Annotated in this window: 116 protein-coding genes, 3 riboswitches and 1 other annotated feature (1 of these 120 running past the window's edge); of the genes, 82 read left to right on the forward strand and 34 right to left on the reverse strand. The window is 43.7% G+C overall.

What is annotated here, in order from left to right; genetic code table 11:
- A protein-coding gene (locus CHH58_RS11630; protein WP_095232486.1) for an iron ABC transporter ATP-binding protein crosses the window boundary here: on the forward strand, window positions 1–219 show its final stretch. The gene continues 537 nt to the left of window position 1, outside the view; 219 of the gene's 756 nt are visible here — the last part of the coding sequence; its start codon lies beyond the left edge, outside the window; its stop codon occupies window positions 217–219.
- Between the two features lie 96 nt (window positions 220–315).
- A complete protein-coding gene (locus tag CHH58_RS11635) occupies window positions 316–1,257 on the forward strand; it encodes a siderophore ABC transporter substrate-binding protein (protein ID WP_095229368.1) in 942 nt (313 codons plus the stop codon).
- A 44-nt stretch (window positions 1,258–1,301) separates the two neighbouring features.
- On the opposite strand, the gene CHH58_RS11640 is transcribed toward CHH58_RS11635, so the two are convergent.
- The gene (locus CHH58_RS11640; RefSeq protein ID WP_095229370.1) at window positions 1,302–2,369 is read right to left on the reverse strand and encodes a nitric oxide synthase oxygenase; all 1,068 of its coding nucleotides are present in this window, start codon (window positions 2,367–2,369) and stop codon (window positions 1,302–1,304) included.
- A gap of 139 nt (window positions 2,370–2,508) precedes the next feature.
- Here CHH58_RS11640 and CHH58_RS11645 point away from each other — a divergent pair, with 139 nt between their 5' ends.
- From CHH58_RS11645 to CHH58_RS11685, 9 genes are all read left to right on the forward strand, one after another.
- On the forward strand, window positions 2,509–3,573 hold the full coding sequence (locus tag CHH58_RS11645; RefSeq protein WP_095229372.1) for a methyl-accepting chemotaxis protein: 1,065 nt from the start codon (window positions 2,509–2,511) through the stop codon (window positions 3,571–3,573).
- 233 nt (window positions 3,574–3,806) lie between these two features.
- A complete protein-coding gene (locus tag CHH58_RS11650) occupies window positions 3,807–4,991 on the forward strand; it encodes an MFS transporter (protein WP_095229374.1) in 1,185 nt (394 codons plus the stop codon).
- 64 nt (window positions 4,992–5,055) lie between these two features.
- Window positions 5,056–5,616, forward strand: a complete 561-nt coding sequence (locus tag CHH58_RS11655; RefSeq protein ID WP_095229375.1) for a GNAT family N-acetyltransferase — start codon at window positions 5,056–5,058, stop codon at window positions 5,614–5,616.
- A 364-nt stretch (window positions 5,617–5,980) separates the two neighbouring features.
- Complete coding sequence (gene qoxA, locus CHH58_RS11660) at window positions 5,981–7,003, forward strand: cytochrome aa3 quinol oxidase subunit II (RefSeq protein ID WP_095229376.1); 1,023 nt, start codon at window positions 5,981–5,983, stop codon at window positions 7,001–7,003.
- Between the two features lie 20 nt (window positions 7,004–7,023).
- A complete protein-coding gene (gene qoxB / locus CHH58_RS11665) occupies window positions 7,024–8,973 on the forward strand; it encodes a cytochrome aa3 quinol oxidase subunit I (RefSeq protein ID WP_038564832.1) in 1,950 nt (649 codons plus the stop codon).
- Between the two features lie 16 nt (window positions 8,974–8,989).
- Window positions 8,990–9,601: a cytochrome aa3 quinol oxidase subunit III gene (qoxC, locus tag CHH58_RS11670; RefSeq protein ID WP_038564833.1), complete on the forward strand. Its 612-nt coding sequence runs from the start codon at window positions 8,990–8,992 to the stop codon at window positions 9,599–9,601.
- 1 nt (window position 9,602) lies between these two features.
- Entirely contained in the window at window positions 9,603–9,923 is a 321-nt protein-coding gene (gene qoxD, locus CHH58_RS11675; protein ID WP_038564835.1) for a cytochrome aa3 quinol oxidase subunit IV, read from the forward strand.
- 86 nt (window positions 9,924–10,009) lie between these two features.
- Window positions 10,010–11,146: an acyl-CoA dehydrogenase family protein gene (locus CHH58_RS11680; RefSeq protein ID WP_249275111.1), complete on the forward strand. Its 1,137-nt coding sequence runs from the start codon at window positions 10,010–10,012 to the stop codon at window positions 11,144–11,146.
- A 75-nt stretch (window positions 11,147–11,221) separates the two neighbouring features.
- Complete coding sequence (locus tag CHH58_RS11685) at window positions 11,222–12,208, forward strand: ketoacyl-ACP synthase III (RefSeq protein WP_095229379.1); 987 nt, start codon at window positions 11,222–11,224, stop codon at window positions 12,206–12,208.
- 48 nt (window positions 12,209–12,256) lie between these two features.
- Here the strand turns inward: CHH58_RS11685 and CHH58_RS11690 are convergent, their stop codons facing one another.
- Window positions 12,257–12,703: a DUF2512 family protein gene (locus tag CHH58_RS11690; protein ID WP_095229380.1), complete on the reverse strand. Its 447-nt coding sequence runs from the start codon at window positions 12,701–12,703 to the stop codon at window positions 12,257–12,259.
- Between the two features lie 126 nt (window positions 12,704–12,829).
- Here CHH58_RS11690 and CHH58_RS11695 point away from each other — a divergent pair, with 126 nt between their 5' ends.
- Window positions 12,830–14,275 (forward strand): SulP family inorganic anion transporter, encoded by a 1,446-nt coding sequence (locus tag CHH58_RS11695; protein ID WP_095229382.1) that lies wholly within the window; start codon window positions 12,830–12,832, stop codon window positions 14,273–14,275.
- A gap of 28 nt (window positions 14,276–14,303) precedes the next feature.
- On the opposite strand, the gene CHH58_RS11700 is transcribed toward CHH58_RS11695, so the two are convergent.
- The gene (locus tag CHH58_RS11700) at window positions 14,304–14,738 is read right to left on the reverse strand and encodes a GtrA family protein (RefSeq protein ID WP_095234660.1); all 435 of its coding nucleotides are present in this window, start codon (window positions 14,736–14,738) and stop codon (window positions 14,304–14,306) included.
- A gap of 153 nt (window positions 14,739–14,891) precedes the next feature.
- Between CHH58_RS11700 and CHH58_RS11705 the strand changes: the two genes are divergently transcribed.
- Window positions 14,892–15,686, forward strand: coding sequence for a VLRF1 family aeRF1-type release factor (locus CHH58_RS11705; RefSeq protein WP_249275112.1), 795 nt, complete (start codon window positions 14,892–14,894; stop codon window positions 15,684–15,686).
- A gap of 37 nt (window positions 15,687–15,723) precedes the next feature.
- Here the strand turns inward: CHH58_RS11705 and CHH58_RS11710 are convergent, their stop codons facing one another.
- The 4 genes from CHH58_RS11710 to CHH58_RS11725 are packed head-to-tail and all read right to left on the reverse strand — an operon-like array spanning window position 15,724 to window position 17,926.
- Complete coding sequence (locus CHH58_RS11710; RefSeq protein WP_093725739.1) at window positions 15,724–15,903, reverse strand: 2-hydroxymuconate tautomerase; 180 nt, start codon at window positions 15,901–15,903, stop codon at window positions 15,724–15,726.
- Between the two features lie 13 nt (window positions 15,904–15,916).
- Window positions 15,917–16,333 carry a Fur family transcriptional regulator gene (locus CHH58_RS11715; RefSeq protein ID WP_095229386.1) on the reverse strand — a complete coding sequence of 139 codons (417 nt, stop codon included), beginning with the start codon at window positions 16,331–16,333 and terminating at the stop codon, window positions 15,917–15,919.
- A gap of 1 nt (window position 16,334) precedes the next feature.
- Window positions 16,335–17,201, reverse strand: coding sequence for a metal ABC transporter permease (locus CHH58_RS11720; protein ID WP_095232491.1), 867 nt, complete (start codon window positions 17,199–17,201; stop codon window positions 16,335–16,337).
- On the reverse strand, window positions 17,198–17,926 hold the full coding sequence (locus CHH58_RS11725) for a metal ABC transporter ATP-binding protein (protein WP_095260514.1): 729 nt from the start codon (window positions 17,924–17,926) through the stop codon (window positions 17,198–17,200). The genes CHH58_RS11720 and CHH58_RS11725 overlap by 4 nt, the downstream gene beginning before the upstream one ends.
- Window positions 17,927–18,093: 167 nt before the next feature.
- Here CHH58_RS11725 and CHH58_RS11730 point away from each other — a divergent pair, with 167 nt between their 5' ends.
- From CHH58_RS11730 to copZ, 3 genes are read left to right on the forward strand one after another with little or no spacing between them, the layout of a single operon-like run.
- Window positions 18,094–18,393, forward strand: coding sequence for a metal-sensing transcriptional repressor (locus CHH58_RS11730; protein ID WP_095229391.1), 300 nt, complete (start codon window positions 18,094–18,096; stop codon window positions 18,391–18,393).
- Window positions 18,394–18,405: 12 nt separating this feature from the next.
- Entirely contained in the window at window positions 18,406–20,790 is a 2,385-nt protein-coding gene (locus CHH58_RS11735; RefSeq protein WP_095262548.1) for a heavy metal translocating P-type ATPase, read from the forward strand.
- 3 nt (window positions 20,791–20,793) lie between these two features.
- The gene (copZ, locus tag CHH58_RS11740; RefSeq protein WP_095229395.1) at window positions 20,794–21,000 is read left to right on the forward strand and encodes a copper chaperone CopZ; all 207 of its coding nucleotides are present in this window, start codon (window positions 20,794–20,796) and stop codon (window positions 20,998–21,000) included.
- Window positions 21,001–21,036: 36 nt separating this feature from the next.
- Here copZ and CHH58_RS11745 read toward each other — a convergent pair whose 3' ends face one another.
- The 4 genes from CHH58_RS11745 to CHH58_RS11760 all read right to left on the reverse strand — a co-directional run bounded on the left by CHH58_RS11745 (window position 21,037) and on the right by CHH58_RS11760 (window position 23,285).
- Window positions 21,037–22,107: a YhgE/Pip domain-containing protein gene (locus CHH58_RS11745; protein ID WP_095262549.1), complete on the reverse strand. Its 1,071-nt coding sequence runs from the start codon at window positions 22,105–22,107 to the stop codon at window positions 21,037–21,039.
- 53 nt (window positions 22,108–22,160) lie between these two features.
- A complete protein-coding gene (locus CHH58_RS11750; RefSeq protein ID WP_095229399.1) occupies window positions 22,161–22,583 on the reverse strand; it encodes a MarR family winged helix-turn-helix transcriptional regulator in 423 nt (140 codons plus the stop codon).
- Between the two features lie 129 nt (window positions 22,584–22,712).
- On the reverse strand, window positions 22,713–23,036 hold the full coding sequence (locus CHH58_RS11755; RefSeq protein WP_095262550.1) for a spore coat protein: 324 nt from the start codon (window positions 23,034–23,036) through the stop codon (window positions 22,713–22,715).
- Between the two features lie 12 nt (window positions 23,037–23,048).
- Window positions 23,049–23,285, reverse strand: a complete 237-nt coding sequence (locus CHH58_RS11760; RefSeq protein WP_095229401.1) for a hypothetical protein — start codon at window positions 23,283–23,285, stop codon at window positions 23,049–23,051.
- A 109-nt stretch (window positions 23,286–23,394) separates the two neighbouring features.
- Between CHH58_RS11760 and CHH58_RS11765 the strand changes: the two genes are divergently transcribed.
- From CHH58_RS11765 to yunB, 22 genes are all read left to right on the forward strand, one after another.
- Window positions 23,395–23,748 carry an arsenate reductase family protein gene (locus CHH58_RS11765; protein WP_095262551.1) on the forward strand — a complete coding sequence of 118 codons (354 nt, stop codon included), beginning with the start codon at window positions 23,395–23,397 and terminating at the stop codon, window positions 23,746–23,748.
- Between the two features lie 89 nt (window positions 23,749–23,837).
- Complete coding sequence (gcvH, locus tag CHH58_RS11770) at window positions 23,838–24,227, forward strand: glycine cleavage system protein GcvH (RefSeq protein WP_095229405.1); 390 nt, start codon at window positions 23,838–23,840, stop codon at window positions 24,225–24,227.
- 138 nt (window positions 24,228–24,365) lie between these two features.
- Window positions 24,366–24,716: a toprim domain-containing protein gene (locus tag CHH58_RS11775; RefSeq protein WP_038564869.1), complete on the forward strand. Its 351-nt coding sequence runs from the start codon at window positions 24,366–24,368 to the stop codon at window positions 24,714–24,716.
- Between the two features lie 78 nt (window positions 24,717–24,794).
- Window positions 24,795–25,034 carry a thioredoxin family protein gene (locus tag CHH58_RS18660; protein ID WP_346426084.1) on the forward strand — a complete coding sequence of 80 codons (240 nt, stop codon included), beginning with the start codon at window positions 24,795–24,797 and terminating at the stop codon, window positions 25,032–25,034.
- 88 nt (window positions 25,035–25,122) lie between these two features.
- Window positions 25,123–25,452 (forward strand): hypothetical protein, encoded by a 330-nt coding sequence (locus CHH58_RS11785; RefSeq protein ID WP_095229409.1) that lies wholly within the window; start codon window positions 25,123–25,125, stop codon window positions 25,450–25,452.
- Between the two features lie 59 nt (window positions 25,453–25,511).
- A riboswitch (SAM riboswitch) is annotated at window positions 25,512–25,613 on the forward strand.
- A gap of 96 nt (window positions 25,614–25,709) precedes the next feature.
- Window positions 25,710–26,732, forward strand: coding sequence for a methionine ABC transporter ATP-binding protein (locus tag CHH58_RS11790; RefSeq protein ID WP_095229411.1), 1,023 nt, complete (start codon window positions 25,710–25,712; stop codon window positions 26,730–26,732).
- Window positions 26,725–27,393 carry a methionine ABC transporter permease gene (locus CHH58_RS11795; protein WP_170937606.1) on the forward strand — a complete coding sequence of 223 codons (669 nt, stop codon included), beginning with the start codon at window positions 26,725–26,727 and terminating at the stop codon, window positions 27,391–27,393. The genes CHH58_RS11790 and CHH58_RS11795 overlap by 8 nt, the downstream gene beginning before the upstream one ends.
- A 13-nt stretch (window positions 27,394–27,406) precedes the next feature.
- Window positions 27,407–28,234, forward strand: a complete 828-nt coding sequence (locus tag CHH58_RS11800) for a MetQ/NlpA family ABC transporter substrate-binding protein (protein ID WP_249275114.1) — start codon at window positions 27,407–27,409, stop codon at window positions 28,232–28,234.
- A 232-nt stretch (window positions 28,235–28,466) separates the two neighbouring features.
- Complete coding sequence (sufC, locus tag CHH58_RS11805) at window positions 28,467–29,246, forward strand: Fe-S cluster assembly ATPase SufC (RefSeq protein ID WP_095229413.1); 780 nt, start codon at window positions 28,467–28,469, stop codon at window positions 29,244–29,246.
- A gap of 17 nt (window positions 29,247–29,263) precedes the next feature.
- Window positions 29,264–30,568, forward strand: coding sequence for a Fe-S cluster assembly protein SufD (gene sufD / locus CHH58_RS11810; protein WP_095262552.1), 1,305 nt, complete (start codon window positions 29,264–29,266; stop codon window positions 30,566–30,568).
- On the forward strand, window positions 30,568–31,794 hold the full coding sequence (locus CHH58_RS11815; RefSeq protein ID WP_095262553.1) for a cysteine desulfurase: 1,227 nt from the start codon (window positions 30,568–30,570) through the stop codon (window positions 31,792–31,794). The genes sufD and CHH58_RS11815 overlap by 1 nt, the downstream gene beginning before the upstream one ends.
- A complete protein-coding gene (sufU, locus tag CHH58_RS11820) occupies window positions 31,784–32,218 on the forward strand; it encodes a Fe-S cluster assembly sulfur transfer protein SufU (RefSeq protein ID WP_095262554.1) in 435 nt (144 codons plus the stop codon). Before CHH58_RS11815 ends, sufU begins: the two co-directional genes overlap by 11 nt.
- A 52-nt stretch (window positions 32,219–32,270) precedes the next feature.
- The gene (sufB, locus tag CHH58_RS11825) at window positions 32,271–33,668 is read left to right on the forward strand and encodes a Fe-S cluster assembly protein SufB (protein ID WP_095229421.1); all 1,398 of its coding nucleotides are present in this window, start codon (window positions 32,271–32,273) and stop codon (window positions 33,666–33,668) included.
- 189 nt (window positions 33,669–33,857) lie between these two features.
- The gene (locus tag CHH58_RS11830; protein ID WP_095229423.1) at window positions 33,858–34,337 is read left to right on the forward strand and encodes a DUF2975 domain-containing protein; all 480 of its coding nucleotides are present in this window, start codon (window positions 33,858–33,860) and stop codon (window positions 34,335–34,337) included.
- A 10-nt stretch (window positions 34,338–34,347) separates the two neighbouring features.
- Complete coding sequence (locus CHH58_RS11835; protein ID WP_095229425.1) at window positions 34,348–34,560, forward strand: helix-turn-helix domain-containing protein; 213 nt, start codon at window positions 34,348–34,350, stop codon at window positions 34,558–34,560.
- Window positions 34,561–34,690: 130 nt separating this feature from the next.
- Window positions 34,691–35,464, forward strand: coding sequence for a DUF817 domain-containing protein (locus CHH58_RS11840; RefSeq protein ID WP_170937617.1), 774 nt, complete (start codon window positions 34,691–34,693; stop codon window positions 35,462–35,464).
- A gap of 95 nt (window positions 35,465–35,559) precedes the next feature.
- Window positions 35,560–36,348, forward strand: a complete 789-nt coding sequence (locus CHH58_RS11845) for an SDR family NAD(P)-dependent oxidoreductase (protein ID WP_095234665.1) — start codon at window positions 35,560–35,562, stop codon at window positions 36,346–36,348.
- A 77-nt stretch (window positions 36,349–36,425) separates the two neighbouring features.
- Window positions 36,426–37,241 carry a sulfite exporter TauE/SafE family protein gene (locus CHH58_RS11850; RefSeq protein WP_095262555.1) on the forward strand — a complete coding sequence of 272 codons (816 nt, stop codon included), beginning with the start codon at window positions 36,426–36,428 and terminating at the stop codon, window positions 37,239–37,241.
- 14 nt (window positions 37,242–37,255) lie between these two features.
- Complete coding sequence (locus CHH58_RS11855; RefSeq protein ID WP_095262556.1) at window positions 37,256–38,647, forward strand: bifunctional metallophosphatase/5'-nucleotidase; 1,392 nt, start codon at window positions 37,256–37,258, stop codon at window positions 38,645–38,647.
- Window positions 38,648–38,700: 53 nt separating this feature from the next.
- Window positions 38,701–39,000, forward strand: a complete 300-nt coding sequence (locus CHH58_RS11860; RefSeq protein ID WP_373554085.1) for a YunC family protein — start codon at window positions 38,701–38,703, stop codon at window positions 38,998–39,000.
- A gap of 99 nt (window positions 39,001–39,099) precedes the next feature.
- Complete coding sequence (locus tag CHH58_RS11865) at window positions 39,100–40,191, forward strand: HD-GYP domain-containing protein (RefSeq protein WP_095229432.1); 1,092 nt, start codon at window positions 39,100–39,102, stop codon at window positions 40,189–40,191.
- A gap of 53 nt (window positions 40,192–40,244) precedes the next feature.
- Window positions 40,245–41,030 carry a sporulation protein YunB gene (gene yunB, locus CHH58_RS11870; RefSeq protein WP_095229434.1) on the forward strand — a complete coding sequence of 262 codons (786 nt, stop codon included), beginning with the start codon at window positions 40,245–40,247 and terminating at the stop codon, window positions 41,028–41,030.
- Window positions 41,031–41,032: 2 nt separating this feature from the next.
- Here yunB and CHH58_RS11875 read toward each other — a convergent pair whose 3' ends face one another.
- Entirely contained in the window at window positions 41,033–42,016 is a 984-nt protein-coding gene (locus CHH58_RS11875) for a M23 family metallopeptidase (RefSeq protein WP_095218331.1), read from the reverse strand.
- 144 nt (window positions 42,017–42,160) lie between these two features.
- Here CHH58_RS11875 and CHH58_RS11880 point away from each other — a divergent pair, with 144 nt between their 5' ends.
- From CHH58_RS11880 to CHH58_RS11890, 3 genes are read left to right on the forward strand one after another with little or no spacing between them, the layout of a single operon-like run.
- The gene (locus CHH58_RS11880) at window positions 42,161–42,445 is read left to right on the forward strand and encodes a YutD family protein (protein ID WP_038564927.1); all 285 of its coding nucleotides are present in this window, start codon (window positions 42,161–42,163) and stop codon (window positions 42,443–42,445) included.
- A 24-nt stretch (window positions 42,446–42,469) separates the two neighbouring features.
- Window positions 42,470–42,922, forward strand: coding sequence for a DUF86 domain-containing protein (locus tag CHH58_RS11885; protein WP_095229436.1), 453 nt, complete (start codon window positions 42,470–42,472; stop codon window positions 42,920–42,922).
- The gene (locus tag CHH58_RS11890) at window positions 42,909–43,676 is read left to right on the forward strand and encodes a TIGR01457 family HAD-type hydrolase (RefSeq protein WP_095229437.1); all 768 of its coding nucleotides are present in this window, start codon (window positions 42,909–42,911) and stop codon (window positions 43,674–43,676) included. Before CHH58_RS11885 ends, CHH58_RS11890 begins: the two co-directional genes overlap by 14 nt.
- A 52-nt stretch (window positions 43,677–43,728) precedes the next feature.
- Here CHH58_RS11890 and CHH58_RS11895 read toward each other — a convergent pair whose 3' ends face one another.
- On the reverse strand, window positions 43,729–44,232 hold the full coding sequence (locus CHH58_RS11895) for a spore coat protein (protein WP_249275115.1): 504 nt from the start codon (window positions 44,230–44,232) through the stop codon (window positions 43,729–43,731).
- A 108-nt stretch (window positions 44,233–44,340) separates the two neighbouring features.
- Window positions 44,341–44,838 (reverse strand): phosphatidylglycerophosphatase A family protein, encoded by a 498-nt coding sequence (locus CHH58_RS11900; RefSeq protein ID WP_095218327.1) that lies wholly within the window; start codon window positions 44,836–44,838, stop codon window positions 44,341–44,343.
- Between the two features lie 127 nt (window positions 44,839–44,965).
- On the opposite strand from CHH58_RS11900, the gene CHH58_RS11905 reads away from it, so the two are divergent.
- The 4 genes from CHH58_RS11905 (at window position 44,966) to thrB (ending at window position 49,264) form a co-directional block, all read left to right on the forward strand.
- A complete protein-coding gene (locus tag CHH58_RS11905) occupies window positions 44,966–45,916 on the forward strand; it encodes a hypothetical protein (RefSeq protein WP_095229439.1) in 951 nt (316 codons plus the stop codon).
- Between the two features lie 88 nt (window positions 45,917–46,004).
- Complete coding sequence (locus CHH58_RS11910; RefSeq protein WP_095234667.1) at window positions 46,005–47,300, forward strand: homoserine dehydrogenase; 1,296 nt, start codon at window positions 46,005–46,007, stop codon at window positions 47,298–47,300.
- A 5-nt stretch (window positions 47,301–47,305) separates the two neighbouring features.
- Window positions 47,306–48,361 (forward strand): threonine synthase, encoded by a 1,056-nt coding sequence (gene thrC / locus CHH58_RS11915; RefSeq protein WP_095229443.1) that lies wholly within the window; start codon window positions 47,306–47,308, stop codon window positions 48,359–48,361.
- Window positions 48,362–49,264 (forward strand): homoserine kinase, encoded by a 903-nt coding sequence (gene thrB, locus CHH58_RS11920; RefSeq protein ID WP_095229445.1) that lies wholly within the window; start codon window positions 48,362–48,364, stop codon window positions 49,262–49,264.
- Window positions 49,265–49,373: 109 nt separating this feature from the next.
- On the opposite strand, the gene CHH58_RS11925 is transcribed toward thrB, so the two are convergent.
- On the reverse strand, window positions 49,374–49,598 hold the full coding sequence (locus tag CHH58_RS11925) for a NifU family protein (RefSeq protein ID WP_038564952.1): 225 nt from the start codon (window positions 49,596–49,598) through the stop codon (window positions 49,374–49,376).
- Window positions 49,599–49,755: 157 nt separating this feature from the next.
- On the opposite strand from CHH58_RS11925, the gene CHH58_RS11930 reads away from it, so the two are divergent.
- The 4 genes from CHH58_RS11930 to CHH58_RS11945 all read left to right on the forward strand — a co-directional run bounded on the left by CHH58_RS11930 (window position 49,756) and on the right by CHH58_RS11945 (window position 51,718).
- A complete protein-coding gene (locus CHH58_RS11930) occupies window positions 49,756–50,067 on the forward strand; it encodes a YuzD family protein (RefSeq protein ID WP_095229447.1) in 312 nt (103 codons plus the stop codon).
- 72 nt (window positions 50,068–50,139) lie between these two features.
- On the forward strand, window positions 50,140–50,376 hold the full coding sequence (locus CHH58_RS11935; protein WP_095218321.1) for a YuzB family protein: 237 nt from the start codon (window positions 50,140–50,142) through the stop codon (window positions 50,374–50,376).
- Window positions 50,377–50,436: 60 nt separating this feature from the next.
- On the forward strand, window positions 50,437–51,300 hold the full coding sequence (gene dapF, locus CHH58_RS11940) for a diaminopimelate epimerase (protein WP_095262557.1): 864 nt from the start codon (window positions 50,437–50,439) through the stop codon (window positions 51,298–51,300).
- A gap of 58 nt (window positions 51,301–51,358) precedes the next feature.
- Complete coding sequence (locus CHH58_RS11945; protein WP_095229451.1) at window positions 51,359–51,718, forward strand: HesB/IscA family protein; 360 nt, start codon at window positions 51,359–51,361, stop codon at window positions 51,716–51,718.
- Between the two features lie 80 nt (window positions 51,719–51,798).
- Here the strand turns inward: CHH58_RS11945 and CHH58_RS11950 are convergent, their stop codons facing one another.
- A complete protein-coding gene (locus CHH58_RS11950; RefSeq protein WP_095229453.1) occupies window positions 51,799–52,404 on the reverse strand; it encodes an esterase/lipase family protein in 606 nt (201 codons plus the stop codon).
- 260 nt (window positions 52,405–52,664) lie between these two features.
- Between CHH58_RS11950 and CHH58_RS11955 the strand changes: the two genes are divergently transcribed.
- The 3 genes from CHH58_RS11955 to CHH58_RS11965 all read left to right on the forward strand — a co-directional run bounded on the left by CHH58_RS11955 (window position 52,665) and on the right by CHH58_RS11965 (window position 56,514).
- Entirely contained in the window at window positions 52,665–53,132 is a 468-nt protein-coding gene (locus CHH58_RS11955; RefSeq protein ID WP_095262558.1) for a GNAT family N-acetyltransferase, read from the forward strand.
- A 172-nt stretch (window positions 53,133–53,304) separates the two neighbouring features.
- Window positions 53,305–54,780, forward strand: a complete 1,476-nt coding sequence (locus CHH58_RS11960) for a sugar porter family MFS transporter (protein ID WP_095229457.1) — start codon at window positions 53,305–53,307, stop codon at window positions 54,778–54,780.
- Between the two features lie 258 nt (window positions 54,781–55,038).
- Complete coding sequence (locus CHH58_RS11965) at window positions 55,039–56,514, forward strand: sugar porter family MFS transporter (RefSeq protein WP_249275116.1); 1,476 nt, start codon at window positions 55,039–55,041, stop codon at window positions 56,512–56,514.
- A 9-nt stretch (window positions 56,515–56,523) separates the two neighbouring features.
- On the opposite strand, the gene CHH58_RS11970 is transcribed toward CHH58_RS11965, so the two are convergent.
- Entirely contained in the window at window positions 56,524–57,321 is a 798-nt protein-coding gene (locus CHH58_RS11970; RefSeq protein ID WP_095229461.1) for an MBL fold metallo-hydrolase, read from the reverse strand.
- A 102-nt stretch (window positions 57,322–57,423) separates the two neighbouring features.
- The gene (locus CHH58_RS11975) at window positions 57,424–58,407 is read right to left on the reverse strand and encodes an NAD(P)/FAD-dependent oxidoreductase (protein ID WP_095229463.1); all 984 of its coding nucleotides are present in this window, start codon (window positions 58,405–58,407) and stop codon (window positions 57,424–57,426) included.
- Window positions 58,408–58,708: 301 nt separating this feature from the next.
- On the opposite strand from CHH58_RS11975, the gene CHH58_RS11980 reads away from it, so the two are divergent.
- Both CHH58_RS11980 and CHH58_RS11985 read left to right on the forward strand, forming a co-directional pair.
- The gene (locus CHH58_RS11980) at window positions 58,709–59,926 is read left to right on the forward strand and encodes an NAD(P)/FAD-dependent oxidoreductase (protein ID WP_095229465.1); all 1,218 of its coding nucleotides are present in this window, start codon (window positions 58,709–58,711) and stop codon (window positions 59,924–59,926) included.
- A 50-nt stretch (window positions 59,927–59,976) separates the two neighbouring features.
- Entirely contained in the window at window positions 59,977–60,195 is a 219-nt protein-coding gene (locus tag CHH58_RS11985; protein ID WP_095229467.1) for a hypothetical protein, read from the forward strand.
- On the opposite strand, the gene CHH58_RS11990 is transcribed toward CHH58_RS11985, so the two are convergent.
- The 3 genes from CHH58_RS11990 to deoD all read right to left on the reverse strand — a co-directional run bounded on the left by CHH58_RS11990 (window position 60,172) and on the right by deoD (window position 62,131).
- The gene (locus CHH58_RS11990; RefSeq protein WP_095218311.1) at window positions 60,172–60,645 is read right to left on the reverse strand and encodes a divergent PAP2 family protein; all 474 of its coding nucleotides are present in this window, start codon (window positions 60,643–60,645) and stop codon (window positions 60,172–60,174) included. The genes CHH58_RS11985 and CHH58_RS11990 overlap by 24 nt on opposite strands.
- Window positions 60,646–60,721: 76 nt before the next feature.
- Window positions 60,722–61,312 carry a biotin transporter BioY gene (locus CHH58_RS11995; protein ID WP_095262559.1) on the reverse strand — a complete coding sequence of 197 codons (591 nt, stop codon included), beginning with the start codon at window positions 61,310–61,312 and terminating at the stop codon, window positions 60,722–60,724.
- A 108-nt stretch (window positions 61,313–61,420) separates the two neighbouring features.
- Window positions 61,421–62,131, reverse strand: a complete 711-nt coding sequence (gene deoD, locus CHH58_RS12000; protein ID WP_095232500.1) for a purine-nucleoside phosphorylase — start codon at window positions 62,129–62,131, stop codon at window positions 61,421–61,423.
- Between the two features lie 193 nt (window positions 62,132–62,324).
- On the opposite strand from deoD, the gene CHH58_RS12005 reads away from it, so the two are divergent.
- Complete coding sequence (locus CHH58_RS12005; protein WP_095232501.1) at window positions 62,325–62,585, forward strand: phosphocarrier protein HPr; 261 nt, start codon at window positions 62,325–62,327, stop codon at window positions 62,583–62,585.
- Window positions 62,586–63,042: 457 nt separating this feature from the next.
- Here CHH58_RS12005 and kapB read toward each other — a convergent pair whose 3' ends face one another.
- The 3 genes from kapB to CHH58_RS12025 all read right to left on the reverse strand — a co-directional run bounded on the left by kapB (window position 63,043) and on the right by CHH58_RS12025 (window position 65,485).
- The gene (kapB, locus tag CHH58_RS12015; protein ID WP_095229477.1) at window positions 63,043–63,423 is read right to left on the reverse strand and encodes a sporulation phosphorelay system protein KapB; all 381 of its coding nucleotides are present in this window, start codon (window positions 63,421–63,423) and stop codon (window positions 63,043–63,045) included.
- Window positions 63,420–64,601 carry a MalY/PatB family protein gene (locus CHH58_RS12020; RefSeq protein WP_095232503.1) on the reverse strand — a complete coding sequence of 394 codons (1,182 nt, stop codon included), beginning with the start codon at window positions 64,599–64,601 and terminating at the stop codon, window positions 63,420–63,422. The genes kapB and CHH58_RS12020 overlap by 4 nt, the downstream gene beginning before the upstream one ends.
- Before the next feature lie 68 nt (window positions 64,602–64,669).
- Window positions 64,670–65,485 (reverse strand): alpha/beta fold hydrolase, encoded by an 816-nt coding sequence (locus CHH58_RS12025; RefSeq protein ID WP_095229479.1) that lies wholly within the window; start codon window positions 65,483–65,485, stop codon window positions 64,670–64,672.
- Window positions 65,486–65,750: 265 nt separating this feature from the next.
- Between CHH58_RS12025 and yugI the strand changes: the two genes are divergently transcribed.
- Window positions 65,751–66,116, forward strand: a complete 366-nt coding sequence (yugI, locus tag CHH58_RS12030; protein ID WP_038565003.1) for a S1 domain-containing post-transcriptional regulator GSP13 — start codon at window positions 65,751–65,753, stop codon at window positions 66,114–66,116.
- Between the two features lie 45 nt (window positions 66,117–66,161).
- On the opposite strand, the gene CHH58_RS12035 is transcribed toward yugI, so the two are convergent.
- Window positions 66,162–66,395 carry a DUF378 domain-containing protein gene (locus tag CHH58_RS12035; RefSeq protein WP_038565006.1) on the reverse strand — a complete coding sequence of 78 codons (234 nt, stop codon included), beginning with the start codon at window positions 66,393–66,395 and terminating at the stop codon, window positions 66,162–66,164.
- Between the two features lie 145 nt (window positions 66,396–66,540).
- Here CHH58_RS12035 and CHH58_RS12040 point away from each other — a divergent pair, with 145 nt between their 5' ends.
- Window positions 66,541–67,887: a glucose-6-phosphate isomerase gene (locus CHH58_RS12040; protein WP_095262560.1), complete on the forward strand. Its 1,347-nt coding sequence runs from the start codon at window positions 66,541–66,543 to the stop codon at window positions 67,885–67,887.
- 41 nt (window positions 67,888–67,928) lie between these two features.
- On the opposite strand, the gene CHH58_RS12045 is transcribed toward CHH58_RS12040, so the two are convergent.
- Window positions 67,929–68,930, reverse strand: coding sequence for a potassium channel family protein (locus tag CHH58_RS12045; RefSeq protein ID WP_170937607.1), 1,002 nt, complete (start codon window positions 68,928–68,930; stop codon window positions 67,929–67,931).
- Window positions 68,931–69,000: 70 nt separating this feature from the next.
- On the opposite strand from CHH58_RS12045, the gene CHH58_RS12050 reads away from it, so the two are divergent.
- A complete protein-coding gene (locus CHH58_RS12050) occupies window positions 69,001–69,801 on the forward strand; it encodes a phosphotransferase family protein (RefSeq protein ID WP_095262561.1) in 801 nt (266 codons plus the stop codon).
- A 72-nt stretch (window positions 69,802–69,873) separates the two neighbouring features.
- On the opposite strand, the gene CHH58_RS12055 is transcribed toward CHH58_RS12050, so the two are convergent.
- The gene (locus CHH58_RS12055; RefSeq protein ID WP_095229487.1) at window positions 69,874–70,431 is read right to left on the reverse strand and encodes a thioredoxin family protein; all 558 of its coding nucleotides are present in this window, start codon (window positions 70,429–70,431) and stop codon (window positions 69,874–69,876) included.
- A gap of 111 nt (window positions 70,432–70,542) precedes the next feature.
- Here CHH58_RS12055 and CHH58_RS12060 point away from each other — a divergent pair, with 111 nt between their 5' ends.
- Both CHH58_RS12060 and CHH58_RS12065 read left to right on the forward strand, forming a co-directional pair.
- Window positions 70,543–71,601 (forward strand): M20/M25/M40 family metallo-hydrolase, encoded by a 1,059-nt coding sequence (locus tag CHH58_RS12060; RefSeq protein WP_095229489.1) that lies wholly within the window; start codon window positions 70,543–70,545, stop codon window positions 71,599–71,601.
- 58 nt (window positions 71,602–71,659) lie between these two features.
- Window positions 71,660–71,808: riboswitch (FMN riboswitch) on the forward strand.
- A 189-nt stretch (window positions 71,809–71,997) separates the two neighbouring features.
- Window positions 71,998–72,576, forward strand: a complete 579-nt coding sequence (locus tag CHH58_RS12065; protein ID WP_095218297.1) for an ECF transporter S component — start codon at window positions 71,998–72,000, stop codon at window positions 72,574–72,576.
- Window positions 72,577–72,783: 207 nt separating this feature from the next.
- On the opposite strand, the gene CHH58_RS12070 is transcribed toward CHH58_RS12065, so the two are convergent.
- From CHH58_RS12070 to CHH58_RS12080, 3 genes are all read right to left on the reverse strand, one after another.
- Window positions 72,784–73,167, reverse strand: a complete 384-nt coding sequence (locus CHH58_RS12070; RefSeq protein WP_095224296.1) for a TraR/DksA C4-type zinc finger protein — start codon at window positions 73,165–73,167, stop codon at window positions 72,784–72,786.
- Between the two features lie 16 nt (window positions 73,168–73,183).
- Entirely contained in the window at window positions 73,184–73,570 is a 387-nt protein-coding gene (locus CHH58_RS12075) for a hotdog fold thioesterase (protein ID WP_095229493.1), read from the reverse strand.
- Window positions 73,571–73,662: 92 nt separating this feature from the next.
- A complete protein-coding gene (locus CHH58_RS12080) occupies window positions 73,663–74,610 on the reverse strand; it encodes a 1,4-dihydroxy-2-naphthoate polyprenyltransferase (RefSeq protein WP_095229495.1) in 948 nt (315 codons plus the stop codon).
- 213 nt (window positions 74,611–74,823) lie between these two features.
- On the opposite strand from CHH58_RS12080, the gene CHH58_RS12085 reads away from it, so the two are divergent.
- The 8 genes from CHH58_RS12085 to CHH58_RS12120 all read left to right on the forward strand — a co-directional run bounded on the left by CHH58_RS12085 (window position 74,824) and on the right by CHH58_RS12120 (window position 83,303).
- Window positions 74,824–76,179, forward strand: coding sequence for an isochorismate synthase (locus tag CHH58_RS12085; RefSeq protein WP_170937608.1), 1,356 nt, complete (start codon window positions 74,824–74,826; stop codon window positions 76,177–76,179).
- Window positions 76,176–77,921, forward strand: coding sequence for a 2-succinyl-5-enolpyruvyl-6-hydroxy-3-cyclohexene-1-carboxylic-acid synthase (menD, locus tag CHH58_RS12090; RefSeq protein ID WP_095262562.1), 1,746 nt, complete (start codon window positions 76,176–76,178; stop codon window positions 77,919–77,921). Before CHH58_RS12085 ends, menD begins: the two co-directional genes overlap by 4 nt.
- Entirely contained in the window at window positions 77,914–78,729 is an 816-nt protein-coding gene (menH, locus tag CHH58_RS12095; protein ID WP_249275117.1) for a 2-succinyl-6-hydroxy-2,4-cyclohexadiene-1-carboxylate synthase, read from the forward strand. Before menD ends, menH begins: the two co-directional genes overlap by 8 nt.
- On the forward strand, window positions 78,729–79,547 hold the full coding sequence (menB, locus tag CHH58_RS12100; protein ID WP_038565044.1) for a 1,4-dihydroxy-2-naphthoyl-CoA synthase: 819 nt from the start codon (window positions 78,729–78,731) through the stop codon (window positions 79,545–79,547). Before menH ends, menB begins: the two co-directional genes overlap by 1 nt.
- Before the next feature lie 69 nt (window positions 79,548–79,616).
- Entirely contained in the window at window positions 79,617–81,092 is a 1,476-nt protein-coding gene (locus CHH58_RS12105; RefSeq protein WP_095262564.1) for an o-succinylbenzoate--CoA ligase, read from the forward strand.
- On the forward strand, window positions 81,092–82,186 hold the full coding sequence (gene menC / locus CHH58_RS12110; RefSeq protein WP_095229505.1) for an o-succinylbenzoate synthase: 1,095 nt from the start codon (window positions 81,092–81,094) through the stop codon (window positions 82,184–82,186). Before CHH58_RS12105 ends, menC begins: the two co-directional genes overlap by 1 nt.
- Window positions 82,187–82,255: 69 nt before the next feature.
- Window positions 82,256–82,423 carry a YqaE/Pmp3 family membrane protein gene (locus CHH58_RS12115; RefSeq protein ID WP_245609735.1) on the forward strand — a complete coding sequence of 56 codons (168 nt, stop codon included), beginning with the start codon at window positions 82,256–82,258 and terminating at the stop codon, window positions 82,421–82,423.
- Between the two features lie 124 nt (window positions 82,424–82,547).
- Complete coding sequence (locus CHH58_RS12120) at window positions 82,548–83,303, forward strand: SurA N-terminal domain-containing protein (RefSeq protein ID WP_095232512.1); 756 nt, start codon at window positions 82,548–82,550, stop codon at window positions 83,301–83,303.
- Window positions 83,304–83,342: 39 nt separating this feature from the next.
- On the opposite strand, the gene CHH58_RS12125 is transcribed toward CHH58_RS12120, so the two are convergent.
- The gene (locus CHH58_RS12125; RefSeq protein ID WP_095229511.1) at window positions 83,343–84,164 is read right to left on the reverse strand and encodes a DUF6612 family protein; all 822 of its coding nucleotides are present in this window, start codon (window positions 84,162–84,164) and stop codon (window positions 83,343–83,345) included.
- Window positions 84,165–84,835: 671 nt separating this feature from the next.
- Between CHH58_RS12125 and CHH58_RS12130 the strand changes: the two genes are divergently transcribed.
- Together CHH58_RS12130 and ytkD are read left to right on the forward strand one after the other, a co-directional pair.
- A complete protein-coding gene (locus CHH58_RS12130) occupies window positions 84,836–85,366 on the forward strand; it encodes a hypothetical protein (RefSeq protein ID WP_095229513.1) in 531 nt (176 codons plus the stop codon).
- Between the two features lie 27 nt (window positions 85,367–85,393).
- A complete protein-coding gene (gene ytkD / locus CHH58_RS12135; protein WP_095232513.1) occupies window positions 85,394–85,870 on the forward strand; it encodes an RNA deprotection pyrophosphohydrolase in 477 nt (158 codons plus the stop codon).
- Window positions 85,871–85,916: 46 nt separating this feature from the next.
- Here the strand turns inward: ytkD and pckA are convergent, their stop codons facing one another.
- Window positions 85,917–87,500 carry a phosphoenolpyruvate carboxykinase (ATP) gene (pckA, locus tag CHH58_RS12140; protein WP_095229517.1) on the reverse strand — a complete coding sequence of 528 codons (1,584 nt, stop codon included), beginning with the start codon at window positions 87,498–87,500 and terminating at the stop codon, window positions 85,917–85,919.
- Window positions 87,501–87,689: 189 nt separating this feature from the next.
- Window positions 87,690–87,795: riboswitch (SAM riboswitch) on the forward strand.
- A 184-nt stretch (window positions 87,796–87,979) separates the two neighbouring features.
- Between pckA and metK the strand changes: the two genes are divergently transcribed.
- The gene (metK, locus tag CHH58_RS12145; RefSeq protein WP_095229519.1) at window positions 87,980–89,179 is read left to right on the forward strand and encodes a methionine adenosyltransferase; all 1,200 of its coding nucleotides are present in this window, start codon (window positions 87,980–87,982) and stop codon (window positions 89,177–89,179) included.
- Between the two features lie 133 nt (window positions 89,180–89,312).
- The gene (gene asnB, locus CHH58_RS12150; RefSeq protein ID WP_095232515.1) at window positions 89,313–91,220 is read left to right on the forward strand and encodes an asparagine synthase (glutamine-hydrolyzing); all 1,908 of its coding nucleotides are present in this window, start codon (window positions 89,313–89,315) and stop codon (window positions 91,218–91,220) included.
- Between the two features lie 33 nt (window positions 91,221–91,253).
- Here asnB and CHH58_RS12155 read toward each other — a convergent pair whose 3' ends face one another.
- Window positions 91,254–91,763 carry a gamma carbonic anhydrase gene (locus CHH58_RS12155; RefSeq protein ID WP_095232516.1) on the reverse strand — a complete coding sequence of 170 codons (510 nt, stop codon included), beginning with the start codon at window positions 91,761–91,763 and terminating at the stop codon, window positions 91,254–91,256.
- 88 nt (window positions 91,764–91,851) lie between these two features.
- Here CHH58_RS12155 and CHH58_RS12160 point away from each other — a divergent pair, with 88 nt between their 5' ends.
- The 6 genes from CHH58_RS12160 to CHH58_RS12185 all read left to right on the forward strand — a co-directional run bounded on the left by CHH58_RS12160 (window position 91,852) and on the right by CHH58_RS12185 (window position 99,154).
- Window positions 91,852–92,934: a tetraprenyl-beta-curcumene synthase family protein gene (locus CHH58_RS12160; RefSeq protein ID WP_095229526.1), complete on the forward strand. Its 1,083-nt coding sequence runs from the start codon at window positions 91,852–91,854 to the stop codon at window positions 92,932–92,934.
- 520 nt (window positions 92,935–93,454) lie between these two features.
- Window positions 93,455–94,459 carry a 4-hydroxythreonine-4-phosphate dehydrogenase PdxA gene (gene pdxA, locus CHH58_RS12165; RefSeq protein ID WP_095232517.1) on the forward strand — a complete coding sequence of 335 codons (1,005 nt, stop codon included), beginning with the start codon at window positions 93,455–93,457 and terminating at the stop codon, window positions 94,457–94,459.
- Window positions 94,460–94,596: 137 nt separating this feature from the next.
- Window positions 94,597–95,037 carry a YhcH/YjgK/YiaL family protein gene (locus tag CHH58_RS12170; RefSeq protein WP_095262565.1) on the forward strand — a complete coding sequence of 147 codons (441 nt, stop codon included), beginning with the start codon at window positions 94,597–94,599 and terminating at the stop codon, window positions 95,035–95,037.
- A gap of 22 nt (window positions 95,038–95,059) precedes the next feature.
- On the forward strand, window positions 95,060–96,226 hold the full coding sequence (locus tag CHH58_RS12175; protein ID WP_095262566.1) for a sialidase family protein: 1,167 nt from the start codon (window positions 95,060–95,062) through the stop codon (window positions 96,224–96,226).
- 499 nt (window positions 96,227–96,725) lie between these two features.
- Window positions 96,726–98,009, forward strand: coding sequence for an SLC13 family permease (locus tag CHH58_RS12180; protein ID WP_095229562.1), 1,284 nt, complete (start codon window positions 96,726–96,728; stop codon window positions 98,007–98,009).
- Between the two features lie 167 nt (window positions 98,010–98,176).
- Complete coding sequence (locus CHH58_RS12185; RefSeq protein ID WP_095229564.1) at window positions 98,177–99,154, forward strand: alpha/beta hydrolase fold domain-containing protein; 978 nt, start codon at window positions 98,177–98,179, stop codon at window positions 99,152–99,154.
- A 97-nt stretch (window positions 99,155–99,251) separates the two neighbouring features.
- Here the strand turns inward: CHH58_RS12185 and CHH58_RS12190 are convergent, their stop codons facing one another.
- Window positions 99,252–99,821, reverse strand: a complete 570-nt coding sequence (locus CHH58_RS12190; protein WP_093880916.1) for a tRNA (mnm(5)s(2)U34)-methyltransferase — start codon at window positions 99,819–99,821, stop codon at window positions 99,252–99,254.
- Between the two features lie 182 nt (window positions 99,822–100,003).
- On the opposite strand from CHH58_RS12190, the gene CHH58_RS12195 reads away from it, so the two are divergent.
- From CHH58_RS12195 to CHH58_RS12210, 4 genes are all read left to right on the forward strand, one after another.
- Window positions 100,004–100,951, forward strand: a complete 948-nt coding sequence (locus tag CHH58_RS12195; protein WP_095229566.1) for a BMP family ABC transporter substrate-binding protein — start codon at window positions 100,004–100,006, stop codon at window positions 100,949–100,951.
- A 5-nt stretch (window positions 100,952–100,956) separates the two neighbouring features.
- Window positions 100,957–102,618: a methyl-accepting chemotaxis protein gene (locus tag CHH58_RS12200; protein ID WP_095262567.1), complete on the forward strand. Its 1,662-nt coding sequence runs from the start codon at window positions 100,957–100,959 to the stop codon at window positions 102,616–102,618.
- A gap of 41 nt (window positions 102,619–102,659) precedes the next feature.
- Window positions 102,660–102,872: a binding site (T-box leader), on the forward strand.
- Window positions 102,873–102,947: 75 nt separating this feature from the next.
- Window positions 102,948–105,362, forward strand: a complete 2,415-nt coding sequence (gene leuS, locus CHH58_RS12205) for a leucine--tRNA ligase (RefSeq protein ID WP_095262568.1) — start codon at window positions 102,948–102,950, stop codon at window positions 105,360–105,362.
- Window positions 105,363–105,420: 58 nt separating this feature from the next.
- On the forward strand, window positions 105,421–105,726 hold the full coding sequence (locus tag CHH58_RS12210) for a rhodanese-like domain-containing protein (RefSeq protein ID WP_095229572.1): 306 nt from the start codon (window positions 105,421–105,423) through the stop codon (window positions 105,724–105,726).
- Window positions 105,727–105,852: the final 126 nt, after the last annotated feature.

A 105,852-nucleotide genomic window follows, 5' to 3' on the forward strand; every position in this document is an offset into this window, starting at 1 on the left:
AAGCTGGTAGAGGATTTTGGCAAGACGATTTTGCTTGTTATCCATGATATCAATTTCGCTTCTGTTTATTCGGACCGGATCGTGGCAATGAAGGATGGCAAGATTGTAGCAGAAGGTCCTACCGAAGATATCATTCAATCTGATGTCCTAAAATCCATCTATGATTTGGATATCGACGTTCATAATATCAGCTGTAATCGTATATGTGTCTATTTCTAAAACTCGTACAGGTTAAAGGGGTGATGCCGTTATGAAGCTAATTGCCTTTCTTGGCCAGCATGTCATACATCAAACAGAAAAAGGAGATAAGATAAAATGAAGAAATTAACATTACTGATGACAGGTCTACTATTCGTACTTCTGCTTGCAGCATGCGGAAGCAACTCCGATAGCGCAAGTGGTGCAGATAAAGAGGAAGAGAAGCTTACAATCGAGCATGAGCTTGGTAAAACAGAAGTGGCAAAAAATCCAGAGAAGATCGTTACGTTTGATATGGGCGCATTAGACACATTGGATAAACTCGGTGTCGATGTAGCTGGTGTTGCACAAGAGAATCTTCCTGCATATCTTTCTAAATACAGCAGTGCTGATTATGAGAATGTCGGCGGTCTGAAAGAGCCGGATTTAGAGAAGATCGCTGAAATGCAGCCGGATGTCATTTTCATCTCTGGCCGTCAAAGCGACTATTATGAACAGCTTAGTGAACTTGCACCGACTATTTACATCGGTGTTGATACGACAGATTATATGAACTCATTCAAGAAGAACACAGAAACGATTGCACAAATCGTAGGTAAAGAAAAAGAAGCGGAAACAGCGCTAGGTGAAATTGATGATGCTATTGCTAATCTGAAGACAAAAGCAGAGAGCATGGATGGAGAAGCATTGATCACACTTGTTAATGACGGCAGTGTGAGTGCGTACGGCAAAGCTTCCCGTTTTGGTGTCATCCATGATGTGTATGGTGTGCCAGCTGTTGATGAAACAATCGAATCCTCTACGCACGGTCAGAGCATTGGTTTTGAATATATTTCTGAAAAGAACCCAGATTACCTGTTTGTAGTCGATCGTGGAGCAGTTGTAGGTGGCGGTACATCTTCAGCTGAGAAAGTATTGGACAACGAATTAGTAAATGGTACGAATGCTGCTAAGGAAAACCACATCACCTACTTAAGTCCGGATTACTGGTACCTATCCGGTGGCGGACTGGAGTCTGAATTGGAGAAAGTGAAAGAAGTCTCCGATGCATTGAAATAAGAAAGAAGAAAAAAGCGCAAATGCTATGAAGCATTTGCGCTTTTTCAGTATATATCTTCTTGATGGAAGTAATTTGGCTTAATGATCTTGTTATTATAAGGCTTATGGAAGATATGCGTCGCTGCAGGCGACATTGGAGGGATGAGCCAGCTCCACATACCGGTCACATCACGTCCTGCCTTTTGTTCCTGCTTCTCAAAATGAGCAAATTGCTTAGCTGCTGTATGGTGATCGACTATTGTAACACCTGCTTTTTGGAACGATTGAAGCACAGCGACATTCAACTCAACTAGTGCACGGTCTTTCCAAAGTGTAGATACCTTGCTTTGATCAAGTGCAAGGATCTCTGCCACTTTCGGCAGCATATGATAGCGGTCTTCATCGGCTAGATTTCGTGCGCCGATTTCGGTTCCCATATACCAGCCATTGAAGGGGGCTGCGTTATACGTAATACCGCCAATTTCTAATTTCATATCTGAAATAATCGGAACTGCATACCACCGTAAGCCTAAATCAGCTATTGCAGGATACTCCTCATGCTCAATACGAACTTCTTTCACTATGTCTGCTGGTATTTCTTGCAGTACTGGTGGCTGGTCGCCCACTTGCACGACGAGTGGCAGAATGTCGTACATCGTTCTTTTGCCTTCCCATCCAAGGGTTTTGCATACACTGGTGAAACGTATAGAAGCGGGATCTCCTATAATACCATGCTCTGTCTCATATCCAGCATATCGTACTAATTGATGATTCCAAATACGAATATTATTATTCGGTGAGAAGACGGTGATCATCGGCTTCACTTTTCCGGCATTTGTTGCTTGTTCAATATGACAGAGCAGCTTCTCCAGTACTTCTTCTGCTTCTGTGGCTTCCCTTGCATCAATAACATGAAGACCGTTCCAGAACAAGCGGCCGATACAGCGGTTTGAATTCCTCCACGCCATTCTTGCGCCATGCTCCAGCTCTTCTATCGTATGGATATATGTAGAGGTGCGAGTTATTTCATTTCCGATGTGTGACAGGCGCTGATGTATGTCTATATCTGATTTCCCGAGTTCTCGATAGCTTTCTTGAATAAACTCTGTTGCTTCTTGCAATAGGCCTTTCATACGCAGCTGCCTCCTTTTGTCAGCTTGTAGTATAGCATGTATGAAGTTAAAAGACGTTATAAGGGAGAAAATGTAGAAAAAGGTTCATGAATGTCATATCGTAGCCGATAAAAAGTAAAGAGGGGAAAGGAGAATACTGATGAAAAAAAGCCAGGTCTTTAGTTTATTGAGTGCGGGATATCTTTATGCGGTTTTGCTGTTTCTGCAAAATGAAAGGGTTTTCTTGCTGGATTGGTGGATTAATCTTTTTATTGGGCTTGTTTTGGTAGGGGGAAGTCTTACATATGTTCTGTTACATAAGAAGGAAGTAGTTGAGCCGACGGATGAGCAACTAGTTGAAATTCCTATTTCTCAGGAGGCAGCAGCGACAGTCGAGCCTGAAGTTGAACCAGAAAGAGAGTCGGCGTTGATTAAGCTGGAACAGACAGATGAAGCGCTGAATCAAATTGTAACCGCTTTAGAGGAAGTGACTATCGGCTCAGAGAATCAATCCCAAGCGTCGTCTGAGTTAGCTGCAACAATGCAGAAGTTCGCTGAGAATGTCATGATGGTTGCTCTAAAAGGAGAAGATGCGAAGCAGGTTGCTGTCGCAATGGATGCATTGACCAAAGAAGGTGCATCTCATATGAATGATTCCGTCAGTCATATGGAGACGATAACGAGCAAAATTACATTTTCTTATGAGAAAGTCAGAGGCCTAAATGGAAAGACAGATCAAATCAGTACATTGCTGAAGACAATTAAAGATATCGCCGAACAGACGAACCTGCTTGCACTGAATGCTGCTATCGAGGCAGCTCGGGCAGGGGACCAGGGGCGCGGGTTCGCAGTGGTGGCAGATGAAGTACGGAAGCTTTCTGATCAAGTTCGTATTGCTGTAACGGATATAACAGCTGTATTCCAAGCTATCCAGACAGAATCAAAGGAAGCAGTCGACGCTCTTGATGCAGGTCAAGAGGCAGTTGTTGCCGGATCAGATAAAATCACTACTACACAAAACACGTTTGAACAGCTGCATGCAGAGATTACCATAACCAGTAATCAAATCGAGGCGATTGCCGTAGCTATGTATGAAGTTCTCGATAACACTCGCGGTGTAACGGACAGTATCAATAGCATTGTTTCTGTCGCGGAACAGAATGCAGCAAGTATGCAGGAAGTGACTGCCATTACACAGGATATTCAGCAAAACTTCAAGAATTAATTACAAAGCGGCCAGCAGGTCGCTTTTTCTTATACCAAATTTGAATATCCTTCTAGTATTAAATGCTATTTAACTTTGAATATTTACCCCTCTTCCACACAATTAAAACCTGTTAAATTGTTTGGATGCGCTTCCTATAATTTTTTTATTAATCGACCTGGTTATGGTTTGAATAGATGGCTTTTCTGTTGTATCGTTAGCGGATGTTATGTCAGATAAAAGGAGGAGTTACCATGTCTCTAGCAGGCAGACAATTTAAACCAACGACAGTGATTGCAGTCTTGATGATCTGTGCTTTTTCCATCGGAACGACGGAATATGTCGTCACTGGCGTACTTACTCATATCGCGTCAGATCTCGGTGTGACGATTGCATCCGCGGGTCTTGTTGTCAGCATGTATGCACTTGGAGTGGCGATATTCGGTCCGCTTATGACAACGTTATCTGTCAAATTGCCGAGAAAGCCGATGCTGCTTCTCTTTATGCTGCTCTTCATCATCAGTAATATTATTAGTGCGACAGCACCAAGTTTTACAGTGCTGCTTGTTTCACGCGTCGCTTCCGCGTTCATGCATGGACCTTTTTTTGCGCTCGCTTTTGTCATGGCAAGTGATCTCGTGGAACCACGCAAACGGGTGCAGGCAATTGCAGCCGTCAATGGCGGGCTCACAATTGCCATTATGATCGGCGTTCCATTTGGAGCCTATCTAGGCTCACTGATTGAATGGCGTCTCGTATTTTGGCTGATTGCAGTTCTTGGAGTGATAGGTCTAATTGGGCTGCTTATTTTTGCACCGAATACAAAGCCGGCAGAAACACCGCGTATCAAGCAGGAGCTTAGTGTATTCAAACATAAGCAGGTGCTTTTGACGATAGCTATTATCATCTTTGGCTACTCAGGTGTTTTCACTGCCTACACCTTCATTGAACCGCTGCTGCGCTCAGTTACGGGCTTTGGAGGCGTCGGTATCATGATTAGTCTCTTCTTCTTCGGATTAGGGAGTGTAATTGGTAACTTTTCAACGCCGCGATTAGCTGCGGGCAATGTGACTAAAACACTCATCTATGTATTTGCAACACTGACTGTAATTCTTTTATTGTTCCCGTTGGCAACACCATATGCTATTACTGCTGTCTTCATTATAGGACTGTTCGGTGCAGGTGCATTCGGTACTACACCATTATTGCAGTCGAAAATAGTTATGGCAGCAAAAGAAGGTCCGACAATCGCGGCAGCAGCGAGTGTTTCTGCGTTCAATTTGGCGAATGCTGGCGGTGCTTATATAGGCGGACTTGTATTGGATGCAAATTTGGGCTATACATGGCTTTCTGTTATCGGAGCAGGTATTTCTATCATCGGAATTCTATTATCCGCTATATCTTATCGAGAAGAGAAGAAGCACCCAGAAGTGGCTTAAACTGTATTGCACGCCCCAATATCTTCCTTCATACTAGAATAAATTTCTAGGAGGGGAAGTATAGATGAATCCAATATTGAGAGATTTCAAGACTACTATCGAAACAGAGCGCCTTATTATCAGGCAGCCCAAAATCGGCGATGGAAAAGCAGTAAATGATGCAATCAAAGCTTCCATGCCAGAATTGAAGCGTTGGATGCCATTCGCGCAGGAACTGCCGACTCCGGAAGAAACAGAGGAAAATATCCGGCAGTCGGTTGCGAATTGGATTAATCGGACAAACCTGCGCATGCTGATTTTCCGCAAGGATACTGGAGAGTTCATTGCATCCAGCGGTTTTCACGGGATAGATTGGGATGTTCCGAAAGTCGAAATTGGATATTGGATGGACACGTGTCATACCGGCCAGGGATTTATGACGGAAGCTGTCGAGGCACAGACGGAGTATGCTTTCAGTGAGCTCGGTGTCCGGCGGGTCCAGATACTTTGTGACGAAGAAAACAGTGCAAGCCGAGCTGTTCCAGAACGGCTCGGTTACATGCTGGAAGGAATACATTATTCTGACAGTCTTCATGTAGATGGAAAGACCGTTCGTAATACGGTGTATTACAGCAAGACCAGATAATGGTGGGTAAACCAAAAATTCTTGCGGTTTTACATAAAACGTTCAAATTTTGTTCACTACTTATTCTTATTCTCTCTTTTTGACGGTGTTAGAATGAAAAATGAACTGTTTACTTACCAGGCAAGTCTGGTCTTTTTGGCTGCTTTGTATTACACTAGTTTCTGGATTGTTGTCAGACACTGTCTATCAGACAGTGTGATAGTGTGTTTCTAGCTGAGATTCTGCTGCTCCTTCGGGTAATGCAGGAGCCTCATTGTGAAATACTTATCAAAACCCTATTATAGCGGATATGGTTGTTTTCCTATGCAGAGGGATAACAAGCGTTTTCGTGAATTCAGGTAAAGAAAGGAAGGGAAGCAGGCGCATGCTTAAAAAATTGAAACCCTTAAGTCTTCTATTGTTCCTTGCCCTGCCGCTAATGCTCGCCGGCTGTTCTACACCGGAAGTGCTTGATCCGAAAGGACCAGTGGCAAGTCAGCAGAGTGACCTTATTATTCTATCAATCATCTTTATGCTTACAATCGTTGCGGTTGTATTCGTACTTTTGACGATTATCCTTGTCAAGTACAGAGAAAGAAAGGATCACGACAAGTACAGCCCTGAACTACACGGCAGCATGCTGCTTGAGACAATCTGGACGATCATCCCGATTATCATCGTAGTCATTTTGGCTGTTCCAACTGTCAGAACGATCTATTCATTGGAGGAAGCGCCTCAGCCGAAAACGGCAGAAGCAGCGAATGAAGATCCTCTAGTAGTACATGCAACATCCATCAACTGGAAATGGGTATTTACTTATCCAGATGAAGACATCGAAACAGTGAACTATCTGCACATTCCGATTCACCGTCCGGTGGAATTCAAATTGACATCTGCTGATTCCATGGCTGCTCTATGGATACCAAGCCTAGGCGGTCAGAAATATAACATGGCAGGCATGCAGACAACTCTTTATCTGCAAGCAGACCACGTTGGCACGTACGATGGACGAAACGCTAACTTCACAGGTGAAGGCTTCAATGAACAACGATTCAAAGTCTACGCTGATGAAGAAGCTGATTACCAACAGTGGGTGGAAGAAGTACAAAACTCCGCTCCAGAACTGACACAATACGAGTATGACAATCTTCTGATTCCTGGTGTTTATGACGGAACAGCTGAATTCAATGGTACGCACTTGCAATGGATCGACCATTCAAAAAATGCAGACTACACATTGGAAGCATGGGATCGCCTAGGCTATGAGCCGAAGAATCCACATGCGAAAGACAAATCTCAAAACATCTTGCCGGAAGACGAAATTCCGTACTATCAGCAAGACAATACTGTAGACAACTCGGATGAAGACATGGACTCTGAAGAACATGCACATGCGGGTCATGAGTAACAGAGAGAGGGGGAAGAGTTTTGGACTTAAAATGGAATGAGTTTATCATTACCGGCGATCCATTGATTCTGGGCGCACAGATCAGCATCTTGCTCGGTGGAATCGCCGTTGTAGCTGCCCTTACTTACTTTAAAAAATGGAGCTGGCTATGGAAAGAATGGCTGACTTCTGTTGACCATAAGAAACTGGGTATCATGTATATCCTTAGTGCTCTTTTAATGCTTTTCCGCGGCGGTATCGATGGTTTGATGATCCGTACGCAGCTTGCGAAGCCAGGTATGGAATTCTTGGATCCGCAGCACTATAACGAGGTATTCTCGACACACGGTGTTATCATGATTCTTTTCATGGCGATGCCATTCTTAATCGGTTTGATCAACTATATTGTACCGTTGCAAATCGGTGCACGTGACGTTGCATTCCCGTATTTGAACAACTTGAGCTTCTGGACATTCTTTGTCGGTATGGCTCTATTCAACATCTCCTTCATCATCGGTGGTTCACCTGATGCCGGTTGGACTGGTTATACGCCGCTTGCGACGAATGAGTTCAGCCCAGGCCCTGGTCAGAACTACTACTTGCTAGCAATTCAGATTGCTGGTATCGGTACATTGATGACAGGTATCAACTTCTTCGTTACCATCCTTAAGATGCGTACGAAAGGTATGACACTAATGAAAATGTCCATGTTCACATGGACATCATTGATCACAATGCTGATCATCATCTTTGCATTCCCAGTGCTTACAGTTGCACTTGCTATGCAGACATTTGACCGTTTATTCGGTTCCGTACTCTTCACCTTGCAAGGTGATGGTAACCCGATGCTTTGGGTCAACCTATTCTGGGTATGGGGTCACCCTGAAGTATATATCGTTATTCTTCCTGCGTTCGGGATCTTCTCTGAGATCATCTCGACATTTGCAAGAAAACAGCTATTCGCTTACAAAGCGATGGTTGTGTCCATTGTGACGATTTCTGTATTGAGCTTCCTTGTATGGGTTCACCACTTCTTCACAATGGGTAATAGCGCTGAAGCAAATAGTTTCTTCTCTATTACAACAATGGCTATCTCTATCCCGACCGGGGTTAAGATATTCAACTGGTTATTCACGATGTATCGAGGCCGTATTACCTTTACGACTCCGATGCTATGGTCACTTGCCTTCATCCCGAACTTCGTTATCGGTGGGGTAACAGGGGTAATGCTTGCGATGGCAGCAGCTGACTATCAGTATCACAATACGTACTTCCTAGTATCTCACTTCCACTATGTGTTGATCTCGGGTACTGTATTTGCTTGTTTCGCAGGTTTGATTTACTGGTATCCGAAAATGTTCGGACATAAATTGAACGAAAAAATCGGTAAATGGGCATTCTGGATTTTCGTTATCGGCTTCAACGTATGTTTCTTCCCGCAGTATTTCCTAGGGTTGGATGGTATGCCAAGACGTATTTCCACTTATTTGCCAGAAGATGGTTGGACAGGATTGAACATGATCTCCACAATTGGTGCGTTCATGATGGGTCTTGCATTCCTTATCTTCGTATATAACATTTACTATAGCTGGAGATATTCACCAAGAGAGAAAACTGGTGACGCATGGGGTCTTGGACGTAACTTGGAATGGGCGACAACATCGTCTATCCCGCCGCATTACAACTTCGCTGTCCTTCCTGAAGTGACAGGTCTTGATCCTTACTGGGATATGAAGGAAAAAGGTCTTGATCAACAGAAGAACACGGATTATAAACCGATTCACATGCCTAGCAACTCTTCTACACCGGCAATCATGTCTGCATTGATGGGTATGGCTGCATTCGGGCTTGTATTCCAATGGTACTGGGTTGGAATCGTAGGTGCTGTCGGTATCTTCATCACAATGATTGTACGTTCATTCGATTACAATGATGGTTACTATGTCAGCGTGGAAGAAATAAAAGAAACAGAAGCGAAAGCGAATAAATAAAGGAGGTTGTGAAGAAATGGCACATGATCACAATGTGAACCCCAACGCTCCATTGGAATATCAATCAGAAGCCGGTCGATTGAACATCACCGGTTTCTGGACCTTCCTTGGTGCAGAGATCGCCTTGTTCTCGACACTATTCGCGTCTTATTTCGCGTTGCAATCACGTGTAGGCGACGGACCAACATCGATCGAGATGTTCGAAGCTGGCCTAGTCATGATTATGACAATGTTGCTTCTTACAAGTAGCTTCACTTGCGGACTAGCGATTCACGAAATGCGTGCGAACAATGTAAAAGGCGTTATTGCCTGGATGATCATAACACTCATCCTAGGTGCAGGATTCATTGGCTATGAGCTATATGAATTCGTACATTACGTACATGAAGGTGTTACACTAGGAACTAGTGCACACTGGTCTATGTTCTTCATCTTACTTGGTACGCACGGTTTACACGTATCAATTGGTATTGGGTGGATCATTCTTCTTTTGATCCAACTTGCAAGAAGAGGACTTACACCAAAAACTGCATCAAAAGTCTTTATCTCTAGTCTCTATTGGCACTTCTTAGATGTTGTGTGGATCTTTATCTTCACATGCGTTTACTTGATGGGGATGGTGAATTAATATGAGTCAACAAACGAAAAAAGGACATTTCCCGTGGAAGCATATCATCGGATTCTTGATCTCAATCGCGTTGACACTTGTAGCCTTTGCAACAGCGCTGTGGACAGACTGGTCATCAACAACGATCTTCATCATTATCTTGATTTTCGCTGTTATCCAGGCTGCCTTGCAGCTCGTTATGTTCATGCACATGACTGAAGGAGAAGACGGCGGTTTGATTTCCGGGAACACACTTTTCGGATTCTTCATCGCTATCGTCATCATTGTCGGCACATACTGGCTGATGACTTCTGGTCACATGCACATGGGTATGAGTATGTAACACATAAAACCCGCTCTTTGAGCGGGTTTTTTTGTATTCTTTTCTTCTTTTCACTAAAATAGAGAAGATAGATGAGGAGGTTCGGTATGATTATTGCTAATGAAGAACATATACTTACTAAAGCGAAACAAGTAGCCGAGGTGGCGAAGAAATATAAACAGATAGGTGATGAACAGGCACAGCTGGCGCCGCAAGTGGTGGAGGCTTTCCGCACAACAGCTTATACACTGCTGACTGTACCAAAAGCACAAGGAGGAGACGGAGCGAATCTTCATGATTTCCTATTGGCTCAGGAGGCAGTTGCCGCTGGTGATGGAGCTGCAGCACTATCAATAGGGTGGCACTTGAGTACAATGCAGGACTTATGCGCAAGTGCGGAATGGCTAAATGGTATGTTCGATGAATTCCTGGAAAAAGTTATCCAAGAACGTAAAATTGTCAATCGCGCAGCATCTGAGCCGAAAACGGGAAGTCCTACAAGAGGCGGTGTACCTGAAACGAAAGCTGTCCGGGACGGAAAAGATTATATACTTTCTGGGCGTAAGACGTTTACATCTATGGCAGCTGATTTGGATTATTATTTAGTTACAGCGTATGTGGAAGAAGATGATGCTGTCGGTAGCTTTTTAATTGCCAGGGAAATAAATGGTGTACGTGTCGAAAAAACTTGGAATCCAATGGGAATGCGCGCAACTGGCAGTGACGATTTAATTCTGGAACAGGTAAGGGTACCAGCAAATTGTTACGTGGAAAGAGCTAGGAAGAAATCTGGACCGAAAGGATCGTTGCTTCATATTCCTGCTTGTTACTTAGGCATAGCTAAAAGTGCACGGGATGAAGCTGTATCATTTGCTAAAGAGTTTCAGCCAAACACATTAGATAAACCAATTATCAGTGTGCCTCACATCCGCGAGAAAATCGGTGAAATGGACTTGGAGCTGATGCAAGCTCGACATTTTATGTATCATGTTGCCAGCTTGTGGGATAGCTATCCTGAGAAACGGCATATGATGGGGCCGGAGCTTGCAGCAGTAAAAGTAAATGCAACAAAAGCTGCTGTTAAGGTTGTCGACTTGGCTATGCGGATTGCTGGCGGTAGAGGACTTTCCAAGACTCAACCCTTTGAACAGCATTATCGGGACGTACGTGCTGGCTTGCATAACCCGCCAATGGATGATGCAGTTTTAGAGCTTCTGGCTTCTCATGCTGAGAAAAAAAGATAATTAAATTTCTCTTTTTAGTACCAGGTATTAAAACTAGATGGTATAATGGAGGCAGATGTGAAGGAGGCAGATAATATGGAATCCAAAGCACGTATAACAGCAATTGGAACATATATCCCGGAAAAGGTATTGACCAATGCAGATTTTGAAAAAATGGTCGATACTTCCGATGAATGGATTGTGCAGCGTACAGGTATTAAAGAAAGAAGAATAGCTGCTGAAGATGAATATGTGACAGATCTATGTGAAAATGCTGCAAGAAACCTTGCGAAGAATTTCAACAAGTCACTGGATGATGTGGACTTGATTCTTGTTGCTACGGTGACAGGTGAATACAAATTCCCTAGTGTATCCAGTCAAATTCAAGCAAGACTAGGATTGAAAAACACAGGTGCTATCGATTTGGGCGGCGCATGTGCCGGCTTTGTTTACGGTCTGCATATGGCTAACGGATTGGTTTCATCTGGTTTGCATAAGAAAGTGCTTGTATTGGGCGGAGAAACATTGTCCAAAATCACCGACTATACGGATCGTACAAGCTGTATTCTATTTGGTGATGGTGCGGGAGCTGCATTAGTAGAGTACGATGCTGAAAATCCGGGCTTCTTTGGTTTCCATATGGGAACGAAAGGAGAGGGCGGCCGTCATCTTTACCAAACAGGCTTGTCTACTAAATTAAACGGTGAAGAGCTAACTAACCCAGGGAAATTGGTTCAAAACGGACGCGAAGTGTATAAATGGGCCGTTTCTGGTGTGCCAAAGGGCGTTAAGAAACTAGTTGAAGAAGCAAATATGTCATTGGATGATATTGACTGGTTCATTCCGCACAGTGCCAATATGCGGATGGTAGAATCTATCTGTGATCGTCTGGACTATCCAATCGAGAAAACACTGACAAGTATGGCATACGCAGGTAATACATCTTCTGCGACAATTCCATTGGCATTTGATTTCGCTTTACAGGAAAACAAAGTCAAAGATGGCGATACAATGTTACTATACGGATTCGGCGGCGGTCTAACCGAATGTGGTATCATCATCAAATGGGATCCAAAAGCATAAAAAAGAGCCCGTGGAGTAATCTCCACGGGCTTTCTTCATGCATTGGCTTCAGGAATCCTTGTGAGGTCCGCGTAACGGCAGATCTCCAGCGATTTTCGCACGAAACTGATCCAGGAAGATGACATTATAATATTGGTCTTTGCCATTTCGAATCACATATTTACGTACGTAAGCATGCAAAAAAGTCCCATCCATCCAAGCGAGGATCAAGCTTGCTGGAATTGCTCCTATCAATGGATGTACGCTTCCATCAGCCGCTAATACGATCAGCATCCAGCTGACAATAGTAAAGAATATACAATCAAGCCATCCTGTCGCCTTGTTTGTTTTACCCGGCAGCAATAGCATGTCGATCAAGTAGCTGATAACAGTCAGGACCGCTGTCAGCTGAACTACCTTGGTAAAGGATAATTGATAGATTAAACCTGCGAAGAGATAAAGGATCGCGAAGGCGAATATTCCTTTCAAAAGTATGGCTTTGACATGTTTCATCATTGTTCACCTGCTGCTTTTTTTATACAATATGTCCAGTTTCGGTAACTGGTATACACAGCTGCAACAGTTCTAAAGAATATGGTATAATAACCTGCTGTAAGTAAGAGATAGGAGTTTATGTCGTACATGATTACAAATATAAAAGAAGCATGGTTCTCTAATGTACCGAAGGATGTATTATCAGGTGTCTTAGTTGCTTTAGCACTTATTCCAGAAGCAATTGCATTTTCCATTATTGCCGGCGTAGATCCGATGGTCGGATTATATGCCTCCTTTTGTATTGCAGTTGTTATAGCGTTTGCAGGCGGACGTCCAGCGATGATATCTGCTGCCACGGGAGCGATGGCACTTGTGATGGGAAGTCTTGTCGCTGATCATGGATTGCAATATCTCTTCGCAACGACAATATTGACTGGAATCATTCAAATTTTCTTTGGTGTCTTCAAAGTTTCAAGATTGATGATTTTTATTCCGCGGCCAGTCATGATTGGATTTGTTAATAGTTTAGCAATTTTGATTTTTATTGCTCAACTTGTCCATTTCGAGGGAGAGTCATGGCAAATCTATGCTTTCGTAGCAGGTGCACTAGTCATTATCTATGTGCTGCCACGTTTTGTGAAAGCTATTCCATCGCCGCTTGTTGCAATTGTTATTATGACTATAATCGCGGCACTCACACATAGTTCGACAAAAACAGTGGGAGATATGGGAGAGCTAAAGCAAGCACTGCCTTCTTTCCTGATTCCAGACGTTCCGTTCAACATGGAAACATTGCAGATCATTTTTCCGTATGCTATTGCTTTAGCAATCGTAGGGCTGATGGAGACATTTCTGACTGCCCAGCTGTTGGATGAATATACAGATACAAACAGCAATAAAAATCGTGAAGCGCGCGGTCAGGGTATTGCCAATATTGCCGCAGGCTTTTTCGGCGGGATGGCGGGCTGTGCAATGATCGGACAATCTGTCATCAATGTAAAAGCTGGCGGCCGGACGCGTCTGTCTACCTTTATTGCTGGTGCTTTTCTTATGCTGCTTATAATTGTTTTCCAGGAGGTCTTGGTCCAAATTCCGATGGGCGCACTTGTTGCGGTCATGTTCATGGTCAGTATTGGAACGTTTGACTGGTCATCGGTGCGTAATCTGCATCGAATGCCGCTGACGGATGCAGCGGTCATGATTGTGACAGTAGCAGCTGTGCTCTGGACACACAACCTGTCCGTGGGTGTTATTATCGGAGTATTGATGAGCGCTGTGTTCTTTGCAGCCAAAATATCAAAAGTGGTTGTCAAAGAAACGGTACAAGGAGAACAAAAGGTCTATTTGGTTAGAGGACAGCTGTTCTTCGTTTCAGTAACCGACTTTCTTGCTTTCTTTGAGCCGAAGCAGGAAAATGCCAAGCATATTGTCCTGGATTTCCAAGAAGCAAGATTATGGGACGATTCAGCTGTAGGAGCATTAGACAAGCTAGTGCTCAAATACCGGGAATACGGCATTCATGTGGATGTTCGTAATCTCGACCATGCAAGCCAGGCACTGGTTGATCGACGTGCAGCTTATATACAAGCATAAAAATAAGCGTATACCACATGGTATACGCTTATTTTTTTCTTTTAAATACAAGATACTTCATAAATAGAAAACTGCTGGCCGAAGACAGGAACATTGCTGCTCCTTTGGCTATATTATTATCAATGTATGCCGGGAAGGGCACGAATGTGATAGAGCGCAGGACAGCTAAACCTGCAATGAAAACAAGATTGCTTATTACTAATGCAACCAAGGCTTGGGCAAAGAACAGACTTTTCTCGGTGTTACTAGATCTTTTCTGCTTGCGGAACGTAAATCTTGTATTCCAATAATAGCTGTTCCAGATACATACTAAATAACTGATCGTATTGAAGAGCAGCAGCAGGAGATTATTCTTCGTTGGCCAGATAAGTAGTAATATATTGAGCACGGCTAGGTCTACTGCCGCATTTAATACGCCAATGGACGTAAATTGCAGGATTTGTGTGCGGGTCCTTTTTAACATGATTTATCACAGCCTTCAAGTTACATAGTTCGATCTTAACATCATTCCCTTATTTCATTCCTTTTTAACGTTTCAAGCAGCTTATATGTGGTATGTAGAGCTATATGCTAGTTTTACTTTACTAAGCAAATTTGTAAGAGGAGTGATTGCAGTTTGTGTTACGCAATGGACATGGAGAAACTCGCACAAAAAGCCAAGCGCCATCCTCAGAAAGTACTTAGCATGTATGTGAATACGGATCCTGCCAACCGTGATCAGACGGGTGGGGAGTGGAAAATTCACGTAAAAAATGGTTTGAAGAACTTCGAAACATATCTCAAGAATGACCCTGAGGAGCTGGAGCAGTTCTTGAAAGTGAAAGAAAAGGTGAAACTGTTCTTGGAGGATAACGGGCAAAGCATGAAGAAAAGCTGTGTTGTGTTTGCATCTGCAGATAATATTTGGTTTGCCGAATGTCTCCAGATGCCAGTGACGACAGAATTTCACTGGGAAGATGAGCCGAAGCTCCAGCAGTTCCAGGCGTTGTATGAAAAATTTCCAGAATCAGGCGTCATTCTGGTACAAAGAAATCAAGTCAAAGTAATCGATGCTGTATTAGGAAAAATAAATGATACGAAGCTATATGAAATGGATTTAGACACAGAGAAATGGAAGGTGCAGGCAAGTCCGCAGCGGGCGTTATCTATAAAGGGTAAAGGCGGAAAAGGATCGAAGAAGGATACGATCGAGAACCGTTTGGAAGCTAACCAGAAGCGCTGGTACAAATCATTGGCGCCAAATCTTGATAAGCTTGCAAAAGATAAAGAATGGAAAAACATCCACCTCGTCGGAAATAAAGATGAAGCTAAATTGATTGAAAGCTATATGCAGAAACAGGTCCAGCACACGGAAGGTAAGAACCTCTTCGAGCAAGAGGAACGGAAAGTGCTGGAGGAAGTGATTTTATAAGAAAAGCAGCATGCCCATGGGGTATGCTGCTTTTTCGTTAGGATAGACGCTTTCCTGCGACACCATAATTTGCTTTGTTCATTTCCTCGATGACGATGGAAACTGCTTCGGCGCGAGCGCCTGTTGTCTCGACCATCACGTCGGTCATTTTCTTGATCATTTGTTCCTTCTGTTCATCCGTACGGCCTTCCAGCATTTTAACTGTGATGATTGGCATATATATCGACTCCTTAGCTATTGTGACACGTCGGGCAAAGACCATAAAGCTCGAAAGCGTGTGTATTTACATGATAATCCGCAAGTTCTTCTGTGTAAACCGGCAGCGGGCATTTCTGGAGCGGTTTGGTTAGACCGCAGCTTTCACAGATAAAATGATGGTGATGCGTACCGCTCCTGCAAGCGATTTTAAACAGCTTCTCTCCGTTTTTCTCACGGGATTCGAGCAGCTCCAGCTGTTCGAAAAGACGGAGGTTGCGATAGATTGTATCCAAGCTGATGCCAGCATAGCTGGTTTCCATATATGCAAGAAGTGCTTTTGCACTTCGGTAGCCTTTGGCATGAATGAAATAGGCGAGGATATCCGCGCGTTTATCGGTATATTTATGTCCGTTTTCTTTCAGAATCGCAATGCCTTCGTCCACTTGCATATTAGGAAACTCCTTTCTCGAATGCAGTTTTTCGTTTGTTCGCAAGCAGCAGCTTTTGAACAATAAAACTCAATAGAAGAATCAAGATGGATACGACAACAATGGTACCCCCTGGTGGTATTTCAAAATAATAACCAGAGAACAGGCCGACAATAACGGAAGTCTCTCCGAAGAGAATAGCCAGAATCATTGCCTGTTTGAACCCTTTTGCCAGTCGGATGGCTGCTGCTACAGGTATTGTCATTAGGGCAGATACAAGCAGCACACCTACTATCCGTATGCTCGCTGCAATGACAAGGGCAATGAGCAGCATGAAGATGAAATGGATCGCTTTAGCATGCAAACCGCTGACACGCGCATGCTCTTCATCAAAGGAAAGTACGAGCAGCTGCTTGTAGAGAACGCCGATTACAAGCAGGACAATGATCGAGATGATCACAATAACACGGAAATCTTCACTGCTGACAGCAGAAACCGAGCCGAATAAATAAGAAAACAGATCGGTTGTAAAGCCATTTGCTAATGATATAAAAATAACACTTAATCCGACTCCGCCGGAAAGGATGATCGGAATAGCGATCTCCTGGAAGTTACGAAACATGTTGCGCAGTTTCTCGATTAGCAGGGAAGCGAGAACTGAGAACCCAAGACCTGCGTAAAAAGGTGAAATTACAGGTGTTGCCAATTTCTTCTCCAGCAAGAGACCGAATGCAATACCAGCTAATGTTACATGCGATAGTGCATCCGCGATCAAGGACAGTCTGCGTACGACGATGAAACAGCCCAGTAATGGGGCGATTAAGCCGATTAGCAGACCCGTATATAGTGTATTTCGTAAAAATTCAAATTGAAGAAAATCGGCAATCATGCATGAATACCTCGCAATACATGTAAATCGGTTTCAGGCAGGCGGAATTGCTCTGGGCTGCCCTCGTATTGGACTTGCTGATCCAAATAAACCAGCTTGGAGGCATATTGTGCAATCCCTGCCAGATCATGTGTGATCATTACTAAGGTAAGTCCTTTTTCCTCATTAAGCCGTTGCAATAATTCATAGAAGCCCTTCACATTGGCGTGGTCGATTCCAACGGTCGGCTCATCGAGTATGATCAATTCCGGCTGGCTTACAAGCGCTCTAGCGATGAAAACGCGCTGCTGCTGACCTCCGGACAAACTGCTGATATTTTCATGCAGATAATCACTCATATCCACTTGAGCTACAGCTTGCTTCACAGCAGCCCGGTGCTTAGCGGAGAATCTACGGAAATATCCGATCTTCGGGGTAAGTCCCATTGCGACCACTTCGAAAACAGTAGCTGGGAATCCTTTATTGAAGGCGTTCGCCTTTTGGGATACAAAGCTCACTTTATTCCAATCTTTAAAGGAGGTTATAGACTGTCCGAATAGCTCGATGGAGCCTTTATTCGGCTGCAGCATACCGAGCGCCAGCTTGATTAATGTTGTTTTGCCTCCGCCATTTGGGCCGATTAGACCGAGGAAGTCACCTTTTTTAACTTGAAGGGATACCTCACGCAAGGCAGCCTTCTGTTCATATGAGAAATTAATAGTATCTATTTGAAGGATAGATGTCATGTTCTATCACCTTTCTAATCACGTACTTCACAAGGAACTATTCTATCGTAATCATTTCGATTTGTAAATCATAATCGTTTCGATTTAAAATTTAATCCGTTGACATATACCTGGCGGGGGTATATTATATAGATATACCCGAAGGGGGTATAAAGAGGAGGTGTGCTATGGAACATTCAGATAAAAAGCCGGTCAAACAAAGAACTACTACCGAGAAGCAAGCACTTGTTAATCGGCTGAAACGAATTGAAGGACAAGTTAGAGGTCTTCAGAATATGGTCGAGGAAGATAGATATTGTGTGGATATCCTTGTCCAAATATCTGCTATTCAGGCGGCACTGAAGAAAACAGGAGCCGCAGTAACTGAAAGACATATGAAGCATTGCGTTTCCCATGCAATCCAGCATGGAGATGGGGAAGAGGCCATTGATGAATTGATGAAAGTACTGCAGCAATTCGGCAAATAGGAGGCGGTCCATATGGAGAAGAAGCAAGTAACAGTACCCATTACCGGTATGACTTGTGCAGCATGTGCCACCCGTATCGAAAAAGTGCTGAACAAGATGGATACGGTAGAGGCCAATGTCAATTTGGCAACAGAAAAGGCAGCAATCTCTTTTGATCCAAATCAAGTAGATGAAACAGATTTAACAGGTAAGATAGAAAAGCTGGGATACGGAGTGGAGCCTGAAGAAGTTTCTCTTGATATAAAAGGAATGACTTGCGCTGCTTGCTCAGCAAGAATCGAGAAGGTGCTGAACAAGCAGGAGGGCATCCAGCAAGCTGTTGTCAACCTGGCTGGAGAGACGGCTAGCATTCGCTATAATCCGCTGCTCACAGGAACAGATGAATTCATCGGACGTATTCGGAAATTAGGCTACGACGCAAGCCCGCGGAAATCCAGGGAAGAAAATGCTCAAAGCAGAGATAAAGGTATCCGGATGATGCAATTGAAACTATTGCTGTCTGCTCTGTTATCTTTACCACTTCTGGCAACCATGGGCGGGCATTTGGGTTTGTATGAAGTACCGCATATTCTTATGAATCCATGGATGCAGCTATTGCTGGCAACACCCGTTCAATTTTTAATCGGATGGCAGTTTTACCGGGGAGCATATCATAGCTTGCGTAGCGGTTCAGCCAATATGGATGTGTTAGTTGCGCTCGGCACAAGTGCGGCATATTTCTACAGCTTATATGAAGTGATCCGTTTTCAAGGCAGCGGACATATGCCCGCCCTGTATTTCGAGACGAGTGCCATTTTGATAACCTTGATTCTTCTCGGTAAATATATGGAGAAAGTGGCAAAAGGACGGACAACCACTGCCATTACTTCTCTAGTCGGCTTACAGGCGAAAGAAGCGACAGTATTACGTGGAGCGCAAGAAGAAAAAATTGCAGCTACAGAGCTGGTTCAGGATGATATCGTTATTGTACGTCCAGGAGAGAAGATTCCGGCAGATGGCATCATCGTGAAAGGAAGCACCCATGTTGACGAATCGATGCTCACGGGAGAAAGTATTCCGGTCAGCAAAGCAATTGGAGATAATGTAGCAGGTGCTACTGTCAATGCAAATGGAAATATCCAAGTGAAAGTGACGCATTCAAATGACAAGTCAGTTCTTGCGGAAATCATTCGAGCAGTAGAGCGTGCTCAAGGTTCTAAAGCACCTATTCAGCGCTTTGCTGATCGTGTATCTTCGTTTTTCGTCCCTGCAGTTATCGTGATTAGCATAATCACTTTTGCAGTGTGGATTTTGCTAGTAAATCCAGGTGAGATGGCTCCGGCCTTAACGACAGCTATCGCCGTCCTGGTAATCGCTTGTCCTTGCGCGCTGGGACTTGCAACTCCGACGAGCATCATGGTCGGCACCGGAAAAGCAGCGGAAGCGGGTATTCTGTTCAAAGGCGGCGAACAGCTGGAGACAGCGTATAAAGTAGATGCTGTCGTCTTCGATAAAACTGGCACAATCACCCAAGGAAGACCACAGGTGACAGATATTTATGGCGACACGCAGCACTTGTCTGAAGCAATTGCGCTTGAGAAACAATCAGAGCATCCGCTCGCGCAATCTTTTGTTCAATATGGAGAGGAGCACAGTCTTCCAGGCAAGGAAGTGGAAACGTTTGAGAATATACCTGGCAGGGGTATCAAAGGGGTAGTGGGCGGCGCTGCAATTCTGATTGGAAATAGTGCGCTCATGTCGGAACGGAAGTTGCTTTTTGAAGACTTTAAGCAGCAGGCTGATATGTTAGAAAAAGATGGAAAGACTGTTATGTATCTCGCTACAGAAAATAAAGTCGAGACAATCATTGCCGTAAGTGATGCAGTCAAACCAGATGCTGCCGAAGCAATTAAACTATTGAAAACGCAAGGCATTCGAACTGTTATGCTGACAGGAGACAATCAGCGAACAGCTGACAGCATAGCAGCCAAAGTTGGCATTGACACCGTATTTGCTGGAGTGCTGCCCGCTGGTAAAGCAGATCAAATTGCTGCACTCCAGCAGGAAGGCTTTACAGTGGCGATGGTAGGGGATGGAATCAATGATGCACCTGCTTTGGCAGCAGCGGATATCGGAATTGCCATCGGTACCGGCACAGATGTTGCAATCGAAGCAGCAGGTGTGACTATCCTGGGCGGTGACCTCAAACTCGTACCGAAAGCATTGGGATATAGTGCGAAAACGATTCGGAACATCAAACAGAACTTATTTTGGGCTCTTGCCTATAACAGTGCCGGAATACCCGTTGCAGCTATCGGACTGCTGGCGCCATGGCTTGCAGGAGCAGCAATGGCCTTCAGTTCTGTCAGTGTAGTAGCAAACGCATTACGATTAAAAAGACAATTAAAGGAGAGATAAGATATGGAAATGACATTACAAGTAAACGGTATGACTTGTGGGCATTGTGAGAAAGCAGTTAAAGGAGCATTAGGGGAATTAGAAGGAATCCAAGGAGTAGACGTGGATTTGGCCAGCGGTAAAGTCGATGTTGTGTATGATGACGCACTAGTGACGAAGAATGAAATGAAAGAAGCAATCGAAGAACAAGGCTATGATGTAGTAGCATAAGAAAGACCTCCGCAATAATTTGCGGAGGTCTTCTTTTTATACTGCAGCAGCATTTTCGTCTTTTTTAACGAATTGAACGGGTTGCTGTCTCTTAAGTTTCAAAACAATACAAGTAATCAGGAAGGTAATAACTAAAATCAATACTAGATGTAGGGTAGCTGATGAAACACTTTCTCCAGCATAGATTAGCTGACTGAAGCCTTGAACCCCATTAGAAGCTGGCAGTGCAGCGCCTATTACACGGAATACAGGAGACAATAGGTCTGTCGGAATGATATTCCCAGCAGCCATCAATTGGAACGGGATCATGGCAACGTTGAATAAAGCGCCGGCATTACCGAAAATAACGAAGCTCATCTGTGTGAAACTAATGCAGGCAAAGACTACTAACAGCTCGAATCCCCATAGCTGCATGTAGGAAGCAGCTGTATCATTTGCAAGTGCATGAATTGTTACGATAACCGTTGTTACGACAAGGCCGATAATTAGTAATAGCAGCTGTTTATTCCAGAAGAGCTGCCATTTGCCGAATTTACGGCTCAGTATTTGCGTGACAATGTTCATCTGAATATTCATTGTCATGACAGCGATGAAAATGATGAATCCAAGAATCATCGGTACCATGCTGGTTGCGAAGTTGCCGATGTGATTTTCTTTTATGATTTCTGCTTGTACATTGGAACCAGCTATAGAGTCAGTCATTTGTCTTGCTGTACTTTCAGCTGCCGATAAAGCAACCTGTGAGTTGGAGCTGTTCAAGTAGAATTGTAATGACGTGTCGCTCTGTTTGGCCAAGTTTTCGGTGAATGCCTCCGGAATGACAATCAGCATCGTAATATCATTTTGATCAAGCTTTTCTTTTGCTTCATCATAAGAAGCAAGATCCGCATCAAATGGCATATTATCCATCATTTGTTCTGCCAATGCATTGGCCTGTTCCCCATCTTCATTGACAACAGCAACTTGCAAACGGTCCAGATGATCCGTTGCATCATGATACCCTGTCAGCCAAATGATGGAAAAGAGTAATGGGACAAGAATGGCAAAAGCCATGCCCACTTTTGTATTCGGGATTTTAAGCATTTCCCGTAAAGGTTGTAAACGCAAAATAAAAACTCCTATCTATATTAGTTGCACGTGCATGTATTTAGCGAAAAAAATCACTGCAAATTCTGATGCAGCTTTCGAATCAGAGTATGCAGCAATTCTATATCCTTCTGATGGAAACCAAGATAAGCATGATTTTCGATTTCTTCTATCTTCGGTTTGATGTCTTTTACCAGGTCCCGGCCTTCTGCTGTAATTTGCAAGCGGATAGCCCGCCGGTCATGCGGATCATGTCCGCGGGTGACCAATCCCTTTTTGACAAGCTTATCGACAATCTTCGTAACGGTTGTCTGCTCTCTTTCCGTTAGATCGGCAAGCTCCTTTTGGGTGATGTTATCCTGCTTATCCAATTCGGCAATAAGGGAGAATTGTTCTGGTGTCAGTTCAAACTGCTGAAGCATGCGGGACGTTTCCCGTTTCAAGGATAGATAGGTCCGGGATAAAAGCAGTCCTAACTCGTCTTGTGTCCTGCTCATGGTCCGCTCCTTTCAGATAGCTCAAATAGTTGCACATGCAAGTATATTACGTGTTTGTATTCAATACGTCAATAATTTTTTTGGATGGGCAAGAAAAAAGGACAACCAGCAGCTGATTGTCCGTTTGTCTCATGAATATGGAAGTTCTTGTCGTGTTTTGCTGAATTGCTGATAAGCTTGTTCCACTTTTTGCTGCGGCGCTTGTTCCAAGCTGTACCATCCATGTTGGAACATTAAGTTATACAAATTACGCTGGGAATCCTGTGTTTCCTTGAATATACGTGCTACTGTTTCATATAACGATTGATTGCTCATTTCATTCAGTGCCGTACTGTACGAAGCTGTCATATACTTTTCCGTAGCAAGCAAATCAGTTACATGATCCCGGTCATTCATTTCCTGCGTTGTCGGGACGGGTGTCTGGGGGTTTTGTATCTTTTGGGTCTCTGGCATAGCGTTCCCTCCTTAATTGAGCGGTTTTGTTTTCAAATGCTCCAGTAACATATCGTAATGGCGCTGATGCATCTGACCGATAGTGTGCAGCGCTTCCTGGGCATCTGTCAGCTGCACTTCACCGGCAGCATGCTGTGCTTTTTTTGCTGCATTCAAGTTCCAGTTCAGCATATCACTCAAGTACAGCAAGTCTTTTTCAGAAATGATCTCCGGCGGCTGGAGCATAACATTTTGTTGATTTTCTGGCATGGGATCCCTCCTTTTTCCTTTCTATCGTACCCGGGATCCTGGCGATTATTCTGTGCGAAAGATGTAAACGACTATGCTAAAATAGCAGTATGAAAGGAAGGAGATCTATATGTTCCGATTTTATTGGTACCCGAATTGCAGTACTTGCAAAAATGCAAAGAAATGGCTGGATGCGAATGAAGTATCCTATGAAGCGATACATATCGTCGAAAACCCGCCGAGTCCGGAGATCCTGCAGGATGCAGCAGATAAAAGCGGATTGCCGCTTACCAAATTGTTCAATACGAGCGGAAAAGTATACCGAGAGGGCGGCTATAAGGAGAAAATCAAAGAGGCAGATGATGCCCAGCTCAAGTCATGGCTATCCGAAAACGGTATGCTGATTAAGCGCCCGCTTTTAATTGGAGAGAAGTCAGCGGCAGTCGGTTTCAAGCCGGATTCATACGAAGCTGTAACTGCTTAGAATTAAGCAGAAACAGTGGTAATTTTATCTATTACCTCTTATAGTAAATATGTTAGCTATTCTTGTAGAAAATAGGTGGAGGAATAAAAATGAGCAACTTACCGAAAGATCTACGTTATACTGAGGAACATGAATGGATTAAAAAAGAAGATGGCAATCAGTACCGAATTGGTATTACCGACTTCGCCCAGGATGAACTCGGAGACATCGTATTCGTGGAACTTCCATCCATCGGGGACGTACTGAAAGCAGACGAGCCATTCGGAAGCGTCGAATCTGTCAAAACAGTGTCCGAGCTGTATGCTCCGATCAGCGGAAAAGTCGTAGCTGTGAACGAAGATCTAGACGACAGCCCTGAATTCGTAAATGAATCCCCGTACGAGAAAGCATGGATGATCGTAGTGGAAGCAGATGACGAAGCATTGTATGAGAGCTTGCTATCAGTAGAAGATTACGAAGGACGGATTAAAGAGGATTAATTTTTTGGTCCTTGTTGATATCTGTTAGCAAGGGCAGCGGTCTCTTTTCATATACTATGGCAAGCGTTCATTGCTAAGCCTTTATCGGGGCACGGGCAAGGAAGCAATCAAATATCGATCAGAATAGGTGATGCCAGTATGGGTGATGAAGAAAAGGTCATTATTGTAGAAGGACGCTCGGACAAAGAGCAGATAAGGAAGATCATCGATGAGGAAGTGACGATCATCTGCACCAATGGTACATTGGGCATCGAGCGGCTGGAACAGCTGTTGTATGACTATGACTTGGATCACAAGCAAGTATATATTATGGTGGATGAGGATAGCGCTGGTCATAAGCTGCGAAAACAGTTAGCCCGAGAGCTGCCGCATGCCCAGCATATTTACGTAGACAGAACCTATCGAGAGGTAGCGGCGACCCCGGCCCCTGAATTGGCCACAGCCCTGCTTAGCAGAAGTATCATGGTGCATCCATTCTTCCTCGTCTGAAGAAAGAAGGGATGAATTATCAACGTTATCAAAACAGAAGTCCAAACAGTCACACACCAGGAGCAAGCAAGAATATTTGTGCACACGCCTTTTTGCGGTACATGCCAGCTTGCAGAAAAAATGCTCCTTGCAGTGGAGGCCATGACAGGCCAGGAATATTACCATAAACTGAACGCCTCTCTTTTCCCTGATTTTATGCAGGAAAATCAGATTGAAAGTGTGCCTTGTCTTATTACTTTCAAACAAGGGGAAGTTCAGGAAAAAATATATGCGTTTCATTCCGTTCAGCATATGCTGGCGAAGACGCTGAGCGAATAAAACAGCTTTCCAATCTGGAAAGCTGTTTTTTCTTGCAGGAAATCAGAACAAGAAGAGCCAAATACAATGTAGGGGGAGGGAATGGCAGATGATCATCGAAAAACTGACAAAGCTCAAGCATCAGATCGAGGTAAGGGAGGATCTGCTGCCTTTATGTAATGACAAGCGGCTGAAGGTCTTCATTGAATGGGAAGATGCACATTTTGATTTGCATATAGACAGAAGCAGCCTTACGACACCAGCTTCCAAGCCTTATGGTATTTTACATATACGTACGGATGAACAGACACTGCAGGAGCTTCTTTCCGGTGAGGTACAGCTTCGCAGTATCCGTAACAAGCAAGTAGTGGACGGCGATTATCAGCATATTCTGCTTGTAGAGGCACTTCTATTTCTGGGAGGTCAAGGAAGTCTGTGAAATATGTTGACAAGAATATTGACTAGATGCTAAACTCCTTTTATCAATCATATACCAAACTCTTATCAAGAGTGGCGGAGGGACTGGCCCGATGAAGCCCGGCAACCACAGGTTATCCTGTATGGTGCCAATTCCTGCAGGGAAACCTGTACAGATGAGAGAACAATTATCGAACGCAGCTGCGTCTTTTTGTTCTCAGGACAAGAAGGCGCTTTTTTTTATGCTTATCTAGCAACACGAGGAAGGAGGAGCGGATATTGATTACCATCAAAAACCTCTCCAAGATATATCGCACAAAAAAACAGAATATTACAGCGGTCGATGAACTTAATCTGACTATTGAGTCAGGTGAGATTTTCGGCGTGATCGGTTACAGCGGTGCTGGGAAAAGTACTTTCGTTCGCCTGCTGAACCGTCTCGAAGAACCGACAGCTGGTGAAATAATAATCAATGGCAAGGATATCGTCAAACAGCGTAAAAACGAACTTCGCCTTGCCAGACAAGAAATCGGGATGATCTTCCAGCATTTCAATCTGCTATGGTCTCGTACTGTACACCAAAACATTGCATTTCCATTGGAAATCGCAGGTGTGCCGAAAAAAGAAAGAAAAGCAAAAGTCGACCGTCTGATTGAGCTAGTAGGATTGCAAGGGCGCGAAAACGCCTACCCATCTCAACTGAGCGGCGGACAGAAGCAGCGAGTCGGCATTGCAAGGGCGTTGGCTAACGATCCGAAAGTGCTTCTATGTGATGAAGCAACATCCGCACTGGATCCAGAAACTACAGACTCTATCCTTGATTTGCTTGTGGACATCAATAAACGTCTCGGTTTGACTATCGTATTGATTACACATGAGATGAATGTAATCCGTAAAATCTGCCACCGTGTTGCTGTTATGGATACCGGTAAAGTTGTGGAACAAGGAAATGCAACGCATGTATTCCAGAATCCGCAGCAGGATATTACGAAGCGTTTCGTGCGGCAATTGGATGGAAGTGAACAGTATGCTTCCTTATCCGCAACAGTAGTCAAAGAAGGAACTGGCACAATCGTAAAGCTTTCCTTCTCCGGGGAAAACGTCAACCAGACAATCGTCAGCCAGACTGCGAAACAATTCGATGTGGATATCAACATCCTGCAGGGAAATGTATTGCAGACGCAAACCGGAGCAGTCGGCAATCTTTTCCTACAGCTGGTGGGCAGTGAATCGGAAGTGGAGAAGGCACTGGACTTCATCCGCGGAGCAAATGTAAAAGCGGAGGTGCAGGAACTTGTTTGAGAAGTGGTTCCCGAATGTAGATATTGCAGATTTGAACACAGCCATCTATGAGACATTCTATATGACGATCCTTTCCCTGATCGGTACATTCATCATCGGTATCATCCTTGGTCTTTTACTTTATCTGACTAGCAGAGGCAAGCTTTGGGAAAATAAATTTGTCTACGGAATCGTAGCAGCGGTCGTCAACATATTCCGGGCTATTCCGTTCATCATCCTTATACTGCTTCTATTCCCATTTACCGATTTCATCGTGGGTACGATCCGCGGTCCAGAGGCAGCATTGCCTGCACTTATCATCGGATCTGCACCATTCTATGCACGATTAGTCGAAATCGCATTGAAAGAAGTGGACAATGGGGTAGTGGAAGCTGCGAAGGCAATGGGTGCGAAGAACAGTACAATCATGTTTAAAGTGCTTCTGAAAGAATCCATGCCAGCACTTGTTTCTGGTCTTACGGTAACGGCAATTGCTCTTATCGGCTCTACAGCAGTGGCAGGCGTAATCGGAGCAGGCGGATTAGGTGACTTTGCTTACTTCTACGGCTTCCAGCGACGTCAGTTTGATGTTGTATTCATCTGTACGCTACTAATCGTTATTGTGGTATTTGTCTTCCAATTTATTGGAGACTTGATTTCAAATAAATTAGATAAACGATAAAGGAGAGATTCATTTGAAAAAGGCATTATTAGTTATTTTATCGGCAGCATTCATGATCTTCCTGGCAGCCTGTGGTTCATCTGACAGCGGCTCAGGCGATGAAGAAACAACAACAATCAAAGTAGGTGCTTCCAGCACACCGCACGCTGAAATTCTTAAAGAAGCACAGCCTATCCTTGAAAAAGAAGGCGTTAATCTTGAGATTGAAGAGTATCAGGATTATGTACTTCCAAATGATGACTTATCAAGCGGCGACTTGGATGCGAACTACTTCCAGCATATTCCTTACCTAGAAACTTCAAACGCTGATACTGGCTATGACTTAATCAGTCTTGGAGCAGTTCACTTGGAGCCAATGGGTGTATACTCTAAAAATATCAAGAAAGTCGATGATATTAAAGATGGTACAGAAGTAATCATGGGTCGTAATGTTTCCGAGCAAGGACGTATCCTATCCATCTTCCAAGAAGCAGGACTTATCACAATCAAAGATGGTGTTGAGCCTGTAGATGCTACTTTGGATGATATTGGCGACAATCCGAAAAACCTCAAATTCAGTATGGATATTGACCCAGCTTTCCTACCAGATACGTATGAATCAGAAGGTGATGCGCTTGTTGTCATCAACACGAACTACGCATTGCAAGCAGGTCTTACGCCTTCAGAAGATGCATTGATCCTTGAGGGTACTGATTCTCCTTATGGTAATATCGTAGCAGCACGTGCCGAAGACAAAGACAATGAAGCATTGAAGAAATTGATGGATGTCCTTCATTCAGACGAGATCAAACAGTTTATTGAAGACAATTATGACGGAGCAATTCTTCCTGTCGATAAATAAGAAATAGTATTCTCATGCCTTTGCTGGAATTCTCAGCAGAGGCTTTATTTTTGGCTTGAATTGGATGTGTGATACAATAGGAAAAGATCATGTTAAAACTGTGTTTTTATCCAGTAAAAAAGTTGATAATGGTCGAATAATGCTTTAAGATTGTAATGAGAATAAATTGATAATGTGTTTAAATAACGTATTATCGAAACTTATAAAATAGAAGCTATCGGAGGGTTTATAAATGGCAGGTTCAGTTTTAGAAATTAAAGACCTACATGTTTCGATTGAAGATAAGGAAATTCTAAAAGGTGTAAACCTTACGATAAAGAGCGGGGAATTCCACGCAGTTATGGGACCGAACGGTACTGGTAAATCTACGTTGGCATCCGCAATCATGGGACATCCTAAATACGAAGTGACAAGCGGAAGCATCACTTTGGACGGAGAAGATGTTTTGGAAATGGAAGTGGACGAGCGTGCTCGTGCTGGTCTGTTCCTTGCAATGCAGTATCCAAGTGAAATTAGCGGTGTTACAAATTCTGACTTCCTTCGCTCTTCCATTAACGCTCGACGCGAAGAAGGCGACGAGATTCCATTGATGAAATTTATCAAAGAGATGGACGAAGCTATGGACTTCCTTGAAATGGATAAGAACATGGCACAGCGTTACTTGAACGAAGGTTTCTCCGGCGGGGAGAAAAAGCGTAATGAAATCCTTCAGCTTCTAATGATGAAAGCTGAAATCGGTATCCTTGACGAGATTGACTCCGGTCTTGATATCGATGCACTGAAAGTTGTTGCAAAAGGTATCAACAAACTGCGCGACGAAAACTTCGGTTGCCTAATCATTACCCACTACCAGCGTTTACTAAACTACATCGAGCCTGACTTCGTACACGTTATGATGCAGGGCCGTGTTGTTAAATCCGGCGGATCTGAGCTTTCTAAGCGTCTGGAAGCAGAAGGCTACGATTGGATCAAACAAGAGCTGAACATCCAAGACGAAACAATTAATGCGTAAACTGGAGGAGGGATCTTATGACTGTTGAAACGAAGCAACAATATAATGATGAATATATCAGCCGTTTTTCCAGTTCTCGCAATGAGCCTGAATGGATGAAGGAACTTCGCCAGCAAGCTCTTTCTCAATCGGAATCTTTGGACATGCCAAAACCCGATAAGACTGGGATTAAGAACTGGGATTTTGATACGTACGTGCATGAAGTAGAAGGGGAGAAAATCAGCTCATTGGAAAGCTTGCCAGCAAGTGTGGCGGCACTTATCGATGCGGATAATGCTCCAAACCTTTACATTCAGCGCAACAATAGTGCAACTTACCTTGCCCTAAACGAAAAATGGAGCGAGCAAGGAGTTATCTTCACGGATATCTTCACTGCCCTGCAGCAGCATGGTGACTTGTTGAAGAGATTCTACATGAAGGATGCTGTAAACATTGATGAAGATCGTTTGACTGCTCTGCATACAGCATTGATGAACGGCGGTGTGTTCGTCTATGTTCCGAAAAATGTTGTAGTGGACGAGCCACTTCAAACTATCTTCTGGCAGGAAGATGATAAAGTCGCTTCCTTTAATCATATTTTGATTGTGGCCGAAGCGAACAGTGCTGTAACATATGTTGAAAACAGCATTTCCCATAACGCAGACCAAGCAACATTCGCAAATGCTGTAACTGAAGTTATTGCAGCGGACAATGCTAACGTTTCTTATGGTGCGGTTGATAACTATGCTGCAGGTACGACTGTCTATGCAAAACGCCGCGGTGTAGCTTACCGTGATGCTCGCATCGATTGGGCGATCGGTCAAATGAACGATGGTAACACAATCAGTGAGCATATCACACACTTGATTGGTGATAACTCCGGTTCCGAAGCGAAAAGTGTAGTTGTTGGACGAGGGAAACAAATCCAGAACTTCACAACGAATATCGTTCACTTCGGTAAGAATTCTGTTGGAAGCATCTTGTCTCATGGTGTTATGAAAGACCAGGCAAGCTCTGTATTCAACGGTATTGGTAAAATCGAACATGGCGCCAGCAAATCTGATGCCACTCAAGAAACACGCGTCTTAATGCTTAGCCAAGGTGCACGTGGTGACGCTAACCCGATTCTTTTAATTGATGAAGATGATGTAGTTGCTGGACACGCTGCTTCTGTAGGCCGTGTCGATCCGCTTCAGCTTTATTACTTAATGAGCCGCGGAATCACGAAGCATGAAGCTGAACGTCTAATCATCCATGGATTCCTTGCACCTGTTGTTAATCAGCTGCCGATTGAAACTGTTAAAAATCAGCTAACTCAGGTAATTGAAGGGAAAGTAAACTAATGGATGCCCGCTCTATCCGTGAACAGTTCCCGATCCTGCATCAGGAAGTCAACGGACATCCGCTGGTCTACTTGGATTCCTCCGCAACTTCCCATAAGCCAATAAAGGTGTTGGAAGCTGTGGATGCCTATTACCGGAACGACAACAGCAATGTACACCGAGGTGTTCATACGCTAGGAACCCGGGCTACGGATAAATATGAAGGTGCCAGAGAAAAGGTGCAGCGATTCATTAATGCCAGAAGCACCAAGGAAGTAATTTTCACACGCGGTACAACGACAGCAATCAATACGGTTGCTCACAGTTACGCCCGTGCAAACTTGGAACCTGGTGATGAAGTGATCATTACACCGATGGAGCACCACAGTAATATCATCCCGTGGCAGCAGGCGGTCAAAGCGACTGGAGCAACACTTAAATATTTTGAACTAAACGAAGATGGAACCTTGAACATGGAAGATGTGAAGAAATCGATTGGTCCGCAAACGAAGATCGTCGCTTTGACTCATATCTCCAATGTACTTGGAACTATTAATCCTATAAAAGAAATCGTCGAGCTTGCTCATCGGCAGAATGCTGTCGTTCTCGTTGATGGTGCGCAAGGCGCTCCGCATGTGAAAGTGGATGTGCAGGACATTGATTGTGATTTCTATTGCTTCAGCGGTCATAAGATGTGCGGACCGACTGGAATCGGGGTTCTTTATGGAAAGCAAGAACTGCTTGAAAATATGGAGCCGGTCGAGTTCGGTGGGGAAATGATCGATTTCGTACATCTGTATGATTCAACATGGAAGGAGCTTCCTTGGAAGTTTGAGGGAGGTACTCCAATCATTGCAGGAGCAATCGGACTTGGCGCTGCGATTGACTTCCTAACTGAAATCGGTATGGATAAAATTGAAGCGCATGATCAAAAGCTGACTGCATATGCAATGGAACGGATGAGCGAAATCGAGGGACTGACCATTTATGGTCCTTCGAAAGATAAGCGCTCTGCAGTGGTCACTTTCAATATTGATGGTGTTCACCCGCATGATACAGCGACTGCACTCGATACAGAAGGTATCGCTGTCCGTGCCGGACATCATTGTGCGCAGCCGCTTATGCGCTGGCTTGACGTCACAGCCACTGCCCGTGCAAGTATGTACGTTTACAATACCGAAGACGATATCGACAAACTTGTCAGCGGACTGGCAAAAACGAAGGAGTTTTTCGGAAATGTCTTTTAATGACCTTGATACACTCTACCGTCAAGTGATCATGGATCACTATAAACATCCAAGGAATCGTGGTAAGCTGGAAGAGGACGCACTTGTGGTCGACATGAATAATCCGACGTGTGGAGACCGTATCCAGCTGCAGATCCAGGTGGAGGATGGCAAGGTGAAGGATGCAAAATTCGAAGGTGAGGGCTGCTCTATCAGTATGTCTTCTGCCTCTATGATGACACAAGCCATCAAAGGCAAATCCGTCGAAGATGCACTTCGTATGTCACAGCTGTTCTCCGATATGATGCTAGGGAAGGAAATCGATCCTGGTAGCCTGGAGATGGGTGATGTGGAAGCATTGCAGGGAGTTGCGAAATTCCCGGCACGTATCAAATGTGCGACACTCGCCTGGAAGGCGATGGAGCAAGGCGTCGAAAAGAACTAAGACTGGAACACTGTCGTGTGAAATAAATGTAATCCTATAAGGAGGTTTTACTATGGCTAAAAAAGCGCCTGAAATTGGAGATTACCAGTATGGCTTCAGTGATCGTGATGTTTCCATTTTCCGTACGGAAAAAGGCCTTACACCTAGAATCGTTGAAGAAATCTCTAAGATGAAAGAAGAACCACAATGGATGCTGGACTTCCGTCTTAAATCCTTGGAGCAGTTCTATAAGAAGCCAATGCCGCAGTGGGGCGGAGATCTTGCTGAGCTTGACTTCGATGAAATCACATATTACGTGAAACCGTCTGAGCGTTCCGAGCGTTCTTGGGACGAGGTACCGGAAGAAATCAAGAACACATTTGATAAACTTGGTATTCCGGAAGCTGAACAGAAATACCTTGCTGGTGTTTCCGCACAGTACGAATCCGAAGTTGTCTACCATAACCTGAAGGAAGACTTAGCGGATATGGGTATCATCTTTAAGGATACAGATACTGCGCTTAAAGAAAATGAAGATTTGTTCCGAGAATATTTCGGTAAGCTTATCCCGCCTTCCGATAACAAATTCTCAGCTTTAAACTCAGCAGTATGGTCCGGAGGTTCCTTCATCTATGTACCGAAGGGCGTAAAGACAGACATTCCATTGCAAGCATACTTCCGGATCAACTCTGAGAATATGGGTCAATTCGAGCGTACGCTTATTATCGTTGATGAAGATGCATCTATACACTATGTTGAGGGATGTACTGCTCCAGTGTATACAACGAACTCCTTGCATAGTGCGGTTGTTGAGATCTATGTAGCAAAAAATGCTTACTGCCGTTATACAACAATCCAGAACTGGGCGAACAACGTATATAACTTAGTTACAAAACGTGCGACTGTTGATGCAAATGGTACGATGGAATGGGTTGATGGCAACATCGGTTCCAAACTTACAATGAAATACCCTGCAATCATCCTAAAAGGTGAAGGCGCTCGCGGTATGACATTGTCCATCGCACTTGCAGGTAAAGGGCAGCATCAGGATGCTGGTGCGAAAATGCATCATTTGGCACCAAACACTTCTTCTACGATCGTTTCTAAATCCATCTCTAAACAAGGTGGTAAAGTAACATATCGCGGAATCGTTCACTTCGGTAAGAAAGCAGACGGCGCTCGCTCTAACATCGAGTGTGATACGCTGATCCTGGATAATAAATCCACTTCCGATACGATTCCTTACAACGAGATCTTCAATGAGAACATCTCTTTAGAACACGAAGCGAAAGTTTCCAAAGTATCCGAAGAGCAATTGTTCTACTTGATGAGCCGTGGTATCTCTCAAGAAGAAGCAACAGAAATGATCGTAATGGGCTTCATCGAGCCATTCACCAAAGAACTTCCAATGGAATATGCCGTGGAAATGAACCGTCTGATTAAATTCGAGATGGAAGGCTCTATCGGTTAATATCTTTGTGAAAAAGACGAACTCTTAGAGTTCGTCTTTTTTTTGTTGTTTAAATTGATTTTGAGAAGACAAGAGAATCCTCCTTGTATATTAATCAATATATATTATTTGTTTTTTAATAATTATTTATTGTAAAACGATAAATGATATATTAAAATCGTAATTAAGAAAATAAGTGAGGTGCTCTTTATGAAACGTGAAACACTCTTTTTAAAGCTAGCTGTCTTTCTAATGGCATTGCCGGTTCTTGCATTATGTATTTTTGCAATTCCAAATATAGCTTTTGGTTCGGCAGATTATTATCCGGAAGTAGAGTTTTTAAAATATCCTGCTTTGGTTGGATTGTATGTAACGGCATTGGCATATTTTCTAGCTCTATATCAGTCTTTCCGCCTGCTTAGTTATATTGACAAAAATGTGGCTTTTTCCGATTTGTCTGTTAAGGCATTAAAAAATATTAAACACTGCGCTATAACTATCAGTATTGTTTACGTAATACTTCTGCCGCTAATTTATGTCGTTGCCGAGAGAGACGATGCTCCAGGACTTATTTTAGTAGGAATGGCACTTATTTTCGCACCGTTAGTAGTAGCTATCTTTGCTGCTGTGCTGCAAAAGCTGCTGAAAAATGCCATTGATATTAAATCAGAAAATGACTTAACAGTCTGAGGTGAAAAATATGGCGATAATTATAAATATAGATGTAATGCTGGCAAAAAGAAAAATGAGTGTAACCGAACTGTCCGAGAAGGTTGGGATCACGATGGCCAATCTATCTATTTTAAAAAACGGAAAAGCAAAGGCGATTCGAGTATCAACATTAGATGCTATTTGTAAGGCTTTAGATTGTCAGCCTGGAGATATTCTGGAATACCGAAGTGATGACGAATAACTAAGTATGAATGATGGAGAAGCAGAAGAAAGTAATGAGGGATGAAGCTATGTACAGAAATCGGAATCTTACTTACTATGCAGGACAGGAATTACCGGCATTCCAAAAGAGAACATTAGCTTCGAGAATGCTGGGAGCATTAACGCAGCTCGTTCGTTTTGGCTGGAATCAGGCATTATCATGTTTGTTTCCGGTCGTGATCTTTGCTTCTTTGGCTCTGACTCAAATCATTCCACTTCCTCTTCTGACACGTTATGATTGGCTGCTGGTCATCTGTCTTTTGATGCAAGTGCTGATGCTGCGTACCGGACTAGAAACACGGGATGAACTAAAAGTAATTACAGTATTCCACATTATTGGTCTTGCGCTTGAGTTATTCAAGGTACATATGGGTTCCTGGACTTATCCCGAAGAAGGCTACTCAAAAATCTTCGGCGTTCCTTTGTATAGTGGATTCATGTACGCAAGTGTTGCGAGTTATCTTTGCCAGGCTTGGAGAAGGCTAAAAGTTGATCTAGTGAAGTGGCCTCCGTATCTCGTTGTTGTTCCTCTTGCAGCTGCTATTTACTTGAATTTCTTTCTGCATCATTTCTGGATTGATATTCGGTGGGTCTTATCGGGACTGGTACTTATCGTCTTTTGGCGAGCATGGGTTACCTATGAGGTTGGAGGGATTCGTTATCGGATGCCGCTGGCGTTATCTTTTGTACTGATCGGCTTTTTTATCTGGGTAGCAGAGAATATTGCTACATTTTTCGGAGCTTGGGAATATCCAAACCAAACAGAAGCATGGAATCTTGTCCATTTAGGTAAGGTGAGTTCATGGCTATTATTAGTAATAGTTAGCTTTCTTATTGTGGCGACGCTGAAGCAGTTTAAGGGAAAGACCTTACAAAAGGGATAGCCTTTATATAGTTAGTAAAGCGAGCGTATAAGGTTTGACTGTAACATCGACTGGGAACATTTCCTTTATGTGAACAAACGAAGGAGATGAAGTCCATGAGTTATAATATAGAAGGCAAAGTAGCAATCGTGACTGGTGCCAATGATGGTATCGGATTGGAGACAGTGAAAGCATTTTTGAATGAGGGAGTAAAGGTTGTCGGTGTCAGCTTAACATTGGATGATGTGAAGGATATCTCAGATCGTTCCTCCTTTCTGCCATTGGAGCTGGATCTGACAGATGAGGGTGTTGCTGACAAAGTGGTTGAAGCGGCTGTTTCTCATTTCGGAAAGCTTGATATCCTAGCGAATGTTGCGGGGATTGCCACCTATAAAGATAGTTTCATGGATGTAACATTGGATATATGGAGAGAGACTTTCGAGACAAATTTATTTGCGGTTGTAGCATTAACGAAAGCGGCCATTCCAGAGCTGAAGAAACAACCAGGAGCGAGCATCGTTAATGTGGCATCTGAGAGCGGGCATGTGCCTGATTCGTTTGCGATCGATTACAGCGGCAGTAAAGCAGCTATTTTGAATCTGACACAAGCTTTGTCTGATGAGTTTGGCGGAGATATTCGTGTGAATGTTGTGTCCCCTGGTCCGACTCGTACAACGATGTGGAATAAGCCGGGCGGCATGGTCGATATGCTAAGCAATATGTTCGATAAAGAAGGCGAGGAAGCTGTCAGCTACTTCGCGAAGGAAGTCCGCCAGATTCCGCGCGGGGAGATTGGGAAACCTGATGAGATTGCCAATGTGATCGTCTTTCTAGCTTCTGACAAAGCGACGTATGTGACTGGAGCAGAATTCCCGGTGAATGGCGGGTCGGTCAAATATAAATAAATTCTGTTATAATGGTATGACTGCGGTATGCAGTCATACTTTTTTTTATTACAGTTGAAAAGATGGAAGGGATACACATGGTATTTGCCGTAAGTTTACTAATAGGACTTCTTGCAGCCACACTTGGCAGTTTGGTAGGTTTGGGAGGAGGAATTATCCTTGTACCATCGCTGCTGATCTTGAGCAACTTCTGGGATGAATTCAGCTGGGCTACACCACAAGCTATCGTTGGTGTGTCTGTCATCTTTATGATCTTTACTGGCCTGTCTTCTACGCTGACATATATGAAAAGCGGACGAGTTGATTACAAGAGCGGACTCATTTTCTTGGCAGGAGGGATGCCAGGAGCTATTCTTGGTTCATTCCTGAATCGTTTTATCTCGGGTGATGGTTTTTCGTTATACTTTGGCATACTTGTGCTGCTTGTTTTCTTTATGTTCTTCGTAAAACGTAAGGAACGTGAAGTGATTAACCCAAAAGGCATCATCGTTACAAAAGAGATTAACGGAACCACGTATACATATAGCTTCCGATTCATGGCAGCATTTGTGCTATCCTTGTTCGTCGGACTGCTTTCTGGTATGTTCGGAATTGGCGGAGGCAGCTTTATAGTGCCTGCCATGATTCTCTTATTCGGATTTCCAGCACATATTGCTGTTGCCACAAGTATGCTTATGGTATTTTTCCTCAGTATCGTTAGTACCGTTATGCATATTTCCCTTGGACATGTGGAATGGAATGTAGTATGGGCCTTTATTCCAGGTGCGATTATTGGTGGGTTCCTCGGTGCGAGAATTAACCAGATGCTGAAGGGAAATACTGTCGTTTGGATATTGCGTATCATGCTCGTATTGGTTGCTGTCCGTTTGATTTGGGACGGTTTGTCGTCATAAAGGAGTAGAGAAGGATGCAGGAAAAGCTGACTATCAACTACACAAATGATTTGCATAGCTATTTTGAGAACTGGCCGAAGATTGTCGGCTATCTAAAGGAAAATAAACAAAAGCAGAAGGATGCAGGTGAGACGTGCTGGCTGGTTGATATCGGCGATCATGTCGACCGCTCACGTCCGATTGCAGAAGCATTCCGAGGCAAGGCGAATATCAGCCTGCTGAACGAAGCTGGCTATGATTTCGCAACTATCGGCAATAATGAAGGAATCACGCTTGATTATGATGACCTTTATCATTTGTACGATGAAGCGGAATTCCGTGTTGCAGTCGCAAACCTTCATTCACAGTCCGAGGAGGATCCGAGCTGGATGGAATCGTCCTGGGTGGTCGAAACAGCTGGCGGTGTAAAAGTCGGCATGATTGGATTGACAGCACCGTTTCCGGATTTCTATAATCTGATTGGCTGGAATGTCCAAGACCCAATGGAAATTCTGAAGCAGGAGATTGGTCCACTTCGGTCTTCTTGCGATGTGGTTGTATTACTCTCTCATCTCGGTATTTATGCTGACAGGGACATAGCTGCTGCTTTTCCGGAGATCGATGTGATCATTGGCGGCCATACCCATCACTTGCTTCATGAAGGGGAATACCTTAACCAATGTCTGATTACGACAGCAGGCAAGCAAGGCTTCTATTTAGGAGAAGTAGAAATCATCTGGGACAAAGACCAAGGCTGCATTATTGATAAGCAAGCCAGGGCCATTCCGGTAGCCGACTTAAAGGATGATGAAAGCACAGTTGAGCATGTAGCTGTTTATTCGGAAAACGCAGCAAAAGTAATGCATCGTCCTGCAGTGATTCTGCCAGCTCCGATGCCGTCTGCTCCTTATGAGGATTCTCGTGCAATGGATCTATTAACTGATTATCTGCGCAGATGGACGAAGGCAGATCTTGCTTTTCTAAACGCAGGGGTGCTGCTGGATAGCTTTCCGGCAGGAGCCATTTCTTATATGGATATTCACCGAATTTGTCCGCATCCGATTAATCCCGCTACAGTTTCATTAACTGGAGAAGCCTTGGAGCAAATCGTAAATGCTGCATTGCAGCCAGATTTCGTTTCATTCCCTCTTAAAGGCTTTGGCTTCCGCGGAAAGGTAATCGGTAAGATGATATACAGCGGACTGACGTTCGACACTTCAGGAACAGAAGCCAAACCAGTAGCTGTAAACTTGAAGATACATGGTAAGCCGCTGGATCCTAACAAGCTTTATACAACCGCAATGGCGGATACCTTCACTTTCGGCAGCTTGCTGCCCAATATAAAGCAAGCAGAAGGCAAGAAATATTTCATGCCGGAAATGCTGCGGGATTTACTTCTGGAAGCATTTCAGGAAATAGAAAAATGAGCAAACACCTCCGTTTCTCCTACATAGGATATAACGGAGGTGTATTTAAATTGATGACTGTAGATCCTTTATTTTTAGAAGGCAAGCCTTTTACCGCTGTGACTGTTAAATTGCCGAAAACAACCTTACTCGTTGTGTCGAATGATGTCGGCTATATTATGTGCGGTGCACTGGATGTAGATTTGTTGAATGAAAAGCTGGCAGATCGTAACATTATATCCGGCAGAGCAGTCGGAGTTAAAACAATTGAGCAACTGCTTGCAGCACCGCTTGAAAAGGTAACAGAAGCATCAGCTGCTTATGGTTGGAAACCTGGAATTATAGGAAAAGAAGCATTACTTCTCCTACCTTAAAAAAAATGTCGAAGTGTGCCCCCTCAATCTAGATTGTTTTCCGTTTTTCTGGTACTATTTTATCAGAATGGAATGTCGGAGAAGATAAGGGGTACGTCAATGAGACTAGTTTCGACAAAATCGGTAAAGCCCGGCAGTAAGCTCGCTCAACCCGTATATAATGATAAAGGCAGTGTTCTCATCCATCGGGATGTGGAGTTGACAGTAAATATTATCGATCGCTTACGAGAGCTGCGATATACCTATGTCTATATCAGAGATGACAGACTCCAAGATATCGAGCTTTACTTCTCCACTTCCAATGATAAGCGGCTTAAGGCGATGCAAGTTATCCATAAGAGTTTTCAGGAAATCAAGAAGAATGATAATGGCCGATATCTGACCGAAAAGATGACAGATAAAATTACGAGCTCCATCCAAGAGATGGTCAGTAATCTGCGGCCGAAACGCCAGACATTGACGATTCTTTCTGATATGCTCATATATGATGATTATATTTTTTCTCATTCGGTAAATGTCGCATTATATGCGATGGCCATTGCCAATGAAATGAAACTTCCTGTTTCTGTTGTAGAGGAGATTGGTTTTGGCGCGATCCTGCATGATGTTGGTAAGATGTTCGTCCCGCAGGAAGTATTGCAAAAGACCGGCAAACTGACTGACTCGGAATTCGAGCAAATTAAGGAACACACAACAAAGGGTTTCCATTATTTGCGCAAGATGAACAATATCCCTCTGGTGGTCGCACATTGTGCATATCAGCATCATGAACGGATTAATGGCACCGGATATCCACGAGGTATCAGCGGGTCGGATATTCACTTGTATGCGAAAATCATAGGTATAGCAGATGTCTTTGATGCTGTGACGAGCAACCGTGTTTACCGGGATGCTATGCTACCGCATGAAGGTCTGGAAATACTGTTTGCAGGTGCAGGGGATCAGTTCGATATAGAGATGGTTGAGGCTTTCAAGCGAAGTGTCGCAATCTACCCGACTGGACTTACTGTTCGCCTGAGTGATGGACGGATGGGAATCGTGATACGTCAAAATGAAGACATCAATACAAGGCCGATTATCCGTATTCTCCAGGAAGCGGATGGTACAGAACCTGTGCCGTATGAAGTGGACTTGTATGTGCATTTGAATATAACGGTTGTAGCTTGTTCTACATCTGCTGAGATGAACTAGCTAATTCTAAGCCCCCTTGGTCAAGCATATGCTTGATTCGAGGGGGTTGTTTCATGCGTCCATGGCAGCGCAGAGCTTCTAAAGCATCACCTTCCTTTCGTCATGTGCTCCTGATGACCCTGCTGCTTTTCATGCTATTCACTAGTTTAAGCCTTTGGCTTGTGAATAGGGGCTTGGAACCGACACTTATGGCAATTGCAGAAACAAAGACAGAGCAATTTGCTAAACAGGCGATAAACCAGGCTGTACAGGCAGAAAAGGAAGCGGATTTGGACTTGAATGCATTTGTGCAAATTGAGAAAGATACGAATGGAAATGTTACACATGCCAGCTGGGATGCAGCAACTGTAAATGAGGTGCTGCGGAAAGTGACCTTCCGTGTACAAAACTATCTGCGGCTGATGGAGGATGGCGAGATGCCAGCTGTCAGTGAGGAACAGCTGGCTGAAGAAGCAGCAGCTGACGTTATTCAGGAGAAGTTGGAGGAGGATCCGACACTTGTCGATATACCACTTGGTCAAGCAACCAATAATGCTTTGCTGGCAAATCTTGGTCCTCGGATTCCGGTAAAATTCGAAATGATTGGCTATGTAGAGTCAGGTGTTGATGTAAAGGTGGAAGAATACGGCATAAATAATGCGATGTTTGTATTTATGGTCGAAATTAAAGCAAATGTCCGAATCATCATTCCATTTTCTACGAAGACGACAACTGTAACGCAGGATGTTTTGTTGGGAAGTACGGTCATCCAAGGGCAAGTGCCGGAATTCTATAACAATGGAGGAGAGTCCGGATCATCTCCATCTTTCTCCATCCCAATGCAAAAGGAAGGCGAATAAATTCAGCCTTCCCTTTTTTGCTGTTTGGATTTTTGTTCCCAAATTCGAAGGTATGGATATGGATCAAAGGAAAACTCTGAACGTCCGTTGTCCTTATACATGCCGTAATGCAAGTGAGGCGGGAATTTACCAGATGTTCCTGGCGGTCCATAGCCGCTTGCGCCTACATACCCTATTACATCTCCAGGTTTGACAACATTACCGACGGATACACCTTTTTCGAATCCGTTCAAATGGGCATAGTAGTGATAGATATTATTGCTGTCCCGAAGACCGATACGCCAGCCTCCATACAAATTCCAGCCCTTCAGTTCGATAACACCGTATGTGGTCGCATATACGGGTACTCCATAGTTAGCGAAGATGTCAGTACCTTCATGAATCCTTCTGCCGCCAAATCCGCGTGCATCTCCCCATGTATTGCGGTAGCTGTAATTATGATGAAGTGGAAGCGGGAAAGAGCGTTTATCCAGCTCTATTGTACCGAACTTCTCATACAGCTTAGCAGTATTCATGATCGTCTGCACAGTAAGATCACGCTCATAATAATGCCATAGGGCTATCTTGATATCGTTTTTCGTTGTTCCAATTCGCTGGATAAAAGAGGCCATCGTGTAGAGTACATCTTCTGGATTATCTGGATCAGCCTGTTTGTCTCCATCTCCATCACGCCCTAATCCTTGAAACCAAAGAATAGAGGATTCGTCTGCCAGCTGTCCGTGTGAGGCAGCCCCAAACCATTTTTCTTCTGGGATTTCGATCGCGATCAGTTTCTCTTCTTTGGATTGTGTCGGGAGATTATGCTCGTACTGATCGATTGCAGCTAAATAATACCAAGGAAGTCCTGCGGCAGCTGCTGTTTTCTTATAAAGCGCCATGCGATCCTGCTTTGCTTTATTTACATTTTCTTCTCCTTTTGCAGAGGCGGAGAATGGGAAACTGCTTAGCAGGAGAATTAGCAGCATGGCAATGTGTATCTTTTTCATATGCTGCTCACCTTTCCTTACACGTTTGCTGTTAGTTTGTACAGAGATCAGAATTTCATGAGTACTGATCAATAGTTGGGAGGAAGGAATGCGAAAATATAAAAGAAATATGCTACACTAGAAGCAAGATAGGGGAGTCGATAGATGGTGAAAACAACAGTACAAGGCAAGCACTATGAAGTGGTGCAGGATGTGAAGGGAGCCTTTCAGGAACAGGCATTCCAAAACCGCTATAGCGAAATCCTGACTAAATATGATTACATTGTCGGTGACTGGGGATATGAGCAGCTTCGTCTAAAAGGATTCTTTGATGACGATAACCCAAAATCCACCTTCGATACGAAAATCAGCACATTGGAAGATTATTTGTATGAGTATTGCAATTTTGGCTGCGCATACTTTGTCGTGAAAAAAGTTTCGGCAAAGTGAATGCGTGAGAGAGGGGCAAATACGATGTACTTTGTGGATAAAAGAAAGATAGAAGCAATCCTTACATATATGGAAGAGCTGCTGGCAGAAGAGATGCCTCATTCTGCGGGGCTAATAGGCAAGCTTGCTGCAGAACGACGGGCACAGCTCTTGATAGAAGGTATACTTGATACTGGCAACAGTGTAATTGATGGATTTATCATGCGTGATCCAGGCAGCTATGACGATATTATTGATATCCTTGCTGATGAAAAGGTAATTGCGGAAGATACTGCGCCAGCCTTTAAAGAAGTGATTGCGCTGCGTAAAATGCTGACTGCTGAATATCAGCAGGTGGATCATCAAAGACTTGCGGATACGATGGAGAAACATCACGGTTTGCTTGGGCACTTTGTAGAGTGGGTAAGAGCATATTTGGTGGACGAGACGCGGACAGCTTCCGCTTTTGCAAGGAGCAGCCAAGATGAAAGCATATGATGGGTATCTGATCGATTTAGACGGAACGATGTATCTAGGTAAGGAGCGGATTGAAGCTGCACCAGGATTCATTCAGGGACTCAAGGATGCTGGTAAAAAGCATCTTTTCGTGACAAATAATTCGACGCGCACACAGGAGCAAGTAGCTGCTAAGCTTCGTCAAATGGATATATTAGCAGAACCGGAAGATGTGTTTACGACGAGCATGGCTACGGCAGCATACATCCGTGAGCACAATCCGGCTGCCCGGGTATTTGCTATTGGTGAAGAAGGGCTCTTCGATGCCTTGGCGAAAGAGGAGCTTACTATAGCAGAAGAAGACTGTGATTATGTTGTTATCGGTCTTGATACATCGATTACGTATGAGAAGCTGGCAAAGGCTTGTTTGCTTGTTCGAGCAGGAGCAAAGTTTCTCTCCACGAACAGTGACAGAGCACTTCCTACTGATGCCGGCTTGATGCCGGGAAACGGAGCGATCACATCTGTTATTTCTGTCAGCACCGGTATTGAACCGACTTTCATCGGCAAACCGGAGAATATCATGATGGAGCAAGCAAGGAAGCTTTTAGATTTGGACAAGGAACAAGTTCTTATGGTAGGGGATAACTACCTGACTGACATAACAGCAGGTATCCGAGCAGGTATGGATACATTGATGGTTTGCACCGGTTTTACAAGAAGAGAGGAACTTCCTTTCCTTGATCCGAAACCAACATATACGATCGATACATTAACTGAATGGGAATTCAAATAAGGAGCAGCCTCTAAGAGGCTGCTCCTTCATAAATTAGGCTCTTATCCGGATATCAGTAGCCCATTTGAAGAGCTCTATTAGCATTTCGGATATCATTTTGCAGCAGACGCTCGAAGTTATACGCAGGATAAAGGCCTCTTTTGTACATATAATCAAAGATCTTCGCATGCGTATCGATTGCCAGCTGTAATTGCTTTCTTAACGTTTCACGGAGAACAGGTGTAGCTGTTTCTGTAATTGCAATCGCATAATTCCGGACAGAAGTCTTGGCGAAAACAAGCAGATCACCGGCATAGAAAGCAGGACTGACTTGTCGTGTATCTGTTACATCGTTGGGTCCAGGTGCATAAGGGAAAAACCGAAGCAGTTCATTCAGATTGTTCTCCAGACCTTTGATGGTCTGGTCATAAATAGAGCGAAGTTCACCATCATTGATATTCCCGATAAACTTTTTCATCTTTGTCAGAGCAACTGCCTGCGAAGCGACAAGTTCATGCACCTCAAGTGTTTCATGCCATGCTAAGTGATTCGGATAGCTGGCTGCGGTATTTTCCAAAAAGATTCCCTCCTCGTATACTAGACGATTACACTATATTCGGGAATATGCTGACTGGATACAGTTTTTTATACGAACAGAAGGAGCAGCCAGAAAGCTGCTCCTTTGTTATCCGTCAATATTTTCTTCGTCGTTCTGACTGTGCGCAAGCCTACTAGCTGCTGCCGCCGCGATAGCACCTACAATGTCATCCAGGAAAGTATGGCATTCCCCGCTGCTTTTATCATTCAGCTTGGCCAAAATGCCGGGTTTCTGTTTGTCGATATAGCCGTAGTTCGTAAATCCGATTGATCCATATAAGTTAATAATGGAGAGTGCAATCACTTCGTCTATTCCATACAAGCTCTCGTCTCTCGCCAAATTATCCTGCAGCGGCTGTTCCAGTTTTCCTTGTTCGGTTAGTACGTCAAGCTGGATTCCTGTTAGGATGGCGTTTTGTACCTCTCTTTTTGACAATACGCGTTCCACATTATAAATGCACCGGTCCATCGTTAGGCCAGGATAATATTTCTCTTGCAGAAAATGTACCAGCTCCGCGATGTCTTCTACTTGTACACCCCGTTCGATAAGCCATTCCCGTGCTTTTTTCTCTAATTCAGCAGTCATAAGATCACTTCGCCTTCCTATGTATGATTCTGTTAGCAGTATACCCTTCTAACCTATGCGTCAACCGTCAGCTCTGGAACATGTTTTTTACCGATGCTTCATAAAATGTATCAGGAGGTGTTTGCTCGTGTTGCAGTTGATGCAGCAATATATACCAGGGTTCACCGGGAAGCCGGTTTCCTATCGGAATTATCACGCTTATCAGACAACGGATCGACTATATGTCATTATACCAGCAAGGACGGATCAAGACAGTTATTATGAATTGGCTGCTATCACCGTGTATATGCAAGAAGCAGGCTTTCCGCGTATTGCTCAGCCGATGCTGACTACAGAAGGTCAAATATTGACAGTTTATGAAAATACAGCTTATCTCGTGGTAGAGATGCCGCCGCCTTATTCAAGAAGTCTTGATGCGCATGGTGCGGAGCTGGCTGCCTTCCATCAGCTAGGTGCCGGCTGTCCGTTTGCACCAGATACACTATCCAGCTACGGGAAATGGAGTGATCTATGGACTGTGCGTCTGTCGCAGGCAGAAAGGCTATATTCAAACATCTATCAAAAACGACCACTTGTGCATGAAGAACGGGTATTTCTGGACACCTTTCACTATGTAATCGGCAGGACGGAGCTTGCCATTCAATACTTGAATGAAACAAGCAATGAGTTCCGTTTCACAGACTATGATCAGCCGACCACGGTATTCACGAAATACCAATCTGAATTGGCAGATACATATGTGCTGCCTCATAACATCATTTATGACCATCCAGCTCGTGACTTGGCCGAATATATGAGGACTGCTTTTTGTGCGGAGGAAGAGAAGGAAACGGGTGAATTTCTGCAATCTTATATGCAGCAGCGTCCGCTCTCTGTGTTTGGAATGAGGGTGCTGTATGCCAGGTTAATCATGCCACTTCATCTTTTCGATCAAATCGAGAAAGGTTTGACTGGAAAAACGTATGAAACGCTTATCATGCAGCAGAGCAAGTACGAGCAGCGTTTGGCCGGATTATTCGATCACATGCAGGTTGATACTCGCTCTCTTGAGATACCTATGTTGGAAAATTATTTGTAAAGTTGGTTGCGATAGTAGATTGATAGAGTTATAATGTCCTTTATATAAAAACATTTGTTTATTTGAGGTGGACAGGAGGCTGGATGAGATGAAACAGAAGATACAAATCGGCTTATGCGGCCTTGGTACAGTCGGAAGCGGTGTGGTTCAGATTTTACAGGATCACCAAGAGCAGATTCGTTATAAACTCGGCTGTGAAGTGGAAGTAGCGAAAGTGCTCGTCAAAAACAAGGAAAAGAAACGCGAATATATCAAGGATGCTTCCATCCTTACGATGGAGGTTTCTGATATTACTGATAACCCGGACATTGACATCGTTGTTGAAGTGATGGGCGGCATGGAGGATACGTATCAGCTGATGGAACGCAGTATCCGAAATCGCAAGCATATCGTGACAGCCAATAAAGACTTGATGGCAGAGCATGGTGACAAGCTGTTTGCACTGTCCCAGGAATATGATACGGATATTTACTACGAAGCTAGTGTGGCCGGCGGGATTCCGATTCTTCGTTCACTCAGTGATGGCCTTGCTTCAGATAAGATTGAGAAAGTGATGGGGATTGTCAATGGAACGACGAATTTCATCCTCACGAAAATGACAGATGAAAACCTATCCTTTGAAACAGTGCTAAAGGAAGCACAGGCTCTTGGATTCGCTGAAGCTGATCCAACTTCAGATGTTGAAGGTTTGGATGCAGCCCGTAAGATGACATTGCTGGCAAATTTGGCATTTAAGATGCCTGTGGCATATAGTGATGTCCAAGTTGCAGGTATCACTTCTGTATCCCAGGAAGATATCGAGTTTGCCGGAAAGCTAGGCTATATTGTGAAGCTGATCGGTATTGCAGCAATAGATGACGGGAAAGTCGAAGTAAGTGTCGAGCCTACTTTACTGCCGGAAGCACATCCACTGGCACAGGTGAAAAATGAGTTCAATGCTGTTTATGTATATGGACACGCAGTCGGCGAGACGATGTTTTATGGTCCGGGAGCTGGCGGGCTGCCAACAGCGACAGCCGTCGTTTCCGATCTGATGGAGGTCATCAAGAATATCCGTTTAGGCGTCAGCGGTAAGGCTTATGTGCAACCTCAATATAAAACTGCTTTAAAGGACGATACTGAAAAGCATGCCAAGTATTTCATTCGTGTCGAAGCAGAGGATCAGACAGGTGCATTCCACGCCGTCACGAATGTGTTTGCAGGTCAGAATGTCTCGTTTGCTAAAATCCTTCAGCTGCCTCATAGCAAATCGAAAACAGCAGAAGTCGTCATGGTGACACATAAACATAGCAAGCAGCAAATCGAAAACAGCATACAGCAACTGGAGCAATTGAGCGTCGTGAAACGCGTAATCAGCTGCTATCGTGTAGACGGAGAGGATTGAGAAGCATGGGATGGAAAGGACTTTTAGAAGCATATAAAGAATATTTGCCGATTTCAGAGGAAACACCTGCCGTAAGTTTGGGAGAAGGTAACACACCTTTAGTTAAGCTAGAAAAGCTGTCAGCAGCTTATGGTATCGAGGCCTACGCCAAAATCGAAGGAGCGAACCCAACTGGAAGCTTCAAGGACCGCGGTATGGTCATGGCCATTGCCAAGGCAAAAGAAGCAGGGGCTAAAGCAGTCATTTGCGCATCGACAGGCAATACATCTGCTTCAGCAGCTGCGTATGCTGCCCGCGCTGGTATGCGCTGCTTCGTTGTCATTCCGGAAGGTAAAATTGCACAAGGGAAGCTTGCGCAAGCTGTCATGTACGGAGCAGAAATCTTCTCAATCGAAGGGAATTTCGATGATGCACTGCGCGTTGTACGAAACTTAAGTGAAACTGAGCCGGTGGCGCTCGTCAATTCTGTGAACCCATATCGTCTCGAAGGACAGAAGACAGCAGCCTTCGAGCTGTGCGAACAATTAGGACAAGCACCGGATTATCTGTTCATTCCGGTCGGCAATGCAGGTAATATTAGTGCTTACTGGAAAGGCTTCAAGGAATATGAGGTAGAAAAAGGATATAGTCTTCCAGTTCTGAAAGGCTACCAAGCAAGCGGAGCAGCTCCGATCGTGCATGACAGAGTGTTCGAAAATCCGGAAACCGTTGGCACTGCCATACGTATCGGGAATCCTGCAAGCTGGCAGAAAGCAACTGCTGCAAGAGATGAATCGGGCGGAACAATCGACGAAGTGACAGATGAGCAGATTATCGCTGCATATCAGAAAATCGCTCGCGAAGAAGGCATTTTTGCTGAGCCAGGATCTTGTGCTTCATTTGCCGGTTTGCTGAAAGCATTGAAGCAAGGGGAGGTACGTAAAGGCGCAACAGTTGTTAGTGTACTGACTGGAAATGGATTGAAAGATCCGAACACAGCGATCGAATACAGTACAATCCAGCCGGTCGTCCTCCCGAATGAAGAACAAGTGATTGCAGATGCCATCAGGGAGCGGATGTAAATGAAACGCTGGCAAATAAGCGTACCGGCAAGCACTGCCAATATTGGACCAGGCTTTGATTCGGTTGGTATCGCTTTGGATCTGTATTTGGAGCTGGAAGTCCAGCCTGGACTAGAGTGGGAATTCATTCCGATATCAGATGCCGTGCAAGGTCTTCCAGCTGGCAAAGACAATATGATCTATGAAACAGCCCTTTATGTGGCAGATCGCTATGGATATAGTGATCTGCCAGCATGTACGGTACGTATGAATAGTGATATTCCACTAGCCAGGGGGCTTGGCAGCAGTGCCACAGCCCTTGTTGCCGGTATTGAGCTGGCGGATTGCCTTTTGTCGCTACAGTTGAGCGATGAAGAAAAGCTCGATATCGCTGTTAGTTTGGAAGGACATCCTGATAATGCAGCACCATCCATTTTAGGGGGATGTGTGATTGGCTATTATGATGACAAAGTTCATTATATAGAGACACCAATTAAGGATGTACGCTTTTTAGCAGTTATTCCATCATTCAAACTTGCAACATCAGATGCCAGAGCGGTTCTTCCAAATCAGCTCCTGTATAAAGACGCTGTAAAGGCAAGCGGCATCGCGAATGTAGCCGTTGCTGCTCTGCTGCAGCAAAATTGGAAGCTGCTTGGAGAGATGATGACGAAGGATCTTTTCCATCAGCCCTATAGAGAATCAATGATTCCGCATTATAAGGAGATCGCCGACTCTCTGCAGGATGCAGCATATGGTGTCTATTTAAGCGGTGCTGGTCCAACGATGATAGCTTTAATCGATGAAGCCCGAGCAGATGCTATTCACGCACACTATCAGAATATGTACCCTGACTTTGAATGGCTTTTGCTTTCTTGTGCTGCAAAAGGGAGCTGCGCAGAAGAGTTAGCTGTTGAAGCATGACAAGACCCACAGAAACTGAATGATTTCTGTGGGTCATTTGCTACCTTACGTGTAAATAAAATAAAGAACCACGGGAAAGTTTTCACTCTTCCGTGGTTCTATCATTGTATTAGAATACTTGCTCGATCTCACGCACACCAGGAACTTCTGCCATCAAGGCACGTTCGATTCCGGCTTTCAATGTGATCGTAGAGCTTGGGCAGTTACCGCATGCTCCCATAAGACGCAGACGTACGATACCTTCATCAACATCGACTAGCTCGACGTCGCCGCCATCACGCAGCAAGAATGGACGCAATTTATTCAAAACTTCTTGTACTTGGTTTTCCATCATCCATTATCCCCCTTACGATTATATATTCATTATAAATCCTTTCCGGTAAAAAATCCACGCTGGCTAACTGAGAAATTTTATCAATTAAAAAATAAATTCCAACATCGTGCTTGTTACGGTAAACTGAAGCTAACAGCATACGAGAGGATGGAGCAGGATGACCACTAATATTACCGTATATGGAGCTGATATCATCTGTGCAAGCTGTGTAAACGCACCAAGCTCTAAAGACACGTATGAATGGCTGCAGGCCGCATTGGCAAGGAAGTTCGAAAACAAACAGTTTCAATTCGAATACATTGATATCAATGAACCGCCTGATGCAGAAAAGCATAAGCAGTTCGCGGCGAAAGTGATAGAAGAAGATTTATTCTATCCAGTTGTTCTCGTTAATGATGAGATAGCAGGGGAAGGAATCATTTCCCTTAAGGCAGTCACAAAAGCTATCGAGACAGTCAGCGCAACCTAGTTGTGCTGATATCCCGCCTTATGGTAGGATTATCACTTGATAGTGTTACATCCTAGAATAGGAGTGAGCGGGTTGAATCCGATCATTGAGTTTTGTGTTAATAATCTGGCCTCAGGTTCTCAGGCAGCTTATGAAAAGCTGGATAGTGACCCAGGTCTTGATGTCATAGAATACGGCTGTACAAGCTTTTGTGGCATTTGTGCCCAGCACATGTTCGCTCTTGTAAACGGTGAACCGGTGACAGCTGAGACACCTGATGAGCTTGTCGAAAATGTTTACAAGTTTATCGAAGAAAATCCGTTATTTTAATTGGCCGTGCGTCTGCATTCCGCAGGCCTCGGCTTTTTTCATAGTAGAGGAGAAGAGACAATGGACATACCGTTTGTAAAACTGCATGGCTTAAAAAACAGCTATATTTTTATTAATCTGTTCCAATTCCAGCTGGAGGAGGAAATGCTAGCGCCGCTTGCGATAGCTGTCGCAGACAGGGATACTGGAATCGGCTCTGACGGCTTGATACTCATCCATCCGAGCAAAACGTGTGATGTAGGCATGCGTGTTTTCAACCTGGATGGTTCCGAAGCAATGAATTGCGGGAACGGTCTCCGCTGTGTCGCGAAATATGCTTATGAAAATGATTTGGTGGAACGTGATACATTCACGATTCAGACGAAGGCAGGACAAGTGGAAGCGAAAGTGCATGGATCAAAAGAGCATATACATGAAGTGACAGTTGATATGGGAGCGCCGATTTTGCAGCGTGAACTGATTCCAATGCTCGGTGAGGCTGGTCAAGAAGTCGTCGCTGAAGCTTTTGAAGCAGGCGAAGAACAGCTTCATATTACAGCAGTAAGCATGGGTAATCCACACGCCGTGTTCTTTGTTGATAACATTGATGAAGCACCACTTTATACTCAAGGTCCCGTTATTACGAATGATACTCGATTCCCAGAAGGAGTTAACGTCGAGTTCATCGAAATGGTCTCCGATAAAGAAATGCATTTCCGTGTTTGGGAACGCGGCTCTGGTGTTACACAGGCATGTGGTACTGGTGCTTGTGCGGCAGTCGTTGCAGCTATTCAAAATGGCAAAGCACCGTACGGAGAAGAAGTGACTGTACATCTTAGCGGCGGCGATTTGTTCATCCGATGGGAAAAAGACGGTTCCGTGTGGATGCGTGGTGCGGCTGAAAAGACTGTATCTGGAATTTTCTATTGGGAGCACAGTGCTTGAGCATCAGTGAATAGGAGCGTATACTGAAAGTAAGATTAGAATGGGGAGGTAACTTGAAATGGTATTGAATATTACTGACACTGCGAGCCTTCAGATCAAGGAAATGATGAAGGAAGAAGAAGCAGAAACAGTCCTGCTGCGCTTTGGCGTCAAAGGCGGCGGCTGCAGCGGCCTTTCCTACAGCCTCGGCTTTGAATATGAAAAGAATGAAGAGTTGGATACATTCGAAGAGGTCAACGATATCCCGGTCATCATCCGTTCTATGGATATTCCGGTTATCCAAGGCACTACTATCGATTTCAAACAAAATATGATGGGCGGCGGGTTTACGATCGAAAATCCGAACGCTATCGTCAGCTGTGGCTGTGGTTCGTCATTTAAGACAGCTTCGAATGCCGGTACGCCTGAGAATTGCTGATTTTAAAATGAAAGCCTTTCTGCCGTTTGTACAGTCAAACGGCAGAAAGGCTTTTTTTGCATTTACTAGAGTTATTCTCATTAATTTAGTAGAGCCTCTTTAATATGCCCATTTACTTGATAGCTGTTTAAAAGACCAATATGAGATACGCCGTAAATTCTAATGTTATTCGCACCAGTAAGGACGGATAGATAGGAGCTTACGACATAGTCACTTGTCGAATAGATGGAAGTAGTATCTATGCCAGAAGGCGCTGCACTTGTTGTAAGTCTATTTGCTCCGCCTAGCGTTACGAGCTTATCCACTTTGTCACCGCCGCCTTTATTCAATATGTAATAAAGACTGTTTGCACCTCCCATGCTATGTGCCACGATGTTAACTTTATCGCTGCCTGTTTCCTCGAGTACGTCATCTACAAATCCCTGAATGGCAGATGAATTCAATTCTTGATGCCCCTGCTTGCTTGGAAGATCAATTGAATAAAGCTCATCACTCGACCAGCCTTGGTTCTGTAAGTATCTTTCAATGAAATAGAAATTCGAATCGGAACCCGTCAAACCATGAACAAAAACAACTGGTGTGTTATCAGTAGCAGCTTGGACTTTAGTGGGCTGGAAATAGGCAGAAAATGTTAGTGCCATGGCAAGACTGATAAACAAAAGCGTAATTAGTTTACATTTTCTCATTTCTTGTTTCCTCCTAATAATTTAAATTATGTAATACTATTAAATTGTAAAATATCAACTGGAATTCCGGTATTGGGAAACTTATGGTGATTTCACTATTTCTATGTCCTTTAGTAAACCATTTTTACAGTCATAATCACTCATCAGTTGGATTTTATTTCCCAATTAGAGTGTACAAAGTAGGTGTTCTTTTCTTTTGACAATATTGCTAGAATCAATACAGATAGAAATTCCATTAATGTCCATTAAGGAGATATAAGATGATCACACTAGCTAAACCTGCAGATGCCTCGGAAATCCACCGCGTCATGATCGCTACATTTGAAGAGTACAGAAATACGGCAGTTCCATTCAGTGCTTTGGATGAAACAATAGATTCAATAAGAACATTTTTAGAAGAGGGTAAAGAGAGAGCTCTTCTATTTTGGATTAATAATATAGCGTTAGGGACTGTTCGTTTTAAAGAAGAGGATGGTGCTTTATACTTCTTCCGGTTATCTGTAAGTCCAGAGTGGAGAGGAAGAGGGGTAGCCCGACACTTACTATCAGCATTAGAAAATCATGCTGCCAGCCAAAGTCTTGATATGCTTTACTGTCAGGTGAGGCTGTCAGAAGAGAGAAATATCGATTTATATAAGAAGAACGGATTTTGCATCAATGACAGTAAAACAATCACAAAATCCAATGGTATTCGTGTCGAAACAGTCATGATGACCAAAAAGCTATGATAAGTAAGTAGAGCTCTGTAAAACCTATATCATGCGAAAAACCAAAAATTGTAATGTTATAAAATGATTATATTAATAAAATGCGGGTATATAACTCCTACCAACACCTACAGAAGGTGAAAGCATTGTTTGTACAACAGACAACATGCATAAAATGGAGGAGAGAGAGAAGATGGACAAACAAGCGAATGGACAAGGGCATGTCGCTCATACTGAGGACGATGGTCGAAGTTCGAAGCGCAGATTAAGATTAATCGCTATTATTTCTACCTTCGGTGGATTATTATTCGGTTACGATACAGGTGTAATCAATGGGGCATTGCCTTTCATGGGGCAGGAAGACCAATTGAATCTGACACCATTAACAGAAGGAATGGTAGCAAGTTCCTTGCTTCTTGGAGCAGCGTTCGGTGCTGTATCCGGCGGTAAGCTCGCAGATAAAGTCGGTCGACGTCGTGTGATATTATACTTAGCTGTATTATTCTTCTTAGCAACTTTAGGTTGTTCTTTTGCACCGAATGTGGAGACAATGATTGTCTTCCGCGTACTGCTTGGACTAGCTGTTGGTGGTGCTTCGGTGACTGTTCCTGCTTACTTGGCGGAGGTTTCTCCTACTGAGTCACGCGGAAAAATGGTAACGATGAATGATTTGATGATCGTTACTGGTCAGCTTCTTGCTTATTCTTCTAACGCATTTCTTGGAAATATGTTTGGTGATGCTGGGCACATCTGGCGTTATATGCTTGTTATTGCTACAATACCTGCTCTTGTACTTTGGTTCGGAATGCTTGTAATGCCGGAGAGTCCGCGCTGGCTTGCACAACAAGGTATGTTGAAAACTGCGTTCCAAATTCTTACTAAGATTCGCCGTAAAAATCGTGCGAAGCAGGAAATGGAACAAATTAAGAAAACAGTAGAAAAAGAGAAGAAGCTGGACAAAGCTTCCTTTAAAGATTTGACTATTCCATGGATTAGAAGAATCGTTCTTATAGGTCTAGGAATTGGAGTAATTCAGCAAATAACTGGAGTAAACTCCATTATGTACTATGGTACCGAAATTTTGAGTGACGCAGGATTTGGTCGAGATGCGGCGCTTATAGGTAACATTGCCAATGGTATCATTTCCGTAGCAGCTACTATTTTTGGAATTTGGTTGCTAGGTAAAGTAGGACGCAGACCAATGCTGACTGTCGGATTTATCGGTACGACAACTGCATTGCTTCTATTAACGATTGTAACGACATTCTTTGAAGGTTCTGCTGCACTTCCATATCTAGTGCTGAGTCTAACGGTAACTTTCCTTGCATTCCAGCAAGGAGCGGTATCACCTGTCACATGGTTGATGCTTTCTGAAATATTCCCGTCACGTATTCGTGGTATGGGGATGGGGATTGCGATCTTCTTCCATTGGATGACAAACTTTACGGTAAGTTTGACATTCCCAGTATTACTTAGTGCGATCGGTCTATCCAGCACATTTCTTATCTTTGTTGTTCTGGGTATTGCTGCGATTCTCTTTATACAGAAATTCTTACCAGAAACGAAAGGTCGTACGCTGGAAGAATTGGAACAAGATTTCCGTGATAAGAAGACCCGCAAAACTGTCCCAAAGTTGAACAAGAAAACTGAACTAAGTGAAAGAGTGTAATTAAAAAGATCCCTTCCTGGCTGACAGGAGGGGATCTTCTTGTATAAAGAAAGATATTGTTAGGCTGTCTTCATAGATGAAAATAACAATAATCATGAGTACTGTGGTACAACTGTTCAATTGAAATAGAGTTGTAATATAACAAAAGTGATTATTTTGACAAAAGACGGGTATATAAATCCTACCAACCCATACATACAGACAAGGGTAAAAGCATTATTCATGCAGCAGTCAAATGCGTAAATGGAGGAGAAAAATATGGACAAACATGAGGCTGGTAAGGGGCATGTCCCACAGATTGAGGATGATGGAAAAAGTTCGAAGCGGAGGCTGAGATGGATTGCCATCATATCTACTTTCGGAGGATTATTGTTTGGATATGACACAGGTGTCATCAACGGTGCATTGCCGTTTATGGGACAGGAGGATCAGCTGAATCTGACACCGCTGACAGAAGGTGTTGTTGCTAGCTCCCTGTTGCTAGGAGCTGCATTTGGTGCAGTATTTGGCGGAAAGCTTTCTGATAAGATAGGTCGTCGCCGTATCATTTTGTATCTTGCTGTTTTATTCTTTATTGCAACATTAGGCTGTTCATTCGCACCGAATACGGAGACGATGGTTGTCTTTCGAGTGCTGCTTGGTCTGGCCGTTGGTGGCGCTTCCGTAACAGTGCCGGCTTACCTCGCGGAGATGTCTCCAGCAGCGAAACGCGGACGAATGGTAACGCAAAATGAATTGATGATTGTAACTGGTCAGCTGCTTGCTTATACTTCCAATGCTGCACTCGGAAATTTGTTCGCCGATACAGGTCACATTTGGCGTTATATGCTGGTTATCGCAACTTTGCCGGCTATCATACTTTGGTTCGGAATGCTGGTCATGCCGGAAAGCCCGCGTTGGCTTGCACAGCAAGGTATGCTAAAGACTGCTTTCCAAATTCTTTCGAAGATTCGCCGCAAAAATCAGGCAAAACAAGAAATGGCGGAAATTCGCAAGACAGTGGAAAAAGAGGAGAAACTGGATAAGGCTTCGTACAAAGACCTTGCGATACCATGGATTAGAAAAATTGTTTTTATCGGTATGGGTATAGGTATTATTCAGCAGATCACTGGGGTTAATTCTATCATGTATTATGGAACAGAAATTCTGAGTAATGCAGGATTTGGTACACAAGCAGCACTGATTGGTAATATTGCAAATGGCGTCATCTCTGTGCTTGCGACATTTGTTGGTATCTGGCTGCTAGGCAGAGTAGGGCGCAGGCAGATGCTGACGGTAGGTTTTATCGGAACAACGAGTGCGCTGCTGCTTATTACGATTGTTGCTACTTTCTTTGAAGGGACAACAGCACTTCCGTATATGGTACTAGCTCTGACGGTCACATTCCTTGCCTTCCAGCAGGGTGCTGTTTCACCAGTCACATGGTTGATGCTAGCAGAGATTTTCCCTTCCAGGCTGCGCGGTATGGGAATGGGGATCGCTGTATTTTTCCAATGGATGACGAACTTTACTATTAGTTTGACTTTCCCAGTGCTTTTAAGTGCTATTGGTCTATCTAGCACGTTCCTAATCTTCGTTATCCTGGGGATTGCTGCAATTCTCTTTATACAAAAATTCCTTCCAGAAACAAAGGATCGTACGCTGGAAGAATTGGAACAGGATTTCCGTCAGATGACAATCCGCAAAACAGTCCCAAAATTGAAGAAGAAAACAGAAATAGGAGAAAGGGTATAATCCCTTCTCCTACTTTTTTGTTTCGACTAGTTTCTTTAAGCCTTCTTCTAATTCGTCGAAGAAGACAGGCATTCCATGTCCAGTACCAGCAGCTTGAGGATGCAGCTCCTGCAGCTTGCGGATGGAGCGGAAGGACTCCTGCTCGTCCATTGTGAAGTAGCGTGGAGGACCGTTGAATTCCTTTTGCTGCGTTAGCACTTTGTGCAGAGATTCCTGCTGGACAGTAGTAAACGCATCACCGGCAATCAAGACTTTATCTTCTGTATGGAATAAGCTGATATGTCCTGGAGTATGTCCTGGAGTATGGATCCATTCCCAGCCTGGCAGGTGCGGTACTTTATGATCGAGCGGAATGAGCCTTACATGCTTGCTTAAATCGATTCCTGTATTCGGGAAGGTCTTAGACAGCTTGGTAATCAGTCCGCCGCCAGCATCTGTCTTTCCTTCCGGATAGTCAAGCTGTCCAGTCAGATAAGGAAGCTCAAGCTCATGCGCATAAACAGGCACATCCCATTCTTTCACCAGCTCGACGATACTGCCAACATGGTCGAAGTGACCATGTGTGAGGAGAATGCATGCTGGTTTAGCGCCTTCACCAAATAGTTCTGCAGCAGCGTGCTTAATATTGCCTGCTGTATCAGGAACCCCGGCATCGACAAGTACCCATTCTTTTGTATCAGGATTTTCAATGAAAAAGACATTTACTATTCTGTCTAGATAGCCATGAACAGTTGGGGAGACGGTTGTTTCTTTTCCGCTCTTTATTGAGGCAAGCGGAATTAAGCGATGTTCAAATTCGTTTTCCATACAGCTCCTCCTTTATCGATACTAGTGTGTGATAGACGGGCTTCCTTATACAAGAAGTATAAAAAAACACCGGTTCCATAAAGGTAACCGGTGCGGTGTTATTTAAAACATGCTTGTGGAATGTTTAGGCTGTACACGAGCGTCTGGATCAATGTATGTTTTGGCATTGTTGATGGCAGTCGGGCCTTCGCCGAAACCAGAGGCGATCAGGTTAACCTTGCCAGGATATGTGCAAATATCACCTGCTGCGTAAATACCAGGGATATTTGTTTCTTGTTTCGTATTAACAACAATGCTATTTTTCTCAATTTCCAAATCCCATTGCTTGATTGGTCCTAAGGAAGAAATGAAACCGTAATTGACGAGTACTTCGTCCACATCAATTGTTTCAGTTTCTTCGCTTTTCACCTTCTGCAGAACAACCTGTTCGATGCGGTCAGTACCAAGCATCTCAACTGGTGTATAAGGCGTCATGATTCTTACATTGGATTGCATGAGTCGTTCTACACTGTGCTCATGGGCGCGGAACTCATCACGGCGGTGTACGAGAATGACTTCTTTGGCAATTGGTTCAAGCATTAGCGCCCAGTCAACAGCCGAATCGCCGCCACCTGCTAATAGAACACGCTTGCCAGCGTACTTCTGCATATTATCCACATAGTAATTCAAGTTAACACCCTCGAACTCGTCACATCGCTCAACTGTTAGGCGACGAGGCTGAAAGGCACCGTTTCCTGCTGTGATGATAATCGTTTTCGAGAAGTGTACATCCTTATCTGTTTCGATACGGAATGTATTATCTTCTAAACGCTCGACTTTATCGACTGATTCTCCAAGTGCGATGGTAGGGTCGAAGCGTTTCAGCTGTTCCATAAGGTTGTCCACTAATTCCTGTGCGCGGACTTGGGGGAAGCCAGCTATATCATAGATGTATTTTTCTGGGTATAAAGCAGAAAGCTGTCCGCCCACTTGGGGAAGGCTTTCAATGATTTTGACACTTTGCTGACGCATCCCACCATAGAATGCGGTGAAAAGTCCGACTGGACCTGCACCGATGATGGTCACATCATATATTTGATCTGACATACCGGTTCCTCCTAGTATTTTTAAACGTAACAATTGGTATTTTATCATAGTTGCTGAAATATGAGTAAGAAGAAGGATTTTTAATGTATAGTAGTATACCCTCGAACATGATAAGCTTCCCCTTTTTTGGTTGATAAAAGGAAAGAAAACGTTTACCATAATATTGATAACGGTTTTGTGACAGTTTTATGTTTTCATCTGTATTATAAAGTGAATAGTATCACAAACAAAAAAATTAATGAGTTGTTAGGTTGCTGCAAGCTTAGGAAAAACCAAACTATATTAATGGATGTGATCGAAGATGAGCAAACCAAAAATTGTGATTGCAGGTGCTGGTTACGGCGGCCTGATTACGACAGTGAAACTTCAGAAACTGATTGGAGCGGACGAGGCGAGCATCACGCTCGTAAACAAGCATGATTACCATTATCAGACAACATGGCTCCATGAGAATGCGGCAGGGACGAGACATCATGATCAGACGCGGATTGCAATCAAGGATGTTATCGATGCAAAAAAAGTCAATTTTGTCCAAGATACGGTAACAAAAATCAAACCAAATGAAAAAAAGCTGGTTATGCAAAACGGCGAAATCTCCTATGATTATCTTGTTGTAGGCTTAGGCTTTGAGCCTGCGAATTTCGGGATCGATGGCCTTCTTGACCATGCGTACATGATTCGGAGCATCAATTCTTCCCGTTTGATTCGAGAGCATATCGAGCACAACTTTGCAGTATATAACAATGAAGCGGAGAAGAAAGAAGAGCGTCTTAATATCGTTATTGGCGGAGGCGGCTTCACGGGCATCGAGTTTGCCGGAGAACTGGCAGAACGTGTCCCAGAACTGTGCAAGGAATACGATATAGACCGGGATAAGGTCAGGGTCATAGTTGTAGAGGCGGGTGCTTCTGTCATGATGGGATTCGATCCGCAACTTGTTGAATATGCCTTGAATTCCTTGGAATCCCGCGGCATTGAATTCCAGACAAATGCCTTCCTTAAGGAAGTAACGGCTGACAGCATTGTTTATGAAAAAGCAGGCGAGAGACATACAGTTAAAACAAATACAACGGTGTGGGCAGCTGGTGTTAAAGGAAATTCGATTCTGGAGGAATCCGGTTTCGAAGTTAACCGAGGCAAGGTGATGGTAACAGAGGATCTGCGTGATCCGAACCATGACGATATCTTCATTGTCGGTGATTGTGCGGCCATCATAAACGAGGAAACCGGCAGGCCGTATCCGCCAACAGCGCAGATAGCTACTCAGATGGGTTATAACTGTGCTCAGAATTTGAAAGCACTCATCCGCAAGGAAAGTAACACCCAGAAATTCGTACCAGAGATAAAAGGTACGCTTGCTTCCTTAGGAGGCGGTGACGCCATGGGTATGGTAATGGGTAAGAAGCTGTTTGGAAAACCGGCAGATGTGATGAAGAAAGCGTCGGATAATCGCTATCTTTATCAGCTTGGCGGTGTAGGACTAGTCTTGAAAAAAGGGAAGTTCAACATATTCAGCTAAACAAAAAGCAGCCATATGGCTGCTTTTCTTTTGTATAGGGATATTCTCATTTGACGATGCTGTTACCAGAGGTGAAAGATATGATCCGACGATGGTGCATAAGAGCACTGCTTTGTACCCTCTGGCTTACAGCTATGTATGTGACCTGGAGTCAGCTGACGAATTTGACAGCAGAGGACGTCATCCAATTTGAACAGAGGCAGCTTCCTGCGCGTGATTTCGGAAGCAAGCAGCTGCATTTGCAATTAAAACAGCAAATAGATGACTAGAGAAATACCAATGCCGGTTAGAGCGCCGAAAAAGACTTCAATCGGCTGATGTCCGAGCATTTCCCGGATCTCACGATTTTTTTCGAACTCTTGCTTACTGCCCCAGATTTTCGCTTCATCAACGAATCGCTGAAAATCCTTCAGAAGCAGATTAAGCAATATCGCCTGTTCACCGGCTTGTCTTCTTACACCAGATGCATCAAACATAATAATGATGCTAAAGACGAAGGATGCTGCAAAAATAGGGGAATCTAGTCCGCTTTCAAAGCCGATCGAGGTCGTCAGCGCAGCTACAGCTGCTGAATGACTGCTCGGCATTCCGCCCGTACTGAATGCTAGATCGGCCTGGATGCGCTTATCTGCAATCGCACGGATGGGCACTTTTATTATTTGTGCGAAAACGATGGCAATCAGCGCACTCCATAGGGGCATATTTTGTAACAATGACATGTACTGCTACATCCTTTCAGAGAAAAAGCTATAATATATGATGTACTCATTATAACTAAATTTCCCTGAGAAAATGTCATTTAAACGAAGTATTATATGTCACTTTACCTTTTCTAAAAGCATGAGCCACTCTAGGGTAAAACAAGGCTGCAAGAATCGCGAAACAGAAATCTTTGATAAAGAACGGTATCATGCTGATCCAAGTAGCCAAGTAGCTTATATCCACACCCATCCAAAGGTGCATGGCGCCATACATATACGTGACCCCTAAGAGATAATTTACAATTAAGCCAGCGATTACCGCTCCAAAAACGCGATAACGCATAGATGTCTTTTCCATAATAAACCCAGAAATAAAGGCAATAGGTATGAAAGATAGCAAAAAACCGCCAGTAGGCCCGGCAAAGACACCAAATCCTCCAGAAAGATCTGCGAAAATCGGCAGGCCAGTCAGACCAAGCAGTACATAACAGATCATACTGTAGGATCCCCATTTATAACCTAACAGCAAACCGGCAAGTAGTGCGAAGAATGGCTGCAATGATAACGGCACTGTTTGTCCTCCGATTGGTACTGCAAGAAAAGGCAGCCAAACCGATATGTTTGCTCCGACTGTCATCAAGCCGACAAACATCGCGCTTGCAGTCAATTTACCAGTACGACTCATAACTTATCAACTCCTTGCAGAAATACTAAACGACACCCTTGATATTGTCAACTTAATTTTTATTCGGGTTTACAATTCAGGCATAGAAAAAGGCATAGAAGCCTTCTTCTATGCCTGAATTGCTGCATCCAATGCGATTTCCATCATATCGCCAAAAGTAGTCTGACGCTCTTCGGCAGTTGTTTCTTCACCAGTAAGGATGTGATCGCTGACTGTAAGAACAGATAGCGCTTGGCAATCATGTTTCGCAGCAATCGTGTAAAGTGCGGTTGTCTCCATTTCGACAGCCAGAACATTGTAATCTGCCAATTTTCCGTAGAATTCCAATGTGTTGTCACGATAGAAGCGATCGCTTGTGAAGACGTTACCAACACGGATATTCAAGCCTTTTGCTTGTCCAGCCTGATATGCTTTCAGCAGCAAATCAAAGTCAGCTGTAGGTGCAAAATCGACTGTGCCGAATTCCTGACGGTTTATTTGGGAATCAGAGCTAGACGTGGAAGCTAAGATTACATCACGAACTTTTACATCTTTCTGGATAGCGCCCGCAGTACCAACGCGGATCAGTTTCTTCACGCCGTAGCTTTGAATCAATTCATTTACATAGATGCTGATGGATGGCACACCCATACCTGTACCTTGAACAGAGATTCTTTCTCCTTTGTATGTACCGGTATAGCCATACATTCCTCTTACTTCGTTATAAAGCTTTGCATCTTCCAAAAATGTTTCAGCGATGTATTTTGCGCGAAGCGGATCACCAGGAAGCAGGATCTTGTCTGCAATCTGGCCGGCTTCTGCATTTATATGTACACTCATGACAGCACTCCTTTTTGCTAGATGTGTCAAAATTACCATAAATACAAGATAAACTCAATCTTATGCCGTGAAGCTGTTTTTAAACTTAAAAAAGTGGCATATTTATTTAAAACCGCTTTCTTTTCTCCTATAATAATTAAGTTACTACATTCACATTTACATACATGAGCTATTTGCTTTGGAGGGAATTACGATGCAAGAGAAAACATTTACTATTACAAGCGAAACAGGAATCCATGCGAGACCTGCAACGCTGCTTGTTAATAAAGCCGGCCAGTTCAATTCTGAGATCGAACTCGCTTTTAATGAAAAGAAAGTGAACTTGAAATCGATCATGGGTGTCATGTCACTAGGTGTCCCGCAAGGAGCACAGGTTGTTATTACAGCAGATGGAAATGATGAGGAAGCAGCAATAGAAGGTATTCAGGAAGTGCTGGAAAACCATTTGAGCTGATCGAAGAAGCTGGAGATTTTCTCCGGCTTTTTTTTATACTTTTAAAAGGTGTAAGAAAAATCACGCTTCGCACGGAAGAAAAAATGATGGTTGTAAATATTTAATCATATTCTATTTACCAAAGGGGTTAATTCATGAACTTCTTTCTTGCAACTGTATTTTTAACAGTAGTGATTATAGGTATTTCTTTGATTTTTATTAAAAAGAAGCCCTTTATGTATTTGGTTCCAATCTTTTTAATGGCAATTAGTATGATTTTGTATATTAAGTAGTTTCTATATTGGAGGATGGGGTGGAGTCGGAATGATAGCATTAAGCTCTTCCTAATTTCCTCAGCAGCTGCATTGATTATAGTCACTCTTATAAGTTATTTTCGAACTGAATAATCCCTTATCACCGGCTAAATAGTTTAAGATAATCATAAAAAGGCAGGAGCAATGCTTCCTGCCTTTTCCGTTTATTTAAAGTAATCCTTCTCCAGTGTCTCCACGTTTGCAAGAGCAAGTTCTTGATAGCGCGAGGCGGGCTGTTGCTCCAAATCGTGCTTTAACTGCTGAACTGCTGTCCGCAAAGAATCGGAGTACTCCGGTACTGTGTCTGTATATGCAGATACTGCAGTTTTTGGTATATTCGCTTTTTCATGGTGAGCGAGCGCCCGGCGTTCATGGAAGAAAACATCTTCCGTTTCCTTGGGATGATGCAAATCACCTTGCTGCGGATGCTTGAGGACTGCCAGTATCTCTACTAAATAAAACTTGCCGCGTTCTTCTTTGATACTTCCTACATAGGAAGCCGTTTTATAGCGTGCCTTTACGACGCTGCCGATTTCTATGGTCATTCTGCTGCGGCCTCGAATTCTTTGAGGCTGTTTGTCAGCCGCTCCAGGGCTTCTCGCATCGTTTCAGGTGGACAGGCAATGTTCATCCGAACAAATCCAGCACCTGCTTCTCCAAATTGAATGCCATCATTGAATCCGAGCTTCGCTTTCTTGGCAAAGAAGTCCATCAATTCTTTTTGTTCCAACTTCATCTGGCGACAATCCAGCCACATCAAATAGGTGCCTTCCAGCGGTGCAAGCTGAATAAGAGGAGTATCAGCCAATGCTTCTTCCGTCAGCTTCCGATTGATTGCCAATATGTCCAGCAGACCGTCCAGCCATTCCTCGCCGTCCGTATAAGCGGCTTCCATTGCAGAGACTGCCATCGTATTCAGCATATGGAAGCCTTGCTTAGAGAAGGTCTCTTGCAGCTGCTGGCGCATATCATCCTGCTTAACGATGCTGTATGATACCTGCAGTCCTGCCAAATTGAATGTTTTTGACGGGGACAGGAATGTGATTGTCCGTTTGCTCACGTCTTCAGACAAGGAGGCAATGGGGATATGCTGATATCCTTCATGAATCAAATCGGCATGAATCTCATCTGACAAAAGTAAAACATCATACGTTTGACATAGATTCGCTAAGCGTTCCAGCTCCTCTTTCGTCCAAACACGTCCGACTGGATTATGCGGATTGCAAAGAATCATCGTCTTTGCTCCTTCTCGGAAACATGACTCCAAGTGTTCGAAATCCATCTGGTATGTACCATTTTCTTCTAGCAAAGGATTTTCTACAATTTTGCGGTCATGTGCAGTGACCACGTTGTAAAAAGGAGCATAAACAGGTGTCTGGATGACGACTTGCTCACCAGGTTCTGTAAACGTCTGGATAGCCATATGCAGACTGGTTACAACCCCGGGGCTGTAAAGCAGCCAGCTTGGCTTAATGCGCCAGCCGTGGCGTTTTTCAACCCAATTTGATACGGTTTTGGAAATACTCGCATCTGTAATTGTATAGCCATAAATACCATGTTCAGCCCTATTCTTCAAGGCGTCTATCACCGCTCGAGGTGATTGGAAGTCCATATCTGCGACCCACATCGGCAGAACATCTTCTCCTCCATATAATGCTGTAAGATTGTCCCATTTCACCGACCGGGTCTTTCTGCGGTCATGAACTGTTTCGAAATTATGCATAGTCCGTACTCCTTCCATTATTTCTTTCTCATTATATAAAGAAATGCTTCGAAAAGCGAAAGGCTTGATCATTCTATATACGAGACAATTGTTTCGGGCGTTTCCTCAGGTAAAAGGTGACCGGCATCAGGAAGGATATGGAGCGTAGCATTCGGCAGCTCCGCGAGCAGCCGATAGCCAATGGAAGGGGGCAATAATGGATCCTTCTTTCCCCAGAAAATAGTTGTGTCTGCTTGTATCTGCTGTAAACTGTCATTTGGCAAATCGCCGCCTCGTGTTCGGATGAAGCTAGCAAGACTTGGATAAAGATCCTTAGCCATAAAGGGGATACTATACGCCACCACCATCCGAAGGGTTACCTTATCAGGATCAGCAACCAGATGGCGCAGGAATCCGACAACACTGGAGGCTTCGAATGCGAGATGCATAATGGCAGGGAAAATGCTGGCGGAAGCGATCAAGCTTGAGAATGCGTCTGTTGGCAGCATATAGCTTGATGGTGCAAACAGAAACAGTTTATTTATCCGATCAGGGTAGCTATAGGCGAGACGCATGGCAATTTGACCGCCCATTGAATGACCGCCAATATCTATTTTTTTTATCTGTAAATGATCAAGAAGAGATGCAGCAAGGCAAGTATAGTCTTCATAGGAAAAAGCTATTTCGGCCGATTTTTGGCTATTTCCAAAGGGGGGGAAATCTAATGTCACTACTTGGTACCGTTGACGCAGCTCCGGAATCATGCGGTGAAAGCAGCTTCCAGAGGCAAGGAACCCGTGAAGAAGAAGGATTGTACGGGAGTTGTCATGATTGTAAGAAGAGTAAATACGATAATCAATGGCTATTTCTTCATAATAGAAGGTATGGTGGTTCGAGTAAGACATTTTAGCTTGCCCCTTTGCCTGCAATTAGTTCTAGTTTCGGTCATTTTGGACTTTATATGCAAAAAAATAGCAAAGCGATACGCATCGCTTTGCCTACAGGGGGAATACGAGAAAGTCTTACATAACTATGTATTACCAAAAATGATTCATTGCAAACCTATTCTAATAAAAAAATAATACATATATAAATTTTTGCCGAAACCAACTTACTGTGATAGAATTATTTATTGCGTATAAAAGTAGAAAAAATCAGGAGTTGTTTAGTATGGCAGAGAAGTTCGAAACAGGACAAGTATTGACAGGTAAAGTAACAGGGATCCAGCCTTACGGTGCTTTTGTTGCATTGGATGAGCAGGTTCAAGGATTGGTTCACATTTCCGAGGTGACTCATGGTTTCGTAAAAGATATCAACGAACACCTATCTGTAGGCGATGAAGTTAAAGTTAAAATTCTTGATATCAACGAACAAAGCGGTAAATATTCCCTTTCTATCCGTGCTACAGAAGAAGCACCTGCAAAGCAGCAGCAAGCTAACGTTCAGAAGCAAGCTGTTTCTGAGGATGCTCCAGCAGGATTCAACACGTTGAAAGACAAGCTTCAGGATTGGATCAAACAAACTGAAGGCAAATAATTAGAAAGACCCCCATATTAGGGGGTCTTTTTTTGATTTATCCATTTATGCTTTGGTTGTTGTCGCTTCTTCCACTTCTTTACGCTCTAGGAACAGAGCGGAAATTGACACTAGACCAGCCAAGCCGACAAGACTGTAGATGATCCGTGGGAAAGCAGCCGCCTGACTACCATTACCAAAGATACCTGCAACCAAGTCGTAGTTGAATAAACCGACTAGTCCCCAGTTGATCGCGCCGATAATGACAAGAACAAGAGCGATACGCTGTACCATATTCAACTGCATAACCTCCATTTCATGAAGCGAGATGATAAATCTTTCTTAGCATGCCTTTGTTGACCGATTATATTCCTATAACAATTCTTGATTTACTTGTCCAGTTTCGGTAAAGTTGCTATAGTAAGCAGTTTCAAGGAGGATGAATATGACACACATCGGATTTGATTATAAGAAAGCGTTGCCATATATCGGGGAGCAAGAACTGGATTACCTTGCACCGCTCGTGCAGGCTGCGCATGATCAATTACATAATAAAACAGGTGCCAGCAATGATTTCCTAGGCTGGCTTGAATTGCCGATGGATTACGACAAAGAGGAATTCGCTCGTATCAAACAGGCAGCAGAGAAGATCCAATCTGATTCGGATGTTTTGCTTGTTGTCGGAATCGGCGGTTCTTATCTTGGCGCTCGTGCGGCAATTGAAGCACTGACGCACAGCTTTTTCAACGTACTTTCTAAAGAAGACCGAAAAGCACCACAAGTATTCTTTGTCGGCAATAGCATAAGTGCCCCATATTTGAATCAGCTGCTTGATGCAATTAAGGGTAAAGATGTCAGTGTGAATGTTATATCCAAAAGTGGTACAACAACTGAACCAGCAATTGCCTTCCGTATCTTCAAAAAGTATTTGGAAGAGAAGTACGGAGTCGATGAAGCACGCAAGCGTATTTATGCCACAACGGATAAAGCAAGAGGTGCTTTGAAGACACTTGCCAGCAAAGAAGGGTATGAGTCGTTCGTGATTCCTGATGATGTTGGCGGCCGTTTCTCTGTGCTGACAGCTGTGGGACTATTGCCAATTGCAGCTGCTGGTGTTGATATCGACAGCATCATGTCTGGAGCTCAAAAGGCGCAGGAAGAACTGTCTGTATCTGATCTGAAGGAAAACCCGGCATATCAATACGCAGCTATTCGTAACGTTCTATATAACAAAGGCAAAAATATAGAACTGCTTGTGAACTACGAGCCATCATTGCAATATTTCAGTGAATGGTGGAAACAATTGTTCGGAGAAAGTGAAGGGAAGGATTTGAAAGGATTGTTCCCGGCGTCTGCTAACTTCTCTACAGATTTACATTCCCTTGGTCAATATGTACAGGAAGGCCGCCGCGACTTGTTCGAAACAGTTGTGCTTGTTAAACAGCCGGTCTCTGATGTGACCATAGAAGCGGAAGAGGAAGATCTTGATGGACTGAACTATCTTGCTGGTCAGACAGTTGATCAAGTGAACTACAAAGCGTTCCAGGGTACATTGCTTGCTCATACAGATGGTAACGTACCCAACTTAGTCGTAGAAGTTCCTGCACTGGATCCGTTCAGCTTCGGGTATCTGGTATACTTCTTCGAGAAAGCATGTGCAATCAGCGGATACTTGCTTGGTGTAAATCCGTTTGATCAGCCAGGAGTGGAAGCATATAAGAAGAACATGTTTGCACTGCTTGGCAAGCCAGGGTATGAAGAAGAAAAAGCAAAACTTGAAAAAAGATTATAATAAAAAAATCCCTTCTTGCCTTATTGGTAGAAGGGATTTTTTTATTCGATATGCTGCAAGGTGATGATGCAGTCCTCCTGATGCATCGGTTCCTGGAAGTCTGGGCTCATATCCATGCTTTCTCCTCGCATATATCCGATAGCGGTCTTTTCCTTGCGGGCAAAATACCGACTAGCTTCAAAGAAACTTTTACCAACTAACTCATTAGGTAAAGACATGATTCTGATCTCTTGTTCTTTCAGAAAATGAAGCAGCAGTTCTAGGTGATTTTTCTTTTCTTTGTGATACACTTCGTGGAAAAATAATGTACTTACAAAATCATTTGAACGAATGACGACATCTGCTCCTGCGCGGCGGAGATTTTCCTTTTGGCTATGCGTCAGCACTTCCGCAACGATATGAAGATTCGGATTGTTCCCACGCAAGGCAATCGTTGTCAAAATCGTCATGTAATCAATCTGTTTTTCGTTTTTACCAGCGTTTGCAGTAATGATAGCGGTCTTAGCATGCTTGATATTGGCTTTGATAAGCGTCTTATCCTCAGATGCGTCACCGCGGATGAAGTGTAAAGGATGTTCTCGATAGGGGAGCATAGTCAATGACTGATCTATCAAGACGACAGACTGTTCCGGGTGTTTTTCGTTCAGCTTTCCAAGTAATGTCCTGGCACGCTCATTCCAGCCGATAATGATAATATGATTACTCCCTTTGAATTGGGTAAGTCCTTTAGAAAGATCCTGGGTGTACTTTACAGTTCCAGCAGCAATAGTAGCTAAATAAAAGGTGACAAGTCCTGCACCTGAAAGGATGAGTACAATGGCGAGGATCTTGCCATACAGTGTTTCAGGAATTAAATCACCGTAGCCCACAGTCGAGGCAGTCACAAATGCCCACCAAATACCGTCAAAGTAAGTCGGAAATTGCTTCGGTTCTATCTGATGCATACAGATACCGAATGATATCATTACCACGAGTACAGTAGAGAAAAGGCGAACGAATATAGGAAGGCGGAAATAGAAACGTCGCAGAAACTGTGTGACCATACTATCCCTCCTCATCTTTTTTGTTAGTATATGTATATTCACACGCTTTAAACGAACTGGAGGGGCAGAGATGGATAAAATGACGGCAGCATGGCTGGAAGGATACTTGGAGGAGCCAATCAGACGAGTGAAAAACGTCCATACTGGATGGGATCATGATGTGTATATACTGAATGACAGCTGGGTATTACGAGTCCGCAAAAAAGCTATGACAGTCAACCGGGAAGAGGAGAAGTTACTTAAGGATTTGCAGATCAAAACAAATATTGCGCTGCCGAAATATACCATCTGTATGACTGCGGAGGGTAATGAAGCGATGCTTTACCCATACATACCGGGTCATCCGATTTCTGCAAACATGTCAGATGTATCACTTGAAAATGTCGCGAGTCAGCTAGGAGCCTTTCTCACAAGACTCCACCAACTGGACGTCACCAGTTACAGTTTGCCAAAAAGAGACAAATCATATTATGATGCACTTTATCAAAAAATAAGAAGCTTTTATCCAGAATTACCTGCTTTCATCATTCATCACACGGAGAGATTGTTTGCTGAACTGCAGCCAGATTGTACAGCTGTTGTCCATGGAGATTTAAGGTCAGCGCATATATTGTGGGAGGAATCGACTTCTCAGGTCGGAATAATCGATTTCAGTGATATGCATGTAGGTGATCCAGCCATTGATTTTGCTGGAATCAGACAGATAAGCTCGGATTTCTTGAAACAAGTACTGTGTAATTATGAAGCTGCCGATAAGGAAGCAATCTTTCAGCGAGCAGACCAACTAGCAAAATTAGTACTGTATTATGAGCTGATTGAATATGGACCAAGCTGCAAGCTGGCAGCCGAAATGGAGCGCCAATTTATGTGATATGGAAGAGGTGTGACACATTTCTTGCTGTGTAAAATCTGCTAAACAAAAAAACATCCGTAATGGATGTTTTTATGCTTCTTCAAGGCCTCTTTTCAGACTTGCATAAACGCGCTGCCAGAAGTCTGTATTGTCACGATATGATTTTGTAATGAAAGTGAGCATCTGGTTACGTTTTTCCTCATATTCAGGTGCATCCTTATCTGGAAGATTGCTGAATGATTCATCGATATACACTTGCAGTTCAGGAGCGCGCGGACCCCATTTCGCAACTTCATCACCATTTTGGTTGATAAAGATGATGATCGGAATGGAACGGCTTTTCCCATTAGTCAGATATTGATCCATAAGTTCCAAGTTCTCATCACGATGAAGGATGCGGACATCAATTGCTCCAGCCTGTGCGATGTGATAAAAAATCGGCAGATTCAGCATGGCATCTCCGCACCAGTCTTCTGTCAATACGATAGCACGCAGTTTCTGAGTACGCAGTGTGTTGAAAAATTCAGTATCAGCTGGAAGCTCGTAATGATCGTAGATATGCATAGTATTTTCTTTATGAGTTTGCATGGAATCCAAATATGCGTCGATATTTATTCCTTTTTCAAACCATTCGTTTAATGTCGTCATGTGTCTCATCCTTTCTGATGTTTAGTTTACCCGAGCGGTAGGATAAACTAAACAAATAAGCCTCTGTTTATGCTACAGTGATAAAAGACTACATATAAAGGCGGAATACATATGCAACTAGATAATCAGGAATTTTTAATGGAATTACTACGGACGGCATCTCCGTCCAGCTATGAAATGGATATACAAAAAAAGTGGATGAAGGAATATGCTCCATACGCAGATGAGATGCGTACTGATGTGTCAGGTAATGCTATTGCAGTCGTAAATCCAGATGCAGAGTTCAAAGTTCTTCTTGCTGGGCATTGTGATGAAATCGCAATGGTCGTCACCGGAATTGACGCGAATGGTTTCCTGCAGATTGATGAAATGGGACGCTTTAATGCAAAAGCAGCATTGGGTATGACTGTACAGGTCCTAGGTTATAACAAGACGATCCCGGGTGTAGTCGGTGTGAATGCGATGCATCTAGGAGGAGTGAAGGGTGACTTTGAACTGCCGGATCTGTATATTGATTGCGGAGCAAAGTCCAAACAGGAAATGGAGCAATACGTACAAGTGGGTGACTTAATCGTCTACCAACGGCAGCCATCAGTGCTGATGGATCGTTATTTGACTGGACGAGGTTTGGATAACCGTACAGGTTCATTCATCGTAGGAGAAGTTGTCCGCCGGCTTAAGAAAGAGAATGTTAATGTTGGCGTATATGCAGTCAGCACAGTGAACGAAGAAACAAATATGGGTGGAGCGTATTTCGCAGCAGCTGGTATTCAGCCAGATTTAGCGATTGCATGTGACGTTACATTTGCAACTGATCATCCAGGTGTCAACAAACGGAAAGCAGTGGACGTTAGCTTGGACGGAGGTCCTGTGTTGGCTAAAGGTGCACCGATCAACCGAAAAGCGAATATCTTGCTGGAGCAAGCAGCGAAGGAACTAGACATTCCGCTGCAATATGAACTGACACCAAGGGCTACTGGAACCGATGCCGATAAGATGCGTTATTCAGGTAAAGGTGTATCGACAGCGCTAGTATCCTTGCCGCTTCGCTATATGCACTCCCCGGTAGAAACTGTCAGTCTGGAGGTGATTCAGCAGGAGATTGATCTTTTGGTAAAATTCCTGGCAAACCTGACAGGCGAAGAAAGCTTGAATCCATTGGATCTATAAGCATAAGGGTTGCAAATGCACAGAAAGCAGTTATAATATAATAACAAAACTAAATCGATTCTATCTTCGGGGCAGGGTGCAATTCCCGACCGACGGTGACAGCAAGGAAAACAATGCTGAAGTCCGTGACCCGCAGAACTTAGTTCTGCGGCTGATCCGGTGCAAGTCCGGGACCGACAGTGAAAGTCTGGATGGGAGAAGATACGAAGCAGAAGAGGGATGCCGAACGGGCTATCCTTGTTTCCATACGATATTCGTATGTATAACATCTTCATGCTTATTTGCGTATATTCCAAGCCCCAGAGCGTTATGCTCCGGGGCTTTTTAACGTAGATAGGCTGCTTCCCCTTCATCAAGAGTTAGAATCGATAAACAAGATGAAGGAGGAGAACGATTATGCGTTCATCCAAGTTAACAAAATCAATCACTTTCGCTTTACTGGGAGCGATCAGCATGGTGCTTATGCTGCTAAATTTCCCGCTTCCATTCTTGCCGCCTTACTTGAAGATAGACTTCAGTGAGATTCCAGTACTAATTGCAGCACTGCTGTTTTCACCGCTTGCAGGTGTTGCTGTCGAAGCGATCAAGAACTTATTATATCTTATCTTTACAGGAGCTGGAGACCCGGTAGGTGTCGTAGCGAATTTCCTGGCAGGCATGCTTTTCGTAATGCCGGTTGCATACTTTTATCATAAATTTAAAGCAGGCAAAAAAACACTCGTGTCAGGATTGGCTACAGGTACAGTTACCATGGCTGTCGGAATGGGTGTACTAAATTATTTTGTTGTCCTGCCATTATATAGCATTTTCCTGGGTTCTCCTGTCCTAAGCGCTGATGCGAAATGGGCAGCAGTCGTTGCTGGTATCCTGCCATTCAACCTTTTGAAAGGTATCATCATAGCAATCGTCTTCGTACCGCTATTTGCAAAACTGAAACCTTGGTTCGCGAAACGCAAAAGAACAGCTGCAGCATAAGAAAAGCTCCCGATTCGGGAGCTTTTTTATATGACTAAAAAACAGTTGTTGCAAAGTAAGATAGTCCATGCTACAATATTCTAGCGATGAGCTGAATTGCATAAGTCGGTAAAGCGCGTCTTAGACACGTGTGGATGTGGCCACATGGCTTTACACGCCGCAATCAACAAAGGCACCCTGCGAGGGTGCCTTTTCTTATGCACTTTTTTAAGCTCTTCTTGCTTCTTCAACTTCAGCTTGTTCTTCTACAAGCAAACGGGCAGTAGGTTCAGCCTTTAGCCGTTCCTCTGGAATAGGTTCGCCGGATTTCTCGCTTACTCCATAAGTGCCTTCTTCAATTCGATCTAGTGCATCCTCAATATCGCGAAGACGTTCGCGTGCTGCTTCTTTTAGTGTTTCAGCTGTTTCGCGATCATGCATTTCTGTGCCAAGGTCGCCTGGATGATTGACAATTGTCGAAAGCTCGCCAGTAGAATCATTAGGGAATTCTTTAGCGCTGTTATAACTATCGTTTCCTTTAATTTGTTCCTCTGCTTCTTCCTTCATCGCAAGCAATTGATTACGGAAATAATCCAATTTATTTTTATCCATTTTCAATCCATCTCCTTTATTGCCTTCTCGTTTTAACGGCCAGCGTACAGCGGGCGATACAGAGCAGGTCCTCATTCTCATCAGAAATGGATATTTGCCATACCATCGTCGATTTTCCAACATGAATCGGAGAAGCGACTGCAGTTACGATGCCAGATCGAACACTGCGAATATGGTTTGCGTTGATCTCCAGGCCAAACACGTTCTGTGTTGCGGGATCTGCATGCAGGTTGCCTCCGATACTTGCAGCTGTTTCTGCCAGAGCTACGCTGGCACCGCCGTGCAAGAAACCCATTGGTTGTCTGTTATGCGGTCCGACAGGCATCTCCATCACAACCTGATCCTTATTTGCTTCGACCACCCGCATTTGCAGCTGCTCCATTAATGTATTTGAGAAGTTCATAATAGTAACCTGCTTTCTGTATGTAATGTATTTCCCGTACTAGTATGTATTAAACCTATATAAAAAAGCGGGCTGGATGCCCGCTTCTAAAGTTAGAATGAAAGTGGTACGAATTGCTGGATCAGTAAAGCGATCACAAGCAAAAGACCATAAATCGTATTTGTTTGTCCTGTTGCCTTCATCGCAGGCATCATCTCAAGCGGCATTGTCTTGCCAATGAAACCACGGTAAGCATCACGAGCTTTCTTAATACTCAAGAATGTGATGGCCGCCCAAATTGGAAGTAATCCTACAGCGATGAATACAGCAGTGATTACATAGCTGGCAATAAAACAAATCCCAAGGAAGGTAACACCTTTTTTACGGCCAAGCAGAATAGCAACTGTTCTTCTGCCGTTTACTTTGTCACCGTCATGGTCGCGCAGGTTATTGGCGAAATTGATACACGCAATGAAGATAGTCACTGGAATACTGATCAATACGACATTACCGGTAAGTGTTAATGTCTGGATGTAATACGTGATGCAAATGATTATGGCACCCATGAAAACTCCAGATGTTAATTCCCCAAAAGGTGTATAGGAAATCGGATAAGGACCTCCTGTATACAAATAACCGCAAAGCATACATGCTAGTCCAATTAATGCGATATACCAGCTGGATTCCATGCAAATATAAACGCCTAATAGCATGCTGATAGCATAGAAAGTCAATGCTAGTGACAAAACGGTTTTCGGCTTGATACCGTCGCGTACGATCGTACCGCCAATTCCAACAGACTGCTCATTATCCAGTCCGCGGACAAAGTCATAGTACTCATTGAACATATTCGTCGCACATTGGATCAGCATACATGCAAGCAGCATAGCTCCGAAAAGGAGCCAGTTGATCTTGCCATCCAATGCAGCGAGCATCGTTCCTATAAAGACAGGCACGAAGGAAGCTGTCAAAGTATGAGGACGCATCAGGCGCCACCAAATTTGGAAGCCTTCGCGCTCATTAAGTGCTTGTCGCACGTTATCGTTCCCGATAGATTGCATAATACTTTCTCTCCTTAAAAATGCAGGGCATTATATCATATTAATTTTAGGGAAACAAAGATAGCCTGTCAACGTTAATTGCTTACTTAAAATAAGTTATCAAGTGCTACTCCTTGTTTATCGGCGAAAAAGGGAATAGAATAGGGAAGGACATCAGAAAATGAACGTAAATGAACTTTAATTGTCCTTGCAGTAATGTGGAGGTCGGAAAATATGATTCAACAATATAAGACAGATTTCGAGTCTTTTCTTCGTAAAGCTGCTGATAAGCAGAAACAGCAAATACTGGTCAGCTGGACTGAGAAAGTCGGAGCGATAGATCCTCTCCGTTTCTTTGCTAATGGTTCTTCTTTAGAAGGAAACCGCCATTTCTGGTACAGCCAAAAAGATGATCTTTACTTGGTTGGTGCAGGACCGGCAATATTGGATATGCGTACTGCTGATGAATGGGAGTATGTTATAGAAAGTGCAGTTGTTCACAATCTTTCTTTGAGAGCTGGAACAGGCCCTGTTGCTTTCAGTGGAATGAACTTTCAGCAGGAGCGTGAACGTGAACTGTGGCAGGACTTTCCTGATACACAATATCGCATACCTGCTTTTACTTTGACCAAAACGGAGAAAGAATATTATGTAACAATCAATCAGTTAGTGGATGGTTCGAATATAGAGAGTCAAATCACTAGTATATTTGGGCAGCTCGAGCAGCTGTTCGCTGAAAAAGATTTTCCTTCGCTGCAGACGGAGCTCATTAGTAAGGAAGAGCTGGAGTCACAAGCGTGGAAGCGATTAGTAAAAGAAGCAACGGACACAATAAAGTCGACTGAATTGGATAAAGTCGTGCTGGCACGGGCAATGAAACTTGAATTTGAAGAGAGGCTTCACGCAGCTGGTGTGCTGCGGAATTTGCTGGATACCCAAAAGGACAGTTTTATTTTTGCTGTCGAAAATGGCTCATCGTGTTTCCTTGGGGCAACGCCGGAGCGTCTAGTGCGTGTTGAGTCTGGCATACTGCATACAAGCTGTGTCGCAGGAACTGCTCCGCGCGGTAAGAACGAGACAGACGATCAAATTATCGGAGATGCGCTGTTACAAGATAGTAAAAATCGTGAAGAACATCAATACGTTGTAAAAATGATTACAGATGTAATCAGTAAATACAGCAAGGACTTACTTCTGCCTGATGGACCACAGCTATTGAAACTACGGCAGCTTCAGCACTTGCATACTCCGGTTTCTGCCACACTCTTGCCTGGAGCTTCTCTGCAGCAGATTGTACAGGAACTGCATCCAACACCTGCGTTAGGCGGTTTGCCTAAGCAGGAAGCTTTGGATTTCATTGAACAAAAAGAACCGCTTGAACGAGGCTGGTACGGTGCGCCGGTAGGCTGGATGGACAGCTATCGTAATGGTGATACTGCCGTTGCCATCCGTTCTGGTTTGCTGGACGGGAAGCAGGCTGTGTTGTTTGCAGGCTGCGGTGTCGTGAAGGATTCGGATCCAGATATGGAATTCGAAGAGACGGCAATCAAATTCCGTCCAATGCTGGAAGCTTTGGAGGTATCAGAATGAGTCATATAGAAACATTGACCAAATATGTCGGACATTTTGTGGATGCACTTTGGCGAAACGGTGTGGAGCAGGTCGTAATTTCACCTGGATCTCGTTCCACTCCGCTAGCCCTTATGATGACAGAGCATCCGCAAATGAAACAATGGGTGAATTTGGATGAGCGATCTGCTGCATTCTTTGCGCTTGGTCTTGCGAAGGAAAGTCAAAAACCAGTGGCGCTTGTTTGTACATCAGGAACTGCAGCAGCGAACTATATGCCTGCTGTTGTCGAGGCTTTTTACAGTCGCATCCCTTTGATTCTTTTGACAGCCGATCGCCCGCATGAACTGCGGGATGTAGGTGCGCCGCAAGCCATCAATCAAATTCAGATGTACGGCGGCTTCGTCAAATGGTTCCATGAGATGATGCTTCCGGAAGCGAATCCGGCAGCACTGCGATATGTACAGCAGCAAGCAAGCAGAGCGATGCAGCAGGCGTTGGAAGGAAATCCAGGCCCAGTGCATCTCAATTTTCCGTTTCGGGAGCCGCTTACGCCTGATTTTACCATTGAGAATATTTGGTCCTCAGGAGAAAACGCAGCAAAGCCTGCTTTATATGGTTCAGCACAATTGGATGCAAACCATGTACAGCAGCTTGTCGAAATTCTTGAAACCTCTAAAAAAGGCTTGATCGTAGTCGGCCCTCAGGAGGATAAGGAATTTGCGAATGCAGTTGTTCACTTTGCAGAGAAGTGGCAGCTGCCAATATTGGCAGATCCGTTATCACAATTGCGAAGTGGAGCACATGTGAAGGATGTTATTATTGAAACATATGATACGATCCTAAAATCGGAATCTGTGCGTTCGAAACTGCAGCCGGACTTTATTATTCGGTTTGGCGCAATGCCTGTTTCCAAACCGTATCTATTTCTTATGAAAGAATATACCGGCAATAAACATATTGTCGTAGAGAAACACGCAGGCTATCGTGAACCAGTCGGTGTGGACACACAATTTATCTATGCTGATCCGACTATGCTTTGCGAGTCGCTAGCATCAATTCCTGTCACTAAGCCAGAAACATGGCTGCCAACATGGCAGGAAATGAACCGAATTGCCCAAGAAGTATTGCATGATGATATAGAAAGTAAAGAGCTGACTGAGGGAATAGCTGTACAGGACATGCTTCGTGAAACACCGGAAGACAGTAATGTATTCGTTGGTAACAGTATGCCTATCCGCGATTTGGATAGCTTCTTCTTTGCAACAGATAAACAAATCCAGCCATGGTGCAACCGTGGAACAAATGGAATCGATGGTGTTGTTTCAACAGCACTGGGTGTTGCAGCCGGCGGTAAACGCACCACACTCGTAATCGGAGATCTTTCCTTCTATCACGATATGAACGGGCTGATGCTAGGCCGCAACTACGGCCTCGATCTCACTATTATTGTGATCAATAACAATGGAGGAGGCATTTTCTCCTTCCTGCCGCAAGCCCAAGAGGCAGCTCATTTCGAGGCTCTTTTCGGTACTCCAACGAACTTGGATTTCGCGCATACAGCTGGACTATATCAGCTGCCTTATACACTGGCAGATAATCGTACAGCATTTTCCGATGCTTTGCAGGAAAGTTATAATAGAAAAGGAATGCATATCATTGAGGTGCGTACCGAGCGGGATGCTAATGTCAGCTGGCACCGTGAAAAATGGCAGAAAGCCGAGAGGCAGCTGCTAGATTATTTGGATGCTAGTCATGCCTAAGTTTCACTTTATCGAAAGTGGTAGTGCTAATGCGTCAGATACACTCCTGCTGTTTCATGGATTTACTGGCACTCATCAAACGTGGTTGCCTTTCCTGGAATCGTGGAGTGAAAAACATCACGTAATTGCTGTAGATATGCCAGGTCATGGTCAGACAGCAATTCAGGATGATCTGACCATGAACCGCTTCACGGATGCTGTTGCTGAATTTCTGGATCAACATGGAATTACTGACGTCAAGCTGCTCGGGTATTCAATGGGAGGAAGAGCAGCTCTTGCATTTGCTTGCCGCTATCCTGATAGAATAAGTGAGATGCTGCTGGAAAGTGCATCACCCGGGTTGCGATCAGAAGAGGAAAGGCTGGCCAGGCAAATGCAGGATGAACGTCTGGCCAGGCGGCTTGAGACGGATGGTCTGGTGCAGTTTATTGACTTCTGGGAAAACATCCCGCTGTTTGACACGCAAAAAAACTTGCCGGAGTTTATCCAGCAGATCATTAGGGAAGAACGCTTATCGCAGCAAGCGACCGGTTTGGCGAGTTCACTCCGGACTATAGGAACGGGCAAACAAGACTCCTATTGGGACGAGCTGTCCTATTTGGATAAACCAGTAATTTTAGTTGCAGGATCATTGGATCATAAATTCGTCGGTATCAATCAGGAGATGGAAAAACGGCTGCCAGCAGCAGAATTACACATCGTTGCGACAGCCGGTCACTGTGTCCATGTTGAACAACCGCGAATCTTTGATAAAATAGTAAGAAGATACTTGCTTCATAATGAAGCGGATATATTGGAGGAATCATAATGGCAATTACATGGGAAGCTACTCGTACATACGAAGATATTTTGTACGAAGAATACAATCAGATCGCAAAAATTTCGATCAACCGTCCGGAAGTTCGCAATGCGTTCCGTCCGCAAACGGTAAATGAACTGATCGATGCGTTTACATACGCTCGTGACGACTCTAACATCGGTGTTATCGTGCTTGCTGGTGTCGGCGATAAAGCATTCTGTTCCGGCGGTGACCAAAAAGTACGCGGTCATGGCGGCTATGTGGGAGAAGACCAAATTCCTCGCTTGAATGTACTTGACTTACAGCGTTTAATTCGCGTAATCCCTAAACCAGTTGTTGCGGAAGTATCTGGTTATGCAATTGGCGGCGGACATGTTCTTCATGTAGTCTGTGACTTGACTATTGCTGCTGATAACGCAATCTTCGGCCAAACAGGTCCGCGTGTCGGAAGCTTCGATGCTGGATACGGTGCTGGTCTTCTAGCGCGTAATATCGGTCAGAAGAAAGCTCGCGAAATTTGGTTCCTATGCCGTCAGTACAATGCACAAGAAGCATTGGATATGGGCCTAGTCAATACAGTCGTTCCATTGGATCAGCTAGAAGCAGAAACAGTTAAATGGTGTGAAGAGATGCTTTCCATGTCTCCAACAGCATTGCGTTTCTTGAAAGCTTCTCTTAATGCGGATACAGATGGACTTGCTGGTTTGCAGCAAATGGGCGGAGACGCAACATTGCTTTACTATACAACGGATGAAGCGAAGGAAGGCCGTGATGCGTTCAAGGAAAAACGCACACCTGACTTCAAGAAATTCCCGCGTTTCCCTTAATAGATACCATCAAGAACCTTTGCAGCATTTTGCAAAGGTTCTTCTTTATGACAGAAAGGAATGGATAACATGACGGAAATCATCCCGCATTGGCTGCAGAAGCAGGCCGATCTCAGTCCAGGACGCTTGGCTTTAGAGACGCCGGAGGGCAAGAAAATCACATTCGGTGACTTGCATAAAGCAGTCGATATCCAGTCTCGTAAGCTCGCTTCTCTAGGTGTTCAACAAGGATCCCGGGTAGCTGTGCTATCCCATAACAGCGTGGAGATGGTGGTGCTTGTCCATGCGCTGAGCTATATCGGAGCAACTTTGATCCTGCTTAATACGAGACTGACAGCGTCTGAATGGTCCTTCCAGCTGCAAGATAGTGAAGCAAATTTACTGCTCACAGCAGCAAGATTCGAGAAACAGGCGAAGGATACTGGTGTACCTTTACAGACAATCGAGATGCTGCACGAGCAGCCTGAAAAGGAGTATACCTGCTGTACAGAGCTTCGATTAGATGATGTGTTCAGTATCATCTATACTTCCGGCACAACCGGCAATCCGAAAGGTGTCGAGCATACATTCGGCAACCACTGGTGGAGTGCAATTGGTTCTGCCCTGAATCTTGGCCTTTCCCAGGAGGATAAGTGGCTGTCTCCTCTGCCGATGTTTCATGTGGGTGGGTTATCGACCATTTTCAAAAGCGCCATTTACGGAATGCCTCTATACGTGACCGAGAGCTTTAATGAAAAAGTTGTACAGACAGCGATCATAGAGCGTGGTGTGACGATCGTCTCTGTGGTGACGGTCATGTTACAGCGTTTGTTACGGCTGCAGGAGGAAGACGGTGTCACATATCCCGAGAAGTTCCGCTGCATGCTTTTAGGAGGAGGACCTGCTCCGCTCCATCTGCTGGAAGAGTCAAAGGCACGTGCTATTCCTGTATTTCAATCGTATGGGATGACTGAAACTGCGTCACAAATAGTTACATTAAGCCCTGAGGATAGCATTCGCAAGCTAGGATCCGCCGGAAAAGCGCTTGTTCCTGCCCAGCTGCGGATCATGACCGAAACTGGTTTTGCCAAGCCAAAGGAGCCCGGGGAGATTCAAGTGAAAGGTCCAATGATCACTAAAGGATATTATCGGAATCCAAACGCAACAGAGGGAGCTTTCCGAGAAGGCTGGCTGGCGACAGGAGATGTTGGTTACATAGACCAAGATGGTTACTTGTATGTGCTTGACCGCAGGAAGGATCTGATCATTTCCGGCGGTGAAAATATCTATCCTGCTGAAGTGGAAGGCGTATTAACGAGTCATCCAACTATAAAAGATGCAGCTGTTATCGGAAAAACTGATACAAAATGGGGCGCCGTACCTGTAGCATTCCTTGTGAAAAATGCAGAAGTGAGTGTCGAAGAATTACAGGCGTATTGCCAGGGAAAACTTGCCCGCTATAAAATTCCAAAATACTGGTACTGGGTGGATGAGCTTCCGCGTAACGCCAGTAATAAACTAATGCGCTATAAGCTGCAGCAGCTGCTTGATGAGGGTAGTGAGTGATGGAACTAAAAAGCTATCGTCTATTCCGATACACGCTGCCGCTTAAACAGACCTTTACGACACATGCTGGTGCGCTGAACGAAAGAGAAGGAATCATCGTCGAGCTGCAGGATAAATATGGGCATTCTGGCTTTGGCGAAGGAGTTGCTTTTGCTGTTCCTTTTTATACAAGCGAAACAGTAGCATCCAGCTGGATTTTGCTGCAGGAAACATTACTTCCGCTTCTTTTTGCTAAAAAAGTAAATCACCCGACAGAGGTTCCGCAGCTGTTTGCCGGCATCGTAGGCAACCAAATGGCCAAGGCTGCTGTAGAAGGGGCATTATGGGATTTATACGCGAAGCAGCAGGGCAAGAGCCTTGCTGCTTGTATTGGCGGTACAAGAACGAAAGCGAAGGCAGGGGCGGTCATAAGTCTATCTGATGATCTGGAGCAAACAATTGAAATGATACGCAGCCAGGGCTTTGAGCGTGCCAAGCTGAAAGTGACAAAATATAACGAGCGCAGAGCTATTGAACTGGTCAAGGAAATTGATCCAGAACTGCCGCTCATGATCGACGGGAATGGCATGTACAAGGAAGAGGATATTTCCCTGCTTGCTGAATTGGACAGCTTGAACCTGCAGATGATTGAACAGCCGTTTCTTTCAGGGGATATTGTTTTGCATCAACGCTTGCAACAGCGAATGAACACACCTATTTGTCTTGATGAAACAGTGGAGAGCTTTTCGGATGCTTGGCAGGCTCTCGAGATAGGAGCATGCAGGACTATTAATATCAAGATTGGAAGGGTAGGTGGCTTGACGGAAGCAGTCCGAATACACAATTTGTGCCAGGAAGCTGGCTTAGCTGTTTGGTGTGGAGGAATGGTGGAAACAGGTATATCGAAGGCACATAATCTGGCGCTTGCTTCTTTGCCTGGGTTTTCAATCCCTGGTGATTTGTCTGGATCTGACCGTTATTTTAATCGTGACTTGCTCATCAATCCGCTGAGAGTGGAACAAGGAAGCATCCAAATACCAGATGGACCAGGTATCGGGGTGGAGGTAGATATGGAATATTTACAGTATGTATCCAGTGAGGTATCAGCAGGATAATAGGTGTCAAATGAACCAAATAGGGGTATTTCTAAAGTAATGCAGTTTAGAGGAGGAATACCTATGTTTATGTACCTATTGGCGATTTTATTGCCGCCTGTGGCCGTATTGTTCACCGGTAAGCCATTTAAGGCTCTTTTGAACCTAGTTTTAACGCTAATCTTTTTCGTTCCGGGAGCTGTACATGCTGCCCTGGTAGTGAAAGACCATAAAAATAGCAAGAAGCAGTATGCGTAAAAAAGGCGCCCTTTAAGCGGGCGTCTTTCTCTTACTTTTCTACTAAAAATACGTGGTATACTTGAGTTGAGTGCTAATAGATGTTACATTCGTAACCATACACGAAGAGAGGGGTTTCTATTTTATGAAACGTATTACAACCCTATGCCTGATGCTGGTGCTAGCTATTGTATTGGCTGCATGTGGGAATGATGAGGATAAATCAACTGATAATGCTTCTACAACAGCTGATCAGGAAGAAGCACAAAAGCAAATGGAAGAAATGCAGAAGAAGATGGAAGAACAGCAAGTAGATCCGGAAGAAACAGTTGCGACTGTTAATGGCACCGAGATCAAAGGCGAAGAGTATAACTCCCTTTTATCCTCTGCTCAGCAGCAAGCACAGGCAAGCGGCTCTGATCCGACAACGGATGATGCCGCAAAAGAAATGAAGGATCAAGTATTGAAAAGTCTTGTAGGCAATGAACTGCTTCTGCAGGAAGCAGAGAATAAAGACTACGACGTTACTGATAAAGAAGTGGATGATGAACTTAAATCCGCTAAAGAACAGTTTGAAGATGAAGACCAATTCAATCAGGCATTGGAAGCTACAGGTTCTTCAGAAGATGAGTATAAGCAGCAGCTGAAGGAAGGCTTGCTTGTAACGAAATATGTCGATAGCGAGCTGTCACCGAAAGAAGTGACAGAAGACGATATGAAGACATACTATGAAGAAATGGAAAAACAGGCTAAAGAAAGTAAACAAGAAGACAGCCTGCCAAAATACGATGACATCAAGGACCAGCTGAAAGCGACAATGGAACAGCAGAACTTACAGACTGTCATGCTTGATAAAGTGGACGAGCTCGAGAAAGATGCAGATGTGAAATATAATATCTAAACCAGAAAAGGCACCAGGATATCCTGGTGCCTTTCTTGTTTAGTAAGTTGCAGCTGCTTGATCAGAAATGTCCACTGCACTTTCTGCTTCAGCTGGGATTTCAATACTGTCTGTTGCATTGTAGTTCTCATAGTTCATATCCATCAATGCATTGACAGTTGCTTCATCACCGGCTTCTTCCATTTTCATGACCATATCCAATTTGATGTTCTTTGGATAATTTGTCTCCTTATCAATGGAGATTGTGTAGTTGAACTTATCAAAAGTAAAGTTACCCATGCTCTCGAGGCTTTCGCCTGCTGCACCCATCTGCTCTTCCATAAAGCTCATCATCTTATCCTCTGCCACTACTACATCAAGTACATACTCTGTGTCAGTCTCGGATACTTTAATACTTTCCGCCAGATCCTTGACTTGTTGGACCTGCTCATCCAAAGGCTGTGCAACTTGATCAGTTCCAAGTGAAGCACCGATCTCTGATTCAGCATCCATCTTCATCCACATATCAGATGCTGGCTCATACATATAAATCATATTGTCTTTGATATACATATCGAACTGCTGTCCCATGGATTCCATGCTGAGTTTTGAGGAAAGTGGATCCATCACGATAGTACCGTCCGCTGTAGTAGTCATGGTTTGATCCAATCCAGAAGCTTTGACGTCCATATCCATTGTCATATCCATATCATAGCTATTCAAATCTTCATTAGCTTCGGCGGATTTTTGCAGGATTTCTTCCGGCGTCGGGCCTTGTTGCTCTTTCCCTTCAGCGTCTTTAGAAGCGCTGTCTGTTCCGCAACCAGTCAAAAATAGTGCTAGTGCTAATACTAACCAGCCAAGATGTTTTACCGATTTCATCTAATCCCTCCAAAATAATTTGCTTTTTCACGGACCCCGTTACCTTATTACAAACGGAGTATGTCTTATTACAATAGATGTTAAAAATTAGTCCGCATGGAAAGCCTATCAATTCATTACGTATTTTACATGAAATTGCTTCACAATTTCCTACAAAAAACTACATTCAGTAATAAGTTACTACGATTTTTTTCTAGATGTTTACAAAAGAGTAGCATAATACCCAGAAGAAAATGAGACGTCAGGACTAGGGATAATAATTGCTGTGACAAAAAGTTGTACAATCTTCTGTTCCATCATAGTGCATTGACGGCTTTTCAAGCATTTTGCTTCGGCGTTGGTTGGCATAAACTTAGATGCATTTCTTTTTAAAATGGTCACCCTCCAATATTATTTTGTTGGCCAAAAAGAAAGGATATTTAGTTCGACGTGTTGTATGTATTTCTTCATCAAGCCGTTTGTAATTCTTAAGCTTAGTTCCGTTTATTTTACAAATCAAACCCTCACTCTTTTAAATTGTTAAAAGAAAGAGTAAGTGGGGGATTCAAATACTAAATTGAAATTAAGTGTCAGAAACCGACAAACAGTAAGAAAATCCTACAAATTTTCGGGGTTTTAAAAGCGGACAGATGAGGAATACCTATAACATGACTACATAAGGAGGACTAATTATGCTTCAACCAACTTGGAAAAAAGCAATAGCTGCTATCATCACGCTCCTAGTCCCATTTACATTCGCGCTATCATACCAATCAGACAATATATCTGCTGTAACAGCTGAACAAGTAAACGCAGAAAAAAATGAGGCTGCCGAGCAGCCGGAACTGGATAAAGAGCAAATTGAACAGCTGACAGCTGCGTTTATGGATAAAGTCACACAAGACATTGATGCAAATTACAAAGTTCTAAACTATAATACGAAAGAAGATTTGCTGAAAAGTTTTGACGAAGTGGCTACAAGAGATGTAAGCGGCCCGATCGTCGATTTCTATTTCACAGAGGAAGCAGACGGCTTGTACATTCTGCCGACTGAGACACCAGCTTGGTTCAATCCTGATAATTCATACAAAGAGGAAACAGACTCCGATAAGTATGTTACAATTACACAAAGCAATACCGATGATTTGCACGGTAACTATACAATCGAGATCAAATTCATGTATGACGGAGGCTGGAAGATAGCAGCAGTCAAATACTTGTAGGTTTGATGTGAAGAAGGCAGTGGGAAGATGATTACGTTCAGAGATTACTACAATAATGAAGTGAAGATGTCTTTCGCCGATCATCCATTTTCTGATCAGCCTAAACATGTGTGGGTGATTTGCCGATACGGAAGTAAATGGCTTCTCACACGTCATAAAGATAGGGGATTGGAGTTCCCTGGCGGTAAGGTGGAAAAAGGAGAAACGGCAGAGCATGCTGCTTTGCGGGAAGTAATGGAGGAGACAGGCGGTGTAGTCCAGCAATTAAAGTATGTCGGTCAGTACTTCGTGGCAGGCAAGGCCGGGCATATCGTGAAGAATGTCTATTATGCCATCATCTCGGAACTGAAGAAGAAATCCAATTATATGGAAACATATGGACCAGTACTGGTCGAAAAGTTCCCTTCCCATCTGGCACAGCATGCTGAATACAGCTTTATGATGAAAGATAAGGTGCTGCCTAGTGCATTGCATCATATAGATAAGTTTGAAAAGACAATGTAAAAGAACTGCCCCAAAAGCTAACAACAGCTATCGGGGCAGTTCTTTTTTATTTATATATTGGTCCGGCTTGGCGAATAGCATCATCAAGAAAGTCGAATTTTGTGAAGTTCTGATGGAATTTTACCGCAAGTTCTTGTGCCGTCGATTTGTAAGCAGCTTTGTCTTCCCATGCATTTTCCGGTATCAGCAGCTCTGCTGGTACATTTGCAATAGAAACCGGAACATGCAGGCCGAAAATTGGATCTTGAGTGGTTTCTGCATTACGTAGTTCCCCGCTGAGAGCAGCCTGAACCATTGAGCGTGTGTACGGAAGCTTCATACGGGAACCCGAATGGTAATCTCCGCCTGTCCAGCCGGTATTGACGAGATACACCTCTGCTTGATGTTCACTGATTTTTTCGCCGAGCATCTCAGCATAGACAGAAGGTGCCAACGGCAGGAATGGAGCACCGAAGCAAGTCGAGAACGTAGCTTCAGGTTCTGTAACGCCGCGCTCTGTACCAGCAAGTTTGCTCGTATATCCGCTAAGGAAGTGATACATTGCCTGTTCGGTTGTCAATTTACTGATTGGCGGCAGCACGCCAGTTGCATCTGCAGTCAGGAAAATGATTGTTTTTGGATGACCTGCTAAGCTCTTAGGCAGGCTGCCCTTGATGTAATCAATTGGATAGGCTGCACGTGTATTCTCCGTAACTGAACCATCTTCGTAATCACAGACGCCATCTTTACCAACAGTCACGTTTTCAAGAATTGTACCGAATTTGATTGCGCCATGAATTTCTGGCTCTTTATCAGCTGAAAGATTGATGCATTTAGCATAACAGCCGCCTTCAATATTGAAGATTCCATCAGGTGACCAGCCATGTTCGTCATCCCCGATCAAAGGTCTGTTTGGATCAGCAGATAGTGTAGTCTTACCTGTTCCGGATAAACCGAAGAAGAGGGCTGTATCACCATCCGATCCTACATTAGCAGAGCAGTGCATTGGCAGGATTTCCTGCTGCGGAAGAAGGAAATTCATTACGGAGAAAATGGATTTCTTCATTTCTCCCGCATATTCCGTACCGCCTATCACGATTACGCGCTGTTTGAAGGAAACGATGACAAATGCTTCTGAATTAGTGCCATCGACTAGCGGATCTGCTTTTACACCAGGAGCAGAGATGACAGTGAATGCAGGTTTATGTGAAGTCAGCTCCTCCTCATTTGGTCGAATGAACAATTGGTGGGCAAATAAATTATGCCAAGCGTATTCATTGATTACTTGTATTGGAAGATGGTAGCGTTCATCAGCTCCGGCAAAGCCTTGGAATGAGAATACTTCTTCCTGTGCCTGCAGATAGTCGACGACTTTACCTAATAAGTGCTCGAATGTTTCCTCGCTGATAGGCTGGTTGACTTTTCCCCAGTCTACTTTGTTTTCGGAAAGCTCGTCTTTTACGATGAATTTATCCTTTGGTGAGCGGCCTGTATATTTTCCTGTTGCAGCCCGCAAAGCACCAGTATTTGTCAAACGAGCTTCCTGGCGGGACAATGCCGCCTCCGTCAGCTGAGCCGCTGATAGGTTTTTTCTTACATTGGATTGGGAGCGCATTTCTTCTAGCGCTGTTAACGCGTGCATCATTCGCATCTGGATCCCGCCTTTTTTAGAAGTTTTAAATAGTATAACACATTAAGATATTAATACATACTAATTTAAAATGCAATCAATAAGCGAATGCTTTATTAGTTAATAATTCCGAGTTTTTAAGTCGGTATTAACATGATTTTGTTGACTTCTGGAGGCTGTTCCGATAACATAGTTGCGAACGGAAAATCACTCTTATTCAGAGTAGGCGGAGGGACAGGCCCTAAGAAACCCGGCAACCGTCACATTTTGTGAAATGGTGCTCAACCTGAGCAAGGGATACCTTGAACGATAAGAGAGGGAATAAGCCAGCCTTCTGTTATGATGGAAGGTTTTTTTCATGTAACGGCTTAATAATAAAAAAAGAGCAATACTAATGATAGTGCTCTTTCAACCTTCACCCATTATCAAGTTTCTTAATAACATACCTTGGAAAGAGTAAAACTTCCGTATTAATTGTAGTTGAAGGGGGATTTGGCAGAATGACTGCTAATCGTCGATTATTTACCTCAGAATCCGTTACTGAAGGTCATCCGGATAAAATCTGTGACCAGATCTCGGATGCAATATTAGATGAAATCCTAGCTAAGGACCCGAATGCCCGTGTTGCTTGTGAAACGACTGTTACGACTGGTCTTGTACTCGTTGCAGGTGAAATTACAACAAGCGCTTATGTAGATATCCAAAGCATCGTGCGTAAAACAATCAAGGAAATTGGTTATACACGTGCGAAATATGGCTTTGATGCTGATACATGTGCTGTATTGACAGCAATCGATGAGCAATCTCCTGATATTGCAGGCGGTGTCGACCAGGCGCTTGAGGCTCGTGAAGGGCTGATGACGGACGAAGAGATCGATGCAATCGGCGCAGGTGACCAAGGCTTGATGTTTGGCTATGCAAGCAATGAAACACCAGAATATATGCCGCTGCCAATTTCATTGGCGCACCGTCTATCCAAGCAATTGGCGAAGATACGGAAAGATGAAACTGTGGATTACTTACGCCCGGATGGGAAAACACAAGTAACAGTAGAGTATGATGAAAACGATCAACCAGTACGGATTGATACAATTGTCATCTCCACACAGCACCACCCAGAAGTGGAGCAAGCTCAGATTCATACCGATTTGAAAGAGCTTGTTATCAAACCTGTCGTTCCAGCTGAATTGCTGGATGAAAATACGAAATACATCATCAACCCGACTGGACGATTCGTTATCGGCGGTCCGCAAGGTGATGCAGGTCTGACTGGACGTAAAATCATTGTTGATACGTATGGCGGTTATGCACGTCACGGCGGCGGTGCATTCAGTGGAAAAGATGCTACAAAAGTAGACCGTTCCGGTGCTTATGCAGCACGTTATGTGGCGAAGAACATCGTTGCAGCAGGTCTTGCTGAGAAATGTGAAGTACAGCTTGCTTATGCGATCGGTGTTGCTGAACCAGTATCCATCAGTATCGATACTTTCGGAACAGGCAAAGAGTCAGAAGAAGCATTGGTGAAAGCAGTACGCGATTTATTCGACCTTCGTCCTGCCGGCATCATCAAAATGCTGAACCTGCGTCAGCCAATCTACAAAGATACAGCTGCATACGGTCACTTCGGACGTACAGATAAAAACTTCCCTTGGGAGCAGACTGACAAAGCAGTACAGCTGGAAAGCTATACTTTTGCATAAGCTGCTTGAAAGGCAAGAGCGGTAATTTCGCTCTTGCTTTTTTTGTGTCGGCACCCATAATCTCCCTTCAAGAACCGAATTGTTTTATGCTATAATTAATGGCTAGAAGTAATGAAAGAGAGGCTAACATTAAATGTGTGGTTTGATTGGCGTAATAAGAAAAAACGTAAAACAATTAACGCAAGCTGATAAGGATAAATTCAAACAACAGAACAACATCATCACGCACCGCGGTCCGGATGATGAAGGTTATTACCATGACGAACATGTCTCATTCGGTTTCCGCCGCTTGAGTATTATTGATATCGAGGCTGGTGTTCAGCCATTAAGCTATGACGATGAGAAAATTTGGATGGTTTTCAACGGAGAGATCTACAACTATGTAGAGCTACGTGAAGAATTGCTGAAAAAAGGCGCAGAGTTCAAGACAGAATCCGATACCGAGGTCATCGCAGCGATGTACCATACATACGGAACGGAAGCGTTCAAAGAGCTTCGCGGTATGTTCAGCATTTTGCTATGGGATAAAGAGAAGAAGACATTTTTCGGAGCACGCGACCCATTTGGCATCAAACCGCTCTTCTATAAAGAAACAGAAGATGAGATTTTCTTCGCTTCTGAGAAGAAGAGCATCACACTTCTGGAAGAATCAGAGACAGTTGATACGGAAGCGCTCCAGCATTATTTGAGCTACCAGTATGTACCGGAACCATTCACGATGACAGAAGGTATCAAGAAAGTTGAGCCAGGTCACTACTTCGTGAAGCGTGAAGGCGAACCGATAGAATTCCATCGTTACTGGCATGCGACGTTCTCACCGAAAATCATGGACAAGCAAGCTTGGATCACTCGTATCCAGGATGTGCTTCATGATTCTGTGAGCAAGCATATGCGAAGTGATGTACCAGTCGGTTCTTTCCTTTCAGGTGGAATTGATTCTTCTATCATTGTAGCCATTGCGAAGCAATTCAATCCGAATTTGAAGACATTCTCTGTCGGTTTTGAACGTGAAGGATTCTCCGAAGTGGATGTGGCGAAAGAAACAGCTGAGAAACTCGGCGTAGAAAACTACTCCCATATCATTACACCAGAAGAATACTTAGAAAAACTTCCAAAAATCATGTGGCATATGGATGATCCATTGGCTGATCCATCTGCTGTGGCACTTTACTTCGTGGCAAGAGAAGCTAGCAAACATGTAACGGTTGTACTTTCCGGTGAAGGTTCGGATGAACTATTCGGCGGATACAATATCTACCGTGAACCTGAATCCTTGCGCATGTTCGATAGTATTCCTGGACCTGCTAAAGCATTGCTTGCAAGAGTAGCTAAAATCTTGCCAGAAGGTGTACGCGGTAAGAGCTTCCTTGAGCGTGGTACAACACCATTGAAGGATCGTTATATCGGGAATGCTAAAATGTTCGAAAGTGCGGACAAGCAAAAGCTTTTGAAAACATATAATGATGCAATCCGCTACCAGCAGATCACAGCGCCATTGTATGAGAACGTAAAGAACGAATCGCTTGTCGATCAAATGCAGTATATCGACATTCATACATGGATGCGCGGAGACATCCTTCTAAAAGCGGATAAGATGACAATGGCACATTCACTAGAGCTGCGCGTACCATTCTTGGATAAAGAAGTATTCCGTGTTGCCCGCGAGATTCCGGAAGATTTGAAAATTGCCAACAACACAACGAAGAGTCTACTTCGTGAAGCAGTGGAAGGCATTGTACCGGATCATGTTTTGCATCGGAAAAAACTTGGTTTCCCAGTTCCAATGCGCCACTGGCTGAAAAATGAACTGAATGGCTGGGCGAAGACACTCATCCATGAAAGCCAAACAGATCATCTTTTGCATAAAGACTACATCTTGAATCTATTAGATGCACATTGTCAAGGTAAGGGAGATTACAGCCGTAAAATCTGGACTGTACTTGCTTTCATGCTATGGCATCAGATTTACGTTGAACGTAAGTATGACTTTGCAGAATTCCAAAAAGTTGATAGAGTGGAAAGCAAACTTCAGACCACATAATAAAAAAGCCGTTCCTGTGAGAGGAACGGCTTTTTATGTTGTTTCTTTATACTGTTTACTTTTTTTGATATATTCCATTCTTATGCGCTCCATGTCCTGGAAATCAGCTTCGGTTAAATCGCGTATTACTTTGGCAGGTCTGCCGAATGCGAGTTTGCCGGAAGGAATAGTCTTGCCTGGAGGGACGAGTGAACCTGCGCCTACATAAGCATCATCCTCGATAACCGCGCCATCAAGGACAAGTGAACCCATACCTACAAGAGAATTTTTTCCAATTGTGCAAGAATGCAGTGTAACTTGGTGACCAATCGTGGCTCCTTGCTTTATAATAAGAGGAAGATCAGGACTTTGGTGAAGGACACAAAGATCCTGCACATTGGCGCCTTCACCAATCATAACTGGTGAAACATCACCGCGAATCACTGTCTTGAACCAGATGCTGGCATCTTTTTTAATCGTGACGTCTCCTGTAATAACGGCATCAGGAGCTACATAAGCTTCTTTGTGAACATGTGGACGTTTCTTGTCGTATTCGTATATCATTTGAATACTCCCTTCGTTTATGTTCTTATAGAATTAATAGATTTTTTGGAAAGAAGACAATCCCGGATTCGAGGAGCGAAATCACATTATGGCCCAACAAATACCAAAGTCATCAGTTTTACTTATGCATCAAGTATATCGGAAAATATTCCCGGAAGTACATAAAGAATTGGAACTATGGACGCAGCGGGCAGAAGCGATACCGGATCCGGAACTGCGCAAGCAGGCGCTGGAGAGTATTCGGACCAAACGCTTCCATTGTCAGGGCGGAGCAGTATACAGTCTGCTTGCTGGAGATGCGTGGAAGCAAGCAATCAAATTCATTATTGCCTATCAAACTATCAGTGACTATCTTGATAATCTATGTGATCGCAGTACTTCTCTTGATCCAGAAGATTTTCGTCTATTGCATCAATCAATGCTCGATGCACTTCAGCCCGGTGAAAAGCTGAAGGATTATTATGCATTGCGTGACGAGCGGGAAGACGGCGGATACTTGCACTCACTTGTTTTCACTTGTCAGACCATTCTTGGCAAACAGCCTAGCCTGCAAGTTTTGCAGCCTTATTTGCTGAAACTTTCCGGTTTATACGGCGATTTGCAAGTGCATAAGCATGTGGCGAAGGAAGAGCGGATTGAAAGACTGACAAACTGGTTTGCCCAGCATCAAGAGGAGCACCGGGATCTTACGTGGTATGAATTCTCTGCGTGCAGCGGTTCGACGCTCGGCATCTTCTGTTTTGTATCGTATGGAATGGGGATGGAGCTCGACCAGCAATTGGCTGATGATATTTATCAAAGCTATTTCCCGTATATGCAAGGACTCCACATTCTGCTAGATTACTATATCGATCAGATGGAGGATGAAGAGGAAGGAGATCTGAATTTCTGCCATTATTACCGGGATTCAGATGAAATGAAGGAAAGACTCCAGTACTTCATTGAGCGGACGAACGAAAGCGTGCAACGCCTTCCGCATGCTTCATTCCATGAGATGGTCCATCACGGGCTTGTTGGACTGTATCTGGCGGATCGCAAGGTAAGTCTGCTTTCGGATGGCAAAGAGATGATTAAAACACTGCTCAAGGCAAGTGGAAACAAATCGAAGTTTTTCCACTTGAATATCAAAGCATATAACAAAATGAAAGAAGCGCGTACCCCGATTAGTTAGGGGCTCGCGCTTCTTTATTTTGTCTTCTCGTTAGCAATGATGAATGGCGGGAAAGCAGCTGCCAATAGCACGATGAACAGGAAAAACAATAAGACGTACTTTACCTGCTCAGAAATCATTGGAAATCTCTGCTAAGCTCATTCCTATCTCTTTTCACTTTCAGTGATGTCAGACACTATCTTTTGGGTGGCCAGATCATAACCTGGATGGAACTGCATGTACTGCCTAATTCATTCGCTTTGCGCATTATATCTCCCGGCGTTGGCTAGTCTTGACCTAAGATACACTTTTAACGAAAAATATGTTGATAAATTAAACAACCATATATATAATTAATTTGTGAAAGCGTTACAAAAACAAATAATGTTTAAAAAATAAACGACTATTTTCGTAGTTGTTTTAAAAGGAGTAACTATAGCGGGTTATTCACTGACAAAGAGTTAGTTATTGTGGCTGTGAACATTGCCACAAAGAAAGTCATGTTAAAAGCCGTATTATAAATTTAATGGGAGGGAATTTGATGAAACCGATTATAGGGATTACCATAGGCGACGCCGCTGGAGTGGGTCCTGAGATTATCGTGAAAGCCTTGGGCCATTCAGCGGTTTACGATATATGCAGACCAGTTGTGATCGGTGATGCGAAATTGATAGAAAGAGCCATCCGTATCATTCAATCACCATTAACTGTTGCGGCAGTTGCAACTGTTACTGAGAGCAAATTTGAATTTGGGAAAATTGATTGTATCGATCTGAATTTACTGCCTGCTGACCTGCCTTTTGGAGAATTATCACCACAAGCGGGAGATGCTGCCTTTCAATATTTGAAGACGGCTGTTGAACTGGCGAAAAATAAGGAGATTCAATCGATCTGTACTGCGCCATTAAATAAAGAAGCCCTTCACAAGGGAGGACATCTATATCCGGGACATACTGAAATCCTTGCGGAATTAACTGAAACGGTGGATTATTCGATGATGTTATCTTCACCCAAATTGAAGGTCATCCATTTGACTACACATGTTGGTCTGATTAAAGCGGTTCAGTCTATTACGCCAGAACGAACGTATAAAGTGGTGAAGCTTGCTCACGAAACATTAACACGTGCGGGCTACACAAATCCAAGAATTGCGGTTTGCGGAATTAATCCGCATGCGGGTGAGAATGGCTTGTTTGGTGAAGGGGAAGAGGAAGAAAAACTAGTTCCAGGAATTGAACAAGCAATTGCTGATGGAATAAATGTAAGCGGTCCACACCCTGCAGACACCGTATTTTTTCGAGCGGTTCGTGGTGATTTTGATCTGGTCGTTGCCTGTTATCACGATCAAGGGCATGTGCCAATAAAGGTATTAGGCTTGGAAGAGGGGGTCAATATCACGGTTGGTTTAAATGGCGGTGTTATTCGTACCTCTGTAGACCATGGTACTGCATTTGATATTGCTGGGAAAAATATAGCTGATGAAAGAAGTATGCTAGCAGCTATCCAATCTGCTGCTGATTTGTCTCCAAAAGAGATTTTGAATTAGGGATTGGGATATGTATTGTGTAATGTGTAATAAGAGTTTTTAAGAGGGCTCTAAAGAAAGGCTTTCAAGAAAAATGTAAACCCTTACTTATTAAATGCAGATAGTAAATAATGTAATTAAGAAACGATGTGAATAGTATGATATTTGATATAATAGAAAATTTGAATAAATATGTATCATTAAACCCAAAAATCGGAAACGGTTTAGAGAAGTTAAACGAAGTCGAAATAGATTATAACAAGAGATTCGATTTTGATGGTGGTTATTTATTCTTTCAAGAAGGAACTACGACTCACATAGATAAAGGAACGTTTGAAGCACATAGAAATTATATAGATATCCAAATTGTGATGGACGGATCTGAATACATTGCATGGGCACCAACTGCCCAATTAGTAGTTGATGTGGTATACAATGCGGAAAAAGATGTTGTTCGTTTAGAGGGTAGTCCAAAAACGACCATGAAAATCAATAAAGGTATGGCCTATATTTGTCTGCCTCACGATGGACATAAAGCTTTAAAGTATATAGATAAAGCGACGACATACAAAAAAGCAGTTATTAAAATTGAAATTTAAATAGAAAGATAAGGTGAATAGTATGAAAAATAATAAATTAGTAGTTAACGAGTCAATTCCAAACGGTAAATTATACCATGATGCATACACAAATATTGATTTTTCTTTGATTCCATCTGGACCTTTTTCAACTGCACATGCACCAACTGTTACAAAGTTGGACAATGGAGATTTGTTATGTGCATGGTTTGCAGGGTCATTTGAAGGCAGTCCTGATATTTCGATTGTTTTATCTAAATTTGACCATGAATCCCAAGAGTGGAATGAACCGGAAATTATCTCGCGGGATGATACGCGCAGTGAGCAAAACCCATCATTTTTCCACGCGCCGGATAATTCAGTTTGGTTAATATATACTTCCCAAGAAGGTAGACAACCAGATAAAGATAATATGCAATATACATCAATTATTAAATACCAGAAAACAAGCGATAATGGTGAAAGTTGGTCTGAACCAGAAGTGTTATTCAGCCAGCAAGGTACTTTTGCACGACAAGCTATTCAAGTGTTAAGTAATGGTAGATGGATATTCAGCACGTGGGTGTGTGAGGATTCCGAATTTGGTCTTACTAACGATCCTACAGTTGTGCATGTGTCGGACGATGAAGGACAGTCATGGAGAGAAGTACGTATGCCTGATAGTAACGGACGAGTACATGCCAACGTCATAGAATTAGAGGATGGTCATTTAGTGGCATTTATGAGAAGTAGATTCGCAGATTATATTTATAGAAGTGAGTCAACAGATCATGGAGATTCTTGGTCAGCTCCTGAGCCAACAACCTTGCCAAATAACAATTCAAGTGTAAGCGCAATTAAGCTGGATAATGGTGCAATCGCTATTGCATATAACGCAAATGCAGCTAATAACCCTGAAAAAGGTAAAGTCGCATGGCCTGGATTAAGAAACCCTGTAGTGGTTTCAGTGTCTGAAGATGGCGGAAATAATTGGCCAATTGGTCGAATTATTGAACACGCTGAAGGTTTCATCGGGGCAGAGAATAAAACGAACAATTCACAGTTCGAATATCCAACTATTTATCAAGATCGGCAAGGACATCTACACCTAGTCTACGCGTATAAGAATAGAATGTGTGTCAAATATAATAGTTTTTCAGTTGAAGATATTTATGGTGAAAAGCGCGAATATGAAGGTGTCTACAACCCTACTTCTGGAGAAATAAACTAAGAGTAATCACAAGAGCTTGTTATAGCCTAATTATAAAACGGGCTTTAGACATAGTCTTAACAATAAATGAACAGAGTATGGGGTCGGTTAGAAAGATAATCATCTTGTTGCTTTTAAGCACAATCATGAGAATCGTAGTATCAACCAAGAAAATCCTTAGAAGGGGACGAGATATAGTGGCTGACTCCAATACTCTAGCTTCGGTGTGCATTCATAGAGCCGAAGCACACTTTCTTACAATTATGTCGCATACCAGATCAGACAACATTGCTTAGTCAAGATGCACTGCTCAGGTACAGCTGCACGATTTGAGGATGACGGTTTAACATGCTCTATCGTTCCCTAGATGGAATTCTCTGTTAGGGCGCTAGTTAATGTAACCGCTTCACTGATCGGGATGAAATTGGGAATATTAGAGAGTAAATGTACAACGCATAAGAGACTTTAGAGGTCTTCAAGATGATGGCAAAGTGTCATCACTTAAGAGAGGGGTAACAAAATGACATTGGATATGTATCTTGCACTTGGGATCTTGGTACTAATGATTGTGATGATCATGTCAGAAAAATTCGCCTTCGGCGCACCACCACTCATAGCTTCCCTTTTGCTAGTAGTGACGGGTCTGGCTACAGTTCCAGAGGCTTTCGCCGGTTTTGTAAACTCAAGCGTTATCATGGTCGCCGGCTTTATGGTTGTTATGGCAGGACTAATGAAAACGAGCATAATTGGTAAGGTTCAGACCTCGATGCTCTCATTAGTGAACAAGGGAGGATACAAGAGTTATGCTCTTTTAATTGTAGTAGTTATGTTTGGTGCCAGTTTAGCGGGTCCTGGTTCCACTGGATACTATGTACTTATTTTATCTTTAATTTCAACGATTCCTTATAATAAGAAAATGCCTACGTCTAAACTGATAATGCCTTTGGGATTTGCAACTAACCACCCTTTGATTCCTTTTAATGTAGCACTCTTCTATGGTGTTACTGTCAGCGTACTAGAGACGGCTGGGTTTACTGGCGGGCTTTCTATGTCTAAGTTTGCTGTCGTAAATTTCATCTTGACCCTTGGTTTTTTGGTATGGGCTTTGGTTGCTTATCGTCTTTTGCCGGATCATCCGATTTCGGAAGATTCCGGATTTGATGAGGTAGCAGTTTCGTCTGAGATTAATACTATGCCTCCATGGAAAGAATACGCTACTATCGCTGCATTTGTCCTAAGTGTGGCGGGTATGATGCTTATGAACGTGTTTGGCGAAGCGGCCTATGTAATTCCTGGTCTTGCTGGGGCATTTTTATTGATAATCAATGTACTTGACTTCAAAGAAGTTCGAGATAATATGGGTGCACCTGTCATCCTGTTGATGGCTGGTGTTATCGGTGTTGCCAATGCTTTGGCTGAGACTGGATTTACAGCTATGGTCGGAGACTATGTGGCGAATTCATTGGGCACTAATATCAGTCCTTTCATGCTGATTTTCATCTTCGCGCTTCTAACTAGTACTTGTGCTACGTTTACTGGTTCAAATATGGGTTCTGTATATATCTTTGCACCAATCGCTATTGCAACCAGCCTAAGTTTGGGACTTGACCCAACTGCTGCAGCAGTTGCAGTTGTGATATCTGCATGGAACGGCGGGTACATGCCAGTTGATGGTATGCCGGCTATGATCTTAGGTATGGGTAAATATAAGCTTCCGCAGTTCTGGCTGTTCTCCGTACCTATGTATGTGATTCGTATTTTTGCACTTAGTGTTGGTGCTATGATTATGTTCCCTGTAAGTTGATAAATTAGTAGGGAGTGAGTGGGACGAGATGCAGAAACTGGGGATTAACTGACTTCAGATAATCATTTTTATTTAAAACCGACAACGATCTTGTTTTCGGATAGAAATCCTTCGTCCACTAAATAGTCTATCCCGAGGTGAAAATAGAATATTGGGAGGAAAAGTGTATGGAACAACCACAACCTAAAGTAAAACCTTTATGTCCACCTGGACGCCCCCCGCGCTACGAAGATGTTCCCTTTGCAGAGGTAACCCTAGATAATGGAGAGCCATATACGCTGAAGATGGATATCTATCAAGATCTTAATCAGAAAACGCCTGGTCCATGCATCATTTACTACTTCGGAGGTGGATGGATGTATGGAGAATACAAGCAGGTTACCCAAAAAGCAGTGTATTGCCGGGAGCTTATAAGATTGGTAGAGCAAGGATTTACTATTGTCTCTCCATCCTATCGCTTATCTAGTCAAGCTGTCTTCCCGGCATGTATCCACGATTGTAAAGGAGTAGTTCGTTTTTTGAAAGCGAATTCAAAAGAATATCAAATCGATCCCGAACGAATTGGCGTGCTGGGGAACTCTGCTGGTGGTCATCTAGCAGCAATGGTCGCAATGAGTGCAAATTGCGAGGAGCTGGAAGGAGAGGTCGGCGGTAATAAAGAATATACGAGTGCAGTAAGAGCTGCAACAATTTTATATGCGCCATCCGACTTGGTGGCACTTCTTAGAAGCGACGCAAATGAAGCAATAAAGAATCTGTCTGGAACAGAAGTCGATCAAGCAGACAAATCTATGGATAATGTTATAACTCAGATTCTTGGATATACTGAACCTGGAAAATCGTTGTTGGATTTGAATAGATTAATAGAAAGCGGTAATACGTGTGACCCTGATTGGAAGTATGTAGAACTAGCCAAGGCATGCAGTCCGATTACATATGCAAGTGCCGATAGTCCACCGATAATGATTTTGCACGGGGGCAAAGACCCTCTCGTACCTATTGAGCAAAGCGACAGCCTTTATAAAGCCTTAGTGTCTTCTAATGCGGACGCGATGTATGTATCTTCTTCTCAGGCTAATCACGGCCCAACAATGGGAGATGAATCTGATCAAATGGCGTATCAGTTCTTAACAAACAGACTGTGAGAACATTTATACAGCCGAACAAAATCATCTTTGATCAAAATAAAAGCCTATAATGAAAGAAGCGCGCACCCCTAACTAATCGGGGTGCGCGCTTCTTTTATTTTTTCTTCTCGATAGCAATGATGAATGGCGGGGTGTTTTTTTGGTTAAGAAAGCGATACTGCAAGACCGCGTAATGTTTTTGATCATAATCTTTAACGTGGGCAAGCAGGCCTTCTTTTTCGATGGCGCCTTCCGGATGACCATGATAAACAACCAACACGATTCTGCCGCCGGGTTTCAGTGCGTGGCGAATTTTCTCAATTGCAGTAATCGTGCTTTCTGCATTAGTGGTAATAGCTTTATTGCTGCCGGGCAAATAACCTAAATTGAAAATGGCTCCAGCAAGCTTTCCTTCATCTTCGGGTGTTATATAATGATCGACACGCTGGTGGCTGTCCAGAATTAAAGTCGTATTCGTTACATCATGCAGGCTCAGGTGCTTGCTTGTCATTTCGATGGCTTGCTCCTGTATATCAAATGCAAGCACCTTTCCTTCTTCTCCGACAAAACGGCTGAGTGCGAGTGTATCATTCCCATTGCCGCATGTTGCATCAATGACAGTATCTCCTGGCTGAATCACTTGCTCCATCAGTTCGTGTGCATAAGCGATAACGTGTTTTAGCATTTCTTGAATCCTCTCTCTGACAAATTGTTCTCTCTTATTTTTACGCTACCTGTGCTTATTTAGCAAATCAAACCTCTCTAATGTAAAGGAAAATTTACAATTAATTTACCAAATAAATGTAGAAACGTGTCGATATAAGGACCATAGTAGTAGTGTGAAGGAAGAGAAGGGAGTATATCGACATGTATAAGCGCATCCTAATACCTATTTGCGCCTTGATTCTATGTTATTTATCTGGGTGTGCTGCAAACCCGGCTGCAGCCAAACTTGATGAAGAAAAGCGTATCGGAATCGTTTTGACAGAAGCGGGACTTGGAGATCAGGAATGGAATGATTTGGCAATCGAAGGATTGACGAAAGCGAGAGATCGGCTTGATATCATCTATACATATAAAGAAATTACACCAGAACTAACTTATGAGAAAGCATTACAGGAATTAGCCGATGAAGGAATGGATATGATTATCACGTTGGAAGAAGCAGCAGAAGATGCTGTAACCAGCCAGGCGGAGGCAAATCCTGCTATTACATACATAGCTTTTGAGACGGAGTTGGAAGGTGATAATCTATTCGGCTACGCTTTTGATACAGAGCAGGCGGGGTATTTGGCTGGAGTAGCAGCTGCCACCGTGGCGAAGTCTGGTAAAGCAGGTTTCATTGGAGAGTCATCCAGTACTTACCTTGAAGGTTTCAAACAAGGAATAGCAGCTACATCCAATGATACCGAACTGCTCGTTGGAGAGGCTTCGCCGGATGATAAAGCGGCGGGAAGCAAAGCAGCGAAGGAGTTAATTGCCGAGGAAGCAAAAATTCTTTTTGCAGAGCCTGGGGATGCTGGAAAGGCAGTGCTGGAGCAAGCATCATTAGAGGATGTTTATGCAATCGGTGCTGGCGGTGACCAGAGCTATCTCGCTCCTGATAATGTCGTCACGTCGGCTTTGCTGCAAATTGATCATGTCATATTCGATTTTCTGGAACGGGTCTCGAAAGGCGATGAGCTGCCTGGAGACAATATGATTGGCTTGAAGGAGCAGGCTGTGGCTTTAAGTCCTATCGCTGTTGTCAGTATTACTGACACAGTTGAAGGGAAAGTCCACACAGCGACACAAAAGCTGTTAGAATCGGAGTGAGCTAAATGAAACTGACACGGAAACTATTCCTGCAAGCAGCAGGGACGAGTGCATTAGCATTGGTGCTCATTGCTTTTATCATTTTCAGTATGATAAGGATCAATGCTTCGAGTTATGAGCAAGTTCAGCATCTTCTCCAGCTTCAGCAGTTAGACAGCCAGCTGAACAATGCCGGACAGGTACTGAGAAATACGACTACAATTCGTACTGATGCTTCAGCGGGGGATTTACGGTCTTATATGGAACAAAGCAACTCAAGCTTCAAACAGCTTTTGCAATCATCAGAGGGACAGTCAGCAGCATATCTTGAAGCAGGAAAAGAAAAGTATGATGACTGGCAAGGGGAAGTAACGAGTCTTTTGACCAATGTGAATGAAATGGATGCGCTGCGGTTATCGAGTCGTATTCAAGGGCTGCTGAATGATATTTATATGGCTAACGCATACAGTACAGCAGCTTATGAGGATGAACAGCTTGCCCTGCAGAATCAAATTACTTTTGTAATTGTGGTGTCTGTTATTGGGGTGCTGCTGCTCATAATCATTACAAATTATACATCCCGAAGAACTAGTAAATCGATTGCAGATCCTCTATTAGAACTTGCGTCTAGAACGAACCAAATTGCAGCGGGGGATTTAACGGTAGAGCCGATAGAAAAGACAGGGAGTTTGGAAATCAGTGAGATGAATCAAGCCTTCGGACAGATGACGGAGCAGCTGAAGAATTTAATTGGTTCGATTGAGAAGGCAAGTGATGAAGTAGCTGGAATGTCTGCTGAAATTGATAAAGACAATCAGAATCTGCAGGGACTTCATAAAGAAATCGCTGCTTCAGTTGGTGAAATCACATCTGGTTCACAGCGTATTTCAGCCGATCTGCAGCAAACCGTGACTCTGATAGAACAAATGGACAAGCAAGGAAGTGCGAACAGTACGTTTGCTACGGAAACAGTTGCACTTGGCAAGATTGCATCAGAGGCAGCAGTACGCGGCAGGGAAACTGTACATAATCAGCAGCAGCTCACGGTAAAGAACGGAGAGAGCAGAGATTTAATGGAAGCGTCGCTGCGAGACTTCATCCAATATTCTCAACAGATCGAGCAAATGGTAGCATCGGTATCTTCTGTTGCTGAACAGACCAATCTGCTTGCGCTAAATGCTGCAATAGAGGCTGCAAGAGCTGGTGAAGCGGGGAAAGGCTTCGCTGTTGTAGCTGATGAAATCCGAAAGCTTGCGGATGAGTCCAAATCATCTGCGGATGCTATCTATAAGACGGTAGGATCAATTCGGCAGGGCACAATGAGTTTATCCGAAGCTGTGCAGTTTAGTCATGAGGTTGCCAAAGCAGAAACCGCTTCTATGGAAAGCATGGAAAGCTCGTTTATGGAGATTGAAGAAAAGTTTCAGTCCATCTCGAATCGCCTGCAGCAAATTCAAAGCGGTAGTGTCCAATCGGAGCGATTGGGCACCGAGGTTCTTGGCAGGGTAGAACAAATTAGCAGTACCCTCCAAGAAAATACTGCAAAAACAGATGTAGTCCATCATTCCACCAATGAACAGTATGGGGCCTATGAGCAGTTGGCAATGACAGTGAGGCACCTTGACCGTGTAACACGTGAACTGCAGGGTGCTGTATCGGTGTTCCGGACGGAAGCTGCCGAATCTTGACAAATGTAGCACAGTTCCGTACACTGGACACAACAATACTGTGAACGATGAGGAGAAGGAGTAGTAGCAAGCTCTGCTTGGTTTAAGAGAGACGGCATTCTGGTGCAAGCCGTCCCGGCATCTTGTGAACTCGCCTTCGTAATTGCAAAAGGGAACTACCAGTACTTTTTGCCGTTTTCCGCGTTAAGGAATGTCGAGCGGGCGCATTTGCGCTAAGTTGGGTGGTACCGCGGGAGAAGTCTCTCGTCCCATTATTGGGATGAGGGGCTTTTTTCTTTGCTTCACGGTCAGAATTGTTCAAGTTGAAGAGAGTACAGGAGGCACACGATATGTCATTCAATCACCATGAAATCGAAAAGAAATGGCAAGCTTATTGGGAAGAAAACAAAACGTTCAAAACAGATACTTCCTCTGAAAAAGAAAAGTTTTATGCCTTGGATATGTTCCCTTATCCATCAGGAGCTGGTCTGCACGTAGGACACCCTGAAGGCTATACAGCTACAGATATTCTGTCTCGTATGAAGCGGATGCAAGGCTTTGAAGTGCTACATCCAATCGGCTGGGATGCATTCGGATTACCAGCTGAGCAATATGCGCTGGATACAGGGAATGACCCTGAAGAATTCACGAAAAAGAATATCGCGACTTTCACAAGACAGATCAAAGAACTTGGGTTTTCTTACGATTGGGATCGTGAAGTTAATACAACAGATCCAGAATACTATAAGTGGACACAATGGATTTTCCTTCAGTTGTATAAAGAAGGACTTGCTTATGTGGATGAGGTAGCAGTGAACTGGTGTCCTGCTCTTGGTACTGTACTTTCCAATGAAGAAGTCATCGATGGAAAGAGCGAACGCGGCGGGCATCCGGTTATCCGCAAGCCAATGAAGCAATGGGTGCTTCGTATTACTGCCTATGCAGATCGCCTGCTGGAAGACTTGGATGAACTTGACTGGCCGGATAGCTTGAAAGAGATGCAGCGTAACTGGATCGGACGCTCGGAAGGTGCGGAAGTAACATTCCGTATAGAAGACACTGAGGAAAGCTTTGATGTGTTTACAACTCGTCCGGATACTTTGTTTGGTGCTACATTCGCGGTACTGTCTCCAGAGCATCCGCTAGTTGATAAGATTACTTCTGCAGCGCAGCAGAAAGCGGTTGAAAGCTACAAACAAGAAGTGGCAGCGAAGAGTGATTTGGAGCGTACAGATCTTGCAAAAGAGAAAACCGGTGTCTTTACTGGAGCCTATGCAATCAACCCGGTTAATGGCGAAAAAATGCCGATCTGGATCGCTGACTATGTACTTATGAGCTATGGTTCCGGAGCTATCATGGCAGTACCTGCACATGATGAACGCGACTATGAATTTGCAAAGACTTTCGATTTGCCAATCAAGGCAGTAATCGAAGGTGCCGATGTAGAAAATGAAGCTTATACTGGTGAGGGAGCACATATCAATTCTGATTTCCTTAATGGTATGAATAAACAAGAAGCAATTTCTGCAGCAATCACTTGGCTGGAAGAGAACAAACAAGGTGCGAAAAAAATCAGCTACCGTCTGCGTGACTGGATTTTCAGCCGTCAGCGCTACTGGGGTGAGCCGATTCCAGTAATCCATTGGGAAGATGGCACAATGACAAGTGTGCCAGAGGAAGAGCTTCCGCTTGTTTTGCCGAAAACAGATGAGATTAAGTCATCCGGTACGGGTGAATCTCCGCTTGCTAATATTACGGAATGGGTGAATGTCACTGATCCTGAAACAGGCAAGAAAGGGAAACGTGAAACACATACAATGCCGCAATGGGCAGGCAGCTGCTGGTACTTCCTTCGTTATATCGATCCGAAGAACCCAGAAAAGCTGGCTGATTTTGAAACACTGAAGAAATGGCTGCCGGTTGATGTATATATCGGGGGAGCAGAACATGCTGTTCTTCACTTGCTGTACGCGCGCTTCTGGCATAAGTTCTTATTTGATATCGGTGCTGTGCCGACTAAGGAACCTTTCCAAAAGTTATATAATCAAGGGATGATCCTTGGAGAAAATAATGAAAAAATGAGTAAATCTAAAGGGAACGTGGTAAACCCTGATGATGTTATCGAATCCCATGGTGCAGATACACTTCGTCTATACGAAATGTTTATGGGACCATTGGATGCTTCCATCGCTTGGTCTGAAAATGGATTAGATGGTTCCCGTCGATTCCTTGATCGTATATGGCGATTGTTCATCTCGGAAGCCGGGGGACTTTCAGAGAAAGTACAAGACTCAGAATCAGAAGACCTGCAAAAAACGTATCACGAAACTGTGAAGAAAGTGACAGAGGATTTTGAAGCTTTGCGCTTCAATACAGGTATCTCTCAATTGATGGTGTTCATTAATGATTGTTACAAAGCTCCTGTCATTCCGCGCGAATTCGCAGAAGGATTTACGAAGTTGCTTTCACCGGTGGCGCCGCATCTCGCGGAAGAGCTATGGAGTAAACTTGGTCACGGAGAAACGATTACTTATGCAGCATGGCCTGTCCACGATGAGTCTAAGCTTGTAGAACAGGAAATAGAAATTGTATTGCAGGCGATGGGTAAGTTACGTGCAAAAGTTATGGTGCCTCATGATGCTTCTAAAGAAGAGCTTGAGAAAATCGCATTAGACGACGAACAAATGAAAAGCTGGCTGGAAGGAAAGACTGTCCGTAAAGTAATTGTCGTTCCTGGTAAGCTCGTTAATGTAGTAGCAAATTAATTGGCGAATCCCTTCTGGTTATAGAAGGGATTCTATTTTAAATAAAGGGGAATTATAAATGCGCAATATACAACCAGAAGAATTGGATGAACTAATTGAAGAAGGCACTTCTTCCTATAAAGTAATTGATGTTCGGGAAGATGAAGAAGTTGAACAAGGTATGATTCCAGGTGCGATTCATATCCCGCTTCAGCAAATACCTGAGAAACTCTCTGAATTATCGACGAATGACACATATGTACTTGTCTGCCGCGGCGGTCATCGAAGCATGAATGCTGCTGCGTTTATGGAGAACCAAGGCTATGACGTGATCAATATGGATGGCGGTATGCTGGAATGGAAAGGCGAACTCGTCTTTAAATAAGCTGAAAAGCACTGCGGGGAAGAGTTTCGACGACTTTCTCGCAGATATTCTATATTTCTTTGATACTAGTATTGACAGTCTCGAAACATGGTGATAGTATAGAGTTACTGTCGTAAGGCAGTCATT

Source organism: Terribacillus saccharophilus (assembly GCF_002272745.1).
Classification (GTDB): domain Bacteria; phylum Bacillota; class Bacilli; order Bacillales; family Amphibacillaceae; genus Terribacillus; species Terribacillus saccharophilus_B.

Excerpts from the sequence above, each read along its gene's own strand:
- CHH58_RS11635 (WP_095229368.1), top strand. The coding sequence starts at position 316 with ATGAAGAAATTAACATTACTGATGACAGGTCTACTATTCGTACTTCTG.
- CHH58_RS11640 (WP_095229370.1), bottom strand. The coding sequence starts at position 2,369 with ATGAAAGGCCTATTGCAAGAAGCAACAGAGTTTATTCAAGAAAGCTAT.
- CHH58_RS11645 (WP_095229372.1), top strand. The coding sequence starts at position 2,509 with ATGAAAAAAAGCCAGGTCTTTAGTTTATTGAGTGCGGGATATCTTTAT.
- CHH58_RS11650 (WP_095229374.1), top strand. The coding sequence starts at position 3,807 with ATGTCTCTAGCAGGCAGACAATTTAAACCAACGACAGTGATTGCAGTC.
- CHH58_RS11655 (WP_095229375.1), top strand. The coding sequence starts at position 5,056 with ATGAATCCAATATTGAGAGATTTCAAGACTACTATCGAAACAGAGCGC.
- qoxA (WP_095229376.1), top strand. The coding sequence starts at position 5,981 with ATGCTTAAAAAATTGAAACCCTTAAGTCTTCTATTGTTCCTTGCCCTG.
- qoxC (WP_038564833.1), top strand. The coding sequence starts at position 8,990 with ATGGCACATGATCACAATGTGAACCCCAACGCTCCATTGGAATATCAA.
- qoxD (WP_038564835.1), top strand. The coding sequence starts at position 9,603 with ATGAGTCAACAAACGAAAAAAGGACATTTCCCGTGGAAGCATATCATC.
- CHH58_RS11680 (WP_249275111.1), top strand. The coding sequence starts at position 10,010 with ATGATTATTGCTAATGAAGAACATATACTTACTAAAGCGAAACAAGTA.
- CHH58_RS11685 (WP_095229379.1), top strand. The coding sequence starts at position 11,222 with ATGGAATCCAAAGCACGTATAACAGCAATTGGAACATATATCCCGGAA.
- CHH58_RS11690 (WP_095229380.1), bottom strand. The coding sequence starts at position 12,703 with ATGATGAAACATGTCAAAGCCATACTTTTGAAAGGAATATTCGCCTTC.
- CHH58_RS11695 (WP_095229382.1), top strand. The coding sequence starts at position 12,830 with ATGATTACAAATATAAAAGAAGCATGGTTCTCTAATGTACCGAAGGAT.
- CHH58_RS11700 (WP_095234660.1), bottom strand. The coding sequence starts at position 14,738 with ATGTTAAAAAGGACCCGCACACAAATCCTGCAATTTACGTCCATTGGC.
- CHH58_RS11710 (WP_093725739.1), bottom strand. The coding sequence starts at position 15,903 with ATGCCAATCATCACAGTTAAAATGCTGGAAGGCCGTACGGATGAACAG.
- CHH58_RS11715 (WP_095229386.1), bottom strand. The coding sequence starts at position 16,333 with ATGCAAGTGGACGAAGGCATTGCGATTCTGAAAGAAAACGGACATAAA.
- CHH58_RS11720 (WP_095232491.1), bottom strand. The coding sequence starts at position 17,201 with ATGATTGCCGATTTTCTTCAATTTGAATTTTTACGAAATACACTATAT.
- CHH58_RS11725 (WP_095260514.1), bottom strand. The coding sequence starts at position 17,926 with ATGACATCTATCCTTCAAATAGATACTATTAATTTCTCATATGAACAG.
- CHH58_RS11730 (WP_095229391.1), top strand. The coding sequence starts at position 18,094 with ATGGAACATTCAGATAAAAAGCCGGTCAAACAAAGAACTACTACCGAG.
- CHH58_RS11735 (WP_095262548.1), top strand. The coding sequence starts at position 18,406 with ATGGAGAAGAAGCAAGTAACAGTACCCATTACCGGTATGACTTGTGCA.
- copZ (WP_095229395.1), top strand. The coding sequence starts at position 20,794 with ATGGAAATGACATTACAAGTAAACGGTATGACTTGTGGGCATTGTGAG.
- CHH58_RS11750 (WP_095229399.1), bottom strand. The coding sequence starts at position 22,583 with ATGAGCAGGACACAAGACGAGTTAGGACTGCTTTTATCCCGGACCTAT.
- CHH58_RS11755 (WP_095262550.1), bottom strand. The coding sequence starts at position 23,036 with ATGCCAGAGACCCAAAAGATACAAAACCCCCAGACACCCGTCCCGACA.
- CHH58_RS11760 (WP_095229401.1), bottom strand. The coding sequence starts at position 23,285 with ATGCCAGAAAATCAACAAAATGTTATGCTCCAGCCGCCGGAGATCATT.
- CHH58_RS11765 (WP_095262551.1), top strand. The coding sequence starts at position 23,395 with ATGTTCCGATTTTATTGGTACCCGAATTGCAGTACTTGCAAAAATGCA.
- gcvH (WP_095229405.1), top strand. The coding sequence starts at position 23,838 with ATGAGCAACTTACCGAAAGATCTACGTTATACTGAGGAACATGAATGG.
- CHH58_RS11775 (WP_038564869.1), top strand. The coding sequence starts at position 24,366 with ATGGGTGATGAAGAAAAGGTCATTATTGTAGAAGGACGCTCGGACAAA.
- CHH58_RS11785 (WP_095229409.1), top strand. The coding sequence starts at position 25,123 with ATGATCATCGAAAAACTGACAAAGCTCAAGCATCAGATCGAGGTAAGG.
- sufC (WP_095229413.1), top strand. The coding sequence starts at position 28,467 with ATGGCAGGTTCAGTTTTAGAAATTAAAGACCTACATGTTTCGATTGAA.
- sufD (WP_095262552.1), top strand. The coding sequence starts at position 29,264 with ATGACTGTTGAAACGAAGCAACAATATAATGATGAATATATCAGCCGT.
- CHH58_RS11815 (WP_095262553.1), top strand. The coding sequence starts at position 30,568 with ATGGATGCCCGCTCTATCCGTGAACAGTTCCCGATCCTGCATCAGGAA.
- sufU (WP_095262554.1), top strand. The coding sequence starts at position 31,784 with ATGTCTTTTAATGACCTTGATACACTCTACCGTCAAGTGATCATGGAT.
- sufB (WP_095229421.1), top strand. The coding sequence starts at position 32,271 with ATGGCTAAAAAAGCGCCTGAAATTGGAGATTACCAGTATGGCTTCAGT.
- CHH58_RS11830 (WP_095229423.1), top strand. The coding sequence starts at position 33,858 with ATGAAACGTGAAACACTCTTTTTAAAGCTAGCTGTCTTTCTAATGGCA.
- CHH58_RS11835 (WP_095229425.1), top strand. The coding sequence starts at position 34,348 with ATGGCGATAATTATAAATATAGATGTAATGCTGGCAAAAAGAAAAATG.
- CHH58_RS11845 (WP_095234665.1), top strand. The coding sequence starts at position 35,560 with ATGAGTTATAATATAGAAGGCAAAGTAGCAATCGTGACTGGTGCCAAT.
- CHH58_RS11850 (WP_095262555.1), top strand. The coding sequence starts at position 36,426 with ATGGTATTTGCCGTAAGTTTACTAATAGGACTTCTTGCAGCCACACTT.
- CHH58_RS11855 (WP_095262556.1), top strand. The coding sequence starts at position 37,256 with ATGCAGGAAAAGCTGACTATCAACTACACAAATGATTTGCATAGCTAT.
- CHH58_RS11860 (WP_373554085.1), top strand. The coding sequence starts at position 38,701 with ATGACTGTAGATCCTTTATTTTTAGAAGGCAAGCCTTTTACCGCTGTG.
- CHH58_RS11865 (WP_095229432.1), top strand. The coding sequence starts at position 39,100 with ATGAGACTAGTTTCGACAAAATCGGTAAAGCCCGGCAGTAAGCTCGCT.
- yunB (WP_095229434.1), top strand. The coding sequence starts at position 40,245 with ATGCGTCCATGGCAGCGCAGAGCTTCTAAAGCATCACCTTCCTTTCGT.
- CHH58_RS11875 (WP_095218331.1), bottom strand. The coding sequence starts at position 42,016 with ATGAAAAAGATACACATTGCCATGCTGCTAATTCTCCTGCTAAGCAGT.
- CHH58_RS11880 (WP_038564927.1), top strand. The coding sequence starts at position 42,161 with ATGGTGAAAACAACAGTACAAGGCAAGCACTATGAAGTGGTGCAGGAT.
- CHH58_RS11885 (WP_095229436.1), top strand. The coding sequence starts at position 42,470 with ATGTACTTTGTGGATAAAAGAAAGATAGAAGCAATCCTTACATATATG.
- CHH58_RS11890 (WP_095229437.1), top strand. The coding sequence starts at position 42,909 with ATGAAAGCATATGATGGGTATCTGATCGATTTAGACGGAACGATGTAT.
- CHH58_RS11900 (WP_095218327.1), bottom strand. The coding sequence starts at position 44,838 with ATGACTGCTGAATTAGAGAAAAAAGCACGGGAATGGCTTATCGAACGG.
- CHH58_RS11910 (WP_095234667.1), top strand. The coding sequence starts at position 46,005 with ATGAAACAGAAGATACAAATCGGCTTATGCGGCCTTGGTACAGTCGGA.
- thrC (WP_095229443.1), top strand. The coding sequence starts at position 47,306 with ATGGGATGGAAAGGACTTTTAGAAGCATATAAAGAATATTTGCCGATT.
- thrB (WP_095229445.1), top strand. The coding sequence starts at position 48,362 with ATGAAACGCTGGCAAATAAGCGTACCGGCAAGCACTGCCAATATTGGA.
- CHH58_RS11925 (WP_038564952.1), bottom strand. The coding sequence starts at position 49,598 with ATGATGGAAAACCAAGTACAAGAAGTTTTGAATAAATTGCGTCCATTC.
- CHH58_RS11930 (WP_095229447.1), top strand. The coding sequence starts at position 49,756 with ATGACCACTAATATTACCGTATATGGAGCTGATATCATCTGTGCAAGC.
- dapF (WP_095262557.1), top strand. The coding sequence starts at position 50,437 with ATGGACATACCGTTTGTAAAACTGCATGGCTTAAAAAACAGCTATATT.
- CHH58_RS11945 (WP_095229451.1), top strand. The coding sequence starts at position 51,359 with ATGGTATTGAATATTACTGACACTGCGAGCCTTCAGATCAAGGAAATG.
- CHH58_RS11950 (WP_095229453.1), bottom strand. The coding sequence starts at position 52,404 with ATGAGAAAATGTAAACTAATTACGCTTTTGTTTATCAGTCTTGCCATG.
- CHH58_RS11955 (WP_095262558.1), top strand. The coding sequence starts at position 52,665 with ATGATCACACTAGCTAAACCTGCAGATGCCTCGGAAATCCACCGCGTC.
- CHH58_RS11960 (WP_095229457.1), top strand. The coding sequence starts at position 53,305 with ATGGACAAACAAGCGAATGGACAAGGGCATGTCGCTCATACTGAGGAC.
- CHH58_RS11965 (WP_249275116.1), top strand. The coding sequence starts at position 55,039 with ATGGACAAACATGAGGCTGGTAAGGGGCATGTCCCACAGATTGAGGAT.
- CHH58_RS11970 (WP_095229461.1), bottom strand. The coding sequence starts at position 57,321 with ATGGAAAACGAATTTGAACATCGCTTAATTCCGCTTGCCTCAATAAAG.
- CHH58_RS11975 (WP_095229463.1), bottom strand. The coding sequence starts at position 58,407 with ATGTCAGATCAAATATATGATGTGACCATCATCGGTGCAGGTCCAGTC.
- CHH58_RS11980 (WP_095229465.1), top strand. The coding sequence starts at position 58,709 with ATGAGCAAACCAAAAATTGTGATTGCAGGTGCTGGTTACGGCGGCCTG.
- CHH58_RS11990 (WP_095218311.1), bottom strand. The coding sequence starts at position 60,645 with ATGTCATTGTTACAAAATATGCCCCTATGGAGTGCGCTGATTGCCATC.
- CHH58_RS11995 (WP_095262559.1), bottom strand. The coding sequence starts at position 61,312 with ATGAGTCGTACTGGTAAATTGACTGCAAGCGCGATGTTTGTCGGCTTG.
- deoD (WP_095232500.1), bottom strand. The coding sequence starts at position 62,131 with ATGAGTGTACATATAAATGCAGAAGCCGGCCAGATTGCAGACAAGATC.
- CHH58_RS12005 (WP_095232501.1), top strand. The coding sequence starts at position 62,325 with ATGCAAGAGAAAACATTTACTATTACAAGCGAAACAGGAATCCATGCG.
- kapB (WP_095229477.1), bottom strand. The coding sequence starts at position 63,423 with ATGACCATAGAAATCGGCAGCGTCGTAAAGGCACGCTATAAAACGGCT.
- CHH58_RS12020 (WP_095232503.1), bottom strand. The coding sequence starts at position 64,601 with ATGCATAATTTCGAAACAGTTCATGACCGCAGAAAGACCCGGTCGGTG.
- CHH58_RS12025 (WP_095229479.1), bottom strand. The coding sequence starts at position 65,485 with ATGTCTTACTCGAACCACCATACCTTCTATTATGAAGAAATAGCCATT.
- yugI (WP_038565003.1), top strand. The coding sequence starts at position 65,751 with ATGGCAGAGAAGTTCGAAACAGGACAAGTATTGACAGGTAAAGTAACA.
- CHH58_RS12040 (WP_095262560.1), top strand. The coding sequence starts at position 66,541 with ATGACACACATCGGATTTGATTATAAGAAAGCGTTGCCATATATCGGG.
- CHH58_RS12045 (WP_170937607.1), bottom strand. The coding sequence starts at position 68,930 with ATGGTCACACAGTTTCTGCGACGTTTCTATTTCCGCCTTCCTATATTC.
- CHH58_RS12050 (WP_095262561.1), top strand. The coding sequence starts at position 69,001 with ATGGATAAAATGACGGCAGCATGGCTGGAAGGATACTTGGAGGAGCCA.
- CHH58_RS12055 (WP_095229487.1), bottom strand. The coding sequence starts at position 70,431 with ATGACGACATTAAACGAATGGTTTGAAAAAGGAATAAATATCGACGCA.
- CHH58_RS12060 (WP_095229489.1), top strand. The coding sequence starts at position 70,543 with ATGCAACTAGATAATCAGGAATTTTTAATGGAATTACTACGGACGGCA.
- CHH58_RS12065 (WP_095218297.1), top strand. The coding sequence starts at position 71,998 with ATGCGTTCATCCAAGTTAACAAAATCAATCACTTTCGCTTTACTGGGA.
- CHH58_RS12070 (WP_095224296.1), bottom strand. The coding sequence starts at position 73,167 with ATGGATAAAAATAAATTGGATTATTTCCGTAATCAATTGCTTGCGATG.
- CHH58_RS12075 (WP_095229493.1), bottom strand. The coding sequence starts at position 73,570 with ATGAACTTCTCAAATACATTAATGGAGCAGCTGCAAATGCGGGTGGTC.
- CHH58_RS12080 (WP_095229495.1), bottom strand. The coding sequence starts at position 74,610 with ATGCAATCTATCGGGAACGATAACGTGCGACAAGCACTTAATGAGCGC.
- CHH58_RS12085 (WP_170937608.1), top strand. The coding sequence starts at position 74,824 with ATGATTCAACAATATAAGACAGATTTCGAGTCTTTTCTTCGTAAAGCT.
- menD (WP_095262562.1), top strand. The coding sequence starts at position 76,176 with ATGAGTCATATAGAAACATTGACCAAATATGTCGGACATTTTGTGGAT.
- menH (WP_249275117.1), top strand. The coding sequence starts at position 77,914 with ATGCCTAAGTTTCACTTTATCGAAAGTGGTAGTGCTAATGCGTCAGAT.
- menB (WP_038565044.1), top strand. The coding sequence starts at position 78,729 with ATGGCAATTACATGGGAAGCTACTCGTACATACGAAGATATTTTGTAC.
- CHH58_RS12105 (WP_095262564.1), top strand. The coding sequence starts at position 79,617 with ATGACGGAAATCATCCCGCATTGGCTGCAGAAGCAGGCCGATCTCAGT.
- menC (WP_095229505.1), top strand. The coding sequence starts at position 81,092 with ATGGAACTAAAAAGCTATCGTCTATTCCGATACACGCTGCCGCTTAAA.
- CHH58_RS12115 (WP_245609735.1), top strand. The coding sequence starts at position 82,256 with ATGTACCTATTGGCGATTTTATTGCCGCCTGTGGCCGTATTGTTCACC.
- CHH58_RS12120 (WP_095232512.1), top strand. The coding sequence starts at position 82,548 with ATGAAACGTATTACAACCCTATGCCTGATGCTGGTGCTAGCTATTGTA.
- CHH58_RS12125 (WP_095229511.1), bottom strand. The coding sequence starts at position 84,164 with ATGAAATCGGTAAAACATCTTGGCTGGTTAGTATTAGCACTAGCACTA.
- CHH58_RS12130 (WP_095229513.1), top strand. The coding sequence starts at position 84,836 with ATGCTTCAACCAACTTGGAAAAAAGCAATAGCTGCTATCATCACGCTC.
- ytkD (WP_095232513.1), top strand. The coding sequence starts at position 85,394 with ATGATTACGTTCAGAGATTACTACAATAATGAAGTGAAGATGTCTTTC.
- pckA (WP_095229517.1), bottom strand. The coding sequence starts at position 87,500 with ATGCGAATGATGCACGCGTTAACAGCGCTAGAAGAAATGCGCTCCCAA.
- metK (WP_095229519.1), top strand. The coding sequence starts at position 87,980 with ATGACTGCTAATCGTCGATTATTTACCTCAGAATCCGTTACTGAAGGT.
- asnB (WP_095232515.1), top strand. The coding sequence starts at position 89,313 with ATGTGTGGTTTGATTGGCGTAATAAGAAAAAACGTAAAACAATTAACG.
- CHH58_RS12155 (WP_095232516.1), bottom strand. The coding sequence starts at position 91,763 with ATGATATACGAATACGACAAGAAACGTCCACATGTTCACAAAGAAGCT.
- CHH58_RS12160 (WP_095229526.1), top strand. The coding sequence starts at position 91,852 with ATGGCCCAACAAATACCAAAGTCATCAGTTTTACTTATGCATCAAGTA.
- pdxA (WP_095232517.1), top strand. The coding sequence starts at position 93,455 with ATGAAACCGATTATAGGGATTACCATAGGCGACGCCGCTGGAGTGGGT.
- CHH58_RS12170 (WP_095262565.1), top strand. The coding sequence starts at position 94,597 with ATGATATTTGATATAATAGAAAATTTGAATAAATATGTATCATTAAAC.
- CHH58_RS12175 (WP_095262566.1), top strand. The coding sequence starts at position 95,060 with ATGAAAAATAATAAATTAGTAGTTAACGAGTCAATTCCAAACGGTAAA.
- CHH58_RS12180 (WP_095229562.1), top strand. The coding sequence starts at position 96,726 with ATGACATTGGATATGTATCTTGCACTTGGGATCTTGGTACTAATGATT.
- CHH58_RS12185 (WP_095229564.1), top strand. The coding sequence starts at position 98,177 with ATGGAACAACCACAACCTAAAGTAAAACCTTTATGTCCACCTGGACGC.
- CHH58_RS12190 (WP_093880916.1), bottom strand. The coding sequence starts at position 99,821 with ATGCTAAAACACGTTATCGCTTATGCACACGAACTGATGGAGCAAGTG.
- CHH58_RS12195 (WP_095229566.1), top strand. The coding sequence starts at position 100,004 with ATGTATAAGCGCATCCTAATACCTATTTGCGCCTTGATTCTATGTTAT.
- CHH58_RS12200 (WP_095262567.1), top strand. The coding sequence starts at position 100,957 with ATGAAACTGACACGGAAACTATTCCTGCAAGCAGCAGGGACGAGTGCA.
- leuS (WP_095262568.1), top strand. The coding sequence starts at position 102,948 with ATGTCATTCAATCACCATGAAATCGAAAAGAAATGGCAAGCTTATTGG.
- CHH58_RS12210 (WP_095229572.1), top strand. The coding sequence starts at position 105,421 with ATGCGCAATATACAACCAGAAGAATTGGATGAACTAATTGAAGAAGGC.